This is a genomic window from Acidovorax sp. Root70 (assembly GCF_001428225.1).
GTDB lineage: Bacteria > Pseudomonadota > Gammaproteobacteria > Burkholderiales > Burkholderiaceae_C > Acidovorax.
Genome location: NZ_LMHQ01000027.1, coordinates 119,219 through 233,259 on the forward strand (window position 1 = coordinate 119,219; position 114,041 = coordinate 233,259).

101 protein-coding genes are annotated in these 114,041 nt (G+C 66.0%); 46 read left to right on the plus strand and 55 right to left on the minus strand.

The window, feature by feature from the left end; genetic code table 11:
• Window positions 1-26: 26 nt before the first annotated feature.
• Complete coding sequence (locus ASD94_RS13805) at window positions 27-755, plus strand: NIPSNAP family protein (protein WP_056643856.1); 729 nt, start codon at window positions 27-29, stop codon at window positions 753-755.
• Between the two features lie 50 nt (window positions 756-805).
• The gene (locus ASD94_RS13810) at window positions 806-1,342 is read left to right on the plus strand and encodes a hypothetical protein (protein ID WP_056643858.1); all 537 of its coding nucleotides are present in this window, start codon (window positions 806-808) and stop codon (window positions 1,340-1,342) included.
• A 102-nt stretch (window positions 1,343-1,444) separates the two neighbouring features.
• Here the strand turns inward: ASD94_RS13810 and ASD94_RS13815 are convergent, their stop codons facing one another.
• Window positions 1,445-2,338, minus strand: coding sequence for an oxidoreductase (locus tag ASD94_RS13815; protein WP_056643860.1), 894 nt, complete (start codon window positions 2,336-2,338; stop codon window positions 1,445-1,447).
• A gap of 157 nt (window positions 2,339-2,495) precedes the next feature.
• On the opposite strand from ASD94_RS13815, the gene ASD94_RS13820 reads away from it, so the two are divergent.
• The gene (locus ASD94_RS13820) at window positions 2,496-3,479 is read left to right on the plus strand and encodes a LysR family transcriptional regulator (protein ID WP_056643862.1); all 984 of its coding nucleotides are present in this window, start codon (window positions 2,496-2,498) and stop codon (window positions 3,477-3,479) included.
• Window positions 3,480-3,495: 16 nt separating this feature from the next.
• Here the strand turns inward: ASD94_RS13820 and ASD94_RS13825 are convergent, their stop codons facing one another.
• Window positions 3,496-4,293: an SDR family oxidoreductase gene (locus ASD94_RS13825; protein WP_056643864.1), complete on the minus strand. Its 798-nt coding sequence runs from the start codon at window positions 4,291-4,293 to the stop codon at window positions 3,496-3,498.
• 141 nt (window positions 4,294-4,434) lie between these two features.
• Here ASD94_RS13825 and ASD94_RS13830 point away from each other — a divergent pair, with 141 nt between their 5' ends.
• Window positions 4,435-5,361 carry a LysR family transcriptional regulator gene (locus tag ASD94_RS13830; RefSeq protein WP_056643865.1) on the plus strand — a complete coding sequence of 309 codons (927 nt, stop codon included), beginning with the start codon at window positions 4,435-4,437 and terminating at the stop codon, window positions 5,359-5,361.
• Between the two features lie 76 nt (window positions 5,362-5,437).
• Window positions 5,438-6,139 carry an aspartate/glutamate racemase family protein gene (locus tag ASD94_RS13835; RefSeq protein WP_056643867.1) on the plus strand — a complete coding sequence of 234 codons (702 nt, stop codon included), beginning with the start codon at window positions 5,438-5,440 and terminating at the stop codon, window positions 6,137-6,139.
• A 5-nt stretch (window positions 6,140-6,144) separates the two neighbouring features.
• Here the strand turns inward: ASD94_RS13835 and ASD94_RS13840 are convergent, their stop codons facing one another.
• On the minus strand, window positions 6,145-7,125 hold the full coding sequence (locus ASD94_RS13840; protein WP_056643869.1) for an alpha/beta hydrolase: 981 nt from the start codon (window positions 7,123-7,125) through the stop codon (window positions 6,145-6,147).
• A 37-nt stretch (window positions 7,126-7,162) separates the two neighbouring features.
• Complete coding sequence (locus ASD94_RS13845) at window positions 7,163-7,735, minus strand: hypothetical protein (RefSeq protein ID WP_056643871.1); 573 nt, start codon at window positions 7,733-7,735, stop codon at window positions 7,163-7,165.
• 260 nt (window positions 7,736-7,995) lie between these two features.
• Between ASD94_RS13845 and ompR the strand changes: the two genes are divergently transcribed.
• Together ompR and ASD94_RS13855 are read left to right on the plus strand one after the other, a co-directional pair.
• Complete coding sequence (gene ompR, locus ASD94_RS13850; RefSeq protein WP_056644138.1) at window positions 7,996-8,760, plus strand: two-component system response regulator OmpR; 765 nt, start codon at window positions 7,996-7,998, stop codon at window positions 8,758-8,760.
• Window positions 8,757-10,145, plus strand: coding sequence for an ATP-binding protein (locus ASD94_RS13855; protein ID WP_056643872.1), 1,389 nt, complete (start codon window positions 8,757-8,759; stop codon window positions 10,143-10,145). Before ompR ends, ASD94_RS13855 begins: the two co-directional genes overlap by 4 nt.
• Window positions 10,146-10,279: 134 nt before the next feature.
• Here the strand turns inward: ASD94_RS13855 and ASD94_RS13860 are convergent, their stop codons facing one another.
• Window positions 10,280-12,235: a sigma-54-dependent Fis family transcriptional regulator gene (locus ASD94_RS13860; RefSeq protein WP_056643874.1), complete on the minus strand. Its 1,956-nt coding sequence runs from the start codon at window positions 12,233-12,235 to the stop codon at window positions 10,280-10,282.
• Window positions 12,236-12,548: 313 nt separating this feature from the next.
• Between ASD94_RS13860 and ASD94_RS13865 the strand changes: the two genes are divergently transcribed.
• Together ASD94_RS13865 and ASD94_RS13870 are read left to right on the plus strand one after the other, a co-directional pair.
• Window positions 12,549-14,072, plus strand: a complete 1,524-nt coding sequence (locus tag ASD94_RS13865; protein ID WP_056643876.1) for an aldehyde dehydrogenase family protein — start codon at window positions 12,549-12,551, stop codon at window positions 14,070-14,072.
• 91 nt (window positions 14,073-14,163) lie between these two features.
• Complete coding sequence (locus ASD94_RS13870) at window positions 14,164-14,538, plus strand: DUF779 domain-containing protein (protein ID WP_056643878.1); 375 nt, start codon at window positions 14,164-14,166, stop codon at window positions 14,536-14,538.
• Window positions 14,539-14,659: 121 nt separating this feature from the next.
• On the opposite strand, the gene ASD94_RS13875 is transcribed toward ASD94_RS13870, so the two are convergent.
• Window positions 14,660-16,621 carry a methyl-accepting chemotaxis protein gene (locus ASD94_RS13875; protein ID WP_056643879.1) on the minus strand — a complete coding sequence of 654 codons (1,962 nt, stop codon included), beginning with the start codon at window positions 16,619-16,621 and terminating at the stop codon, window positions 14,660-14,662.
• 247 nt (window positions 16,622-16,868) lie between these two features.
• On the opposite strand from ASD94_RS13875, the gene ASD94_RS13880 reads away from it, so the two are divergent.
• Window positions 16,869-17,309, plus strand: a complete 441-nt coding sequence (locus tag ASD94_RS13880; protein ID WP_056643881.1) for an acyl-CoA thioesterase — start codon at window positions 16,869-16,871, stop codon at window positions 17,307-17,309.
• Window positions 17,306-18,277 carry an EamA family transporter gene (locus tag ASD94_RS13885; RefSeq protein ID WP_056643882.1) on the plus strand — a complete coding sequence of 324 codons (972 nt, stop codon included), beginning with the start codon at window positions 17,306-17,308 and terminating at the stop codon, window positions 18,275-18,277. Before ASD94_RS13880 ends, ASD94_RS13885 begins: the two co-directional genes overlap by 4 nt.
• Window positions 18,278-18,325: 48 nt before the next feature.
• On the opposite strand, the gene ASD94_RS13890 is transcribed toward ASD94_RS13885, so the two are convergent.
• The 12 genes from ASD94_RS13890 to def form a co-directional block, all read right to left on the minus strand.
• Complete coding sequence (locus ASD94_RS13890) at window positions 18,326-19,318, minus strand: succinylglutamate desuccinylase/aspartoacylase family protein (protein WP_056643884.1); 993 nt, start codon at window positions 19,316-19,318, stop codon at window positions 18,326-18,328.
• The gene (locus ASD94_RS13895; protein ID WP_056643886.1) at window positions 19,315-20,289 is read right to left on the minus strand and encodes a tripartite tricarboxylate transporter substrate binding protein; all 975 of its coding nucleotides are present in this window, start codon (window positions 20,287-20,289) and stop codon (window positions 19,315-19,317) included. Before ASD94_RS13895 ends, ASD94_RS13890 begins: the two co-directional genes overlap by 4 nt.
• 166 nt (window positions 20,290-20,455) lie before the next feature.
• Window positions 20,456-21,355 carry a LysR family transcriptional regulator gene (locus tag ASD94_RS13900; protein WP_056643889.1) on the minus strand — a complete coding sequence of 300 codons (900 nt, stop codon included), beginning with the start codon at window positions 21,353-21,355 and terminating at the stop codon, window positions 20,456-20,458.
• A 106-nt stretch (window positions 21,356-21,461) separates the two neighbouring features.
• Window positions 21,462-22,286, minus strand: a complete 825-nt coding sequence (gene pyrF, locus ASD94_RS13905) for an orotidine-5'-phosphate decarboxylase (RefSeq protein ID WP_056643891.1) — start codon at window positions 22,284-22,286, stop codon at window positions 21,462-21,464.
• Window positions 22,287-22,470: 184 nt separating this feature from the next.
• Window positions 22,471-23,028 carry a FlgO family outer membrane protein gene (locus ASD94_RS13910; RefSeq protein ID WP_056643892.1) on the minus strand — a complete coding sequence of 186 codons (558 nt, stop codon included), beginning with the start codon at window positions 23,026-23,028 and terminating at the stop codon, window positions 22,471-22,473.
• Window positions 23,025-23,711 (minus strand): hypothetical protein, encoded by a 687-nt coding sequence (locus tag ASD94_RS13915; RefSeq protein WP_056067885.1) that lies wholly within the window; start codon window positions 23,709-23,711, stop codon window positions 23,025-23,027. Before ASD94_RS13915 ends, ASD94_RS13910 begins: the two co-directional genes overlap by 4 nt.
• 216 nt (window positions 23,712-23,927) lie before the next feature.
• Window positions 23,928-25,127, minus strand: coding sequence for a phosphoglycerate kinase (locus tag ASD94_RS13920; protein WP_056643894.1), 1,200 nt, complete (start codon window positions 25,125-25,127; stop codon window positions 23,928-23,930).
• An 84-nt stretch (window positions 25,128-25,211) separates the two neighbouring features.
• Window positions 25,212-25,547 (minus strand): AzlD domain-containing protein, encoded by a 336-nt coding sequence (locus tag ASD94_RS13925; protein WP_056643895.1) that lies wholly within the window; start codon window positions 25,545-25,547, stop codon window positions 25,212-25,214.
• Window positions 25,544-26,317: an AzlC family ABC transporter permease gene (locus tag ASD94_RS13930; protein ID WP_235510668.1), complete on the minus strand. Its 774-nt coding sequence runs from the start codon at window positions 26,315-26,317 to the stop codon at window positions 25,544-25,546. Before ASD94_RS13930 ends, ASD94_RS13925 begins: the two co-directional genes overlap by 4 nt.
• A gap of 47 nt (window positions 26,318-26,364) precedes the next feature.
• Complete coding sequence (gene fmt / locus ASD94_RS13935) at window positions 26,365-27,339, minus strand: methionyl-tRNA formyltransferase (RefSeq protein WP_056643899.1); 975 nt, start codon at window positions 27,337-27,339, stop codon at window positions 26,365-26,367.
• Between the two features lie 63 nt (window positions 27,340-27,402).
• Window positions 27,403-27,909, minus strand: a complete 507-nt coding sequence (locus ASD94_RS13940; RefSeq protein WP_056643901.1) for a hypothetical protein — start codon at window positions 27,907-27,909, stop codon at window positions 27,403-27,405.
• Window positions 27,909-28,418: a peptide deformylase gene (gene def / locus ASD94_RS13945; RefSeq protein WP_056643903.1), complete on the minus strand. Its 510-nt coding sequence runs from the start codon at window positions 28,416-28,418 to the stop codon at window positions 27,909-27,911. The genes ASD94_RS13940 and def overlap by 1 nt, the downstream gene beginning before the upstream one ends.
• Before the next feature lie 199 nt (window positions 28,419-28,617).
• Between def and ASD94_RS13950 the strand changes: the two genes are divergently transcribed.
• Both ASD94_RS13950 and dprA read left to right on the plus strand, forming a co-directional pair.
• Window positions 28,618-29,820, plus strand: coding sequence for a LysM peptidoglycan-binding domain-containing protein (locus tag ASD94_RS13950; RefSeq protein WP_082576878.1), 1,203 nt, complete (start codon window positions 28,618-28,620; stop codon window positions 29,818-29,820).
• A 71-nt stretch (window positions 29,821-29,891) separates the two neighbouring features.
• A complete protein-coding gene (gene dprA, locus ASD94_RS13955; RefSeq protein ID WP_056644140.1) occupies window positions 29,892-31,058 on the plus strand; it encodes a DNA-processing protein DprA in 1,167 nt (388 codons plus the stop codon).
• A 95-nt stretch (window positions 31,059-31,153) separates the two neighbouring features.
• On the opposite strand, the gene ASD94_RS13960 is transcribed toward dprA, so the two are convergent.
• The 5 genes from ASD94_RS13960 to ASD94_RS13980 all read right to left on the minus strand — a co-directional run bounded on the left by ASD94_RS13960 (window position 31,154) and on the right by ASD94_RS13980 (window position 40,720).
• On the minus strand, window positions 31,154-33,532 hold the full coding sequence (locus ASD94_RS13960; RefSeq protein WP_056643906.1) for a DUF1631 domain-containing protein: 2,379 nt from the start codon (window positions 33,530-33,532) through the stop codon (window positions 31,154-31,156).
• A gap of 17 nt (window positions 33,533-33,549) precedes the next feature.
• Window positions 33,550-34,500, minus strand: a complete 951-nt coding sequence (secF, locus tag ASD94_RS13965) for a protein translocase subunit SecF (RefSeq protein ID WP_056643908.1) — start codon at window positions 34,498-34,500, stop codon at window positions 33,550-33,552.
• A gap of 12 nt (window positions 34,501-34,512) precedes the next feature.
• Entirely contained in the window at window positions 34,513-36,396 is a 1,884-nt protein-coding gene (gene secD / locus ASD94_RS13970) for a protein translocase subunit SecD (RefSeq protein WP_056643910.1), read from the minus strand.
• 106 nt (window positions 36,397-36,502) lie between these two features.
• Complete coding sequence (yajC, locus tag ASD94_RS13975) at window positions 36,503-36,838, minus strand: preprotein translocase subunit YajC (RefSeq protein WP_056643912.1); 336 nt, start codon at window positions 36,836-36,838, stop codon at window positions 36,503-36,505.
• A gap of 300 nt (window positions 36,839-37,138) precedes the next feature.
• The gene (locus tag ASD94_RS13980) at window positions 37,139-40,720 is read right to left on the minus strand and encodes an indolepyruvate ferredoxin oxidoreductase family protein (RefSeq protein ID WP_056643915.1); all 3,582 of its coding nucleotides are present in this window, start codon (window positions 40,718-40,720) and stop codon (window positions 37,139-37,141) included.
• 188 nt (window positions 40,721-40,908) lie between these two features.
• Between ASD94_RS13980 and ASD94_RS13985 the strand changes: the two genes are divergently transcribed.
• Window positions 40,909-41,394 (plus strand): Lrp/AsnC family transcriptional regulator, encoded by a 486-nt coding sequence (locus ASD94_RS13985; protein WP_056643917.1) that lies wholly within the window; start codon window positions 40,909-40,911, stop codon window positions 41,392-41,394.
• Between the two features lie 72 nt (window positions 41,395-41,466).
• Here the strand turns inward: ASD94_RS13985 and ASD94_RS13990 are convergent, their stop codons facing one another.
• A complete protein-coding gene (locus tag ASD94_RS13990) occupies window positions 41,467-42,690 on the minus strand; it encodes a murein transglycosylase A (RefSeq protein ID WP_199226397.1) in 1,224 nt (407 codons plus the stop codon).
• On the opposite strand from ASD94_RS13990, the gene ASD94_RS23880 reads away from it, so the two are divergent.
• Together ASD94_RS23880 and ASD94_RS13995 are read left to right on the plus strand one after the other, a co-directional pair.
• Window positions 42,623-42,769 carry a hypothetical protein gene (locus ASD94_RS23880; protein WP_199226399.1) on the plus strand — a complete coding sequence of 49 codons (147 nt, stop codon included), beginning with the start codon at window positions 42,623-42,625 and terminating at the stop codon, window positions 42,767-42,769. The two genes, ASD94_RS13990 and ASD94_RS23880, sit on opposite strands and share 68 nt — an antisense overlap.
• Window positions 42,770-42,961: 192 nt before the next feature.
• Window positions 42,962-43,612, plus strand: a complete 651-nt coding sequence (locus tag ASD94_RS13995) for an OmpA family protein (protein WP_056643919.1) — start codon at window positions 42,962-42,964, stop codon at window positions 43,610-43,612.
• Window positions 43,613-43,649: 37 nt separating this feature from the next.
• On the opposite strand, the gene ASD94_RS14000 is transcribed toward ASD94_RS13995, so the two are convergent.
• From ASD94_RS14000 to ASD94_RS14015, 4 genes are all read right to left on the minus strand, one after another.
• The gene (locus ASD94_RS14000; protein WP_056643921.1) at window positions 43,650-44,279 is read right to left on the minus strand and encodes a response regulator transcription factor; all 630 of its coding nucleotides are present in this window, start codon (window positions 44,277-44,279) and stop codon (window positions 43,650-43,652) included.
• Between the two features lie 85 nt (window positions 44,280-44,364).
• Window positions 44,365-46,434: a nitrogen regulation protein NR(II) gene (locus ASD94_RS14005; RefSeq protein ID WP_233247225.1), complete on the minus strand. Its 2,070-nt coding sequence runs from the start codon at window positions 46,432-46,434 to the stop codon at window positions 44,365-44,367.
• Window positions 46,431-47,246 carry a carbon-nitrogen hydrolase family protein gene (locus tag ASD94_RS24065; protein ID WP_056643923.1) on the minus strand — a complete coding sequence of 272 codons (816 nt, stop codon included), beginning with the start codon at window positions 47,244-47,246 and terminating at the stop codon, window positions 46,431-46,433. Before ASD94_RS24065 ends, ASD94_RS14005 begins: the two co-directional genes overlap by 4 nt.
• Complete coding sequence (locus ASD94_RS14015) at window positions 47,243-51,400, minus strand: YhdP family protein (RefSeq protein WP_056643925.1); 4,158 nt, start codon at window positions 51,398-51,400, stop codon at window positions 47,243-47,245. The genes ASD94_RS24065 and ASD94_RS14015 overlap by 4 nt, the downstream gene beginning before the upstream one ends.
• Window positions 51,401-51,543: 143 nt before the next feature.
• Between ASD94_RS14015 and glnE the strand changes: the two genes are divergently transcribed.
• The 15 genes from glnE (at window position 51,544) to ASD94_RS14090 (ending at window position 70,529) form a co-directional block, all read left to right on the plus strand.
• Window positions 51,544-54,300 carry a bifunctional [glutamate--ammonia ligase]-adenylyl-L-tyrosine phosphorylase/[glutamate--ammonia-ligase] adenylyltransferase gene (gene glnE / locus ASD94_RS14020; RefSeq protein ID WP_056644147.1) on the plus strand — a complete coding sequence of 919 codons (2,757 nt, stop codon included), beginning with the start codon at window positions 51,544-51,546 and terminating at the stop codon, window positions 54,298-54,300.
• Between the two features lie 114 nt (window positions 54,301-54,414).
• Entirely contained in the window at window positions 54,415-55,146 is a 732-nt protein-coding gene (locus tag ASD94_RS14025) for a TetR/AcrR family transcriptional regulator (RefSeq protein ID WP_056643927.1), read from the plus strand.
• Window positions 55,143-56,528, plus strand: a complete 1,386-nt coding sequence (locus tag ASD94_RS14030) for an efflux transporter outer membrane subunit (RefSeq protein ID WP_056643929.1) — start codon at window positions 55,143-55,145, stop codon at window positions 56,526-56,528. The genes ASD94_RS14025 and ASD94_RS14030 overlap by 4 nt, the downstream gene beginning before the upstream one ends.
• 100 nt (window positions 56,529-56,628) lie before the next feature.
• The gene (locus ASD94_RS14035; RefSeq protein ID WP_056644149.1) at window positions 56,629-57,843 is read left to right on the plus strand and encodes an efflux RND transporter periplasmic adaptor subunit; all 1,215 of its coding nucleotides are present in this window, start codon (window positions 56,629-56,631) and stop codon (window positions 57,841-57,843) included.
• Window positions 57,844-57,855: 12 nt separating this feature from the next.
• A complete protein-coding gene (locus ASD94_RS14040; protein WP_056643932.1) occupies window positions 57,856-60,990 on the plus strand; it encodes an efflux RND transporter permease subunit in 3,135 nt (1,044 codons plus the stop codon).
• Window positions 60,991-61,096: 106 nt separating this feature from the next.
• Entirely contained in the window at window positions 61,097-62,299 is a 1,203-nt protein-coding gene (locus ASD94_RS14045; protein ID WP_056643934.1) for an HD-GYP domain-containing protein, read from the plus strand.
• Window positions 62,300-62,634: 335 nt separating this feature from the next.
• Window positions 62,635-63,219: a glutathione peroxidase gene (locus ASD94_RS14050; protein ID WP_056643936.1), complete on the plus strand. Its 585-nt coding sequence runs from the start codon at window positions 62,635-62,637 to the stop codon at window positions 63,217-63,219.
• A gap of 244 nt (window positions 63,220-63,463) precedes the next feature.
• Window positions 63,464-64,774: an NAD(P)/FAD-dependent oxidoreductase gene (locus ASD94_RS14055; protein ID WP_056643938.1), complete on the plus strand. Its 1,311-nt coding sequence runs from the start codon at window positions 63,464-63,466 to the stop codon at window positions 64,772-64,774.
• Entirely contained in the window at window positions 64,771-65,586 is an 816-nt protein-coding gene (locus ASD94_RS14060) for a DUF1365 domain-containing protein (protein ID WP_056643940.1), read from the plus strand. Before ASD94_RS14055 ends, ASD94_RS14060 begins: the two co-directional genes overlap by 4 nt.
• 23 nt (window positions 65,587-65,609) lie before the next feature.
• Window positions 65,610-66,833, plus strand: coding sequence for a cyclopropane-fatty-acyl-phospholipid synthase family protein (locus ASD94_RS14065; protein ID WP_056644151.1), 1,224 nt, complete (start codon window positions 65,610-65,612; stop codon window positions 66,831-66,833).
• A 5-nt stretch (window positions 66,834-66,838) separates the two neighbouring features.
• Window positions 66,839-67,426 carry a chalcone isomerase family protein gene (locus ASD94_RS14070; RefSeq protein WP_369818063.1) on the plus strand — a complete coding sequence of 196 codons (588 nt, stop codon included), beginning with the start codon at window positions 66,839-66,841 and terminating at the stop codon, window positions 67,424-67,426.
• Window positions 67,423-68,721 carry an MFS transporter gene (locus ASD94_RS14075; RefSeq protein WP_056643942.1) on the plus strand — a complete coding sequence of 433 codons (1,299 nt, stop codon included), beginning with the start codon at window positions 67,423-67,425 and terminating at the stop codon, window positions 68,719-68,721. The genes ASD94_RS14070 and ASD94_RS14075 overlap by 4 nt, the downstream gene beginning before the upstream one ends.
• A 24-nt stretch (window positions 68,722-68,745) precedes the next feature.
• Window positions 68,746-69,288, plus strand: a complete 543-nt coding sequence (locus tag ASD94_RS14080; protein WP_056643944.1) for a DUF3833 domain-containing protein — start codon at window positions 68,746-68,748, stop codon at window positions 69,286-69,288.
• Window positions 69,285-70,067: an SDR family oxidoreductase gene (locus tag ASD94_RS14085; protein ID WP_056643946.1), complete on the plus strand. Its 783-nt coding sequence runs from the start codon at window positions 69,285-69,287 to the stop codon at window positions 70,065-70,067. Before ASD94_RS14080 ends, ASD94_RS14085 begins: the two co-directional genes overlap by 4 nt.
• Before the next feature lie 6 nt (window positions 70,068-70,073).
• On the plus strand, window positions 70,074-70,529 hold the full coding sequence (locus tag ASD94_RS14090; protein ID WP_056643948.1) for a nuclear transport factor 2 family protein: 456 nt from the start codon (window positions 70,074-70,076) through the stop codon (window positions 70,527-70,529).
• Window positions 70,530-70,541: 12 nt separating this feature from the next.
• Here the strand turns inward: ASD94_RS14090 and ASD94_RS14095 are convergent, their stop codons facing one another.
• The 8 genes from ASD94_RS14095 to ASD94_RS14130 all read right to left on the minus strand — a co-directional run bounded on the left by ASD94_RS14095 (window position 70,542) and on the right by ASD94_RS14130 (window position 77,985).
• Window positions 70,542-71,447 (minus strand): sugar phosphate isomerase/epimerase, encoded by a 906-nt coding sequence (locus ASD94_RS14095; protein WP_056643949.1) that lies wholly within the window; start codon window positions 71,445-71,447, stop codon window positions 70,542-70,544.
• A 15-nt stretch (window positions 71,448-71,462) separates the two neighbouring features.
• Complete coding sequence (locus ASD94_RS14100; RefSeq protein ID WP_056643951.1) at window positions 71,463-72,362, minus strand: VOC family protein; 900 nt, start codon at window positions 72,360-72,362, stop codon at window positions 71,463-71,465.
• Between the two features lie 37 nt (window positions 72,363-72,399).
• Entirely contained in the window at window positions 72,400-73,308 is a 909-nt protein-coding gene (locus ASD94_RS14105; RefSeq protein WP_082576881.1) for a shikimate dehydrogenase, read from the minus strand.
• A gap of 81 nt (window positions 73,309-73,389) precedes the next feature.
• Window positions 73,390-74,394, minus strand: a complete 1,005-nt coding sequence (locus ASD94_RS14110) for a TRAP transporter substrate-binding protein (RefSeq protein ID WP_056643953.1) — start codon at window positions 74,392-74,394, stop codon at window positions 73,390-73,392.
• 55 nt (window positions 74,395-74,449) lie between these two features.
• Window positions 74,450-75,730: a TRAP transporter large permease gene (locus ASD94_RS14115; RefSeq protein ID WP_056643955.1), complete on the minus strand. Its 1,281-nt coding sequence runs from the start codon at window positions 75,728-75,730 to the stop codon at window positions 74,450-74,452.
• A gap of 27 nt (window positions 75,731-75,757) precedes the next feature.
• Complete coding sequence (locus tag ASD94_RS14120; RefSeq protein ID WP_108626072.1) at window positions 75,758-76,342, minus strand: TRAP transporter small permease; 585 nt, start codon at window positions 76,340-76,342, stop codon at window positions 75,758-75,760.
• 207 nt (window positions 76,343-76,549) lie between these two features.
• Window positions 76,550-77,266, minus strand: coding sequence for a TetR/AcrR family transcriptional regulator (locus ASD94_RS14125; protein ID WP_056643957.1), 717 nt, complete (start codon window positions 77,264-77,266; stop codon window positions 76,550-76,552).
• A gap of 104 nt (window positions 77,267-77,370) precedes the next feature.
• Window positions 77,371-77,985 carry a glutathione S-transferase N-terminal domain-containing protein gene (locus ASD94_RS14130; RefSeq protein WP_056643959.1) on the minus strand — a complete coding sequence of 205 codons (615 nt, stop codon included), beginning with the start codon at window positions 77,983-77,985 and terminating at the stop codon, window positions 77,371-77,373.
• Between the two features lie 131 nt (window positions 77,986-78,116).
• On the opposite strand from ASD94_RS14130, the gene purB reads away from it, so the two are divergent.
• From purB to ASD94_RS14145, 3 genes are all read left to right on the plus strand, one after another.
• Window positions 78,117-79,496, plus strand: a complete 1,380-nt coding sequence (gene purB, locus ASD94_RS14135; RefSeq protein ID WP_056643961.1) for an adenylosuccinate lyase — start codon at window positions 78,117-78,119, stop codon at window positions 79,494-79,496.
• A gap of 49 nt (window positions 79,497-79,545) precedes the next feature.
• Window positions 79,546-80,574 (plus strand): acyltransferase, encoded by a 1,029-nt coding sequence (locus tag ASD94_RS14140; protein ID WP_056644157.1) that lies wholly within the window; start codon window positions 79,546-79,548, stop codon window positions 80,572-80,574.
• 74 nt (window positions 80,575-80,648) lie between these two features.
• Window positions 80,649-81,209 (plus strand): YaeQ family protein, encoded by a 561-nt coding sequence (locus tag ASD94_RS14145; protein WP_056643963.1) that lies wholly within the window; start codon window positions 80,649-80,651, stop codon window positions 81,207-81,209.
• An 83-nt stretch (window positions 81,210-81,292) separates the two neighbouring features.
• On the opposite strand, the gene ASD94_RS14150 is transcribed toward ASD94_RS14145, so the two are convergent.
• On the minus strand, window positions 81,293-81,598 hold the full coding sequence (locus ASD94_RS14150) for a hypothetical protein (protein ID WP_056644159.1): 306 nt from the start codon (window positions 81,596-81,598) through the stop codon (window positions 81,293-81,295).
• A gap of 47 nt (window positions 81,599-81,645) precedes the next feature.
• Window positions 81,646-82,092, minus strand: a complete 447-nt coding sequence (locus tag ASD94_RS14155; RefSeq protein ID WP_056644161.1) for a DUF3717 domain-containing protein — start codon at window positions 82,090-82,092, stop codon at window positions 81,646-81,648.
• Window positions 82,093-82,617: 525 nt separating this feature from the next.
• On the opposite strand from ASD94_RS14155, the gene ASD94_RS14160 reads away from it, so the two are divergent.
• The 3 genes from ASD94_RS14160 (at window position 82,618) to ASD94_RS14170 (ending at window position 84,346) form a co-directional block, all read left to right on the plus strand.
• Window positions 82,618-83,373: a TerC family protein gene (locus ASD94_RS14160; RefSeq protein WP_056643965.1), complete on the plus strand. Its 756-nt coding sequence runs from the start codon at window positions 82,618-82,620 to the stop codon at window positions 83,371-83,373.
• Between the two features lie 87 nt (window positions 83,374-83,460).
• Entirely contained in the window at window positions 83,461-83,919 is a 459-nt protein-coding gene (locus tag ASD94_RS14165; protein ID WP_056643966.1) for a hypothetical protein, read from the plus strand.
• Window positions 83,920-83,992: 73 nt separating this feature from the next.
• Window positions 83,993-84,346 (plus strand): phage holin family protein, encoded by a 354-nt coding sequence (locus ASD94_RS14170; protein WP_056643968.1) that lies wholly within the window; start codon window positions 83,993-83,995, stop codon window positions 84,344-84,346.
• On the opposite strand, the gene ASD94_RS14175 is transcribed toward ASD94_RS14170, so the two are convergent.
• Window positions 84,314-85,774 (minus strand): M48 family metalloprotease, encoded by a 1,461-nt coding sequence (locus ASD94_RS14175; protein WP_235510672.1) that lies wholly within the window; start codon window positions 85,772-85,774, stop codon window positions 84,314-84,316. The two genes, ASD94_RS14170 and ASD94_RS14175, sit on opposite strands and share 33 nt — an antisense overlap.
• Window positions 85,775-85,970: 196 nt before the next feature.
• Here ASD94_RS14175 and moaC point away from each other — a divergent pair, with 196 nt between their 5' ends.
• Window positions 85,971-86,459 (plus strand): cyclic pyranopterin monophosphate synthase MoaC, encoded by a 489-nt coding sequence (gene moaC, locus ASD94_RS14180; RefSeq protein ID WP_056644165.1) that lies wholly within the window; start codon window positions 85,971-85,973, stop codon window positions 86,457-86,459.
• A 98-nt stretch (window positions 86,460-86,557) separates the two neighbouring features.
• Here the strand turns inward: moaC and ASD94_RS14185 are convergent, their stop codons facing one another.
• From ASD94_RS14185 to sucC, 10 genes are all read right to left on the minus strand, one after another.
• Entirely contained in the window at window positions 86,558-88,267 is a 1,710-nt protein-coding gene (locus ASD94_RS14185) for a PglL family O-oligosaccharyltransferase (protein WP_082576882.1), read from the minus strand.
• 82 nt (window positions 88,268-88,349) lie between these two features.
• On the minus strand, window positions 88,350-88,844 hold the full coding sequence (locus tag ASD94_RS14190; protein ID WP_056643972.1) for a pilin: 495 nt from the start codon (window positions 88,842-88,844) through the stop codon (window positions 88,350-88,352).
• 323 nt (window positions 88,845-89,167) lie between these two features.
• Window positions 89,168-89,956, minus strand: a complete 789-nt coding sequence (locus ASD94_RS14195; protein WP_056643974.1) for an MBL fold metallo-hydrolase — start codon at window positions 89,954-89,956, stop codon at window positions 89,168-89,170.
• A gap of 10 nt (window positions 89,957-89,966) precedes the next feature.
• On the minus strand, window positions 89,967-92,231 hold the full coding sequence (locus tag ASD94_RS14200) for a CHASE2 domain-containing protein (RefSeq protein WP_056643976.1): 2,265 nt from the start codon (window positions 92,229-92,231) through the stop codon (window positions 89,967-89,969).
• Window positions 92,232-92,308: 77 nt separating this feature from the next.
• Complete coding sequence (locus tag ASD94_RS14205) at window positions 92,309-92,959, minus strand: FHA domain-containing protein (RefSeq protein ID WP_056643978.1); 651 nt, start codon at window positions 92,957-92,959, stop codon at window positions 92,309-92,311.
• A gap of 41 nt (window positions 92,960-93,000) precedes the next feature.
• A complete protein-coding gene (locus ASD94_RS14210) occupies window positions 93,001-93,789 on the minus strand; it encodes a Stp1/IreP family PP2C-type Ser/Thr phosphatase (protein WP_056643980.1) in 789 nt (262 codons plus the stop codon).
• A gap of 17 nt (window positions 93,790-93,806) precedes the next feature.
• On the minus strand, window positions 93,807-96,440 hold the full coding sequence (locus tag ASD94_RS14215; protein ID WP_235510670.1) for a CHASE2 domain-containing serine/threonine-protein kinase: 2,634 nt from the start codon (window positions 96,438-96,440) through the stop codon (window positions 93,807-93,809).
• A gap of 260 nt (window positions 96,441-96,700) precedes the next feature.
• Window positions 96,701-97,387, minus strand: coding sequence for a TerC family protein (locus ASD94_RS14220; RefSeq protein ID WP_056643982.1), 687 nt, complete (start codon window positions 97,385-97,387; stop codon window positions 96,701-96,703).
• A 143-nt stretch (window positions 97,388-97,530) separates the two neighbouring features.
• Window positions 97,531-98,427 carry a succinate--CoA ligase subunit alpha gene (sucD, locus tag ASD94_RS14225; RefSeq protein ID WP_056643983.1) on the minus strand — a complete coding sequence of 299 codons (897 nt, stop codon included), beginning with the start codon at window positions 98,425-98,427 and terminating at the stop codon, window positions 97,531-97,533.
• A 15-nt stretch (window positions 98,428-98,442) separates the two neighbouring features.
• On the minus strand, window positions 98,443-99,603 hold the full coding sequence (gene sucC / locus ASD94_RS14230; protein WP_056643985.1) for an ADP-forming succinate--CoA ligase subunit beta: 1,161 nt from the start codon (window positions 99,601-99,603) through the stop codon (window positions 98,443-98,445).
• A gap of 204 nt (window positions 99,604-99,807) precedes the next feature.
• On the opposite strand from sucC, the gene argC reads away from it, so the two are divergent.
• Entirely contained in the window at window positions 99,808-100,740 is a 933-nt protein-coding gene (gene argC, locus ASD94_RS14235; RefSeq protein ID WP_056643987.1) for an N-acetyl-gamma-glutamyl-phosphate reductase, read from the plus strand.
• Window positions 100,741-100,795: 55 nt separating this feature from the next.
• Here argC and recX read toward each other — a convergent pair whose 3' ends face one another.
• Window positions 100,796-101,254, minus strand: a complete 459-nt coding sequence (gene recX / locus ASD94_RS14240; protein ID WP_056643989.1) for a recombination regulator RecX — start codon at window positions 101,252-101,254, stop codon at window positions 100,796-100,798.
• A gap of 84 nt (window positions 101,255-101,338) precedes the next feature.
• Window positions 101,339-102,415, minus strand: coding sequence for a recombinase RecA (recA, locus tag ASD94_RS14245; protein WP_056644169.1), 1,077 nt, complete (start codon window positions 102,413-102,415; stop codon window positions 101,339-101,341).
• Between the two features lie 140 nt (window positions 102,416-102,555).
• Here recA and ASD94_RS14250 point away from each other — a divergent pair, with 140 nt between their 5' ends.
• Window positions 102,556-103,068 carry a MarR family winged helix-turn-helix transcriptional regulator gene (locus ASD94_RS14250; protein ID WP_056643991.1) on the plus strand — a complete coding sequence of 171 codons (513 nt, stop codon included), beginning with the start codon at window positions 102,556-102,558 and terminating at the stop codon, window positions 103,066-103,068.
• On the opposite strand, the gene ASD94_RS14255 is transcribed toward ASD94_RS14250, so the two are convergent.
• On the minus strand, window positions 103,041-103,988 hold the full coding sequence (locus ASD94_RS14255) for a LysR substrate-binding domain-containing protein (RefSeq protein ID WP_056643993.1): 948 nt from the start codon (window positions 103,986-103,988) through the stop codon (window positions 103,041-103,043). The genes ASD94_RS14250 and ASD94_RS14255 overlap by 28 nt on opposite strands.
• 107 nt (window positions 103,989-104,095) lie before the next feature.
• Here ASD94_RS14255 and ASD94_RS14260 point away from each other — a divergent pair, with 107 nt between their 5' ends.
• The 4 genes from ASD94_RS14260 to ASD94_RS14275 all read left to right on the plus strand — a co-directional run bounded on the left by ASD94_RS14260 (window position 104,096) and on the right by ASD94_RS14275 (window position 108,493).
• The gene (locus ASD94_RS14260; RefSeq protein ID WP_056644171.1) at window positions 104,096-105,061 is read left to right on the plus strand and encodes a tripartite tricarboxylate transporter substrate binding protein BugE; all 966 of its coding nucleotides are present in this window, start codon (window positions 104,096-104,098) and stop codon (window positions 105,059-105,061) included.
• Window positions 105,062-105,226: 165 nt separating this feature from the next.
• Complete coding sequence (locus tag ASD94_RS14265) at window positions 105,227-106,159, plus strand: N-formylglutamate amidohydrolase (RefSeq protein ID WP_056643995.1); 933 nt, start codon at window positions 105,227-105,229, stop codon at window positions 106,157-106,159.
• A 127-nt stretch (window positions 106,160-106,286) separates the two neighbouring features.
• Window positions 106,287-106,961, plus strand: a complete 675-nt coding sequence (locus tag ASD94_RS14270) for a response regulator transcription factor (RefSeq protein WP_015016303.1) — start codon at window positions 106,287-106,289, stop codon at window positions 106,959-106,961.
• An 80-nt stretch (window positions 106,962-107,041) separates the two neighbouring features.
• Window positions 107,042-108,493: a sensor histidine kinase gene (locus ASD94_RS14275; RefSeq protein ID WP_056643997.1), complete on the plus strand. Its 1,452-nt coding sequence runs from the start codon at window positions 107,042-107,044 to the stop codon at window positions 108,491-108,493.
• Window positions 108,494-108,549: 56 nt separating this feature from the next.
• On the opposite strand, the gene ASD94_RS14280 is transcribed toward ASD94_RS14275, so the two are convergent.
• Genes ASD94_RS14280 through ASD94_RS14290 form a run of 3 tightly spaced genes read right to left on the minus strand, consistent with a single transcriptional unit; the run spans window position 108,550 to window position 110,769 of the window.
• A complete protein-coding gene (locus ASD94_RS14280) occupies window positions 108,550-109,272 on the minus strand; it encodes an SPOR domain-containing protein (RefSeq protein ID WP_056643999.1) in 723 nt (240 codons plus the stop codon).
• Window positions 109,273-109,321: 49 nt separating this feature from the next.
• Window positions 109,322-110,182: a biotin--[acetyl-CoA-carboxylase] ligase gene (locus ASD94_RS14285; protein ID WP_056644001.1), complete on the minus strand. Its 861-nt coding sequence runs from the start codon at window positions 110,180-110,182 to the stop codon at window positions 109,322-109,324.
• The gene (locus ASD94_RS14290) at window positions 110,179-110,769 is read right to left on the minus strand and encodes an SET domain-containing protein (RefSeq protein ID WP_056644003.1); all 591 of its coding nucleotides are present in this window, start codon (window positions 110,767-110,769) and stop codon (window positions 110,179-110,181) included. Before ASD94_RS14290 ends, ASD94_RS14285 begins: the two co-directional genes overlap by 4 nt.
• A gap of 119 nt (window positions 110,770-110,888) precedes the next feature.
• On the opposite strand from ASD94_RS14290, the gene ASD94_RS14295 reads away from it, so the two are divergent.
• Together ASD94_RS14295 and ASD94_RS14300 are read left to right on the plus strand one after the other, a co-directional pair.
• Complete coding sequence (locus ASD94_RS14295) at window positions 110,889-113,798, plus strand: DNA topoisomerase III (RefSeq protein ID WP_056644004.1); 2,910 nt, start codon at window positions 110,889-110,891, stop codon at window positions 113,796-113,798.
• A complete protein-coding gene (locus tag ASD94_RS14300) occupies window positions 113,795-114,025 on the plus strand; it encodes a hypothetical protein (RefSeq protein ID WP_056644006.1) in 231 nt (76 codons plus the stop codon). Before ASD94_RS14295 ends, ASD94_RS14300 begins: the two co-directional genes overlap by 4 nt.
• The last annotated feature ends 16 nt before the right edge of the window (window positions 114,026-114,041 follow it).

The window sequence follows — 114,041 nt, forward strand, 5'->3', positions numbered from 1 at the left end:
GCCCCCATACCCTCTCAGGAGCCCCCATGCCCACCACCGATCCCCACGCCATCGTCGAACTGCGCCAATACACCTTGCACCCCCAGCAGCGCGAAGTGCTCATCGACCTGTTCGACCGGGAGTTTGTGGAAACCCAGGAGGCGCTCGGCATGCGCGTCCTGGGCCAGTTTCGCGACCTGGACCGGCCCGACCAGTTCGTCTGGCTGCGTGGCTTTGCCGACATGCCGGCGCGCCACCGCGCGCTGGAGGGCTTTTATGGCGGCCCCGTGTGGGCAGCGCACCGCAATGCCGCCAATGCAACCATGATCGATTCGGACAACGTGCACCTGCTCTGCCCGGCCTGGCCCGGTGCCACGGCCGCCCTGCCGCAGCATGCTCGGCCGCAGCCCGGCGCGCAAGGCGCCGCCGCCGGCATCCTGCAGGTCACCGTGTTCCCGTTGCGGGAGCCCGCCACACCACCGCTGCTGGACTTCTGCCGCCACCGCATGGCGCCCACCCTGCTGCGTGGCGGCGCGCGCCAGCTCGCTTGGTATTGCACCGAGCACAGTCCCAACACCTTTGCCCGCCTGCCGGTGCGCGAAGGCGAGCCCGTGCTGGTGGGCCTGGCCCTGTTTGGCGACGAGGCTGCGTTGCAGTCGTTTGCCGACAGCGGGGCCTGGGCACGCGACGTGGCGCCCGGTCTTGCCTCCTGGCTGGCGGCAGCGCCCGAGGTGCTGCGCCTGCAGCCCACCGCGCGCTCAGCTCTGCACGCCTGATGCACCTGCAAACATCCTCCCCCATTCACGCACCCACCCCGGAGCCCCCCATGTCCACCCCAGCCCACCTCATTCCCATCCCGTCGCCCACCGTGGCGCCCAGCGCCGCGCGCGACTTCGACTTCCTCATGGGCCCCTGGCGCATTCGCAACACGCGGCTGGTGCGCAGGCTCGCGGGCTGCAACGACTGGGAGGTGTTCGACGCCACAGGCACCGCGCATCCCTTGCCCGGCGGCATCGGCAACTTCGACACCTTCACACCGCTGGCCTGGAAGCCCGGTTACGTGGGCATGGCACTGCGGGTGTTCAACCCCGTCACGCAGCGCTGGAGCATCTACTGGCTGGACAACCTCACGGGCGGCCTGGACCCGGCCACGGGCCTGCTGCTACCGCCCGTGGTGGGGGGCTTCCACGACGGAGTGGGCCTGTTTGAAGGCGAGGACCTGTTCGAGGGCCGCCCGGTGCGCGTGCGCTTCGAGTGGTCGCAGATGCACACCGGCGCACCGCGCTGGCAGCAGGCGTTTTCGGACGACGGCGGCGCGACCTGGGAGGTGAACTGGGTGATGGAGTTTGCGTGGCCGGTGTGAGCGTAGGTAGCACCTCAGCACCCAGGCTAAACAATTGGAGCCAAAATAGCCCCTGGCGCTTGATGGCTGAGCGCTGTCAGCTACCAAAACAGGAGCATTTACTCACGCCATCTGGGGCGCTTTTTCCTGCACCGGGAAGTCCGTGGACGCCGCCACCGCACGCCACTGGGCCGTCTCTTTCGCCACGAAGGCATGTTTGTCGGCAATGGTTTGCAGCGTGTCCGTGCCCAGCGGCAGGCGCAGCGGGGGCGTGGGGCTGGCCACCAGCTGCATCACGGCCTGGGCCAGGCGCACGGGGTCGCCGGGCTGGTTCAGGTTGATGCGGCGCGCGGCTTCGCGCACGGCCCCAGCGCTCTCGGCGTAGTCCTCCAGCACCCGGGGTGATACGGCCAATGAGGCGCTGTCCAGAAACTCGGTGCGGAAGTACCCCGGCTCCACCACCGTGGCGTGGATGCCCAGCGGCGCCAGCTCGGCATGCAGCGCTTCGGTGATGCCCTCGACCGCGAACTTGGTGGAGCAGTACAGGCCAAACCCGGCGGCCGACTGCACGCCGCCCAGCGACGAAATGTTGATCACATGCCCGGCGCGGCGCGCGCGCATGGCGGGCAGCACGGCGCGGGTCACATGCAGCAGGCCGAACACATTGGTGTCGTACAGGCGCAGCACCTCGTCGGCGGTGGCTTCTTCGACCGCGCCCAGCAGGCCATAGCCCGCGTTGTTGACCAGCACGTCGATGCGGCCGAAGCGGTCGAGCGCCGCGCCCACGGCATGGCGGGCCTGTGCCTCGTCGGTCACGTCCAACGCCAGGGGCAGCAGGGCATCATGTACGCCCAAGCGCTTTTCGACCGAGGCGGCATCGCGCGACGTGGCGACCACGGCATCGCCCTGGGCCAGCGCGGCCTCGGCAATGCGCGCGCCGATGCCGCGCGAGGCGCCGGTGATCATCCAGACGCGGGAATACGAGGAATGGGTGGTGGTGGCTGTGGTGGGAGTCATGACAGGTCCTTGAGGTGGTGTGGAGCAATGGGCAGTGCCCATGGCGGTGGACTTTAGGCAAGCCATTGCCATGCAACTAGCCCATAATCTCTGGATTCATTCGCAAGCAACGCTTGCCAATCCACCACACAGCCGCCCGGCACAATGCCTGCTCACCATGGCCATCAATGAACTGCGCGCCATCGCCAACTTTGCCAAGGCCGCCGAGCTGGGCAGCCTGCGCCAAGCGGCGGCCGCGCAGGGCATCACGCCACAGGCGTCCAGCCAGTTGCTGGTGCAGCTCGAATCGCACCTGGGCGTGCGGCTGTTCCACCGCACCACGCGCAGCCTGAGCCTCACCGAAGAAGGGCGGCAGTTCCTGGCCTCCGCACAGCCGGGCCTGGCCACACTGCAGCACGCGGTGCAAGGCGCGCGGCGCGGGCGTGAGGCCATGGCGGGGCCACTGCGCATCGTGGCGCCGCGCTCCATCCTGCTGGAGGTGATCTGGCCGGTGCTGCACGAGTTCTGCCGCCGCCACCCCCTGGTGGAACCCGATGTGCAGCTGGACGACCGCATCGGCAACTGGGTGGAAGACCGCGTGGATGTGGGCTTCCGCTCGGGCTACCCGCCCGAGGGCGGCGTGGTGGCGCGGCGGCTGCTCACGCTGCAGCTCATCGTGTGCGCAGCGCCTGCGTACATCGCGCGCCACGGGGCGCCGGCCAGCATCGACGACCTGGCGCAGCACCGCTGCAGCGGCTTTCGCCATGCGTCCACCGGCAAGCCCATGCCCTGGGAGTTCCAGGTGGGCGACGACATCGTGGCGCGCACCATCCACCCCACGTTCTGCACCAACGACATCGAGGTGGAGGCCCGTGCGGTGCTGGGAGGCCACGCGGTGGGCCAGCTGGTGGGCCCCACGACCGCGCCGCTGGTGCGCAGCGGCCAGCTGGTGCCGCTGCTGCCCCAGCATGTGGCGCAGCACCTGGCGCTCTACGTGTACTACGGCAGCCGCACGGCGCTGCCTGCGCGCGTGCGGGCCTTCATCGACCTGGCAGTGGAGATGGTGGCCAACAACCCCGCTTACCTGCTCACGCCCAAAGAGCTGGCGACCCACAGCCCTGCGGTGCAGAAAAAGCCCCGCGCGCGAAAGCCCACACAGTAAGCGCCGAGCAGACCGTTCAGGCGGCAAAGCCGCCGTCGATCAGCAAGCTTGCGCCCGTCACCATGCCCGACTCCGGCCCCGCCAGATAAGCCACCATGCCCGCGATCTCATCGGGGTGGGCATGGCGGTTCAGGGCCATCAGGCTGTGCATGTCGCCCGCCATGGGGCCATCAGCCGGGTTCATGTCGGTGTTGACCGGGCCGGGCTGCACGTTGTTCACCGTGATGCCACGCGGACCCAGGTCGCGCGCCAGGCCCTTGGTCAGGCCCACGATGGCGGCCTTGCTCATGCCGTACACGCTGAATCCGGCCCATGGCACGCGGTCGGAGTTGGTGCTGCCGATGGTGATGACCCGGCCATAGGCGCCGCCCTGGCCCATGTGGCGCACAGCGGCCTGGGTGGCCACGAACACAGCGCGCACGTTGACGTTGAGCGTGTGGTCAAAGTCGGCCAGCGCAAAGCCGCTGAGCTCACCCGCGACGGCGACGCCCGCGTTGTTGACGAGGATGTCCAGGCGGCCCAGCTCGCGCGCAGCGCGGTCCACCGCCTGTGTGAGGGCGACGGCATCGGCGCTGTCGGCCTGCAGGGCCAGGGCCTTGCCGCCGCTCGCCGCAATATCCGCCACCAGCGCCTCGGCAGGTGCTGCGGAGCTGCTGTAGGTGAAGGCCACGGCCGCACCGTCGCGCGCCAGGCGCCACACGATCGCCGCGCCAATGCCGCGCGCGCCGCCGGTGACGAACGCGACCTTGCCCGCCAGCGGGCGGCCCGGTGATGAAGGAGCAGAGACCGGGAATATTTCAGACACAGAAGACATGGTGTTGTTTCTCCAACGAGGTGCATGCAAAAAATGGTTCGCCACCGAACCGGGAAGACCTGCAGTTTCAGAAAAACACTCATGCTCCGGTAGCCATGAATGGGCTGTATATCTTTCAACCCTTGGTTGAAAATACCGTCCATGCAACCCCTCAGCCACCTCGAATCGTTTGTGCAGTCCGCCCAGTCGGGCAGCTTTTCGGCCGCCGCGCGGCTCATGGGCCTGACGCCCGCCGCCGTGAGCAAGAACGTGGCGCGGCTGGAGGCCAGCCTGGGCGTGCGGCTGTTCCAGCGCAGCACGCGCAGCCTCACGCTCACCGAGGGCGGGCAGCGCCTGCTGGCACAAGTGGGCCCGCCTCTCACCGCCCTGGCCGATGCGGTGGACCATGCGGCCGAGGCCGAGCAACAACCGGCGGGCACGCTCAAGGTCAGCATGGGCCAGGCCTTTGGGCGTGCTTATCTGGTGCCGCTGCTCACCGAGTTCTTGCAACGCTACCCGGCCATCCAGCCCGACTGGCGCTTTGAGAACCGGCAGGTGGATTTGATCGGCGAGGGCTTTGACGCCGGCATTGGCGGCGGCCTGAACCTGAACCCCGACATGGTGGCGCGCACGCTGGGCCCCATCCACCTGGTGGTCGTGGCCGCGCCTGCGCTGCTGCAGGGCCGCAAGCGGGCGCCGCGCCACCCGGCGGACCTGGCGCAGTGGGATGGCATTGCACGGCGCAACATCCGCACCGGGCGCATCAACGTCACCACGCTGCGCAACAAGGCCGGCGATGCGGCTCCCGTGGAGCTGCGCCCGCGCGTGGTGTTCGACGACCCCGAGGCCATGTGCCAGGCCGCGCTGATGGGCCTGGGCCTGGCCGTGCTGCCCATGCCGTTTGCGCAGCCCTGGTTGGCGCGGGGCGACCTGGTGCGGGTGCTGCCCGGCTGGTGGGCCGATGCAGGGCCGACCTCGCTGTACTACCCCAGCAAGAAGCTGCTGCCCGCACGCACCCGGGTGTTTGTGGACTTTGTGGTGGAGCAGTTCAGCACGCGCGGCTTTGCGCAAAGGGTGCGCGGGGACTGACTGGCACAGCGGTGGGGCTAGGCCACGGCAGCGCGGTGGCAATAATGGGCCTTTGCAACCGCTCTGGACCACATCCATGCCCCAACACATCGGCATCGTGGGCTGCTCCGCCGAAGGGGCTGCTTTGTGTTACCGCACCCTGTGCGCCGAAGGCGCTGCGCTGCTGGGCCGCCCGCATGCGCACCCCGAGGTGACGCTGCACACACCGTCGCTGGCCGACTATGTGGACTGCCTGGACCGGAATGACCTGCAAGGCGTGGCCGACCTGATGCTGGCCTCCGCCCACAAGCTGGCCCGTGCAGGCGCCGATTTTCTGATCTGCCCCGACAACACCATCCACCAGGCGATGGACCGCGTGCTGCCCCACTCGCCGCTGCCCTGGCTGCACATTGCCGAGGTGGTGGCGGCCGAGGCGGCAGCGCGCGGCCACCGGCGTCTGGCCCTGACCGGCACGCGCTGGCTGGTGGACAGCAGCGTGTACCCCGATGCGCTGCAGGCCCAGGGCCTGCAATGGGTGCGCCCCACCGAAGCTGAACGCAGCGAGATCAACCGCACCATCATGGACGAGCTGGTGCCCGGCCTCATTCGCCCTGAGGGCGTGGCCCTGTTCCAGCAGATCATCGCCCGCATGCAGCGCGAGGAAGGCTGTGATGCCGTGGTGCTGGGCTGCACCGAGATCCCGCTGATCCTGAGCGATGCCAACTCCCCGCTGCCCACGCTGGACTCCACCCGCCTGCTGGCCCGTGCTGCGCTGCGGCGGGCCGTGCAGGCTGACTGAACGAACTACTTGAGCCGCTGCGCCACCACGGCGTCCAGCGAGGCCATGAAGGTCTCCACGGCCCGCGTGTAGGCGCTCTCCAGGCCCAGCTGCGCGTTGATCTCGCCATGGGTCAGCTCTTGCGGCAGCACCTCGGCACGGCCGCCCAGGTCGCGCACGCGGCGGGCCATGCCCTGCGCCTGCAGGCAGGGGTGGTCGGGGCGCTCGGTGGAGCAGACAAACTGGAACGGCGGCACCGGCCCTGACAGCGCGTGGTAAGGCGACACCGCCGCCCAGAACAACGGGTTGGCACCCATCACCTCGTCATAGAACGGGTAGTGCGGCGCGGTCATCACCACCGGCACATTGAGCGCCGCGCTGTCCAGCGACACGGTGCCCAGCCAGGGCCAGGCCCCCTCACGCTGGGCCAGGGTGGGCGATGCATTGATGAGCGACACCAGGTGCGCGCCCGCTGAGTGCCCCATCAGGATGAACCGCGATGCGTCGGCGCCCCAGCTGGCAGCACGGCTTTGCGCGGCGGCCAGCGCCATGGCCACGTCCTGCGCCTCCTGCAGCACGTTCACGGTGGGGTACAGGCGGTAGTTCACCGAGATGAACACAAAGCCCTTGGGCACCCAGCGCGCCACCTTCTCCTGCACCACGCGGGACATGGCCTTGTCGCCCGTGCGCCAGGCGCCGCCATGCACCATGAAGATCACCGGCGCGCGCGTACCGCTGGCCACCGCAGCGCTGCTGACGGCACTGCCAGCAGCGGGCAGGTAGACATCCATGCGCTGCAGCGGGTCCGCACCATAGGGCACATCGGCCAGGCGCTGCACACCGGCGGGCAAGGCCGCGGCGGTGTCGCGCAACTGGGCAAAGGGCCCCAGCCCGCGCAGCTGGGCGTGGGCGGGCGGGGTCAGCACAGCGGCCAGCGCACACAGCGCTGCGCCCAGGCCTGTGCGCAGGGAGGCGAACGCGGAGAGTGGGGTGGAAGGACGGGACATGCGGGATCTCCTGGCTCAATGAATGGACGGTGATGGATCAGGGCCGCGCGGGGCAGGCCATGGGGGCGCCGCTGGCGTCAAAGCAGCTGGCGCTGCGGGAACGGCCGGTGTCCGCGTTGTACGAGCTGCTGGTCTGCACGCTGTTGCCGGTGGTGGCGCTGGTGGCCGTGGTGGTGCGGCCCTGCGTCACGCTGCCGTCAGCGCTGCGCGTGGCGGCGCCCGTGCTCTGCAGCGTGCCCCGGTCGCCCTGGGCGGTAATGGCGCTGCTGTGGCTGGCCGTGCCATCGGCATTCCTTGCGCTCTGGCCCTGGCGCACCGCCGTGGCGCCGTTGGGGCCCACCGCGGCGGCGCCGCTGCGCACGCTGCCGTGGCCCTGGCCGTCGGTGGTCACGCTGCGGCCGCGCAGCACGCCCCCACCGCCCGGCGCTGCGCGGACCACGCCGGTGCGTGCGGTGGTGCTGCCATCGGCGTTGTGCTCCACCGTGTGGCGGCTGCGTGCGCTGGCATCGCTGGCCGCCAGGAGCAGCAGTGCGCCCACGGCGAGGGCGGCCAGCAGCATGGCGCGGTAGGTGGCAACGGGGGCGGTTGGTGTTGGGGCGAAAGAGAACATGGCGGTGGGCTCCTTGCAACAGATCAAAGGGTGCGAAGCAGCAGGGTGCTGCGATGGGCTGAACTATGGCCGCGAGGTATGAGCCAGTTGTGGCGCCCGCTGCACGATGTATGACAAAGCATGACAAACCACCGGCACGCGTCATGCGTTGTCATGCACCGGATCACATGCCCGCGCTGGCGCCCGGTGTTTTCGGCCCTACCATTGGCACGCAGCCTTGGCTGCACTCACCCGACGCTGCCACACCCACACACCGCCCCATGACGGAAGCCCTGGCCAAGATCCTGGTCGCCGATGACGAACCCGACCTGCGTGCGCTGCTGCAGCGCTACCTGAGCGACCAGGGCTACAGCGTGCGCACGGTCGATGGCGCGGGCCCGCTCGATGTGCTGCTACAGCGCGAGCGCTTTGACGTGCTGGTGCTCGACGTGATGATGCCGGGCGAGGATGGCCTGTCGATCTGCCGCCGCTTGCGCGCGCAGGGCGAGACCATTCCCATCCTGATGCTCACCGCGCGCGGAGACCCGGTGGACCGTATCGTGGGCTTGGAGATGGGCGCCGACGACTACCTGCCCAAGCCCTTCAACCCGCGCGAGCTGCTGGCCCGCATCCAGGCCATGGTGCGCCGCCAGCGCCTGCTGGGTGCGCACACCGGGCCGCGCCAGACGGGCGGACGCATCGATTTTGGCGCGTTCACGCTGTGGCTGGATGAGCGCCGGCTGGAACGCCACGGGGGCGCCGACGGCGACGGCGCCCAGGACGTGCCCCTGACCACCGGCGAATTCGCGCTGCTGCAAGCGCTGGCACAGCAACCGCACCGGCCCCTGGGCCGTGACCGGCTCATCGCGCTGGCCCATGGCCCCGACCACACCGCCACCGACCGCAGCATCGATGTGCAGGTGATGCGCCTGCGCAAGCTCATCGAGGCCGACCCTGCCCAGCCGCGCCACATCCGCACCGTGTGGGGCGTGGGCTATGTGTTCGTGCCCGATGGCGCAGCGCCGGGCGGCGGAGGCAAGCCATGACGCCCTCCACCACACCCCAGCCCACCCGGGGCTGGTGGCCGCGCAGCCTGCTGGGCCGCAACCTGCTGCTGATGGCGGTGCTGATCGTGCTGGGTCAGCTGGTGGCGGCTGTGCTGGTGCGGCAGATGATCTTTCAGCCCCGCGTGGCGCAGGTGGCTGATGGCGTGGCACGCAACGTGGGGGCGCTGCGCGCGGGGCTGCAGGCGCTGCCCCCGGCAGAGCGCGCCGCATTTGTCGAGGCGTTCAACCAGCAGGCCGTGCGGTCGGCCCCACCGGTGGCAGCGGAGAACGCTGCGCGGCGTGCGCTGCTGTCGCCCATGGAGCGGCAGTTTGTGCAGGCGGTGTCGCGCCGCCTGGGGGCGGACGATACGCCAACAAATACTTCGCAACCCGTATGGCGCCGCGACAGCACGGGCGTGCTGGCCCTGCGTGTGGTGCACCAGGGGCCGGAGGGGGCGGAGACCTATTGGCTGAACCTGCCCAGCGTGTTCCCCACGCGCGAGTTCACCGGCGCCTGGCTGGCCGCGACGCTGGCCAGCATGCTGCTGGCGCTGCTGGGGGCCTGGTGGCTGCAGCGGCACATCAACCGCCCGCTGGCGCAGGTGGTGGCAGCGGCCCGGCAGCTGGCGCAAGGCCAACCGCCCGCGCCGCTGCCCGAGGACGGCCCCGAAGAAATCGCCACCGTGGGCCGCAGCTTCAACCACATGGCGCACAGCCTGGCCGCGGCCGAGCAGGAGCGTGCGCTGATGCTGGCCGGGGTGTCGCACGACCTGCGCACCCCGCTGACCAAGCTGCGCCTGGGCGTGGAGATTGCCGGTGCACAGGTGGATGCACCCCTGGCCGCGAGCATGGCCCGCAGCATCGACGAGATGGACGGCATCGTGGGCCAGTTTCTGCAGTTTGCGCGGGTGGGTTCCAACGCAGGCGAGACCGAGGCGCCCACCCCGGCGTCGCTCAACGACCTGGCCCAGGCCGTGGCCGAGGCGCAGGCCGACCATGGGCGCACCGTGCGGCTCGCGCTGGGCACGCTGCCCAATGTGCCGGTGCGCCCCCAGCCCCTGCGCCGCGCGCTGGACAACCTGGTGGAAAACGCCTGGCGCCATGGCACGCCACCGGTGCTGCTGCGCACGGGGGTCGATGCCGACGGCGTGTGGCTGGAAGTGCAGGACCAGGGCCCGGGCATCGCCCCGGCAGAGCTGGACCGCATTCGCCAGCCCTTTGCGCGCGGCGATGGCGCGGCACGTTCGGGCGCATCGGGCGCGGGGCTGGGCCTGGCCATTGTGGAGCGCGTGGCGCGCAGCCACGGCGGGCGGCTGGAGCTGCACAGCGCGCCGGGCGCGGGGCTGCGCGCGCGGCTGGTATTGCCACGGAGCGAGCGGGGCTGATGCCGCCGGGCGCGCCCTGCGAACGCCCAGGACATGCCGCACCCTGAAAATTCAGCCAAAAGTGCCGCAAGCGCTAGTGCAATATACGACAACAGCTCTCAAATCAATAGCAAATCAATGAACCTGACAGGCCCTCAGGCCACCGGCATCTTCAGCTTGCGGTACAGCGTCTGGCGGCTGATGCCCAGCTGGCGCGCGGCCTGCGACATGTTGCCGCGCGCAGCCTGCAGCGCCTGATCGATGGCGGCTTGGGACAGCTGCTGCAGGCTCAGGCTGGCTGGCAGGCCGTCCACACCAGCGCCCACTGCGGCATCGCTGCGCGGGCTGGCGGGCACCGCCGTCAGCGCCTGCACCAAGTCGTCCGGCATGTGCTCCCAGCCCAGGGTGTCTTCGCCCTCGGCCAGCATGGCGCAGGCGGTGCGCAGCACATTGGCCAGCTGGCGCAGGTTGCCGGGCCAGGGGTAGGCGGCCAGGCGGGCCAGCAGGTCGGGCGCCACCTGCACTTCAAAACCCAGACCCTGTTCGGTGGCCAGGTCGGCCAGCAGACGCTGCAGCAGCGCCACAAAGTCGCTGCGCTCGCGCAGTGCGGGCAGCTGCACCGTGAGGCCGTTGATGCGGTAGTACAGGTCTTGCCGAAAGCGCCCTTGCTCCGCCGCCTGCATGAGCTGGTTGTGCGTGGCGCAGACCAGTGCAAAGTCCACCGGTACGGCCTTGCTGGCGCCCACGGGCGTCACGCTGCGCTCCTGCAGCACGCGCAGCAGGCGGGTCTGCAGGGCCAGTGGCATGTCGCCGATTTCGTCAAGGAACAGCGTGCCGCCATGGGCCTCACGCAGGCGGCCCAGGTGGCCCTCCTTGCGCGCACCGGTGAAGGCACCGGCCACATGGCCGAAGAGTTCGGATTCGATCAGGTGCTCAGGGATGGCTGCGCAGTTGATGGCCACAAACGGCGCATCGCGGCGCGGGCCGCTGCCGTGCAGCGCACGCGCAAACACCTCCTTGCCCACGCCCGACTCGCCCTGCACCAGCACCGCAATCGGCTTGCCCACCACGCGGCGGGCCTTGTCGGCGGCGGCGCGCCAGCGGGCGTCGCCGGTGTCCAGCTGGGCCAGTGCATCTTGCGTGGGCGCGCTGGCCGCAGCGGCGGGCCGTGTAGGGGTGGCGACCCAGGCGGCGTCCATCTGCACCTGGGCAAACAGCAAGGCACCTTGCAGCGTGCGCAAGGCCTGCGGTTGCTGGGGGCGGCGCTTGTGGTGCGAGAGCAGGTCATCCGTCCGCACGTCCAGCACCCGCTCCAGCAAGGTGGCGCCCACATCGCCCGCGTGCAGGCCCAGTTGGGCCAGGGCCACGCGGTTGGCGCCCACGATCCAGCCGTCCGCCGACACGGCCACGATGCCCTCGGCCACGCTGCCAATGCCCTCGGGCGCGCTGTGCAGGTGCAGGCGGATGTTGCGTTTGCAGGTGGCGGCCAGCAGGCGGTTTTCGATCATGCGGGCGGCCGTGCTGACCAGGCCCAGCGTGTGGGCGTGGCCGTGGCGGTAGTCGCCCGAGATGTCGAGGATGCCCAGCAGCTCGCCGGTGGCCGACAAGATGGGCGAGGCCGCGCAGGTGAGAAAGTTGTTGCGCTCCAGAAAATGCTCGCCGCCGTGCACCTCCACCGCGCAGGCCTCGGCCAGGGCGGTGCCGATGGCGTTGGTGCCCCGGTGCGCCTCGTGCCAGGAGGCGCCGCTGGTCAGCGCCACGCGCTCGGCCTTGTCCACAAAGTGCGGGTCGCCCAGCGTGTGCATCAGCATGCCGCGCCGGTCGGCCAGCACCACCACGCTCTGGCTGTGGCGCACTTGCTCGAACAGGTATTCCATCACCGGCCGCGAATGCGCCAGCAGCTCGGGGTTGCTGGCCAGCACCTGGCGCAGCGTGCCGCTGCTGGGATGGTCGATGGCCTGCGGCCGCCCGGTGGGCAGCAGGCCGGCCGCCATGCTGCGCGACCAGGATCGCGCCAGGCGCTCGTCCACCAGGCCGCTGGGGCACTGGCCAGAGTCCAGCAGATGCTGGCGGGCCTGTCGCAGGGCGACGGGGGAGGTGTTGGGGCGCACGCTTTGTCTCCGTGCGGGCTCAGGGCGGCCCGCTTTTGGTGTGTGGGCCAGTATGGCGGGCTCGACGGCGCGGGGCAAGGGTGTGGGCGCAAGCGGGGCGCCAACTGTTCCATTTCGTGACAGGTGTCGCGGCCCGGGACACCCGGGCGCGGGCGACTGCAACAGGTATCCGCACTGGGCGGCCCAAAAAAACCAATGAAATCAACATTTCGCGCGCCCTGGCGTGCTGGCATGTGTTTTGAGTAAGGGGTTGGCATCGGACAGGCGCTACAGAGCCCACCCGATACACACAACCATCGCAGGAGACAACACCATGACCGTTTACGCAGCCCCCGGCGCCGCTGGCGCCAAGATCACCTACAAGCCCCGCTACGACAACTTCATCGGCGGCAAATTCGTACCGCCCGTCAAGGGCCAGTACTTTGACGTCATCACGCCCGTGAGCGGCAAGGTCTACACCCAGGCCGCGCGCTCCACCGCCGAAGACATCGAACTGGCGCTGGACGCCGCGCATGCCGCCGCCGACAGCTGGGGCAAGACCGATGCCGCCACGCGCGCCAACATCCTGCTCAAGATCGCCAACCGCATCGAAGAGAACCTGGAGCGCCTGGCCTATGCCGAAACCGTGGACAACGGCAAGGCCATCCGCGAGACGCTGAACGCCGACATCCCGCTCACCGTGGACCACTTCCGCTACTTTGCGGGCTGCGTGCGGGCGCAAGAAGGCGCATTGAGCAACATCGACGAGAACACCGTGGCGTATCACATCCAGGAGCCGCTGGGCGTGGTGGGCCAGATCATTCCGTGGAACTTCCCCATCCTGATGGCCGCGTGGAAGCTGGCCCCGGCGCTGGGCGCAGGCAACTGCGTGGTGCTCAAGCCCGCAGAGTCCACGCCGATTTCCCTCCTCATCCTGGTGGAGCTGATTGCCGACCTGCTGCCGCCTGGCGTGCTGAACATCGTCAACGGCTTTGGCCGCGAGGCCGGCATGCCGCTGGCGCAGAGCAAGCGCATCGCCAAGATCGCGTTCACCGGCTCCACCAGCACCGGCCGCGTGATTGCGCAGGCCGCCGCCAACAACCTCATCCCCGCCACGCTGGAGCTGGGCGGCAAGAGCCCCAACATCTTCTTTGCCGATGTGATGGACAAGGACGACGCCTTCCTGGACAAGGCCGTGGAAGGCCTGGTGCTGTTCGCGTTCAACCAGGGCGAGGTGTGCACCTGCCCATCGCGCGCACTCATTCAGGAATCGATCTACGACAAGTTCATGGAACGTGTCTTGAAGCGCGTGGCCGCCATCAAGCACCAGAACCCGCTGGACACCGACAGCATGATGGGCGCGCAGGCCTCCAAAGAGCAGCTGACCAAGATCCTGAGCTACCTGGACCTGGGCAAGCAGGAAGGCGCGGAAGTGCTGGCTGGCGGCGGTCAGGCCCACCTGGGCGGCGACCTGGAAGGCGGCTACTACGTGCAGCCCACGCTGTTCAAAGGCCACAACAAGATGCGCATCTTCCAGGAAGAAATCTTCGGCCCCGTGCTGGCCGTGACCACCTTCAAGGACGAAGCCGAAGCGTTGGCCATTGCCAACGACACGCTGTACGGCCTGGGCGCCGGCGTGTGGAGCCGCAACGGCAACGTGGCCTACCGCATGGGCCGCGCGATCAAGGCAGGCCGTGTGTGGACCAATTGCTACCACGCGTACCCCGCGCACGCAGCGTTTGGTGGCTACAAGGAGTCGGGCATTGGGCGTGAGACGCACAAGATGATGTTGGACCACTATCAACAGACCAAGAACCTGCTGGTGTCGTACTCGGAAAACAAGCTGGGCTTCTTCTGATCTCTGGGAACAGACACGAGATCAAGACAAAGCAAGGGGAGCTGGCAACAGCTCCCCTTTTTGCCTTTGCACAACCACAAGGAGACACCCCATGGTCGACAAAGTCATCGCCACCCCTGCCGCGCTGGAGCTGGTGGCCTTTCTACAAGCCAAGCACGGCCCCGACTTGATGTTCCACCAGTCGGGCGGCTGCTGCGACAACAGCGCAGCCAACTGCTATCTGCCCGGCGAGATCACGATGGGTGCGGGCGACGTGTACCTGGGCGACATCGGCGGCTGTCCGTTCTACATCGGACGCGCGCAGTACGAGACCTGGAAACACACGCAGCTCATCATCGATGTGATCGAGGGCACAGGTGGCACCTTCTCGCTGGAGGGGCCGGAGGGCAAGGCCTTTCACACGCGCTCGCGGGTGTTCACCGACGCCGAGCTGGCCGCGCTGGGCATGGAGCGCCCTCAGGGCTAAAAGCCTGCTGACGATCTCGCGGGGGATCGTCAGCAGGCTCCAGTAGCAAGGTCCATTCAGGAACGGTGGGGTCCTTTCAAGCCAAAACGGCCTATAGCGCCTTGGGCATATGCGCCAGGCGCTATTGAAGTCGTAGCGCTCCGCTGTGGCTGCGCTCATCGCCCAGGCGGAACACTGACACCACGTGCACCAGGTCTTCGGCCTGGTTCTTGAGGCTGCTGGCGGCAGCGGCCATCTCTTCGACCAAGGCGGCATTCTGCTGGGTGACCTGGTCCATCTGCGTGACGGCCTCGCCCACCTGGGCCACGCCCAGGGACTGTTCGTGGCTGGCGGCGCTGATCTCACCCACGATGTCGGTCACGCGGCGGATGGCACCCACCACCTCGTTCATGGTGGCACCCGCGCGGTCCACCAGGGCGCTGCCCTGGGCCACGCGCTCCACGCTGGCGCTGATGAGGGACTTGATCTCGCGCGCAGCTTCGGCACTGCGCCCGGCCAGGCTGCGCACCTCGCTGGCTACCACGGCAAAGCCCCGACCCTGCTCGCCCGCACGGGCGGCTTCCACCGCAGCGTTCAGCGCGAGGATGTTGGTCTGAAACGCGATGGAGTCGATCACACCGATGATGTCGGAGATCTTCTGCGACGAGGCGTTGATGCCATGCATGGTGTCCACCACCTGGGCCACCACCTCGCCCCCCTGGATGGCCACCGTGCTGGCGCTGGCGGCCAGCTGGCTGGCCTGCTGGGCGCTGTCGGCGTTCTGGCGCACGGTGGCGTTGAGCTGCTCCATCGACGCGGCGGTTTCCTCCAGCGCGCTGGCCTGGCTCTCGGTGCGGGCCGACAGGTCGGTGTTGCCCTGGGCGATCTGCACGCTGGCGGTGGCCACGCTCTCCGAGCCGCTGCGCACGTTGCGCACCACGTCCGTGAGTTGTGTGCGCATCTGCTGCAGCGCCTGCAGCAACTGGCCTACTTCGTTGGTGCCGTGGGCCAGGGGCGCGCCCGCCAGATCACCCTGCGCCACCGCACGCGACAGCGCCACGGCCTGCGACAGCGGTCCGGTCATGGAGCGCACGAACACCAGCGCCATCGCACTGGTGGCCGACAGCGTGAGCACCAAGGCCAACGCCACCCACAGCAGACTCCGCTGCAATGCAGCCACACGAGCCTGCAGGGCTTGGTCCAGATTGGTCATGGACAGGTTGTTGAGCGCGTTCAGCGCCTCGATGGTGCGGGTGAAGGCGTCGAAATAGTCCTTGGAGGGCAGTTGCAGCTCGGTGGCGTTGATCACGTCGCGCTCCACCATCTGGAGCGACTGCTGGATCTGCCCCTGCACAGCCTGCGCGCTGCTGCCCAGCGCGCGTTGCAGTTCGGCATTGCCTTGCAAGGCACGGTCCAGCCCCCGGAACGTATCGGCCTGCAGCTCAGCCACGCGCTGCTGCAGCACCAGCAGCTGGCCCTTGCCTTGGGGCGTGAGCTCGTGCTTGCCCAGTGCACTGGCGCCCTGGGCGCGCAGCATGCCCAGTTTTTCTCCCAGCATGGGGGCCTGAGCGAGCGATGCCTGGATCAGCGCATGGGTCTCGGCTTCAGGATCGATCTGCAGGCCATAGGCATGCACCAGGGCCTCGTTGAGCTGCAGCAGCGCCGCGATGAGCTGGGTGTGCTGCGCGGTGCTCTGCGCCGGTTCGATGCTGCGCGCGGCCACGGCCTGCTCCAGCGAGCGCCAGGTCTGCTGGGCCTGGGCCCAGGCCGCCATCTGCGAATCGGGCACCTTGGCTGCGGCAAAGCGGGCGCTCACGTCGTCCAGCGCCGTGTTGACCGCATCGCGTGCAGCGGGGCGACGCGCAGCCAGCGACTCGTCGCCGCCGAGCATGCCCACCGACAGGCCCCGGTGCACCTGCATGCGCTGCACCAGCAGCGTGAGTGCCTGCGCGGGGGCCACGCCCTGCGCCTCCCGGCGCGCGTGGTCGATGGAGTGCAGCGAGTCGCGCACCACCAGGTAGGTGGGCAAGGCGCTCATCAAGAGCCCGATGGTCCCCAGGATGAGGAATTTTTCGAGCAGGTTCAACCGGTGAAGCAGTGACATGGCAGCGTGCGCAGTGGAATAGGCCCCAGGGGCGGGTGTCGGCACCGCCGACTGGGTGGTGGCCCTCTAGGGCCGAACGGAATGCTTCTCAATGTAGGGATGTGTCTGCAGTAAGGTTTTGACTCAGGTCAAGTCACGCAGAGCTTCGCCCGGTGGCGGGTGCTGGCGCGCGCACCGCTGCGGGGAGACGGCGGCGGCCGGGCGCTGGAGAATAATGACCGCTTCCCCATCCTTCGGAGCCTCCGGCATGCACTCGACCACCCTGCGCTTCCTGGCGTCTCAGACCACCCTGCCCCAGGCGGGCCGAGTGCCCGGCGGCACGGTGCTGCGCTGGGTGGATGAGGCAGGTTTTGCCTGCGCTAGCGCCTGGGCCCGGGGAGACTGCGTGACCGAGTTTGTGGGCGGCGCCCACTTCGTGCGCCCCATCCGACCGGGCCACCTGGTCGAGGTGCATGCGCGCCTGGCCTACACCACCGACACCAGCATGTGCCTGGCGGTGGAGGTGCGCAGCGGCACAGTGCACGGCGCATCACGGGAGGACGTGGTGCACTGCGTGGCGGTGTACACCGCGGTGGATGCCAGCGACCAGCCGCGCACCGTGGACAAATGGAGCCCCGAGACGCCCGGCGACATTGCGCTGGCCCAGCGCGTGAAGGCGCACATCGACGCAGCGCGCGCGGCGCAATGAGCGGCGCTGCACAGACCGCAGCCGCCACCAGCCCGCTGCGCGCGCGCGACCTGCTCGCAGCGCTGGTGGTGGTGATCCTCTGGGGCGTGAACTTTGTGGCGATGAAGTGGGGGCTGCGCAGCTTCAGCCCGTTCCAGCTGGGCGCCGCGCGCTACCTGTGCGCTGCCCTGCCGCTGGTGCTGCTGGTGCGCCCGCCGCGCATGCACTGGCGCTGGGTGCTGCTGTTCGGGCTGTTCCAGGGCGTGGGGCAGTTCGGCTTTTTGTTCATGGGGCTCCAGGTGGGCATGACAGCCGGGCTGGCCAGCGTGCTGCTGCAAACCCAGGTCTTCTTCACGGCGCTGTTCGGTTTTGCGCTGCTGCACGAGCGGCCAGGTCTGCCGCTGCGCGTGGGCATGGGGCTGGCCGCATTGGGCTTGGTGTGTTTTGCTATGAACTATGTGGGCCCGGGCTCGGGCGTGGGGGTGGCGGCGGCCACCACGCTGGCGGGCCTGCTGCTCACGCTGTGCGGCGCGGCCATGTGGGCGTCGTCCAACATCGTGGCGCGGCTGGCACAGCAGCACAGCCCGGGGTTTGACCCGTTGGCGTTTGTGATCTGGAGCAGCCTGGTGCCGGTGCTGCCGTTCATGGCGCTGTCCGCCCTGTTCGACCCCGACGCCGCGCGCTGGCTGCAGTGGCAGACGCTGGCGAGCGTGCCGCTGCTGTCGTGGGCGGCGGTGGCCTACCTGGGCTGGGCCGCCACCATCGTGGGCTATGCGCTATGGACCAACCTGCTGCAGCGCTACCCCGCCAACCGCGTGGCGCCCTTCAGCCTGGCGGTGCCGGTGGTGGGCCTCACCGCTGGCTGGCTGCTGCTGGACGAGGGCGTGGCGCCCTGGCAGTGGGCGGGCATTGCGCTGGTGGTAGCCGCGCTGGCCTGCGTGGTGCTGGGGCCCCGACTACAAGCCAAAATGGCCGGTAGCGCCGGTTGAATATACCCTAGCAGCTATCAACTAGATAGCAAACAACGACAGCACTGGCTACAGCAACCGGCGCCGCGCAAAGCGCACCACGGTCACCCCGGCACGCGCCTGGCGCACCGAGGGCATGACCAGCACGCAGTCGTCGTACGGAGTGACCACCGGCACGCCGTCGTTGTCGCCAATCACCGTGCCCGCCTTCTCGAACACTTCGAGGCCCGTGTACGGCGCCACAAACCGGAAGGCGCTGCTGGTGGCGACCACGGGGCCGGTCACCTCCAGCGCCCACTGGCGCGGTGCATCGGGCTGGCGCCAGCCGGGCAGCTGCTGTGCCAGAGCGTCGGCGCTCAGCGCACCGGACTGTTCGATAAAGCGCACGCACTGGTCCTGCGCCACGGCGCGGCTGGCCGGGTCGCCATGGAAGCCACATTCGATGAGCAGCGAGCGGGTGCCGTTGTCGTCCAGGTCGCCAAACCGGCCGTAGTCGCGCATGCGCACGCCGTCCTTGTGGCCGGCGTCCACCACGATGTGCTCGGGCGAGCGCATGGCACGCGCCAGCGCCAGGTTGCGCGGCTGGATGCCAGTGAGCAGCAGCGGCGCCGAGGGCTCGTGCATGGAGTGGATGTCAAGCAGCCAGTCGGCCTGCGCCACCCACGGGCGCAGCGCGGCGGCACGGCGGCGCTCGTTGGTGTCGGCCGCATCGATGCGCTCGTCCAGCCACTGGCGATTGAGGTCTTCGTCGGTGAAGCGCGAAGCGTCATGGTTGCCGGGGTCAAACCTGTCGAAGGCGTCGAGGTTGCAGAACGCGAGCGTGAGCGTGCCCTGCTGCGGGCGCACACCGGCGTCGAGCAGGCCTTTGAGCGCCCAGGCGCCGCACAGCTCGTTGCCATGCACCAGCGCGCTGACCATCACGTGGCGGCCGGGCTGGCCCGAGTCGAAATGCCACACGCCTTCGGTGCCGGTGTTGCCTGCGCGCCAAGCGCTGATGTCGGGGGCGGGCAGCGCAAACACCAGGGGTTGCACGGACGCGGGGGAGAGGGTGCTGCTGCTCATTCTTCGATCTTGGCGAATTCAACAATCTTCTTGTACTTGGCCACTTCCGTGACCAGGAACTGGTCGATGTTCACGCTGGGCGAGGCCACGGTGGACCCGCTGGCTTCCATCTTCTTGCGGAAGTCCGGCGATTGCAGGCTGTCGGCCAGCGCCTTCTTGAGCTTGTCGGTCACGGGCTTGGGCAAATTGGCAGGCCCCATGAGCGCAAACCACACGCTGATGTCCACGTTCTTGTACTGCGGCGACTCGGCCAGCGCGGGGATGTCGGGTGTGGTGGCGGAGCGCTTGGCCTCGGTGGTTCCGAGCGCAATCACCTTGCCGCTCTTGATGTGCGGCAGGCCGCTGGAGAGCACGAACACGCCGTACTCCAGGTTGTTGCCCATGAGGTCGCTGGTGAGCGGCGCTACGCCCCGGTAGGGGATGTGCGTCATGAACAGCTTGCCCTGCTCCTTGACGGCCTCGCCCGCCAGGTGCAGCGCCGTGCCCACGCCCGAGCTGCCGTAGCTGAACTTGCCGGGGTTCTTGGACACCTTCTGCGTGAACTCCGCCAAGTTCTTGACGCCCGCCCCGGTGGAGGCCACCAGCACCAGCGGCTGCGAGGCAATGAGGCCGATGGCGGTGAAGTCCTTGATGTCGTACTTGACCTTCTTGGTCACGAGCTTGTTGATGGCGATCTCGTTGTTGGCGCCCACCAGCAGGGTGTAGCCGTCAGGCGCCGCGTTGGCGACCTTCTGTGCACCGATCGCGCCACCGGCACCGCCCAGGTTCTCGATCACGACTGGCACGCCAAGCTTGTTGCCCAGCTCGGTGGCCACCGTGCGTGCGGTCAGGTCGGTGCTGCCGCCAGGTGGGTAGCCGACCACGATGGTGATGGGCTTGCTGGGATAGGCGTCTTGCGCGATGGCAGGGGCAGCAAGAACGGCCAGGCCGCACAGCAGTGCAACACGGCGCAGGGGATGGACGGTGGTCATGGCGGAACTCCTTGGCAAAGGCGGGGGTGGTTGGAGGCGATTGGTATGAACTGGATTGTGAAAAGCCAGCCCCAGGCTGTTGGTGCCAAAACGGCACTACGTCGTGCCGATTCATGAGGCTCGCCACGGGGAAACCCGCAGGTCAGCCCCGGCAGGTGCAGGCATATCAGCGCTGCGCCAGGGCCTTCCACAGCGCCTCGGCCAGCGGCCCCAGGCGGCGCTTGGGGCGGTACAGGCGTACGTCAAAACGCACCTCCATGCGGGCGTCTCCCGCGAGCGCCAGGCGCTGGGCCTTGCAGTCGGCAAACACCATGGACCAGGGTAGCCAGGCAACGCCCAGGCCTTTTTGCACGTATTCGTAGTGGGCGTCGGCCGAGTCGCACTCCACCACGCGCTGCAGCCGGGGCGCATGGGGGTTGTGCGCCAGGTGGTCTTCCACCAGCCGCCCCAGGGCCAGCTGGGGCGCGTAGGCCAGATAGGGCACCCGCGTGGCATCCGGCCCAAACCGGTGCAGCGCCTGCCCCTGCGCCGTGGCGCGTGACACAGGCACCAGACGGTCGGAGGCCACCGTGAGGTGCGTGAACTGCCGCGCATCGAGCCGGATGGCCAGGGCCGGGTGGTGGTACACGAGCGAGAAGTCGGCCTCGTTGCGCTCCAGCATGCCCACGGTGTCGGCCAGCGCCCGCGTGCGAATGCACAGCTCGCCGCCCTGCAGGATGGGCTGCAGGCGCACCAGCCAGTCGGCCACCACAGTGCGCGCCAAGGTGCGGCCCGTGGCCAGGGTCACGGTGCGGGCCTGCCGCCCGGCCAGGCTTTGCAGCTCTTCGTGCGACTGCGTGAGGCTGCGGGCCAGGTGGCCTGCGGTCTCCAGAAAACTCTGCCCGGCGGGGGTCAGGGTGACCGGGCCACCGTTGCCGCGCTCCACCAGCGGCGTGCCTGCCCAGGCCTCCAGCGCACGGATGCGGCGGCCAAACGCAGGGTGCGTGACATGCCGCAGCTCGGCGGCACGGGTGAAGCTGCGCTCCTGCGCCAGCACGATGAAGTCTTCCAGCCATTTCAACTGCATCGTCGGCTCCTGGAGGGGCGGCTGTCAGGCGGGTGGCAATTTATAGCGCGAGGGTCGCGCCAACACCGTCAGGGGGCTGTGCACGACCGTCGGGGTGATGGGGAACTCAGCCCCGGGCAGCTTCCAGAACGCCCCGGGTGCGTGTGGCTTCTGCACGCGCAGCCGCAGCAAAGTCCTCGCCTTTGGACGCGTAGAGAATGGCCCGCGACGAGTTCACAATGATCGGCCCGTCACTGCGCAGCCCGGCGCGCACGGTGGCGGCGGCGTCACCGCCCTGGGCGCCCACACCGGGGATCAGCAGTGGCAGCGTGGGCGCGATGGCGCGCACGCGCTCGATCTCTTGCGGGTAGGTGGCGCCCACCACCAGACCGAGCTGGCCATTCTTGTTCCAGGGGCCTTGCGCCAGGCGCGCCACATGCTCGTACATGAGCGGTTGGCCCTCGACGCTGGCCAGGCGCTGGGTCTGCAGATCGTCGCCGCCAGGGTTGGACGTGCGGCAGAGCAAAAACGCGCCCTTGCCGTGGTACGCCAGATAGGGCTCGATGGAGTCGAAGCCCATGAAGGGCGACAGCGTGACGGCATCGGCGCCGTAGCGCTCGAAGGCTTCCTTGGCGTACTGCTCGGCGGTGGAGCCGATGTCGCCGCGCTTGGCGTCCAGGATCACCGGCACCTGCGGTGCGTTGGCACGCATATGCTGCATCAGGCGTTCGAGCTGGTCCTCGGCACCATGCGCAGCAAAGTAGGCGATCTGCGGCTTGAAGGCACACACCAGGTCGGCGGTGGCGTCCACGATGGCGGCGCAAAAGTCATAGATCTTGCGCGGGTCGCCCTGCATGCCCGCAGGGAACCGCGTGGGTTCAGGGTCCAGGCCCACGCACAGCAGGGAGTTGTTCTGCGTCGTGGCGTCGCGCAGCATGTCGGTGAAGTTCATGGGGCGTGATTTTATGTGGGTGGGCGCGGGAAGCCCTACCGGTGGCCGCGATCATCTGGCAGAGGCGGCATGAGGCGCAGGCTGCGGGCGACCTGACCGGTGCAGCGGGCAATAAAAAAGGCCGTCGAGACGGCCTTTTTTATTGGCTTGGAGACTTCTTCAAGCCTCTTGGGACAACGGGAGATCAGCGAGGGACAGCCAGCAGGCGTTGCACGTCGCGGTCGTTGGGCAGCGCGTAGTCGTGGCCACGCACGATGCGGCTGTCTTCCGTGCGCACCAGCTTCAGGCTCACGTAGGTGTAGTTGGCAGCCGCCGAGTAAGTCCCCACCAGCACCAGCGAGGCGTTGTGGTTGCGGGCAATGTCCTTGATCTCGCGCGACAGCAGCAGCTCGCCTTGGCCTTCGCGCACGAACACGTCACCGCGCAGCTTGATTTCCTTCACGTTGAAACCGCTGGCCGCCATGCTGGTGGCGTACTGCTCGGACAACGTGCGGCCCAGAGGGGCAGCGCGGCTCAGGTCGTTGACGTTGACCACGGTGGCCACCAGCACAGGGCCTGCACCCAGAGCGTTCATGTCAAAGCCGGTGGTCAGCTTGGCCACCGCATCGCGGCTGGTCTGGATGAACTGGCTGCTGGCGGCTTCCTGGTAGGTGGGCTCGACGCGCACCGGCGCGGAGTTGTTGGCGCAACCGGCCAGCACGGCACCGGCCAGCACCGTCAGAAGAAGTGCGGGGGTTTTCATTGCGAGACAACCTTCATGTTGACGTTCTTGTACGAGGGGCGCGTAAACAGTGGGGTGTCAGCGTTTTCCAGGTAGTACACGTCTGTCTTGCGGGCCAGGTACTGGCCGCCGCGCGTGACGGTGGTGGTCAGGATCAGCTCGGTATTGGTCGGGCCACCGGAATTGATGCTGTTGGCGTAGTCGGCGGCAATCGACAGACCCAAGCCAGCGGCCAGTTGGGCGTCGATGTGCTCATGGCGCAGGCCGTAGGCCGCAAACAGGCCCGCAGCCAGCATGGTGAACTGACCAGGAATGAAGTGCGGGCGGTCGCTGTTGTGGCGCACGACCTGGATACCGTAGGAGACTTCCAGAGCCTGGCCCAGGTTCTGCTGCACCACGGCGCCGTTCTGGACCAGCTTGGTGATCAGGAACTCGCGGAAGGCGGTTTCAAACTGCGTGGCATTGGCGGGCAGGGAAACATGCAGAGGGGTGTTGGGGGCCACGCCGGCTTTGTCCAGGGTGCTCAGCGTCTGGTTGACCACATCGCGCGACACCAGATCCCAGTGGCCAGCGGAGCGGACTTTGGGCTGCGAGGTGTACTCGAAATTTTCCGCGACGGGAATAGGCGCCCTCTGTGCGCACCCCACCAAAGTTGCCACAGCGCCAGCCAGCACGGCCAAGCTGATTGCCTTTGAAAACGACATGATTCCCTCCTACGGACTGAATTTGCGAGGGTCCGAACAGATGCGACCCGCACGATTGAAAAATAATTCTGGGCGGTATCCTCAACAAAAACAAGAAAAAATTACGCTAACTACGCTCCGGCGTACACAGTTCGTTGTTTTTGGTCACAGTTGTGTGTCGATGCAAGGCGTGTAAGCAGGCAGAGCCACCTTCGCAGCGGCCCGCCTTGCATTTGCTTACACGGAAGCGGCTGCGCGCTGCTCCAGGATGTCGAAAGCGGGCAGCTTTTTGCCTTCCAGCACTTCAAGGAAAGCGCCGCCACCGGTGGAGATGTAACCCACCTGTTTGTCGATGCCGTACTTGGCAATGGCGGCCAGCGTGTCGCCGCCACCCGCGATGCTGAAGGCCGAGGATTCAGCAATCGCCTTGGCCAGTTGCTTGGTGCCGTTCTCAAAGGCGGCAAACTCAAACACGCCCACGGGGCCATTCCAGACGATGGTGCCTGCGGACTTGAGCTGCGCGGCCAGCCGGGCGGCGGTCTCGGGGCCAATGTCCAAAATCATGTCGTCGGGGGCCACATCGGTGGCGGCCTTCACGGTGGCGGGCGCATCGGCCGCAAAGGTCTTGGCTACGACCACGTCGGTAGGGATTGGCACTTCAGCGCCACGGGCCTTCATCGCGGCCATCACGGACTTGGCGGCGTCCAGCAGGTCGGGCTCGGCCAGGCTCTTGCCGATGGGCAGGCCCGCTGCCAGCATGAAGGTGTTGGCAATGCCGCCACCCACGATGAGCTGGTCTACCTTGTCGGCCAGGCTTTGCAGGATGGTGAGCTTGGTGGACACCTTGGAGCCCGCCACGATCGCGGCCAGCGGGCGCTGGGGCCGGGCCAAGGCCTTGGTCAGGGCATCGATCTCGGCCGACAGCAGCGGGCCAGCGCAGGCCACGGGAGCGAACTGGGCGATGCCGTAGGTCGTGCCTTCGGCGCGGTGGGCGGTGCCGAAGGCATCGTTCACAAAGATGTCGCACAGTGCGGCCAGCTTGCGGGCCAGCTCTTCCTTGTTCTTCTTCTCGCCGACGTTCAGGCGGCAGTTTTCGAGCAGCACGACCTGACCGGGCGCGACGGTGACGCCGTCCACCCAGTTGGCCACCAGGGGAACGTCGCGGCCCAGCAGTTCCGACAGGCGCGCGGCCACGGGAGCCAAAGAATCCTCGGGCTTGAATTCACCTTCGGTCGGGCGACCCAGATGGCTGGTCACCATGACGGCGGCACCGGCGTCCAGCGCCATGCGGATGCAGGGAATCGAGGCGCGGATGCGGGTGTCTTCGGTGATGCGGCCGGTGTCGTCCTGCGGAACGTTCATGTCCGCGCGGATGAAGACGCGCTGGCCCTGGGCCTTGCCCTGGGCACACAGATCGGAAAAGCGGAGGATGTTCATGGGGTGGAAGTTTCCTGGAGGGGCCGGTGGATCAGGGGCGCCATTTTAGGCGGCCATGCTGACGCGGCCGGGCACCGCCAGGCCTCACCACCCCCAGCCGATGTGCAGCGGCAGGTACACCGCCATGCCCACGAGGATGGTGCCCAGAATGCCCCGGCGCCAGAAGTAGTACGCGCTCGCGAACAGCACGGCGGGCAGGCGTGCATCCATGAAGGTGTCGATCAGCTCGCCCTGCGCCATGAGGATCTCGGGCGCAATGACCGCGGTGAGCGCGGCCAGCGGGGCGTACTTGAGGCCGCGTTTGAGCCAGTCCGGCAGCGGCAGCTCACGCTCGGGAATCATGAAGAACGAGCGCGACACCACCGTGATGATCGCGAGGCCTACGGTGGCCAGAAAAGGGTAGATCCAGGACCAGCTCATGGATGGCGCTCCTCGCGCAGCGGCACCACATCGCCGGCCTCGACATGCTCGCGCTCTTCAGGGGGCATGACGCTGTCGGCGGGCACCAGCAGCAGCTCGGGTTGGCGGCGGCTGCGGTCCACGGCTTCCATCATCAACCCTGCGGCCACGGCAGCGGCCAGGGCCACCAGGATGTTGAGCTTGAGGGGCAGTGCAAAGGCCGCAATCGCAGCCGCGGCCGCAACGCCTGTCGCCAGCCAGGTGGCGCGGTCAAACAGCAAGGACAGCAGCACGCCCAGCAAAGCCAGCACCCCCGCAAATCCCAGCCCCCAGGACAGGGGCACCGCATTGGCCAGAAAGATGCCCGCGATCGACGGCACCTGCCACGCCAGCCAGTTGGTGGTGGCGGCGCCCCAGAAATACGGCACCTGCTCGGGAGCAGGCCGGGGCTCGGGGAAGCGCTTCATGAACGCCACGTAGATCACGTCCCCGCTGAAATAACCGATGGCCATGCGCGTGCGCAGCGGCAAGTGCGCAAAGTAGCTGCGCCACATGCTGCTGAAGATCACAAAGCGCAGGTTCACGCAGGCGGCCGTCAGCCAGACGACCCACAGCGGCGCGCCCACGGACAGCAGCGGAATGACGGCGAGCTGGGCGCTGCCGGCGTAGACCAGCAGTGACATGAACACCGCCATGCCGACTGGCATGCCACTCTTGACCATCGCCACTCCGGTGACCAGCCCCCAGGCCGCAATGCCCAGGGAGGTACCCGCCATGTCGATGGCGGCCATGCGGGACGATGGGTGACGCAGCGTCCGGCCCAGCGCAGCCGCCACGCTCATGCAGGGCGCGCACCCAGCACCATGCCGGGTTGCAGGTCAAAACCGCGCAAAAAATCCGCCGCAGCCAGCCGCTTGCCACCGGCGCGCTGCAAGGTGGTCAGACGCAGGGCCGTGCCTTCACCACACGCAACGCCAACGCCCGAGCCATCTACGCACAAAATCTGCCCGGGGTGCTGGTCCGACATGCCCAGATTGCTATCAATAACATAGCTCCAGACTTTGACCGTTTCGCCGTTGCACTCGGTGCTGGCGCCCGGGAAAGGATCGAACGCACGAATGCGCTGGCCAATGACCGGGGCGGGCAGCGTCCAGTCGATCGTGCTCTCGGCCTTTTCGATCTTGTGGGCGTAGGTGACGCCTTCAGCCGGTTGCGGCACCGCGCTGAGGCCACCGCAGGCGGCCAGCTCCAGGGCCTCGACGATCATGCGCCCGCCGAGCGCGGCTAGGCGGTCGTGCAGGGTGGCCGTGGTGTCGCTGGGAGCGATGGGGAGGCGCTCGGTGAGCAGCATGTCGCCCGTGTCCAGCCCTGCATCCATCTGCATGATGGTGACGCCGGTTTCCGCGTCGCCCGCCTCGATGGCGCGGTGAATGGGGGCGGCCCCGCGCCAGCGCGGCAGGAGGCTGGCGTGGATGTTCAGGCAGCCCAGGCGCGGCAGCTCCAGGGTCCACTGCGGCAGGATCAGCCCGTAGGCGGCCACGACCATCACATCGGCCTGCGCGGCCAGCAGGGCCTCGCGTGCTGCGGCTGCATCGTCGGGGTATTTACCGTCCAGGCGCAGGCTGCGTGGCTGTGCGACAGCGATGCCATGCTCGAGCGCACATTGCTTGACGGGTGACGCCTGCAGCTTCATGCCACGGCCTGCAGGGCGGTCAGGTTGCGTCAGCACCAGCGGGACGGTGAAGCCTGCGGACAACAGCCGCTCCAGGGCCACACGGGCGAATTCGGGCGTACCGGCAAAAATGACTCTCATGAAAACGGGTATCGGCTCAGGTGGGGGCGCAGGATTCAGTCAGTGACTCAGCCGGTCAATCTGTCAGTCGCGCGCGTTGTCAAAATTCGGCAGTTCGTCAGTGAACAGCACTTGCCGCACCACACCTTGGCGGTCCAGGTGCACATGGGCCTGGCGCAGGTCCGAGTTCTGCCGGAAGCGGTAGGTCCAGATATCGCCATCGAAGCGGGCCACCTGTTCGACACGCAAGGGCATCCCGAAGGTGTTTTGCAGGTCGGTACGGGTCCAGCTACCGACGGGCAGGCTCTCGAAACGTTGCTGCGTGAGCACCTGCTCGTTGCGCACCAGCCGGCCGCTGGCATCAAAGTCGAGGTTGTAGGCGGCAAACCCGGCGGGCAGTTCGGAATAGAGCAGACGCTCTCCGGACGGCAAGGCGATCGTGGCCGTGGGCGGTCCCAGGCGGGCAATCACCTCGGCCCGCACCGCACCGGGCTGCTCACGGGCCGGTAGTACGCAGCCTGTCAGCAGGCACACCAGCGCCCAAAGCGCCAGCACTCTGACACCACGACGGGCGCAGAGCGCTGCGCGCATCACTCGCGCGCCTCCCGCTGCTGCTTGACCATCTTGGTCTTGATGCGGTTGCGCTTGAGCGGCGATAGGTATTCGACAAACACCTTGCCCATGAGGTGGTCCATCTCGTGCTGGACACAGACCGCGAGCAGGCCATCCGCCTCGATCACGCGGGATTGGCCCTGGGCATCCAGCGCCCGCACATGCACCGCATCAAACCGCTCCACACCGTCATAGATGCCGGGCACCGACAGGCAGCCTTCCTCGTTGAGGTGCTTTTCGGCGCTGGTCCAGACCAGCTCAGGATTGATCAGCACCAAAGGCTGATCGCGCTCCTCCGACACGTCGATGACCACCAGCCGCTCATGCACATCCACCTGGGTGGCCGCCAGGCCAATGCCGTGGGCGTCATACATGGTGGCCAGCATGTCGGCGACCAGCGTGCGAATGCGGTCGTCCACCGCCTGGACGGGGCGGGCGACCTTGTGAAGCCGGGGGTCCGGGTAACAGAGAATGGGAAGGATTGCCATGGCTGCAGGTAAGAGATGTCGCTATTTTCGCCACTTTTGCGGCCTACTGCCGCCTTGCGAGCCAATAATCGTTGCCGAATCAAGGGCTTGAGCAGAGAATCTAAGAAGCTTTGTAACGTATTTGCCCGGCTGCACGCCTGCTTTGTGCGCCGAGGTGCCAGCGAGGGGGCGTTTCCCAATGCATGAGAAAAGGAACAACATGACGGCATTCACCAGCGTGCAGCGGACCGCCCTGGGCGCGCTCACCATCATTGCTGGCGCATTGCTGGTCATGCCGGCCCAGGCGCAGAACTACCCCATCTCCAGCAGCCAGCGCGCCACGGCGCAGCAGGTGTCCGAGCGTGGCGTACCCTTGGAAGAGTTGGCTCCCAACGCCCCCGACACCTACACCGTCAAGCGCGGTGACACGCTCTGGGGCATTTCGGGCATGTACCTCAAGCGCCCCTGGCGCTGGCCCGAACTCTGGGGCATGAACCTCAAGGCCATCCCCAACCCGCACCTGATCTTCCCCGGCCAGACGCTGTACCTCATAAAGGAAGGCGGCTACGCCCGCCTGAGCACCAGCCGCTCAAACGAGCCCGAAACCGTGCGAATCTCGCCCCGTACGCGCAGCGATAGCCTGGCCGACAACGCGCTGCCCACGCTCAAGCAGCACCTGATCGAGCCCTTCCTGGTAGAGCCTTTGGTGGTAGACGAGCAAGTGCTTTTGAGCGCCCCGCGCGTTATCGCGACCACGGAAGAGCGCGTGCTGATGGCGGCGGGTGACCGTGTTTATGTGCGCGGAGACGCCGCGTCGCCCATGCTGGCAGAGGCGGGTGAACCCCGGTATTACCGTGTGTTCCGCAATGCCGTGGCACTCAAGGACCCGGTGACGGCTGAAGTGCTGGGATACGAAGCCCAGTACCTGGGCAAGGCAGAGCTGGTGCGTGGCGAGTCCTTCGAAGAAATTCCGAACGGCAAGGGTGGATACACGGCGGAGTACATCCCCGCCACTGTTGATCTGTCGGCCACCAAGGAGGAAGTCCGCGCGGGTGACCGCCTGCTGCCCGCACCCGCTCGTCCGTTCCTGAGCTACACCCCCCGCGCCCCCGAGATGGAAGTGGATGCCAGAGTGGTGTCCATCTATGGGAGCTCGGCGGTGGCCTACGCGGCCCAGAATCAGGTGGTGGCCATCAACATGGGTTCGCAGGACGGACTGGAGCCCGGCCATGTGCTCAGCTTGCTCACCAAGGGCGACCGCATCAAGGACATGACCGACAGCAACAAGGCGATGGTCAAGCTGCCCAGTGAAGTCAACGGCACCGCCATGGTGTTCCGCACCTTCGAGCGCGTGTCCTATGTGCTGCTGCTGGAAATCCGCAACGGCGTTCGCGTCGGCGACCGCTTGGTCAACCCCAAGTAACGCACCATTGGCCGGCGACACACGTGGTGGTGCGGTGACTCCGCGCTGCGGCGGCAGTACCGGTGAGCTTCATGGACCACGAAGAGCTGGGCGCTTGGCTGCGACTGACCTTGACGCCTGGCGTGGGCAACGGTGCCGCGCGACGCCTGTTGGCGCGCTTCGGCCTCCCGCAATCCATCTTCCAGCAGACCGAGGCGGCGCTGCAGCACTGTGTGCCGCCTGCCCATGCGCGGGCCTTGTGCGAGATTCCGAAAGAGTGGGAAGCCCTGTGGCAAACCACTGCCCGATGGCTTGCCAACGCCGCGCCAGAAGGCCCCGCACGCGCCATTGTGAGCCTGGGTGACCTGCGTTATCCGCAGGCCCTGCTGGACACGGAAGACCCGCCGCTGCTGCTCTATCTCATGGGCCCGGCATCTCTGCTGGAGCACCAGCCCTTCCCCATTGACCGCTGCCTCGCAGTGGTCGGCAGCCGCAACCCCACGGCCCAAGGTGCAGAGAACGCGCGCCTGTTTGCCCGGGCACTGCACAGTGCAGGCTTGACCATCGTGTCGGGGCTTGCGCTAGGGGTGGACGCCGCCGCCCATGAAGGCGCGCTGGACGCGGCGACAGCCCCTTGCGCGGTGGCCGCCACCATCGCTGTGGTGGGAACGGGGCTGGACCGTGTCTATCCCCGCAAAAACCTCGACCTAGCCCACCGCATTGCCGCACACGGGCTGATCGTCAGCGAATACCCGCTGGGCACGCCGCCACTGCCCGCCAATTTCCCCAAACGCAACCGCATCATTTCGGGACTCTCACAAGGCACTCTGGTGGTGGAAGCCGCGCTGGCTTCCGGGTCATTGATCACCGCCCGCATGGCGGCCGAGCAAGGCCGCGAAGTGTTTGCCATCCCAGGTTCCATCCATGCGCCGCAGTCACGTGGCTGCCATGCACTGATCCGCCAGGGGGCCAAGCTCGTCGAGTCGGCCCGGGACGTGCTGGAAGAACTCAAAATCCCCGCCACCACTGTTCCGGGCCTGCCCCTGGAAGGCGCGGACGATGCGGGAGCAGCGGTATCGGGCAAGGCCGAAGGCCCGGTGTTGTCGGCGTTGGGCTATGACCCCATGGGCCTGGACGCTCTGGTCGCACGCACGGGCATGGACGCATCAGCCTTGCAGGTGGCCTTGCTGGAACTGGAACTTGACGGCAGCGTTGCGCGGCTGCCGGGGGGCTTGTTTCAGCGGATCGGCAGAGGCTAGCCGGTCGCCAGGGCGATCCCCCGCTCCACGACAGGACGGGCTTTGTGCATGCGACTCATCGCCTCATCCTGGGCGGCGCATGGCACTCCCCGTGCTCAATCCAACAACCGCTCAGGGTTGGCGTCGAGCTTGGCCAAGGCATCGCGGGTGGCACGCAGCGTGATGCCCTCTTCGTCCTGGGCCACCAGCAAACCGGCCTGCAGGTACGCGGCCAGACGGCGCACCTGGATCAGATAGCTGCTGCCATCCACGGCCGCAAAAAGGTGCAACTGCTTGCGCTGGCTTTGCCACGCGTACTGCACCTGGGCCGACGCACCGTTGTGGTCCAGGGTGTACCAGGTGCCCGGCTGCAGGTCCTGCGCCCAGGCCACCATCGCATCGTCCACCGGTGCGCCATTGTCGGCAATCACGTGGATGGACGAGGCGTCGATGCCCAGCATCATCTCGATGTTGTCCGCATTGAGTGGCATGTCGCCGAGCGTGGCATCGCTGATGAAGTCTTCCAGATTGGCCAGGCGCTTGGCCATGGCGTCGATGTGCGCCTGCGGGATGGACGCAGTCTTGGACAAGAACGCATCGGCCAGGGTGTCCGTCAACACCTTGACCTGTGCATCCTGCGCCGCGCCATTCACGCCCAGCAGGGTCAGCCCCTGGCGCAGGCGCTGCAGCAGCGCCGGCAGGTTCTGGATGACCTGTGCTCGGTCGCTGCGGTTGGGCTTGGCACTGGCCGCCCAGACGAGGTCTGCCGCCGTGCGCTTGAAGGCTACCGTGTCGGCATGCTGCGGGCCATCGCGCACGGCCGATAGCGCCAGCACCTCGGCCCAGGTCTTGAACAGGAACTCCCGGATTTCGTCGCGCACCGGCATGTCGCGCAGCATGGTGCGCAGCTCGATGGTGTACTGGATGGCCAAGGTTTCCCGTTGCTCGACCTGCTGGGCGACACTGACCAGGCGCGAGGTGACCTGTTTTTCGGTGAGGAACTTGGCCAGGAATTTCTCGAACTCGTCATAGACCAGCTGGAAGACGCGGCGTCCGGTCTCGGGGTACTGCTCAATCACCTGCACCACACGGCGGATTTCAGCTTCCAGCGCGCTGCCATTGATGCTGGTCGCATCAAAACCCAGTACGCAAGCGCCCATGCGGTCGATCAGCTTGCGGGCGGGGTGGTCCAGGTTGCTGAAGAATTCAGGCTCGGCCAGGGCCACGCGCAGCACCGGCACCTGCAGCCGCGCAAACCACACCCGCACGGCAGGCGGGATGCGGTCTTCAGCGAGGATGCTCTGGAACATCAGCGCCACCACCTCGATGATCGCCTTTTCGCCCGTGGTGGTCGCCTTTTTCTTGAGTTCGGTGGAGCGTTCACGCACCGCACCCACCAACTGCACCACCGCCGCCGGACTGTAGTCCTCCATCAACGTGGCCACGCCGCTGTAGTAGGTGTCGGCATGCACCCGGTGCGCCGTCAACGCATGGGCCAGGGCGGCCGACGCTGGCGGCGCATTGACCATGTCGAAACCGGTGGCGGGCTGTGTGAGCAGGCGCCGCAATTGCCCCATCACGCCTTGGGCACGCTGGCGTGCCCGGGTCAGGGGCGTCATGCCATTGGCAAAGGCAGTGGGCATACCCTGCGGACGAGGGTGGCCACCATGCGCAGGCGGCCGCATCTGCATGCCCGGCGGCCCCATGGGACGTCCCTCGCCAGGCTGTGTACCCCCGCGGGCCGCAGCCATGGCCTGGCGGGTTTGCGCCAGGGCCTGCGAAGCCAGGCCCCCCGCACCCGAGTCCCCGCCGCCCGTTGCTGCACCACCTTGGGTGCGACGTACTTTGGACTTGAGATCGACCTGCGGCGTGATGCCCTGCTCCACATAGAACACGTTGACCGCCTGGTAGTGCTTTTGCAGGAGGTTGGCCAGCTCGCGTTGCAAGGGATCCACCACCGTTTGGAGGTCCGTACGGGGCAGACCGGCGTCCACCCATTGTTCCACCAGCAGCAGGCACACCGTGTCGGGCCGCAGGATGTCGCTGTTGTCCAGCTCCTGGCCTTCCAGGGACTGGGTGCGCTGGCGCAAGGTGTCGAACTGGTGGTTGACCTGCTCAGTCACCGTCAACGCCATGCGTGAGGCGAGGATTTTGTTTTCCACCACATCGTCGCTGAGCAGCTCGAACTGGCTGAGTCCACCGCCACCACCCGCCGCCAGCTGACCGCGCGTGGAACTGACATGGGGGGCCAGCGCCTCTTGCCACGCCTTGCCGGTGCGTTCCGTCCATGCGGAATGCTTTTGCTGGTACTGCATCCACGCATCCCGGCGCGACTGCATTTCACGGGCAGTACCCGTCTGGTTCATCAGCGCGGTAAGAAAGTCCTGAACGGTTTTGTCCAGGTCTGCCAACCCACCACAGATCCCCTCTACGAACCGCTGGCGCGCCTGGCGGGCCAGGCGGCGTTGCGGAACTGAGGGGGGCGTGGTGTGCATGAACAGATATTAGCGGGTCAGACGGCAGCTCCGGCATGGGGATCGTTGGGATCCCCTTCCTTTTTGGCGGGCTTGACAAGGTCCTCGCGCTTCACTCCCAGCCACATCGCGATGGCTGCCGCCACGAACACCGAGGAATAGATACCGAACAGAATACCGATGGTCAGCGCCAATGCAAAGTAGTGCAGGCTGGGGCCACCAAAAAAGAACATCGACAGCACCATGGCCTCGGTGGAGGCGTGGGTGATGATGGTACGGCTCATCGTGCTGGTGATGGCGTGGTCGATGACCTCGTGCGTGGTCATCTTGCGGTACTTGCGGAAGGCCTCACGGATCCGGTCGAAGATCACCACCGACTCATTGACCGAGTAACCCAGCACCGCGAGCACCCCCGCCAGCACCGACAGCGAGAACTCCCACTGGAAGAACGCGAAGAAGCCCAGGATGATCACGACGTCGTGCAAGTTGGCAATGATCGCCGCGACACCGAACTTCCATTCGAATCGGAAGGCCAGGTAAATCACGATGCCCACCACCACCATGGCCAGCGCCATCAGGCCGCCATGCACCAGCTCCTCGCCCACCTGCGGGCCTACAAACTCGGTGCGGCGCAGGGTCACAGCAGCGTCTGCAGCCTTGAGGGCGCCCAGCACCTGCTCGCTCTGCTGCGCGGACGTCACGCCCTTTTGCACCGGCAGGCGAATCATCACGTCGCGCGAGGTGCCGAAGTTCTGCACCTGAACATCGGGGTAGCCCAGCGCCGCCACGGTGTCGCGGACCTTGGCCAACTCGGCGGGCTGACTGTAGGCCACCTCCATCACGGTGCCCCCCGTGAACTCCACCGACAGGTGCAAGCCACGTGTGAGCAGGAAGAACACCGCCAGGGCGAAGGTGATGAAGGAGATCGCGTTGAAGACCAACGCGTGCTTCATGAAAGGGATGTCTTTGCGGATACGGAAGAATTCCATGGTCTTCCTCCTTTAGTTCGTCTTGGCCACAGCGCTGTCGGACTCAGGCTTCCACACCTGACCGATGGCCACACTCTTGAGCTTCTTCTTGCGGCCGTACCACAGGTTCACGAGGCCACGCGAGAAGAACACCGCCGAGAACATGCTGGTCAGAATGCCGATGCAGTGGACCACCGCAAAGCCACGCACCGGGCCGGAGCCAAATGCCAGCAGCGCCAGGCCTGCGATCAATGTGGTCACGTTCGAATCCAGGATGGTGGCCCAGGCACGCTCATAACCCGCGTGGATGGCCGCCTGGGGCGACACACCCTCACGCAGCTCCTCGCGGATGCGTTCGTTGATCAGCACGTTGGAGTCAATCGCCACCCCCAGCGCGAGCGCCATGGCGGCGATGCCTGGCAAGGTGAGCGTGGCCTGCAGCATGGACAGGATCGCCAGCAGCAGCAACACGTTCACCGCCAGCGAGACGGTGGAGAAAATGCCGAAAAGTGCGTAGTAGATGCACATGAACACCGCAATCGCCACCATGCCCCACACCACGCTGTGGATGCCGCGCTCGATGTTGTCAGCGCCCAGGCTCGGGCCGATGGTGTATTCCTCGATGATTTCCATGGGCGCTGCCAGCGAGCCCGCGCGCAGCAGCAGCGCGGTGTCGTTGGCCTCGGCCGTAGTCATGCGGCCCGAGATCTGCACGCGGCCGCCACCGATTTCGGAGCGGATCACAGGGGCCGTAACCACCTCGCCCTTGCCCTTTTCGAACAGCACGATGGCCATGCGCTTGCCCACGTTCTCGCGCGTGATGTCCTTGAAGATGCGCGAGCCCTTCGCGTCCAGCGTGAGGTTGACCGTGGGTTCCTGCGTCTGGCCGTCAAAGCCTGGCTGCGCATCGGTCAGGTTTTCGCCGGTCAGAATGACCTGCTTCTTGACGATGACGGGCTGGCCGTTGCGTTCCAGATAGCGCTCGGAGCCGAAGGGTACGGGACCGCGGCCTGTCTCTGCCGAACGGGCTTCGGTGCCCTCGTCCACCATGCGCACTTCCAGCGTGGCGGTGCGGCCCAGGATGTCCTTCGCCTTGGCGGTGTCCTGCACGCCGGGCAGCTGCACCACGATGCGGTCCAGGCCCTGCTGCTGGATCACGGGCTCGGCCACGCCCAGCTCGTTGATCCGGTTGTGCAGCGTGACCATGTTCTGCTTGAGCGCCTGCTCCTGCACGCGGCGCGTGGCTTCGGGCTTGATGGAGGCGCGCAGCTTGAACTCGGTGCCTTCCGGCGTGGTGGTGACCAGCAGATCGGCGAACTGATCAGCGATCAGGTTGCGCGCGGCCGTGGCCGTAGCTTCGTCACGCACCTTGATGTCGATGGACTGGCCGTCACGGCTGATGCCGCCGTGGCGGATGTTCTTGTCGCGCAGTGCGGTGCGGATGTCGCCTGCATAGGACTCGGCCTTCTTGGTCAGTGCCGCCTGCATGTCCACCTGCAGCATGAAGTGCACGCCGCCGCGCAGGTCCAGCCCCAGATACATGGGGTTCGCGTGCAGGGCCTTGAGCCACAGCGGCGAGCGCGACACCAGGTTGAGGGCCACGATGTAGGAAGGGTCGTTGGCATCAGGCACCAGCGCCTTCTGGATGGCGTCCTTGGCCTTGAGCTGGGTGTCGGGCGTGTCAAAACGCGCGCGCACCGAATTGCCCTCCAGCGCCACAAAGTCGGGCGTCACGCCCGCAGCCTTGAGCGCCTCTTCCACCCGCTGCTGCACAGCGGTGTCCACCTTGATGGTGGCCTTGGCCGACGACACCTGCACGGCAGGCGCCTCGCCAAAGAAATTGGGCAGGGTGTACAAGGCCCCCACCAGCAGCACGATCACCAGGATCGCGTACTTCCAGACCGGATAACGGTTCATGATCGCGCTCTCACCTCAGTTGTGCAGGCGCCCGAAGCGCCGGCGCCCCCTGACCCCGCGCCCGGCGGTGCCGGGGCGCGCAGCGCCTCAGGGGGATGTTCATGGATTACTTGACGGAGCCCTTGGGCAGCACCTGCACCACGGCGCTGCGCTGCATTTGCACTTCCACGCCGCTGGCGATCTCGATGTGCAGGAAACCTTCGGACAGGCGCGTGACCTTGCCGACGATGCCGCCGGAGGTGGCTACTTCATCGCCCTTGGCGATGGCGTCGATCATGGCGCGGTGTTCTTTCTGGCGCTTCATCTGGGGGCGGATCATGACGAAGTACAGCACCACAAACATGAGCACCAGAGGCAGCATGCCGGTCAGCGAGGACATGATGTCACCGCCGCCAGCGGCTGCGGCAGGTGCGGTTTGGGCGAAAGCGGAAGAAATAAACACGGACTGGACTCCACAACGGATGGTCAAAATTCACACAACCCGCCCACACCAAGCGCCATAGCGCCCGCTGGGGCAGAACAGGGCATTGTATGCGGCGCCCTGCGCACCGCCCAAGGGGTAAGACCCAAGCTGGCACCGGGGGTTTGCCCCCACCGCGCAAGGCTCAAGCCCTCCACAAGGGAATATGGGTAAAAATGGGCCTATGCGCTAGCGAAATATGCCTAGACAGCTATTTTATTAATAGCAAAAGCCCGCGCGAACGCGGGCTTTTGCATGCGGGCTTTAATGCCCCGGGGCCACTCAGGCCACCTGACGCTGGACGGGCGTGCCCGTGCGCCACTGTGTCATCAGGCCGTCCCACTTGGGGCGCGCAGCCTTCAGGTGCCGCTCCTTCACGTGGCCGTAACCGCGAATTTCTTCGGGAATGCGCGCAATCTCCACGGCCAGCGCCAGGTTGTCGGCGTTCAGGCGGGCCAGCAGCTCATCAATGCAGGCGCGGTATTCGACGATCAGCGCACGCTCCATGCGGCGCTCCTCGGTCTTGCCGAAGATGTCCAGGGCCGTGCCACGCAGGCCCTTCATCTTGGCCAGCACGCCAAACGCGCTGCGCATCCACGGGCCGAACGGCTGCTTGACCAGCTCGCCCTTGTCGTTCTTCTTGGCGGTCAGGGGCGGCGCCAGGTGGTGCACCAGCTTGTAGTCGCCTTCGAACATGTTCGCGATCTTGTCCGTGAAGGCCTTGTCGGTGTGCAGGCGCGCCACCTCGTACTCGTCCTTGTAGGCCATGAGCTTGAACAGGTAGCGGGCCACGGCCTCGGACAACTTCGTGCCGGTGCCCAGCTTCGCTTCCGCTGCCTTCACCTTCTCGACGAAGGCTTGGTAGTCGGCTGCGTAAGCCGCGTTCTGGTAGCCGGTGAGGAACTCCACGCGCTTGGTCACCATTTCGGCCAGCGAAGGCTTCTTGACGAACTGGATCACCTGCGCGGCCTGGAACAGCGCCTGAACGGCGGCGAGGTCGTGCGCGCAACGGCGGCCCCATTCGAAGGCCGCCTTGTTGTTCTCGACCTGCACGCCGTTCAATTCCATGGCGCGCATCAGCGATGCGTAGGTGAGCGGCACGCGGCCCTTTTGCCAGGCGTAGCCCAGCATCAGCGGGTTGGTGTAGATGCTGTCGCCCAGCAGTTGGGTGGCCACCTGCTCGGCGTCAAAGCTACCCACACCGCCCGCGCCCACGGCGGCACTGATGGCTGCATCGCAGTTGCCACCGGGGAACTGCCAGTCGGGGTTGTTCACAAACGCAGCCGTGGGCGTGCCATGCGTGTTGAGTGCCACGAAGGTACGACCGGGCTGCATGACGGCCAAGGTGTACTTGTGCGCGGCCACGATGGAATCACAGCCGATCACCAGGTCAGCCTTGGCGGTATCGACCTTGGTGGTGTAGATGGCGTCCGGCCGGTTGGCGATCTGGATATGGCTCCAGGTGGCGCCGCCCTTTTGGGCCAGGCCACCGGCGTCCTGAGTGATGACGCCCTTGCCGTCCAGGTGCGCAGCCATGCCCAGCAACGAGCCGATGGTGATCACGCCCGTACCGCCCACACCGCCCACCACAATGCCCCATGCGCTTTCGGCCACGGGTAGCACAGGCTCAGGAATGGAGGGCAGCGCCGACAGGTCGCCCTTCTTCTCTTTCTTGGGCTTCTTGAGCTGGCCGCCTTCCACCGTCACAAAGCTCGGACAGAAGCCGTTGACGCACGAGTAGTCCTTGTTGCAGGTGCTCTGGTTGATGCGGCGCTTGCGACCGAGTTCGGTCTCCACCGGCTCCACGGACAGACAGTTGGACTTGGTCGAGCAGTCGCCGCAGCCCTCGCACACCAACTCGTTGATGACCACAGTCTTATCGGGCGTGGCCAGCTTGCCGCGCTTGCGGCGGCGGCGCTTTTCCGTCGCGCAGGTCTGGTCGTAAATGATGGCCGTGCAGCCCTTGATCTCGCGGAACTGGCGCTGGATGGTGTCCAGCTCGTCACGGTGGTGCACCGTCACGCCTTCGGCCAGGGCCGCGCCGTCGTACTTGTGCGGCTCGTCGGTCACGATCACAAGCTTGGCCACGCCTTCAGCCTTCAGGCTGTTCATGATCTGCAGCACGCTGTGGCCCTCGGGCCGCTCGCCCACCTGCTGACCACCAGTCATGGCCACGGCGTCGTTGTAAAGCACCTTGTAGGTGATGTTCACACCCGCTGCGATGCTCTGGCGGATGGCCAGCAGGCCGCTGTGGAAGTAGGTGCCGTCGCCCAGGTTGGCAAAGATGTGCGCGTCGGTGGTGAAGGGCTGCTGACCGACCCAGGTCACGCCCTCGCCACCCATCTGCGTGAAGGTGCTGGTACGGCGGTCGGGCATCCAGTTGACCATGTAGTGACAGCCAATGCCCGCCACAGCGCGGGAGCCTTCGGGCACGCGGGTGCTGGTGTTGTGGGGGCAGCCGCTGCAAAACCACGGGGCGCGTTCGCCCGTGTCCACCTTCAGCTCCGTCATTGCGCGCTCGCTGGCCTCGATGATGGCCAGGCGCGCTTCCATGCGGGCCACGATGTCGCTCGATACGCCCAGCTTCTTGAGGCGCTTCGCAATGGCCTTGGCGATGATGGCCGGCGTGAGGTCGGCCTTGGCGCGCAGCAGCCAGTTCTGGCTGGGGTTGGGCATGCTCCATTCGCCGCCGGTGAGGTCTTCACCGTTGGGGCCCTCGGGCTCGTCAAACTTGCCCAGCACATTGGGGCGCACGTCGGGGCGCCAGTTGTACAGCTCTTCCTTGAGCTGGTACTCGATGACCTGGCGTTTTTCTTCCACCACCAGAATCTCCTGCAGGCCCTGCGCGAAGTCGCGGGTGATGGTGGCTTCCAGCGGCCACACCACATTGACCTTGTGCACGCGGATGCCCAGCTGGCGGCAGGTGTCGTCATCCAGGCCCAGGTCCACCAGCGCCTGGCGGGTGTCGTTGTAGGCCTTACCGCTGGCGATGATGCCAAAGCGGTCTTGTTTGCCTTCGATGACGTTGTAGTTGAGCTTGTTGGCGCGGATGTACGCCAGGGCCGCGTACCACTTGTAGTCCATCAGGCGCGCTTCCTGCTCCAGCGGCGCGTCGGGCCAGCGGATGTGCAGGCCGCCGGGCGGCATCACAAAGTCCTCGGGCAGGATGATCTTGACCCGGTCGGGGTCGATGTTGATGCTGCTGGACGACTCCACCACCTCCTGGATGGTCTTCATGCCCGACCACACGCCCGAAAAACGGCTCATGGCAAAAGCGTGCAAGCCCATGTCCAAAATTTCCTGCACGCTGCTCGGGAAGAACACCGGAGTACCGCAGGCCTTGAAGATGTGATCGCTCTGGTGCGCGGCCGTGCTGCTCTTGCTGATGTGGTCGTCGCCCGCAATCGCGATCACGCCGCCGTGCTTGGCAGTGCCCGCCATGTTGGCATGCTTGAACACGTCGGAGCAGCGGTCCACGCCGGGACCCTTGCCGTACCAGATGCCGAACACGCCATCGAACTTCTTGCTTTGCGGGTACAGATCGAGCTGCTGCGTGCCCCACACCGCGGTGGCGCCCAGCTCTTCGTTCACACCGGGCTGGAAGACGACGTTGTTGGCCGCCAGGTGCTTCTTGGCAGCCCAGAGCGCCTGGTCGTACGTGCCCAGAGGCGAGCCCCGGTAGCCGCTGATGAAACCTGCCGTATTCAGTCCCGCCGCCGCATCGCGCTGGCGCTGCAGCATGGGCAGGCGCACGAGGGCCTGCACACCGCTCATGAAGGCTCGGCCCTCACCCAAGGTGTATTTGTCATCCAGGGTGACGGTCTCTAGCGCTTTGCGGACGGATTCTGGCAGCGGGGCATTCATGGCTATGTCTCCAATGGCTTCTTTGTGGGGCCTGGCCTTGTGGGCCGGTGGGGCAGGATCCGTCCGCCCGTTTAGGGCAGCCGCTCCAATGTGGAGGTAAGTGTATGTCTGCGTCGCTGATATGTCTTTGCGTTCTGTGCCGTGTTTAGGCTATTCTGAGAAAGGATCTTTCTCTTTTCAACCGCTTTGTGAACACTCTCGACAAATTCGATATCGCCATCCTCAACGAGCTGCAGGCTGACGCCCGACTGACGAACGCCGAGTTGGCCCAGCGAGTGGGACTGTCGGCCGCCCCCTGCTGGCGCCGCGTGCGGGCGCTGGAGGAGCAGGGCTTCATCAAGGGATACCGCGCGGAGATCGACCGGCACAAGATCGGCCTCGGGGTGCTGGCCTTTGTGCGGCTGGATGCCGACCGCAGCACGGGCAACCTCACGCGCAAGATGGAGGAAGCCATCCGCCAGATCCCCGAGGTCGTGTCCTGCCACTATATCAGCGGCACTGGCACGTTCGAGCTGCAGGTGGTGGCGCGGGACCTGGACAGCTTCTCGCAATTTGCGCGCGATGTGCTGCTGAACCTGCCCAACGTGAAGGACATGCACACCAGCTTCTCGCTGGGCGAGGTGAAGGCCAGCGGGGCGCTGCCGCTGACGCACCTGAGCCGTCCGCGTGCTTGAAAGCCTACTAGCGCCCTCAGCACACGCCCATGAGCACGGCGGCGCGATGCCAGGCCCGCAGCCCCGCCCGCCTCAGCGTGGCCACAGCGCCCACAGGCGCAGGTTCTGCTTGAGCCGGCCTGCGATGTCGCCCGCCTCCGGTCCCCAACCCGTGAAATAGTCCGCGCGCACCGCCCCGAGGATGGCACTGCCCGTATCCTGCGCCAGCACCAAGCGGTTGAGCTGTACCTGCGGGCCGGTGGACGCAAGCCACACGGGAGTGCCATAGGGAATGCTCTGCCGGTCCACCGCGATGGATCGCCCCGGCGTCAAGGGCACGCCCTGTGCGCCGCGCGGGCCGAAACCGGCGTCCAGCGGGCTCAAGGGCTCTTCACGAAAGAACACATAGCGCGGGTTGCTCCACAGCAGCTCGTTGGTGCGCTGGGGGTTGATGGCCACCCAGGCGCGGATGCCAGGCCAGGTCGCATCGCGCGTGAGGCCCTGGTCGAGCAACCAGCGGCCCACGCTCTGGTAGGGCTGGTCATTGGTGCCCGCGTAGGCTACCCGCACCAGCGAGACGGAGCCATCGGACTCGGTGATGCGCAAGCGGCCCGAGCCCTGGATGTGCAGCACCATGGACTCGATGGGGTCACGCAGCCACGCAATGGCCCGGCCCGCCAGTGCGGCCTGGGCCTCCGGCAGCGTGTCGATCTGCTGGCGCGTGTACCAGGGCTTGCGCGCACCCAGACTGGCGGGCACACGGTAAATGGGCACGGTGAAGCCATTGCCGGGCTGGCGTACAGCATCCATCATGGGTTCGTAGTACGCCGTGAGCAGACCGTCGGGGTTGCCGTCGGTGGACTCGACGCGATAGGGCTGCAGGCGTGCAATGAGCCAGGCGCGCTGTTCATCGGCCGTGGCAATGCTCAGTTGCCGCACCTCGCTGCACAGCGCTGTGAAGGGCGGCTGGGGCCGTTCGCAACTCTTGATCCAGGCATTCCAGGCTTCGTGCAGTGCGTCTTCGGTAAAGCCCGGCAGCTCGGACCAGCGCACCGGCGTCCAGCGGCTTTTGGGTTGCGCCAGGGGCGGTGGCAAAGGACCGGTGTCGCCAGGCAGCACCACGCTACTGGGTGGCAGCGGTGCCGGGGTACCCCCAGGGCGCGCAGGGACAGGGGCAGGGGGCGTGGAGCAGGCGGCCAGCGTTCCTACAATCAGCGCCGTCAACGCAACGCGCAGGAGTGTCAATTTCATGGGGCTGATTTTGCTTGAAGCGCTGCTGGCGCTGGTGGTGCTGGTGGCCATCGTGTGGTGGACCATGTTCTCGGGACGCAAGGGGGGCGAGCTCAAGTCCCCGCAGCCCACCGACCAGGACAGCCCCCCGCCTCCCGCCCCCTGACAGGTGGCGCGCCCGGCGCAGGGGCTGCGGCCATGTCCTACAGCCACGGTGCCGATGTGCTGATGGCGCCGGCCCGGCTGCAGGGCCACGATGGCACGAGCCGGGTGAAGCCGCTGTGCGGGAATGCGACGACGCTCCCGACGCAGGGGTGCAAAGCCCACCCAGCGCCATCGACTTTCAAGGAGCACGCACATGCGCACACACATTCAACTTCTCGGCGCTGCCGCCGCCATCGTTCTGGTCACCGGTTGCGCGAACATGGACGACACCCAGCGCCGCACGGCCACGGGCGCCGGCATCGGGGCGCTGGCGGGCGCGGTCATCGGCTCTGCCACCGGCGGCAGTGCAGGGACTGGAGCGGTGGTAGGCGCGGGCGTGGGGGCACTGGGCACCTACATCTGGTCGCAAAACATGGAGCGCCAGAAGCGCGAGATGGAACAAGCCACACAGGGCACCGGCATCGCCGTGACGCAGACGGCCGACAACCAGCTCAAGCTGAACATTCCCAGTGACATCTCTTTTGCGGTGGGTCGCTCGGACATCCAGCCCAACTTCGCCCCGGTGCTGGACCAGTTTGCCGCCGGCCTGCGCAGCAACCCGAACACCGACGTACGCATCGTGGGCCACACCGACAGCACGGGCGCCGACGCTGTCAACAACCCCTTGTCCATGGACCGCGCCGCCAGCACCCGCAGCTACCTCACGGCGCGCGGTGTGGATGGCCGCCGGATCGTGATCGAAGGCCTCGGCGAGCGCTACCCCATTGCCACCAACGACACCGCCGAAGGCCGTGCACGCAACCGGCGGGTCGAGATTTTTGTGGGTGAGCGACCCCGGGGCTGAGCGCGCGGGCGTCGAAATCCAGGCCTCGCAGCCAGGCTCAGTGCCCGGTGCGCAGCAGGTTGGCCAACTCCACGGCCGACTTGACCTGCATCTTGTCAAACACGCGTGAGCGGTGGACCTCCACCGTGCGCACGCTGATATCGAGCTGGTCAGCGATCAGCTTGTTGGGCAGCCCCGCCACCACCAGATCCATCACATCGCGCTCGCGCTCGGTCAACTCGGTCAGGCGCACCTGCAGGTCGCTGCGCTCGCGCACCTGCGCCAGGTGCTCTGCAGATCGGGCCAGCGCCTGCTCGATGCGGTCCACCAGCGCGTTGTCGGAAAAAGGCTTCTCGCAAAAATCAAACGCACCGCGCTTGACCGTGTCCACGGCAGTGGGCACATCGGCGTGTCCAGTGAGAAAAATCACCGGCATGGTGGCCAGGTCTCCCCGCGCGGCCAGCACGTCAAACAGTGCCAGACCGCTCATGCCAGGCATGCGCACATCCAGCAACAGGCAACAAGGCTGGCGCTGGGGCGGCCGCTTTTGCAGCATGGCATCGAAGGCCTCGGCCGAATCAAAGGACTCGCTGGGCAGTCGGCGCGAGCGCAGCAGCCAGGCCAGCGCCTCGCGCACGCTGGCGTCATCGTCCACGATGTACACGGTGGCGTTGGTGATGGGCTCCATAAATCAGTTCAGTGGTCCATTGCAATATCTGTCACGCGCACACGCTGAAGCCGCCAGGGCCTGGCACAGGCCCATGCCATAAGCCTCAGGATGTGGCGCCATTGTTCACGGGTAGCGTGAAGGTAAACACCGTACCACGGGGTTCATTCGGCGCAAATCCGAGGAAACCGCCGTGTTGTTCGATGACGGTGCGGCACATGCTCAGTCCCAGGCCCATGCCCTCGGGGCGGGTGGTGAAGAACGGGGTGAACAGCTTTTCTGCGACCTCGGGGGGAATCCCCGTCCCCACATCGGTCACGGCAAATTCAATCCAGCCGTTGTGCGGGTTGGAGGCTGCACGCCGCACCCGGATATCCAGCACACGATTGCGCACGCCGGGGTCGTCCATGGCTTGCATGGCGTTGCGTGCCAGGTTCAGCAGCACCTGCTCCACCATGGTGCGATCGCACAACGCGGGCGCCAGGCCCGGCTCGATGGATGTGTTGACGCGCACACCCAGCTTGCGGGCCTGCAGGCTCACCAGCGGCAGGATGGCATCGAGCAATTGCTGCGCATGCACGGCCTCGCGGGCCTGGTCACGGCGTCGCACAAAGTCGTGGACGCTCTTGATCACGCGGCCCGCGCGCTCGGCCTGGCGGGCAATCTGGCGCATCGCCATGCGCACATCGTCCAGGGCATCGTGCTCGGGGGTGGACGCACCGGCGCCGACACTGGCGGGCGTGGCATGTTCCAGCAGGTTGATGGAGCCATTGGCGTAGCTGGAGATGGCGGCCAGCGGCTGGTTGAGTTCGTGGCTGAGCAACGAGGCCATCTCGCCGACCGTGGCCAACCGCGCAGTGGCCTGCAGACGTTCCTGCGAGGCGCGGGACAGCTCCTCGACCCGGCGCTGCTCGCTGATGTCCAGGAACGCGCTCATCCAGCCCGTGTGCTGGCCTTGGGCGTTGATGAGCGGGGCCTCGATGATCAGCACAGGAAACCGGGTGCCATCCTTGCGCATGAACTCGGACTCAAACCCCTCGCGCGGTGGCATGGTGCCTGCAAAACGGATGGCTTGGCGCTGGCGGTATTCCTCGACACGCTCGGGCGGCCAATAGGGTGCTGACATGCTCAGGCCCAGCAGCTCCTGCGGGCTGAAGCCCACCATCTCGCAAAAGGCCGGGTTGACGTAGGTGATGCGCCCCTCCAGGTCGCGCGCGCGCAGCCCGGTCACCAGCGAGTCCTCCATCGCCTTGCGAAAGGCCAGCGCGTCGGCCAGGTCGCGCTCGGCGCGCAGGCGGCGACGGTTGTCGCGCACCAGCACCACCATCACCGTCACCAGCGCAATCGACATGGCCGTCACCAGGGCTGTGAGCACATTGGGAAACAGGCTGGGCGCGCTGTGCCAGCTGTCCATGCGCAGTACCAGCGTGCTGCCTGGCAGGTCCATCAGGTGCTGTGCCGAGAACATGCGCGAACCCCGGCGTGCCGCACCCAGCACGGCCAGTCGGGTGCCGTCGGCCTCGGTGAAGGAGGCTTCCTGGCTGCGGGTGAGGTTGTGACCCACCAGATTGGCCAGGATGTCCTGCAGCGCATAGGTCGCTACCAGGTACCCGTTGGTGCGCCCGCTGGCAGACAGCGGCACACACAGCTCCATCATCTCCGAGCCCAGACCGTCCCCATGGGGCTGAAAGTAGCTACTGGAATACGCAGGCCCCCCCAGGCGACGCGCGTTGGCGCAGGCGATGGTGAGGTCCGACTGGCCACTGTCGCGCAGTCGCATGTCCCACGCCACCGGTCGGTAGGGCGACTGCACATGGGTGCGCATGTGCAGGCTGGCGTCACGCAGCTCGATGCGCACCAGTTCGCGCCGATTGCGCAGCAGGTCAGACGCCTCGACCTCCCAGGCCAGATGGCTCGGGTTGTCGCTGGGCAGGGCCTGCAGGCTCTGCAGGTTGTGCGTCAGCGCGGTGCGGATGTCAGACACCGCATCGGCCGTGTCGCGCTCCAGGCGGGTCTGCACCTGGCTGGCTTCGTAGCGCCCGGCCAGCCACACCATCGTGGCCAGCATGGACACCACGAGCAGCACCAGCGCAGTCCACAACGACCAGCGTCGCCAGGCGCCGCGCCAGCGCTGCAGCAGCGTGCGTTTGGCGGGGAAGGCAGGGGTGGCAGTCACAGCACGCGGTGGGTCAATGCGGGCAGCTGGGCACGCACGGCGCCCAGGCGTTGCGCGTCCAGCTCTCCGGCGACCACGCCAGCGCCCTGATCCCGCTGCGCGACGATGCTGCCCCAGGGGTCCACCAGCATGCTGTGGCCCCAGGTGTGGCGGCCATTGGCGTGCACACCGCCTTGGGCAGGGGCCAGCACATAGGCCAGGTTTTCCACCGCGCGGGCGCGCAGCAGGACCTCCCAGTGCGCTTGGCCCGTGGTGTGGGTGAAGGCGCTGGGCACCAGCAGCAGGTCGGCACCGGCGCGGGCATGGGCGCGATAAAGCTCCGGAAAGCGCAGGTCGTAGCACACGGACAGCCCCACGCGCCAGCGCCGCCCGTCCCGGGCCTGCAGATCAAAATGCACCGGAGTGTCCCCAGCGTCGATGACCCGGCCTTCGTCGTACTGTTCCGCGCCGTTGCTGAAGCGAAAGAGGTGGATCTTGTCGTAGCGCGCAACGCAGGTGCCCGTCGGGTCGAAGACCAGCGTGGTGTTGCGCACCCGGTCCGGCGCGTCTGTGGCCATCGGCAGCGTGCCGCCCACAATCCACATCTGCAGCGCGCGTGCGGTATCGGCCAGAAACTGCTGGATCACCCCGGCGCCGGCGGTCTCACGGAACGCCAGCTTGTCGGTGTCCTTGTGCCCCATCAGGCAAAAATACTCAGGCAGCACGGCGAGTTCGGCGCCGCCCTGCGCAGCCTGTTCCAGCAGCTCGCGCGCAACACGCAGGTTGTCGTCCAGCGCGGTGCCGGACACCATCTGGATGGCAGCAACTTTCATGAAGGTTCTCCGGTCTTGGGGGGCGGGTTGACGCGGGGCGCCGCCTCGGTGGCAGGGCTCGCTTCGCGCCCGCGGCGGGCCACGCGCACCACGCGCGGGTCGGCCCAGGTGCCATCGACGCGGAACTCCTGCGTGGCCGCCTCGATCAGCGGGCCCCGCAAAAACACCTGGGCCAAAAAGCTGCCCAGGCCAATCACCGGGTTGATGGCCGTGGCCACGAGCGAGGCGGTCATGGCATTGATCTCGGGCACCACCACCACACGCAGGTCCTGCGTTTCCTGGTCGATATTGGCGCTGCCCTCCATCAGCACGGCCGCATTGACGCCCTTCATCTGCAGGTTGTTGGTGGTGGCCACGCCCCGCTCGATGCGCACATCGCCCCGCACAAAATCGAACGCAAAGCCTTCGCTGAACACATCACGAAAATCCAGTGTCAGCCGGCGTGGCAGCGATTGCAGACTGAGCACGCCCAGCAGCTTGGCCAACCCAGGGTCGGCCTTCAGAAACTGGCCGGACTCGACATTCAGGTTGATCTGCCCGGTCATGCTGCGGTAGTCGGGGCTGAACGGCGCGCCAATCCAGCCCACCTGCCCCTCCATGCGGCCCTTGCCACGCCGAACCACGTTGGCCATGCCCAGGCGGGCCAGCAGGTCGCCCGAATCGCGGATATCGAGCTTGAAGCTCAGCACGGTGCGCCGCTCCGCAGAACGGGGGCCCGCCGCAGCGGCATTGAGCACCGCCCAGTTGCCGCTGGCGGTGAACGCTGCCTCAGGCGCGGTGATGTTGAACTTGGACAGACGCCATTCGCGCTGCACGCCCTCGCCGCCCCGGTTCTGGGCCTCCATCTCCACCCGACCCAGCCGCTTGCCCCGCAGCTCAAAGTCGTCCACCACGATGTCCAGCGCGGGCAGATTGCCCGGTTGCTCGTTGAGCAGCTCTTCGACCTGCGTCACATCGCTTTGCGGCATGTTCACCCGCGACAGGCGCGCAAACAAGCGGCCATTGCTGAACTCGGGCGTGCCTGGCTGGCGGTATTCCAGGTAACCGTTGAGTTCGGTGGCATCGAGGTTGGCTCGCCAGGTGGTGCCGTCGCGCAGCGCACCCGCCACCACGTTGTGCAGTGTGCGGCCCTGCAAAGTGAGTTCACGCGCGCGCAGTGCCAGCGTGGTGGGCAGATAGTCCTGCGCCACCGCCGGCCCGGCGGGCGTCGTCGTCGTTGCTGGGCTGCGGGTAGCTGGCTCGGCCGCAGTCACCCGTGTGAGCACCTCGTCCCAGGCGTCCACATCCAGCTTGCCTTGGTTGATGTTGGCAGCCACGCCCTGGGTGGGCATCGGGGCCGACTCACCGTTGCTCAGGCCCACACCGATCGCGCCCCGCAACACGCGCGGCAGGGGGCCGCTCAGGTCGCGCACATAGGTCGCCGATCCGAGGGAACCCAGGTCCAGCGTGATCTGGTCCCGCAGCGGGGGGGCATTGCTCCCGTTGCCGTTGTTGTTCGCCAAGCCCACCAGCGATTCGCGCGCCACTTGGTTGTCGAAACGCAGGGGCAGGCTGCTGTCCGCCGTTTTACCCAGCGGGGGAGGCAAGGCCAGGGCCAGGCCCTGCAGGCTGGTGTTCACCTGCAGTTCAGGCACCCCGCGGCGAAACGACAGGGCCAGTGTGTACGGGGCGCTACCAGTGGCCCGCCGCGCCAGTTGCGACAACATGCCCAGCTGCGGGGTTTGCTGCAGCCCCTCGGCCGTGGCGGTGCCCTGGGCACGGATCTGCACTGCAGACTCGGTGGCCGGGGCATTGGCCGCCAGAGCGCGCATGCCACCTTCCAGCCGCACCGGGCCGCCCAGCGCCTGGGCCTGCACGTTGGACAGCGAAAACCCCGTCTCGCTGAACTGCACGGCGCCCCGCACGCGGGTGAGCGCAGGGGTGTCGGGGGTGATGCGCAGCTCGTTGCCCGCCAGCGTGACGCTGCCCTGCACCTTGGATTTGTTGATGTCGCTGATGGGCAGGCTCAACCGCAGCTGGAAGTCGGCGTTGCCCGTACCGCTGGCCTGCTCCAGCGCATTGCCCGTCATGCGGCCCAGCGGCGAGGTGGCCATGAGCGTGAGCAGCTCGGCCAGCGGGCCGCGTGCATCGGCACTCACGCCCACCACGGTGTGCGCCAGGTCTGGAATCCGCGCCTCGACCTTGGACAGACGCAGGCCCTTGCTGCCTGCAAAGCCGCCGCTCGCGCCGCGCACCTGCATGGACGAGCGTTCAAAGATCAGCTCGCCGCCCAGATCGATCAGCGCGGGCCAGGGCAGGGTGCCCGCGGGCTGCAGTGCGGTGGGCACGTAGGCGTAGGTGACGTCCTTGACCCGCGCCGCAATGCGGAATTCACCTTGCTTGGGGTCGTTGAAGGGCAGATCGTGCAGATCGCCCTTGACGCGGAACTGCACATTGCTGGCGCTGCCAGCCACCACCGCATCGCGCACATAGTGGCGCGAATCAGCGGGGATGGACAGGGGCAGGTAGCGGTGCACCCGGGTGCCGTCAGCGCGGTGCAACGTGCCCGTGAGGTCCAGCACCCCCGGAAAGCGCGACCGGTGGGGCGCCTTGGATGGGTCGCTGGTGTGCCAGGTGGCGCGGGCATCGCCCTGGGCATCGGCATTGGCGAACTGCACATCGTTAGCCTGCACAGCAATGCGGTCGCCGTCCAGTTGCCAGCGCACATCGGCGCTGAGCCGGTCGAGCGGCAGGACGGGCTCCTCAAAAACCCCCGGCAGCACCAGCGCCCCCGACGCCATGGTCAGCGCCGCCTTGCCCCCTGCCTGGGTCATATCGATGTCCACGTTGGCGCCGCGCAAGCCCAAGTGGGCGGGTGCCGCGACATCGGTAGCACCGGCCAGCGCCAGCCCCTGGATGCGCCCCTTGACCTGGTACTGCTGCAGCGCATCCAGCGGCCCCTTCCAGGTGGCCTGGATCTCGTCCACCAGCCCTTGGGGCGTGTAGGTGCGCAAGGCGTCGTGGGCGGCCGTTCCCAGCGGCAGACGGCTGGCCACCTGCGCCAACGCCGCCAGGTCCAGCCGGTCGGCCCGCAACTCGCCTTGCGCCGGGGCCTTGCCATTGGCATCGGTGTGCACCAGTCGCAAGTTGCCGCCGGGCCAAGTCAGGCCATCGTCGGTCTGGAACTGCAGCGCCTGCGTCGAGAATTCAAAGCCGCCAACCAAGCGGCGACCTCCCAGGCGCCCCTGGATGGAGGGCAGCACCAGCGGTCGCAAGTCAGGGGCCAGGGTGGTGTTCACGTCGGCGAGCGCCAGGTCGGCCGTGCCACCCACGACCTGCCCGCTGCGCACGTCGGCCCAGGCCCGCAGCGCGCCCCGGCCCTGGGCCACCTCGATGCCCACATCGGCGTGGTGACGCAGGCGAGATACGTCCACCCGCGCGAAATGGGCAAACACCTGGCCGCTCCAGTGCTTCCAGTTGCCATCGCGGGCGCGCAGCAGCGGCGCGCGAAACAGGCCCACCAGGGTAAAGCGGTCACCCCATTCCGGCGGTGGCGTGGCATCTACCCGAAGGTTGTGGCGCCAGTTGCCGTTGCGCAAAACCACGTCCACCTTTTCCAGCGCCAACTCCGGGGCGCCGCGCTGCTCATCGGTCCAGCGCACGGTTCCGTCCTTGATGTACACCTCGCCCTGCGAGAACAACCAGTCGGCCGCCGCGCTGCTGTCGCCCTGGTTCTGGGCAAATTCAAGCCCCGCCACATAGATGCGCCCGTCGCTCGCGCGGCGCACGTCCAGGTCAGGGCCTTCGATGTAAAGCTGCTCAAACCCCCACTGCAGCAGCGAACGGGGCGACAGCGCCACCACCACCCGGGGCAGGTGCAACGCCGTGCGGCCCGAGGCATCCAGCAGCGCCACGTCGGAAAGTTCGATGGAGGGGATCAACCCCTCGGTGCGGGCCACGATGGCACCGATCTGCACGGGAACCCCCAATACCCGTGCGGCCTGCGCCTGCAACTGTGGGCGGAAATCACCGATTCGCGGCACAATCCAGCCATGAAGAGCCCCCCATGCGATGGTCAGCAGCAGCCAGAAGGCGAGCAACAATCCCAGAGACCACCGCGCAAAACCTGCAACTATTTTCAGCAGGCGTGAGGGGTGCGAGGTGGGATCGATCATGGTGAGATGGAAAGTGGCAGGAATTATGACCCGCAGCCCTGGCATGGGTTCACTCGTGACCCGAGTGCCCAGTGAGCTTTTGTATGCCGTCGGGCCCGCAGACCAGCACCTCGCTCCCCGTCCAACATCCGGCTGTGGCTGCCATGCATCCTTCTCTGTCTGACCCCCGCTGCCACCAGCCCCTGCCCGAGGGTCCCCTGGCCGAGCATTCCCGCTTCTATCAGCGCCTGCACCGCCGCTACGCCCATGACCTGCCCCTGCTGCCCCCGGGCGTCCCGGTGCTGGCGACCATGGAGCAGGCCTACGACGCCCTGTGCGCACGCGGCTGCGACACGGGCACCGCGCTGCGCGTGCTGCGCCAACTGGTCATGGAACGGCTGATCCAGCTGGATTGCGAGGCGCAGACACCCCTGGCCGACATCACCCGCGCCGTGACCGAACTGGCCGAGCTGGCCCTGGACCGCGCCTGCCAGCAGGCACGTCGCGAACTGGACGAACGCCATGGCGCACCGCGCGGCCCGCAGGGCCAGCCCGTGCAGCTGTGGATCATCGGCATGGGCAAACTGGGCGCCCGCGAGCTCAATGTCTCCAGCGACATCGACCTCATCTATGTGTATGAGCACGATGGCGAAACCGCTGGCATGCCCGATGGCCGGGGCCGCATCTCCAACCACGAATATTTCGCACGCGCCGTCAAGGCCATCTACAGCCTGGTGGGCGACACCACCGAGCACGGCTTTGTCTTCCGGGTAGACCTTGCCCTGCGGCCCAATGGCAACTCGGGCCCCGCATCGGTGTCCCTGGCCGCGCTGGAGGAATACCTGCAGGTGCAGGGCCGCGAATGGGAGCGGTTTGCCTGGCTCAAGAGCCGCGTGGTGGCCCCGCGCGACTGCATTGGCAGCCCCGAGGTGCAGGCCCTGCGCGGCGTGGTGCTGCCGTTTGTGTTCCGCCGCTACCTGGACTACAGCGTGTTCGACGCGCTGCGCTCGTTGCACAGCCAGATCCGGGACCATGCGTCCAAACGCAGCGCTGGGCACCCCGAGCGCGCCAACGACGTCAAGCTCTCCCGCGGCGGCATCCGCGAGATCGAATTCACCGTGCAGCTGCTGCAGGTGGTGCGCGGCGGGCAGTTCCCCGAGCTGCGCCGCCGCCCCACGCTCGATGCGCTGCAGCGCCTGGCCCATGCGGGCCTGATGCCCCAGGAAACCGCCGACGCGCTGGCCCGAGCCTACGTGTTTTTGCGCCGGGTGGAGCACCGCATCCAGTACCTGGACGACCAGCAGACCCACGTACTGCCCACGCGCGACGACGACCTGGCCTGGATCGCCAGCACCCTGGGCTACAAGGACTGCTGCGCCTTCCTGCACGAGCTGGACGCACACCGCGAGCTGGTGGCCCAGGAGTTCGACACCCTGCTGGGTGGCAACGGCAAAAAACAATGCAGTGGTGGCGGCTGTGGCGGCCCCCGGGCAGCGGCACCGCCCCCCCCTGAACTGGAAGGCCTGCTGGAGCAGCTGCCGCCGGGCTTTCGCGAGCGTGTGGCCGAATGGCGCAACTACCCGCGCGTCGCCGGGCTGCGTGACGAGGCGCGCGCGCGCCTGTTCCGCCTGGTGCAGCGCACGGCCCAGTGGCTCAAGGAGGGACGCGTCACTGAAGAGGCGACCATACGCCTGGCAAACTGGCTGGAGCCGCTGCTGCGGCGCGAAAGCTATCTGGCGCTGCTGCTGGAGCGGCCTTCGGTGCACGAACAGCTGCTGCACCTGCTGGGCGCAGCCAAGTGGCCCGCGCGGTACCTGCTGCAGCACCCCGGCGTGATCGACGAGCTGGTGGGCGACGCGCTGCTGTCCGAGCGTTTTGTGGTGGCCGACTTTGAACGCGAGCTGGGCATGCGCCTGGCGTCGCTGCGCTCCACCGGCGAGGACGACGACGAAACCCTGCTCAACCTGCTGCGCCGTGCCCAGCATGCCGAGACCTTCCGCACCCTGGCCCGCGACGTGGAGCGCCGCATCACCGTCGAGCAGGTGGCCGACGACCTCAGCGCGCTGGCCGACAGCGTGCTGCGCATCACCAGCCAGTGGTGCTGGAGCCGCCTCAAGAACCGCCACCGCGACGAACCCCAGTTCGCCATCATTGGTTACGGCAAGCTGGGCGGCAAGGAGCTGGGCTACGGCAGCGACCTCGACATCGTCTTTGTGTTCGACGACGACGATGAGCGCGCCCCCGAGGTGTACGCGGCCTTTGTGCGCAAGCTCATCAACTGGCTCACCGTCAAGACGGGCGAAGGCGACCTCTATGAGATCGACACCGCCCTGCGGCCCAACGGCAACTCCGGCCTGCTGGTCACGAGCTTTGAGGCCTATGCCAACTATCAGCAGCAACGCGGCAGCAACACCGCCTGGACCTGGGAACACCAGGCCATGACACGTGCGCGGTTCGTGATGGGTAGCGAGGCCCTGCGCGAGCGCTTCGACGCCGTGCGCGAGGCGGTCATCACCTCCGCCCGCGACCCGCTGGCGTTAAAGGGCGAGATCGTGACCATGCGCGAGCGAGTGCGCTCGGCCCACCCCACACCCGCCGGACGCTTCGACGTGAAGCACAGTCCGGGCGGCATGGTGGACGCCGAGTTTGCCCTGCAGTACCTGGTGCTGTCGCAGTCTGCCGCCCACCCCGAGTTGCGCGGCAACCTGGGCAACATCGCCCTGCTGCAACGCGCCGAGCAAGTGGGCCTGCTGCCCGCAGGCGTGGGATACGCAGCCGCCGACGCCTACCGCGAGCTGCGCCGGGTGCAGCACGTGGCGCGGCTGGACGAGGCGCCCACCCAGGTCACGCCCCCCGCACTGCAGGCCGAGCGCGATGCCGTGCTCGCGCTGTGGCAGGCCGTGTTTGGTGCTGCCCCGTAGCAAGCGGCCACTTTCGATGCGGTGACAACCCGTTGCACTTTGGTGCAGCAGCAGCTTCTGAAAAATTCATTAATTCAAACAACTGTTTGAATTCTGGTGGTTTAATCCGGGGCCATGAGTTCCGGTGCCCACCCCATTCCCGCTGCAGCCCAGCGCACAGCCCGCAGTGACGGAGAAGACACGCGTGCCCGTCTGCTGCAGGCCGCGCTGCAGTTGTTCTCCGAAAGAGGCTTTGCCCAGACGTCGGTGCGCGCCATCGCCCAGGCGGCGGACACCAATGTGGCCGCTATTGCCTACCACTTTGGCGACAAGGCCCAGCTGTACACCGCCACGTTCTACGAGCCGTTTGGCAGCGGCAGCGATCTGATCCCGGTGTTTGCCGACCAGGCCCTGGACCTGCAGGGCGCGCTGCACCACTATTTCGCAGGGTTTCTGGAACCGCTCAAGCACGACGACCTGGTCACGCAGTCACTGCGCCTGCATGTGCGCGAGCTGCTGGACCCTACCCACGTCTGGCCCGAACTCATCGAACGCGAATGCCGCGCCCCCCACATGGCGCTGGTGCAGGTGCTTTGCCGCCACATGGGCGTTCCGGTGGTGGACGACGACATGCACCGGCTGGCCTTCTCCCTGGCCGGGCTGGTGATGCAGCTGTGGACGCAGCGCGACCCCCTGGTGGCCATTGCCCCCCAGCTGGCCACTGCCGGAGTGGTGGACCAATGGGTGGAACGGCTGACCGGTTACGCACTGAGCATGGTGCAAGGAGAAATCGCCCGACGGCAGGCCACACAACGGCCTGCGCGTCGCAATTTGCGGACTTCACACAAGAAGGAATCCAACGCATGAATCTACGCACAACCCGTTTCGCATGGGCCGCGTTGCTGCCTCTGGCCCTGGGCGCCTGCGCGGTGTCCGCGCCGCCCGCCCAGGTGCCTGCGACTCCGCCCATCGCCTGGCAGGCCCCGCTGCCGCACCAAGGCTCGCTGGGCGACCTGGCCCGCTGGTGGACACAGCTGCAAGACCCGCTGCTGGTCGAGCTGATCGACGCAGCCCAGGCCGTGAGCCCCGGCATCGCACAGGCCCAGTCACGCATTGCGCAGGCCCGCGCCACGCAGGTGGGCAGCCGGGCAGCGTTGCTGCCTTCGCTCGACGCACAGGCCAGCGCCAGCCGGGGCTTCAATGACCAGCTCGCCCGCGTGGCCACCACCTCGCAGGTCGGGCTGCAGGCGAGCTGGGAGGTGGACCTGTTTGGCGCCAACCGCGCGGCCAAAACCGCAGCCGATGAACGGCTGGCGGGCGCACAGGCCCTGTGGCACGAGGCGCGCGTGAGCGTGGCGGCCGAAGTAGCGCAGCAGACTAGCAGCATCCGCACCTGCCTGGCCCAGCAGCAGGTGGCCGAGCGCGACGCACAGTCCCGTGGTGAAACGTCCCGCCTGTCGCAGCTGAGTGAACGTGCGGGCTTCACCGCACCCGCCTCGGCCGCACTGGCCCGCGCCAGCGCCGCCGAGGCCCAGGCCCGCGCCTCGCAGCAGCGCATGCAGTGCGATGTGGAGGTCAAGGCCCTGGTGGCGCTCACCGGCTGGGAAGAACCCACGCTGCGCACCCGGCTGGCACAGCCGGTGGCTGCGGCCCCAGACACGCTGTTTGCCGTGGACGCACTGCCCGCGCAGGTTCTGGCCCAGCGCCCCGACGTGTACAACGCCGAGCGCGAAGTGGCGGCCGCCAGTGCCGACGTCGCCAGCGCCCAGGCCCAGCGCTACCCACGCCTGACCCTCAGTGGCAGCGTGGGTGCAGCCCAGGTGCGCACGGGGGGCGTGACCACCGACCTGAACACCTGGACCATCGGCCCGCTGGCGCTCAGCGTGCCCATCTTTGATGGTGGCCGCCGCGCTGCGCAGACCGATGCTGCGCAGGCCCGCTACGACGAGGCCGCGTCGCAGTACCGGGCCAAGGTGCGCCAGGCCGTGAGCGAGGTCGAGCAAGCCCTGGTGCGCCTGCAAAGCACGGCCGAGCGCAGCGCGAGCGCGCGCACTGCCGCCGACGGCTACCGCGCATCGTTCGACGCGACCGAGGCGCGCTGGCGCGGAGGCCTGGCCAGCCTGGTGGAGCTGGAGGACGCCCGGCGCACGGCGCTGGCCGCCGAAAACGCGCTGATCGCGCTGCAGCACGAGCGCCAGACCGCCTGGATTGCGCTGTACCGCGCCGCCGGTGGTGGATGGAAGCTATGAGACACCCCTCTGAGGCGCTTTGCGCATCGCCGGTTTCAAGCGCAGTGGGCGACGACCAACACCATGCACAGCTGATATGAATTTTTCAGGACAGATGCACATGCAACACTCCTTTTTCTCCTTCAAGTTTTCCCCCACCGCCTTCGCCGTGATCGCCGCCTGCGTGCTGGCCACAGGCGGTGCGCTGGTTTTCTCGGGCGCATCGCGCGCAGCCGATGCACCCAAGGCGGGCCAGCCCCGGCCTGCGCTCACGGTGAGCACAGCCCAGCCGCAGCGCATGCAGGTACCGCTGCGCTTGGCCGCCAACGGCAACATCGCGGCCTGGCAAGAGGCGAGCATTGGCGCCGAGAGCAACGGCCTGCGCCTGACCGAGGTGCGCGTGAACGTGGGCGATGTGGTCAAGGTTGGGCAGGTGCTGGCCACCTTCTCGGCCGACACGGTGCAGGCCGATGTGGCCCAAAGCCGCGCCAGCCTGCTCGAAGCCCAGGCCAATGCGGCCGAGGCCGCCGCCAATGCCGACCGCGCCCGCTCGCTGCAGGCCACGGGCGCGCTCAGCCAGCAGCAGATCCAGCAGTTCACCACCGCCGAGCAAACCGCCCAGGCCCGCGTGGAGGCCGCCAAGGCCGCGCTGAACGCGCAGCAGCTGCGCCTCAAATACACGCAGGTGGTGGCGCCTGACAGTGGCGTGATCTCGGCCCGCACCGCCACCGTGGGCGCGGTGGTGGGGGCCGGCACCGAGCTGTTCCGCATGGTGCGCAAGGGCCGCCTGGAGTGGCGCGCCGAAGTCACGTCCACCGAGCTGCGGCCCATCCAGCCCGGCGCCAAGGTCAGCGTCACCGCCGCCAGCGGCGCTGTGGCCGAGGGCACCGTGCGCATGGTCGCGCCCACGGTGGACCCGCAGACGCGCAATGCGCTGGTCTACGTGGATCTGCCCGCCAACACCGACTTCCGAGCCGGGATGTTTGCGCGGGGCGACTTCGCACTGGGCAGCAGCGATGCGCTCACCGTGCCTCAGGAGGCGCTGGTGGTGCGCGACGGGTTCTCGTACGTGTTTGTGGTGGGCGGCGACCAGCGCGTGCAGATGCGCAAGGTCCAGACCGGCCGCCGCGTGGCTGACCGGGTGGAGGTGCTGTCGGGGCTGGATGCGGGCGCCTCCGTGGCCGTGCGCGGTGCGGGCTTTTTGAACGATGGCGATCTGGTGCGCGTGGCGGCCCCTGCGGCGGTGCCAGCGGCGGGCAAGCAGTCCTCCAGCGAGCATTTCATGCAAAAAGTGCCTGTAGCGCTAGTGGATCATGCGCCAACAGCTATCAATTGAGGAGCATTCCAGATGAATGTATCCACCTGGTCCATCAAGAACCCCATACCGGCGCTGATGCTGTTTGTGCTGCTGACCTTCGGCGGCCTGCTGTCCTTCAACGCCATGAAGGTGCAGAACTTTCCCGACATCGACCTGCCCACGATCTCCGTCACGGCGGCGCTGCCGGGCGCCTCGCCCGCGCAGCTGGAGAACGACGTGGCGCGCAAGATCGAGAACAGCATCGCCACGCTGCAGGGCCTCAAGCACATCTACACCAAGGTGCAGGACGGCGGCGCCACCATCACCGCCGAGTTCCGGCTGGAGAAGCCCACGCAGGAGGCGCTGGACGATGTGCGCTCCGCGGTGGCCCGTGTGCGCGGCGACCTGCCGGGCGACGTGCGCGATCCCATCGTGACCAAGATGGACCTGGCCGCGCAGCCCGTTCTGGCCTTCACCATAGCGTCGGCCCGCATGGACGATGAGGCGCTGTCCTGGTTTGTGGACGACGCCGTGGCCAAGAAGCTGCTCACCGTGCGCGGCGTGGGCGCCGTCAACCGCGTGGGCGGTGTGCAGCGCGAGGTGCATGTGGCGCTCGACCCGGTCAAGCTGCAGTCCCTGGGCGCCACGGCGGCCGATGTGTCGCGCCAGCTGCGGCTGGTGCAGACCGAGAGTGCCGGCGGCCGCACCGACCTGGGCGGCAGCGAGCAGCCGGTGCGCACGCTGGCCACGGTGCAGTCGGCGCAGGAGCTGGCGGGCCTGACGCTGGCACTGTCGGACGGCCGTCATGTGCGGCTGGACCAGGTGGCCACGGTGACGGACACCATCGCCGAGCCCCGCGCGCTGGCACTGCTCAACGGCAAGCCGGTGGTGGGCTTTGAAGTGGCGCGCAGCAAGGGGGCCAGCGAAGTCGAAGTGGGCGCTGCCGTGCAGGCGGCCCTGCAGGAGATGCGAGCGCAGCACCCCGACCTTGAAATCACCGAGGCCTTCAACTTCGTGCAGCCGGTGCAGGAGGAATACGACGGCTCCATGCACCTGCTGTACGAAGGCGCGCTGCTGGCCGTGCTGGTGGTGTGGCTGTTCCTGCGCGACTGGCGCGCGACGTTTGTATCGGCCGTAGCGCTGCCGCTGTCGGTGATCCCGGCGTTCATCGGCATGTACTGGCTGGGCTTCTCGATCAACGTGATCACGCTGCTGGCGCTTTCGCTGGTGGTGGGCATTTTGGTGGACGATGCCATCGTGGAGGTCGAGAACATCGTGCGCCACCTGCGCATGGGCAAAACGCCCTACCAGGCCGCCATGGAGGCGGCCGACGAGATCGGGCTGGCCGTGATCGCCACCACCTTCACGCTGATTGCTGTGTTTTTGCCCACGGCGTTCATGAGCGGCATTGCGGGCAAGTTCTTCAAGCAGTTTGGCTGGACGGCGTCGCTCGCGGTGTTTGCCAGCCTGGTGGTGGCGCGTCTGCTCACGCCCATGATGGCGGCCTACATCCTCAAGCCCATCGTGGGCGGCCACAAGGACCCACGCTGGATGACGGTGTACCTGCGCTGGGCCGCATGGTGCATCAAGCACCGGTGGATGACTTTCATTGCCACGGCGGCGTTTTTCATCGGTTCGCTCGCGCTGATCCCGCTGCTGCCCACGGGCTTCATCCCGCCGGATGACAACTCGCAGACGCAGGTGTACCTGGAGCTGCCGCCCGGCGCCACGCTGGCGCAGACGCGCGCCGTGGCCGAAGACGCGCGCCAGCGCATCGCCCAGGTAGACCACGTGCAAAGCGTTTACACCACCATCGGCGGCGGCTCGGCCGGCACTGACCCCTTCATGGGCGGCGCCAGCACCGAAACGCGCAAGGCCACACTCACCATCCTGCTGTCCCCGCGCGGCGACCGGCCGCGCAAGCAGGGCATCGAGAACAAGATCCGCGCCGCGCTGGAGACACTGCCCGGCGTGCGCAGCAAGGTGGGCCTGGGCGGCTCAGGCGAAAAGTACGTGCTGGTGCTCACCGGCGACGACCCGCAAGCGCTGACCGCCGCCGCATTGGCGGTCGAGAAAGACCTGCGCACCATCCCCGGCCTGGGCAGCATCTCGTCCACCGCCAGCCTGGTGCGGTCCGAGATCGCCGTGCGCCCCGACTTTGCCCGCGCCGCCGACCTGGGCGTGACCAGCAGCGCCATCGCCGAAACCCTGCGCATTGCCACGGTGGGTGACTACGACGTGTCGCTGCCCAAGCTCAACCTGGCTGCGCGCCAGGTGCCCATCGTCGTCAAGCTGCAGGACGACGCGCGCAAGGATCTGTCGCTGCTGGAGCGCCTGCCGGTGCCCGGCGCCAAGGGCCCGGTGATGCTGGGCCAGGTGGCCACGCTGGAGTTCAGCGGTGGCCCGGCCGTGGTGGACCGCTACGACCGCGCGCGCAACGTGAACTTCGAGATCGAACTCTCGGGCCAGCCGCTGGGCGATGTGACCAAGGCGGTGGAGGCGCTGCCCTCCATCCAGAACCTGCCAGCCGGCGTGCGCCAGATCACGATTGGCGACGCTGAAATGATGGGCGAGCTGTTTGCGAGCTTTGGCCTGGCCATGCTCACCGGCGTGTTGTGCATCTACATCGTGCTGGTGCTGCTGTTCAAGGACTTCCTGCACCCGGTGACCATCCTGGCGGCGCTGCCGCTGTCGCTGGGCGGGGCGTTTGTGGGGCTGCTGATCGCGCAGAAGAGCTTCTCGATGCCCTCGCTCATCGGGCTGATCATGCTCATGGGCATTGCCACCAAGAACTCCATCCTGCTGGTGGAATACGCCATCCTGGCGCGGCGCGAGCACGGCATGACGCGCTTTGAAGCGCTGGTCGACGCCTGCCACAAGCGGGCGCGCCCCATCATCATGACCACGCTGGCCATGGGTGCGGGCATGATGCCCATCGCGCTCGGCGTCGGCGCGGCGGACGCGAGCTTCCGCTCGCCCATGGCGGTGGCGGTGATTGGCGGGCTCATTACCTCCACGCTGCTGAGCCTGCTGGTGATTCCGGCGGTGTTCACCGGAGTGGATGACCTGGGACAAGGGTTCGGGCGGCTGGCTCGCCGCCTGCGCTGGGGACGGCACGGGCCCACGCCACCGGCGGCACCTGCGGCACCGGCCCTGGCGCAGTCCACCCCGCAGCCCGCCCCGTGATGCACCCGCGGCCGTGCCCCTCGGCATGGCTGCGAAAAGCAGGGCAATCACGGGGGTTGCCCGGGCTTTGGCGAGGGGGTAGCCGTCGGATAATGCAACGCGCACCATGAACCTCGTCAGCCTCAACATCGAATCCATCCAGCTGGGCCACCCCCTGCCTTTTGTGCTGCGGGGGGCCGACGGCGCGTTGCTGGCGCAAAAGGGCTATGTGATCCGCACCCGCGAGGAGCTGGCCAAGCTGGTGGAACGCGGGCACGAGCTGTGCGTGGACACCGACGAATCCGGCGGCAGCCACCGCGCCTACCTGGCGCAGCTGCAGCGCATGCTGATCGCCGACACCAACCTGGGCGAGATCGCGGCCATGAAGATGACGGCGGGCGAACAGGCCGCCGCCGCGCGTGCCGGCAAAACCCTGCCCGACTGGCCAGAGTTGCAGTTGCGCGCCACGCAGCTGCTGCGCTCCCCGTCGCCCAGCGACTTTGGCGGGCGCTTTCAGGCGCTGCACGATGAGCTCGCGCGCCATTGCGAGCAGACACCCGACGCCACCCTGCTGGCGCTGATCTATCTCTCGGCCCAGGAAACGCGCATGTACAGCGCCACCCATTCCATGCTGGTGAGCTGCGTGTGCATGGTGGTGGCGCGCGAGATGCTGCGCTGGCCCAGCGGCCGGGTGCATCAACTGGGCCATGCGGCGCTGAGCATGAACATCGCCATGACGGAGCTGCAGGACCAACTGGTGTTGCAGACCCAGCCCCTCACCGCCACCCAGATCGCCGCCGTGGAAGACCACGCTGCGCGGTCCGAGGCGCTGCTGCGCCACTTGGGCGTGGCCGACCCGGCATGGCTGGAGGCCGTGCGCTGCCACCACCACCGCACGCCGGGGCCCATGGCAAAAAAGACCGAAGCCCAGCAGATGGCGCGCCTGCTGCAGCGTGCCGACATTTTTGGCGCCCGCCTGGCCCCGCGCGCGGCACGGCTGCCCATGCCCGTCACGGCCGCCATGCAGGCCAGCTACTACGATGAAGAGCACCAGGTGGACGAGGCCGGCGCCGCCCTCGTCAAGACGCTGGGGGTGTACCCCCCGGGTGCCTTTGTGCGCCTGGCCAGCCGTGAAGTGGGCGTCGTCATCCGCCGGGGCACCACCGCCACCACCCCCCGCGTGGCCGTGGTGACCAACCGCGACGGCATGCCCACGGGGGAGCCCATCCCCCGCGACACGGGCATGCCGCCCTGGAAGATCACCGGCGTCGTGGCGTTCAAGGACGTGCGGGTCAAGCTGCCGCTGGACCGCCTGCTGCAATTGGTCTGACACCCCCGGGGCGCCACAGCCCCCCATAGCTTCCGCTGCCGCCTCCCTCGCGCGGCGGGCACTGCGCTGACGTCCCCGCGCTGATTTCCCCTGAACGGCGCCTCGCACAAGGTGCCGGGTTGAGCTGCCCGCACACCCCTTGCCCCGAGAGGGCCAGCGGGGTACCGCGCCATGCGCGCTTTCACAGCGCGCTTTTTCACGCTCCCACGCCCTTCGGTCAGAAATCTGAATCCAACGGCACTCGGGCCACGTATACCGCTCAGTACAAATAAAAACTCATGTGGACAAAAAAAGATGAAATGGTTAAATTGCCTGCACTAACTGCCCAAAGTCCTATGAACCGCCTCACAAGACTCCTCTCTACAGCCGCCGCCCTGGGGGCTTGGCTGTTGCTGGCGCCCGCCGCCCAGGCGGCCGACGCGCCCGCCGGATGCCCGGCCACGCTGCAGCACACCTTCCCGCGCCTGCAGGACGAAAAGCCCCAGTCGCTGTGCCAGTACAGCGGCAAGGTGGTTCTGGTGGTCAACACGGCCAGCTTCTGTGGCTTTACCGGCCAGTACAAGGGCTTGGAGGATCTGTATGCCCGCTACAAGGACAAGGGTCTGGTGGTGCTGGGCTTCCCGTCCAACGACTTTGCCCAGGAAAAAGGCAGCAACAAGGAAATCGCCGACTTCTGCGAAAACACCTTCGGGGTGAAATTTCCGATGTTTGCCAAAAGCAGCGTGAAGGGCCCTGAGGCCTCGCCGCTGTACCAGCAGCTGGCCCAGCTGTCGGGCACGGCGCCCCGCTGGAACTTCCACAAATACCTGCTGGGCCGCGACGGCAAGCTGGTGGACAACTACTCCAGCCTGACCGGGCCGGACAACAAAGGGCTGGTGCGCGCCATCGAGCAGCAGCTGGCCCAACCCACACCCCGGTGAGCGCAATGATTTCTTTACATTTCTTGAAAAAAAATACAGGCGGCCTCTGGAACTTCGCCGGAGCGGCCCCACTCTATCCGTTGCGCAAGACGATTGCGCAGCGTACAGTTTTAGTGTTGCGAAGCCTTTCGGTCCCTCGGGTTCCGACTGACCTCCTGGAGCGCTTCTCCTCCCTCCCTCTCTTATTCGTTTCGGGACGCTTCGCAACCTTTTTATTCCGTGCACCGGCCAGAGGGGGCCGGTCATGAAAATCGCCATCATCGGTTCCGGCATCTCCGGGCTCTCCGTTGCGCACCAGCTGCGTGGCCACGCGGACATCTCCCTGTTTGAAGCGGGCGACTACTTCGGGGGGCACACCCACACCGTCGATGTCACCTTGCCCGATGCGTCGGGCACCCCTGTCACCCACGGTGTGGACACCGGGTTTCTGGTGTTCAACGAGCGCACCTACCCTCATCTCATCCGCCTGCTGGCCGAGCTGGGCGTGGAGACGGCCAAATCCGACATGTCGTTCTCGGTGCAGGTGCCCGCAGCCCTCAGCGGGGGGCGCGCGCTGGAATGGAGCGGCACCAACCTGAGCACCGTGTTTGCCCAGCGCTCCAACCTGGTCAACCCGCGCTTTCTCGGCATGCTGCGCGACCTGCTGCGCTTCAACCAGCTGTGCACGCGCATTGCCGAAAAGCAGGCCGAGGCGGCGCTGATGCAGCCCCTGGGCGACTTCCTGCGAGAGCACCGCTTTGGCGATGCCTTCCGCGACTGGTACTTCTTGCCCATGCTGGGCTGCATCTGGAGCTGCCCCACCGACCAGATGCTGAAGTTCCCCGTGGCCACCATGATCCGGTTCTGCCACAACCACGGCCTGATCCAGGTGAGCAACCGCCCGCAGTGGTGGACGGTGTCCGGCGGCGCGCGCCACTATGTGGACAAGATCGTGGCGGGCATTGCCGACAAGCGCCTGAACACCCCCGTGCGCCGCATCGAGCGCGATGCCGCCGGTGTGCGCGTGGTGACCGCAGACCGTACCGAACACTTTGACAAGGTGGTGCTGGCCACGCACTCCGACCAGTCGCTCGCGCTGCTGGCCCAGCCCACGACGCAGGAGCGCACCGTGCTCGGCGCCATCCGCTACCAGGCCAACCGCGCCGTGCTGCACACCGATACGTCTGTGTTGCCCCAGCGCCGCGCCGCCTGGGCCGCGTGGAACTACGAGCGCGCCCAGCAGAAGAGCCGCGAGTCGGCCCGCGTGTGCCTGCACTACCTCATCAACCAGTTGCAGCCCGTGCCTTTTGCACAGCCCGTGGTGGTGTCGCTGAACCCGGTACGCGACATTGCGCCCGAGCACGTGATCGGCAGTTACGAATACGCCCACCCGGTATTCGACATGGCCGCCATCCGCGCGCAGCAGCAGGTGGGCAAGCTGCAAGGGCAGCAGCACACCTGGTTCTGCGGCGCCTGGACGGGCTACGGCTTCCACGAGGACGGCCTCAAATCCGGCCTGGCCGTGGCTGAGCAATTGCGGGCAGCCCTGCCAGCCCCTTTGGCGGAGGCCGCGTGAGCCACGCCCCGGCCCCACCCGCAGCGCCCCTCATCGGCTTCGGCCAGGTGCGCCACACGCGGCTGCGGCCCCGGCGGCATGCATTTGCCTACCCCACGTTTTTCCTCATGCTGCCGATGCGCAGCCTGAGCGGCACACACACCAGCACACGCACTGGCACACACACGCCGCTGGCGGTGAACCGCAGCGGCGCCATCAGCTTCCATGACGTGGACCACGGCGACGGCCGCAGCGCCGCGCAGGGCGGTGCGCTGGCCTGGCTGGACGAGCTGCTGCGCACCGAAGGCATCACCGACGCCACGGGCGAAGCCTGGCTGCACTGCTACCCGCGCGTGCTGGGCTACACCTTCAAGCCCGTGAGCTTCTGGTACTGCCACCGGGCCGACGGCCCCCTGCGCGCCATCGTGGTGGAGGTGAACAACACCTTCGGCGAGCGTCATTGCTACCTGCTGGATGCGCCGCACTACGGCGTGGAGCAGCAGGCGCGCAAGGTGTTCCATGTGTCGCCCTTTTGCGAGGTGAGCGGCGGCTACCGCTTTCGCTTCATGCGCACCCAGGCCGGTGCACAGGATGCAGGCCGCACGGTGGTGCGCATCGACCACGACGACGACACCGGCCCCCTCATCCAGACCAGCGTGAGCGGCACCCTGCAGGCCATCACCCCCCAGACGCTGCGGCAGGCGCTGTGGGGTTACCCCGCCATGACGCTGGCCATCATCGCCCGCATTCACTGGCACGCGCTGCAGCTGTGGCTCAAGCGTGTTCGTTTCCACCGCAAGCCCGAGGCGCCCGCCGCCGCCGTGACCCGTTGATTTCCATGACGAACGAGACCGCCATGAACTCCACCACCGCCCCCCGCTCTGCCCAAGCCCTGCCCGCGGGCACCCCTGCTGCTGCCCGCACGGCGCTCAAGCTGCTGCACAAGCTGCAGCACGGTCACCTTACGGTGCAGCTGCCCGACGGCACCCTGCAGCACTTCGGCCACGGCAACGGCCCCTCGGCCGCGATCACGCTCAAGAACTGGAACGTGTGCAGCGCCGCACTCAAGTCGGGCGACATCGGCTTTGCCGAGAGCTACATCGCGGGCGACTGGACCACACCGCACCTGACCGACCTGCTCAAGCTCTTCATCGCCAACCGCCAGCAGGTCGAAGGCGTGATCTACGGCACCTGGGCAGGCCGGCTGCTGTACCGCATCAAGCATTTGCTCAACCGCAATACCCGCGCCAATAGCCAGAAGAACATCCACGCCCACTACGACCTGGGCAATGCGTTCTACGAACTCTGGCTGGACGACACGATGAACTATTCGTCCGCCTGGTTCGAGGGCGATGCGGGCGGCGACATGCGCACCGCGCAGCACGCCAAGGTGCGCCGCGCTTTGCGCATGGCTGGCGTGCAAGCTGGGGACCGGGTGCTGGAAATCGGCTGCGGCTGGGGGGCGCTGGCCGAGATGGCCACCACCGAATTTGGCGCCCGCCTGACGGGGGTGACGCTCTCCACCGAGCAGCTCGCATTTGCGCAAAAGCGCATGGCGCAGCAGGGGGTGGCCGCGCATGCCGACCTGCGCCTGCAGGACTACCGCGACATCCAGGACGGCCCGTACGACGCCATCTGCTCCATCGAGATGGTCGAGGCCGTGGGCCGCGAATACTGGCCCACGTACTTCCAGTCGGTGAACCGCCTGCTCAAGCCCGGCGGCAAGGCCTGCATCCAAAGCATCGTCATCGACGACAGCCTGTTCGACCGCTACATCAGCTCCACCGACTTCATCCAGCAATACATCTTTCCGGGCGGCTGCCTGCCCTGCCCGCGCGAGTTCCGCCGCGAAGCCGAGGCGGCGGGCCTGCGCGTGGTGGACGAGTTCGCGTTTGGCCAGGATTACGCCGAAACCCTCAAGCGCTGGCGCGAGCGTTTTCTGGCGCAGCGCACCCAGATCCTGCAGCTGGGCTTTGACCAGCGCTTCATGCACATCTGGGAGTTCTACCTCGCCTACTGCGAAGCAGCGTTCGCCATGCGCAACATCGACCTGGTGCAGTACACCCTGGTGAAAGCATGATTGCTATAAAAAACATAGCTATCAGCGCTTTGCTAGTAGGCGCAGAGGCCGTTTTTTTCTCAAATTTTGCAATCGCGCAGGGGGCAGAAGGGGCGGCGAGCGCGTCGCCCGGCGCCAGCGCGCCGCTGGCGGGTGCGCGGCTGGTGGGGCAAGGCACGATGCGCTTCCTGGGTTTTGAGGTGTACCGCGCGCGCCTGTGGGCCCAGCCCGGTTTTGACGCCGACCTGTACAGCGCCCACCCGCTGGCGCTGGAGCTGACCTACCAGCGCAACTTCACGGCCGAGGCGATTGCCAAACGCTCCATCGAGGAGATGCGCCGCGTGGGCAGCTTCACGCCGCAGCAGGCCACCCGCTGGCAGCAGGCGCTGCAGGCGGCCTTGCCGGATGTGAAGCCCGGCGACCGCCTGCTGGGCCTGTACCAGCCCGGCGCAGGCGCCGTCTTCAAGATGGGCGGCCGCGTGGTGGGCGAGGTGGCCGATGCCGAGTTCTCGCGCCTGTTCTTCGGCATCTGGCTGTCGCCCCAGACCTCCGAGCCCGGGCTGCGGCAGCAGCTGATCGCGGCCACCCGCACCGCAGGCCAGGGCCCGCAATGACCACCACCACGCCCATGCGCGCCGGCCACGGCCTGGCCTATGGGCTGCTGGGCCTGCCGCTGGCGTTTGTGGCGCTGCCGCTGTATGTGCTGCTGCCCAACCACTACGCCCGCGAATTTGGCATGCCGCTGGCCATGCTGGGCGCCGTGCTGCTGGCAGCGCGGCTGTTCGATGCCTTCATCGACCCGCTGCTGGGTCGCCTTGCCGACTACCTGTTTGGCCGCTCGGTGCGTTCGGTGCTGGCGGTGGGCGCGGTGTCTGCGGCGGTGCTGGCACTGGGGCTGACCAGCCTGTTCTTCCCCCTGGTGCGCGGGGCCGATGCGCTCGTCGCCTGGGCGCTGGTGGCGCTGCTCGTCACCTACACCGCCTACAGCCAGCTGGGCATTGCGCACCAGTCCTGGGGCGCGCGCCTGGGCGGTGACGAACTGCAGCGCAGCCGCATCGTGGCCTGGCGCGAAGGGGCTGCGCTGATGGGTGTGGTGCTGGCCTCGGTGTTGCCTGCGCTGCTGGGCCTGCCGGTGATGCTCAGCGTGTTTGCCATCGCCATGCTGCTGGGCTGGTGGTGCTGGGCACACGCGCCGCGCCCCACAGGCCACGCGGGTGCCGTGGCGGGTGTGTACCGCCCTCCCCACCGTGCCAGCCTGTGGCGTCCCTGGGGACGGCCTGCCTTCCGCCGCCTGCTGGTGGTGTTCATGCTCAACGGCATTGCCAGTGCCATCCCGGCCACGCTGGTGCTGTTCTTCATCCAGGACCGCCTGCAGGCACCGCCCGCGCAGGAGCCGATGTTCCTTGCCGCTTATTTCGTCTGCGCGGCGCTGTCCATCCCGCTGTGGCTGCGTGCCGTGGCGCGCTGGGGCCTCGCACGCACCTGGCTGGCGGGCATGCTGCTGGCGATTGCCGTGTTTGTGTGGACTGCATTCCTCGGGCGCGGCGACATGCTGCCCTTCCTGGTGGTCTGTGCGCTGTCGGGCGTGGCACTGGGCACGGACCTGGCCCTGCCCAGCGCCCTGCTGGCGGGCGTGATTGCCGCGGAGGGCGACAGCGGCCAGCACGAGGGGGCGTATTTTGGCTGGTGGAACTTTGCCACCAAGCTCAACCTGGCGCTGGCCGCAGGCCTGGCGCTGCCGCTGCTGGGCTGGTGGGGCTACACGCCAGGCACACGCAGCGACGACGGCCTGCACACCCTGGGGCTGGCCTACGCCGTGCTGCCCTGCGCGCTCAAGCTGGCGGCGGCTGCAGCGCTGTACGCACTTTTATTGCGGCACCCACGCGGTGCAGCGCTGGCCGGAACCTGACTCCCCATACACAAGGCACACCCCATGATGCAACGACGCCTTCTCCTCTCCGCCGCAGTGGCTGCACCCGTGGTGCTGTCCGGCTGCGCCAGCCAGAACCTCGATGGCTACGCCAGCGAAAAACCGGCGCTGGACCTGGCCCAGTATTTCAACGGCAAGATCGACGCCTACGGCATCTTCCAGGACCGTAGCGGCCAGATCGTCAAACGCTTCACCGTGGTGATGGACTGCAGCTGGAAGGGCAACGAGGGTGTGCTGGACGAAGCCTTCACCCATTCCGACGGCACCACGCAGCGCCGCATCTGGCGTCTGACGAAGCATGCTGACGGCCGCTACACCGGCACGGCCGACGATGTGGTGGGCACGGCCAACGGCCAGACGCGCGGCAACGCCTTCCGCTGGAACTACACGCTGGCCCTGCCCGTGGACGGCAAGGTCTACAACGTGGACCTGGACGACTGGATGTACCTCATCGATGACCGCGTGATGCTCAACCGCGCCACCATGAGCAAGTTCGGCGTGCGGCTCGGAGAGATCACCCTGTCCTTCACCAAGCGCGCACCATGAAACTCAACCCTCCCTTGCGCGACTGGAAGGGCCGCCGGGCCTGGCTCATCGGGGCCAGCAGCGGCATTGGTCGGGCCACGGCGGCAGCACTGCATGCGCGCGGCGCGCATGTCATTGTCTCGGCCCGGAGCAGCGATGCGCTGAACGCCTTTGTGGTGCAGCACCCTGGCAGCACGGCGCTGGCCTTTGACACGGCCGAACCGGCGCAGGTACAAGCCGCCGCCGCGCAGGTGCTGGCGGACGGTGCGCCCGACCTGGTGTGCTACTGCGCGGGCTACTACCGCGACATGCGCGCGACCGACTTCGACCTGACCGTGATGCTGCGCCACGAGCAGATCAACTACAACGGCGCACTGCATGTGCTGGCCGCTGTGCTGCCCGCCATGCTCACTGCGGCCCAGACGGGGCACCCTGGGCATGTGAGCCTGATCAGCAGCGTGGCGGGGTTCCGGGGCCTGCCCAAGAGCCTGGCCTACGGGCCCACCAAGGCCGCGCTCATCAACCTGGCCGAGGCGCTGTACCTGGACCTGCACGACCTGGGCCTCGGTGTGAGCGTGATCAACCCCGGCTTTGTGGCCACGCCGCTCACGGCGGGCAACGACTTCACCATGCCTGCGCTCATCTCGCCCGAAGCGGCAGCCGACGCCATCCTGCAGGGCTGGGCGCAGGGGCAGTTCGACATCCACTTCCCCAAGCGCTTTACGCGCGTGATGAAGCTGCTGCGGCTGCTGCCCTACCGGTGGTACTTTCCAGCCGTCCGCAAGTTCACGGGACTCTGAGTTTCCATGCAGCCCCCTTACACCGCACCCGCCACCGAAGAAGCCGTCACGCGCGTCATTGCGTTTTTTGAAAACCTATCGCCCGCCGATGTGGCGAGCATCGGCCAGTTCTACGCGCCCCAGGCGCGCTTCAAGGACCCGTTCAACGAGGTGGTGGGCGTGCCCGCCATCCAGGGCATCTTTGCCCACATGTTCGAGGCACTGGAGCAGCCGCGTTTTGTGGTCACGGGCCGCGTGGTGCAGGGGCAGCAGTGCTTTTTGACCTGGGACTTTTTATTCGCGTTCAAAGACTTCCACAAGGGCGTGACGCAGACGGTGCGTGGCGCCTCACACCTGGTGCTGGACGCCCAGGGCCAGGTGACCTTGCACCGCGACTACTGGGACGCAGCCGAGGAGCTGTACGAAAAGCTGCCCGTGGTCGGTGCATTGATGCGCTGGCTCAAAAAGCGCGCCAATAGCTGACGGTTCGGGCCTTCAACCCACGGCGCGGATGCGCGGGTGCCCCGGCAGCGGCACGGCGCGCTGCAGCACGCCTTCGGCCAGCCACAGCGCGCTGTTCCATGCGCGCTGCGCCACATAGGGCAGCGGCAGCTGCTGGTAGTCGTCGTTGAAGACTTCAAAGCTGTAGTCGCCCTGGTAGCCCATGCCGTCCAACGTGCGCACCAGCTCGGCCAGCGCCTGGCTGTGTACGCCCTCGCCGGGAAACACGCGAAAGTGCCGCGCAGTCTCGATGCGCTCCTGCACCGTGCGCGTCTCCTGCCACATGAAGTCCGACAGCTGCACGAGGTAGATCTTGGCCGGGTCCACATCCTCCAGGGCCGAGAGTGGCGTACTGGTGGCGAACTGGTGGTACGAGTCGATGGCGAGGCCCAGGTTGGGGCAATCGGCCTGCTCCACAGCGGCCCAGGCCTGGTGCACCTCGTTGATGTGGCGGCCCCACGAGAGGCCTTCAAACGCCACGCGAATGCCGTGGGGCAGCGCCAGCAGGGCCAGCTTGCGCAGGTCCCGCGCAATGGCGTCGGCATCGGCCGTGGCGTGCGATGACGTGGAGCTGCAGGCCAGCAGCACCGGGGCGCCCAGGTCGCGCGCCATCAGGATCATCTGCTTGGCAATGTCCACCTTGTAGCTGTGCAGGTGACCTGAGAGGCCTTCAAAATCGCGCAGCACCTGAAAGCCCGTCACGCGCAGGCCACTGCTGCGCACCGCGTGCACGGCGGCCTCGATGCCCGCAGGGTGGCCCACGATGTCGCGCGCGGCCAGCATGATCTGGCCAAAGCCTGCGGCCTTGACGGCGGCGAGCTTGGCCTCCAGCGGGCCGGCCAGGCTGATGGTGTCCATGCCGAAATCGGCGACGTTGCGTTGCATGGTGGATCGGCGCATGGGCAGTCTCCAGGCTCAGCGCACGTCGAGCACCAGCTCGAAGCTGGGCGATGCGGCATCGGCGCGCGTGAGGGCGCCGCGCGTGCCGGTGTGCACGCCCGTGGGCGACTCCACAAATTCCACGCCGCGCGCACGCAGTGCATTCACAGTGGCCAGCACGTCGGGCGTGCCAAAGGCCACGCGCTGCAGCAGCTCCTCGGGGTCGGCATCCAGTGCATCGACCTGCGGCTCAATCAGTTGCCAGTGCAATGTGCCGCACGGGCTGGACAGGATGCGGCCGTGGGTGAGCACGCCAAACGACTGGTTGGGCGCCAGCTCGGCAAAGCCGAACAGCTCGCTGTAGAAGTGGATCCAGTCCGCCGCGCGCCCCAGGCCGATGTACTGCACCACGCCAAACAGGTGCAGGCCTTGCAGCGCGGGCGGGCGCGGGTGGACGGTGGGGATGGGCACAAAGTCCACGTCGTAGATGGAGAACTCTTTCCAGCGGTCCACGAAGTAGATGCGACTCGCGCCCACACCGTGGATGGCGGGGATGTTCAGCTCCATCACTTCGACCTCGGTGTGCACGGCCCAGGCGCCCAGCTCCAGCACGCGGCGAAACGCTGCGGCGGCATTGCCGACACGGAATGCGACGGCGGCCAGCACGGGGGCTTCGGTGAGCGCGGGCGGCGCATGCAGGCCCGTGCGCTCGGCATCCTGGTGCGCGTTGACGATGATGTTCATGTCGCCCTGGCGGTACAGCAGCACCTCGCGCGAGCGGTGGCGCGCCACGGGCTGAAAACCCATGCGCTCCAGCGCCTGGCCCAGCGCTTGCGGGCGGCTGGTGGCGTATTCGATGAACTCCACGCCCTGCAGACCCAGGGGGTTGGGCAGTTCGCCCAGCGCTTCGCGGGCGGCCATCATCGGGGTGCTCATGGGGTTGGCTCCTTGTGGTTTGCTGCGGGCGTTGGCATCAGCGGGTGCTGACCAGGCGGCGGAAATGCGCGTCCATGCGTGCGGCGTCGGGCGCCTCGCCGGTGAACAACTCGAACGCGCCCACGGCCTGGCCCACGGCCATGCCGCCGCCGTCCGACACCCGGCAGCCCAGCGTGCGCGCGGCCTGCACCAGCGCGGTGTCGAGCGGGAAATACACCACTTCAGACACCCACATCGCGGGCCGCAACAGCGCCGCATCCAGCGGCAGGCCGGGCAGTTTGTCCATGCCCGTAGGCGTAGCGTGGATCAGGCCCGTGGCTTGTGCCATGGCCGTTTGAATGTCAGAGGCTTCGGCCCGGGCGCCATAGAGCGCATTCACGTCGGCCGCCAGTTGTGCCGCACGCTCGGGCTGCGCATCGACGATGCTCAGGTGCTCGGCGCCCAGGCGCAGCACGGCGTGTGCAATGGCGGCGCCCGCACCACCTGCGCCCAGCAGCACCACGCGGCGCAGGTCGGCGCCGGGCAGCGCGCGGGTAAAGCCCCAGGCCCAGCCGGATCCATCGGTGTTGTGCCCCACCAGTTGTCCGTCACGGATGACCACCGTGTTCACGGCGCCCATGGCGCGCGCTTCTTCGGACAGGCTGTCGAGGTGCGGGATCACCGCCTGCTTGCAGGGGTAGGTCACGTTGCAGCCGGCGTAGCCCATGATGCGCGCCGCCGACAACAGCGTGGGCAGATGCTCCACCGAGGAGGCCGAGCGGTCCAGGTCAATGAGCTGGTAGTGCAGGCGCATGCCGTGGTGGCGCGCTTCTTCTTCGTGCAGCGCGGGCGACAGCGATTTCTGGATGCCGGCACCGATCAGTCCGATCAGCACCTTGCGGGGGCTTGTGGATGGCATGGCGGACGTGGGTGTGGTGACCGGGGGATCAAGCAGCTGGGTGCTCATGGGGCAGGCGGGATACGGGGTGAATGCACGGCCGGGCGTGGCGGGGCCACTGGCGGCCGTGCGGGGTGGTCAGCGTGGGGCTTACTTGCCGCCGCGCAGCTTGGCCAGCGTGGCGTAAACCTCTTTCACCGTCTCGGCACCCACTTTTTCGCTGTGCTTTTCGACCACGGGCTTAACCTTGGCGCGCAGCTTGTCCAGCTCGGCGGGCGAGAACTCGGACACCTGCATGCCGGCCTTCTTGAGGTCTTCCAGCGCCACGTTGGCCTGCACGCGCGACACACCGCGCTGGAAGGTGGTGGCCTCAGCCATGGCGTCGGTCACTGCCTTCTGGTCGGCTGGGTTCAGGCTGTCCCAGAACTTCTTGCTCACGAGCACTGCCTGGGGGTTGTACATGTGGCGCGTGACGGTGAGGTACTTTTGCACCTCGGAGAACTTGGACGACAGGATGGTGGAAAACGGGTTCTCCTGGCCGTCCACGGCCTTTTGCTCCATGGCGGTGTACAGCTCGGGGAACGGCATGGGCACGGCGTTGGCACCCAGCGCGTTGAACATGTCGATGTAGATGGGCGACTGGATCACGCGGATCTTGAGGCCCGCAATGTCCTCGGCCTTGGTGATGGGACGCTTGCTGTTGGTGAGGTTGCGAAAGCCCAGCTCCCAGTAGCCCAGGCCGACCAGGTTCTTGGCCTGCAGCTTGTCGAGCAGTTTCTTGCCGAAGGGGCCGTCGGTCACGGCATCAGCCTCTTGGGGCGTAGCGAACAAGAACGGGAAGTCGTAGATGCCGAATTCCTTGGCCTGGGCGGACAGGATGCCGGCATTGAGCACCGTCATCTCCACCGTGCCACCTTGCAGTGCCGACACGGTCTGCAGGTCGCCGCCCAGGGTGCCACCAGGGAAGAGCTTCACGGCAATGCGGCCGTTGGTCTTGGCCGCCACCAGGTCGGCAAACTTTTGCGCGCCCTGGGCCTGGGGGTGGTCCTTCTGGTTCTGGAAGGCGAACTTGATGGTGCGTTCCTGCGCCTGCGCGGCGGGCAGCAGCGATGCGGCGATAAGGGCCGTGGCGAGCAGGGTTTTGAGCAGCTTCATGGGATGGTCTCCTTGGGTTTTGGGCAGGCAAAAACGGTAGGTGCAGGAGGGCGTGTCAGCCCCCCAGCAGGCGCAAGGGCACGGTCACGATGGACGGGAACAGCACCAGCAGGAACATGACGATGAACTGCGCCACCATGAACGGCATGACGCCCCGGGTGACCTGCGACATGGAAATGCGGCCTACCCCGGCTACCACGTTGAGCACGGTGCCCACGGGCGGCGTGATGAGGCCAATGGCGTTGTTGATGATGAACAGCACGCCGAAGTACACCGGGTCGATGCCCGCCGCCTTGACCACCGGCATCAGCACGGGCGTGAGGATGAGGATGGTGGGCGTCATGTCCATGGCGGTGCCCACCACCATGACCAGCACCATGATCGCAATCAGCAAGAGCGTCTGGTTGCCCATGAAGGGCTCCAGCATGCCGATGACAGCGGACGGAAGATCGGCCACGGTGATGAGCCAGGCCGACACCATGGCCGCAGCGACCAGGAACATGACCACGGCACTGGTGCGTGCGGAGGTCTGGAAGATATCCACCAGCTGGCGCAGGGTCAGCTCGCGGTACACGACCATCGCGACAAACAACGAGTAGACGGCAGCCACCACAGCGGCCTCGGTGGGGGTAAACACCCCCATGCGCAGCCCCACCAGGATGATGATGGGCAGACCCAGGGCCCACACGGCCTCGCGCAGCGCCAGCAGCAGCTCGGCGCGTGTTGCGCGCTTGGGCGGCGCCACGTTCTCGCGCCGCACCAGCCACCACCACGTCACGGCCAGCGAGAGCCCCAGCAGCACGCCCGGAACAATGCCCGCCAGGAACAGCTTGCTGATGGACACGTTGGCGGCCACGCCGAAGATTACAAAACCGATGGACGGCGGGATGACTGGCGCGATGATCCCGGCAGAGGCAATCAGGCCTGCCGAACGCTCCTTGTTGTGCCCAGCCGCCACCATCATCGGAAGCAGCAGCGACGCCAAGGCCGCCGCATCCGCCACGGCCGAGCCGGACACAGCCGCCAAGATCACGGCCGCCATGATGGCCACATAGCCCAGGCCACCGGGAACATGGCCCACCACGGTGAGCGCCAGCTTCACGATGCGCTTGGACAACCCCCCCACATTCATGATCTCGCCCGCCAACATGAAGAAGGGCACGGCCAGCAGCGGGAAGCTGTCCGCGCCGTTGATGACGTTCTGCGCCAGGATCTGCGCGTCGAACAGGTCCAGATGCCACATCAGCGCCACGCCGCAGATCAGCAGCGCGTAAGCGATGGGGACGCCGATCGCCATGGCAAGCAGCAGGGAGCCCAGGAAGATGGTGACGGTCATGGTGCGCGTTCCAGTGCAAAAGGGGGATCAGCGGCGCGGGCCTGCGGACGGAGGGGGGGCACTGGCGTCTTCCGTGCGGTGTTGCAGGGCTGCGAGTTCCTCGCTTTCCTGCACCATGACCAGTTCGTTGTCGCTCAGCGGCACAAAGAGCGTGCGCAGCAGGTCACGCAGCAAGATGGCAATGGCGGACCCACCCATGAGCACACCGCTGGCGTAGAAGATGCCCACCGATGCCCCGGTGACCGGGGCCTCAGTGTCGGCATTGATCACCATCTGCGCCCAGCTGCCCTTGAGCAGCAGCCAGGAGACATACAGCATGGCGACCTGTGCGAGCACCAGGCAGACTTTTTTGCCCGGCGCAGGCAGGCGGGACACCAGCACGTCGGTGCCCAGGTGTCCGTGCTCCCGCAAGGCCACCACGGCCCCCATGAAGGTCAGCCACACAAACAGCCATCGCGACAGCTCTTCGGACACCGTGATGCCCGAGTTCACGGTGTAGCGCAACACCACGTTGCCAAACACCAGCACCACCATGATGGCCAGACACAGGCCGGAAAGCATGTCGAGTGCGCGGGTGTATCGCCCGAGCCAGCGGTCGGCCAGTGCAAGCATGGTGTCTCCAGTCGTTATCGGTTGCTGTTTTTAAATTTTGTACGAACTGGTTAGTATTTGATCTAGGTGCAAACCCTGCTCGTGGGCGGCGGTCGGGCCGTGCGGGAATGGCCGCAATGCGGGGACGCACGGCGCCAGACGCAGAGCGTCCTCCGCGCCCGGGAGCACCGCACGGTCGAGGCGCGCAATGCGCCGCAGGGATTCGAGTCAGGGCCGCAGAAAGCGCACGATCATTTCAATGATCGATTCACGGCGTTGCGCCGTGGCGGCAGGCGTGTCCAGCGAGCGCTTGAAGATCGCGCCAAAGGTGTGGCGGTTGGCCACGTTGAAAAAGCACAGCGCCGAGATCGACATGTGCAGATCGACCGGGTCCACATCCGGGCGAAAAACCCCCGCCGCCACGCCGCGCTGGTACACATCGCGCACGGCGTGGATGACCGGGATGTTCAGTTCCTGGATCGTGGCGGATTGGGTGATGTACTCGCCCCGGTGCATGTTCTCGTTCATCACTAGGCGGATGAAGTCGGGGTTGGCGAGCTGGTAGTCCACCGTGAAACCGACCAGGGTACGCAGGGCCTGCTCGGGAGCGAGGTCTTCGAGGTGCAGCTCGGACTCGATGCGCCGGATGCGCCGGTAGGCATCCTCCAGCACCGCCACGTACAGACCTTCCTTGCTACCGAAGTAGTAGTAGATCATGCGCTTGCTGGTGCTGGTCAGCGCCGCGATCTCGTCGATGCGGGCCCCGGCCAGGCCCTTGTCGGCAAACTCCGCCGTGGCCACCTGCAGGATGTTGGCCATGGTGCGGTCTGGGTCGTTCACGCGCACCCGGTCGGCGCCCGGCGTGGCAGCGGCCTCGCGCGCAGCGCGCTGGCGGGTCGCCCTCGCACCAGAGACTGGGGGTGGGTTTTGAACCATTTCGTTCATACGTCCGGGAGCATACGGCAAGCGGAGGGTCGAACGGCACAAAGACCTACCGCACTCTGCGGCAGGACGGGCTGGCCGGAGCCTTTCAGCGGCCGCAGGACAGGTCAGGCAGGCTTGGTGTCCGCGAAGCTGGGGCGCTGCATCAGCTTGTCGAGCAGCTTGCCCAGGTTGGGGTATTCGTTGCGCCAGGCGATCTCGGGAAAGCGGAACTCCAGCCAGCCCAACGCACAGCCCACCGCAATGTCGGACAGGCTCAGGTGGATACCGCTGCAATAGGGCTTGTCGCCCAGGCCCTGGCTCATGGACTTGAGGCCATCGTTCACCTTGAGCAACTGGCGGTCGATCCAGGCCTGGCTGCGTTCGCTGTCCTTGCGGTGAACCCAGGTGGCTTCCAGGCGGGCCAGGATGCCGGCGTCCATCACGCCGTCGGCCAAGGCCTCCCAAGTCTTGACTTCCGCGCGCTCGCGGCCCTGGGTGGGGATGAGCTTGCCCACGGGCGACAGGGTGTCGAGGTATTCCACGATGACGCGCGAATCAAACACGGCCTCGCCGCCTTCCATCACCAGGCAGGGCACCTTGCCCAAGGGGTTGGATGCGGAGATGTGGGTGTCGTCTGCCCAGACGTTTTCTTGCACGAACTGGTAGTCGAGCTTTTTCTCAGCCATCACGATACGTACCTTGCGCACGTAGGGGCTGGTGGTGGCTCCGATCAATTTCATGGTGTGTCTTCCAGTGCGCGGGGATGCTGAACAATTCGGGTTTGATTCTATCGACAGCGACCCGGCGTGAGGCTGACTGATGCGCCGCCCCCACAAACCCCGCCAACCCACCCCGCCTACAATGGCGCGCCATGAGCCTGTCCACCATCACCGCCCTGTCGCCGCTTGACGGCCGTTACGCCCCCAAACTTGCCGCCCTGCGCCCGATCATGAGCGAGCATGGCTACATGCACCGCCGCGTGCAGGTGGAAGTGGCCTGGTTCATTGCGCTGTCGGATGCGGGTTTTGTCGAATTCAAGCCCCTTACCACCGGAGCGCGCGCTTACTTGCTGGGCCTGGTCAAGAACTTCTCCGAAGCCGACGCTGCCGCCATCAAGGAGATCGAGAAGACCACCAACCACGACGTGAAGGCGGTCGAATACTGGATCAAGAGCAAGTTCGAAGCCCGCCCGGAGCTGGAAAAGGCCTCCGAGTTCGTGCACTTTGCCTGCACCAGCGAAGACATCAACAACACCAGCCACGCCCTTCAGCTGCGCTCCGGCCGCGACCAGGTCATCCTGCCGGGCCTGGACCGCATCATGCTCAAGCTGCGCGAAATGGCCCACGCGTTTGCCGACGTGCCCATGCTCAGCCGCACGCACGGCCAGACGGCCAGCCCCACCACCGTGGGCAAGGAAATGGCCAACGTCCTGATGCGCCTGCAAACGGCCTGCGAGAAGATCGCCGCCGTCAAGATCATGGGCAAGATGAACGGCGCCGTGGGCAACTACAACGCCCACTTGTCCGCTTGGCCCGACTTTGACTGGGAAGCCTTCAGCAAGAAGGTCATCGAAACACCCGAGCCGCTGGGCCTGGGCCTGACCTTCCAGCCCTACTCGATCCAGATTGAGCCGCACGACTACATGGCCGAGCTGTTCGACGCCGTGGCCCGTGCCAACACCATCCTGATCGACCTCTCGCGCGACATCTGGGGTTATGTGAGCCTGGGCTACTTCAAGCAACGCCTCAAGGCGGGCGAAATTGGCTCGTCCACCATGCCGCACAAGGTCAACCCCATCGACTTCGAGAACGCCGAAGGCAACTTGGGACTGGCCAACGCACTGCTCAAACACCTGTCCGAAAAGCTACCCATCAGCCGCTGGCAGCGCGACCTGACCGACAGCACAGTGCTGCGCAACATGGGCGTGGCCCTGGGCTACGCCACACTGGCCTACGCATCGCTGCTGACTGGTTTGAACAAACTCGAAATCAACGAAGAAGCCCTGGCCGAAGACCTGGACGCCTCGTGGGAAGTGCTGGCCGAGCCCATCCAGACCGTGATGCGCCGTTTTGGCGTTCAGGGCGCTTACGAAAAGCTCAAGGAAGTGACCCGCGGCAAGACCGTGACGGCAGAAGCGCTGCACGGCCTGATCCAGTCGCTGGAGATTCCCCAGGCTGAAAAGGATCGCTTGCTGGCCATGACGCCCGGCAGCTATGTGGGCAAGGCGGCCGAGCTGGCACGCCGGGTTTGACCGCGTTGTGCAGCCCGTAGGCTCGAACGCTTCGCAGTCCCTGGAGCAAATGCGGTCCTATCGGGCGCAGCATCGCATCAACAACTTCGACGCTCTGCGAATGATGGCTGCGCTGCTGGTCATTTGGAGCCACCAGTTTGCGCTCATGGGACTAACCACTCCACTATTTTTCGGCAACGAGCCTGGCGCCGTGGGCGTGGTGATGTTCTTCGCGATCAGCGGATATTTGGTCAGCCAGTCGTGGATGAGTGATCCCGATGTACGGCGCTTCGCACTGCGCCGTGCTCTGCGAATCTGGCCTGGCCTGGCGGTGGCAGTACTCCTCGCAGTGCTAGTGCTAGGCCCATTGCTCACAGAGTTGCCGCTGGCCGCCTATTTCCGCCACCCGGAAACACGCCAGCACCTGGGTAATCTAGTTCTCAACACCTACACCAGCTTACCGGGTGTTTTTACAAGCAATCCTCATCCCTCCTCTGTCAACGGGCCGCTGTGGACCATTCCTCTGGAGGTGGGCTGCTATGTGGGACTCGCCGTTCTGGGAGCCGTGGGCGTGCTGCGCTGGCGGTGGGCATCTGTGGGCGGTTTCTTGTTGCTTACAACCTGGCTGCAGTGGCGTTACCGTGGGCCAGAGTTTCCCCAGTGGTCATTTGCGCTGCAATACGCCATCATTTTTTCACTGGGCGCGACGTTTGCGCAATGGCAACGCTTTTGGAGACCCAGCCCCTGGGCCACGGCTTTGATTTTCCTAGCGGCTTGCGGCATGCTGCTGCAGTGGGGGCCGCCGATTCTGAGCGGACAGGCGCCGTTGTGGGCGTTGGGCGGGCTCGCTGTCATCTGGGGCAGCTGCCGTACGCCCGGCTTCGCGAGCGCTGGGCGCTTTGGCGATTTTTCCTACGGGCTCTATATTTACGGTTTCCCCGTGCAACAGCTAGTTATCTGGAGCTTCGCCAATCAGCTCAGCTTCCCTGCCGCTTTCGCGCTGAGTGTTCTAGGGGCGCTCGCACTGGCCGTTGTATCGTGGCACTGGGTCGAAAAACCGGCCCTCCGGTGGAAGCCACGCATGCCCACTGTGTCCTAGCCCCTTCGCGGAACAGCTGCGAACCGAGACCCGTGATGCGGGCTTATTGCTTTGCGCAAACATATCCCCCTCTTATGGCCATCAAATCCACCATCTTCAAAGCGAACCTTCAGATCGCAGACATCGACCACGGCTACTACGCCGACCACTCCCTTACCCTGGCCCGTCACCCCAGCGAGACGGACGAGCGGATGATGGTGCGGCTGGCGGCGCTGGCCATTCAGGCGCACCAGCTCAACGACCTGTGCAATGGCGACGCCACGCTGGCGTTCGGCGCTGGCCTGTCTGACCCCGATGACCCGGACGCGTCGCTGACCGACTTCACCGGGCGCAAACGGGTGTGGATCGAAGTAGGACAGCCGGAAGATAAGCCGCTGACCAAGGCCTGCAGCAAGGCTGATTCGGTGATCGTGTACTGCTTCAACCACGCGGCCGAGATCTGGTGGAAGGGCATAGAAACCAAGCTCTCGCGGCTGGACAAGCTGCAGGTCTGGCGCATCCCGACAGAAGCCTCGCAGGCGCTGGCGCAACTGGCCGAGCGCAGCATGCAGCTACAGGCAACTGTGCAGGAAGGGGCCATCACCCTGAGCAGCACGCAGGGCAGCGTGCATGTGGAGCCTGTGCGCTGGAAGTGACGCATTTCTCGGCAAAATGCTTGGTAGCGCTAGTGCAATATGCCTCATTAGCTATTAAATAGATAGCAAACAATCGAGTCCCGTCAGTCGCGCGGCATGAGGGCTCCGCAGTGCCAGCACTGCTCGAAACCACCTTCCACCAATTCACCGCAGCGGCAGGCCCAGCGACGCTGGGGCAAGTCCTGCAACGCCTGCAGCAGGGTCTGCGCGCGCGTGGCATGTTCATCGTGGTCCAGCCAGATTTCAGGCAGGCACTGGTCGGGCGGCAAGTGCCCGGCGGCAGCGCCCAGGTACTGGCGCTGCACGGAAGCCGTCATGCCTGCCTCGCACAGGAGGTCCACCCATAGGGTGGCAATCGCGATGTTCGGGGCTTGGGTCAGGCGCAGCATGGCAGCACCATAGCGGTTTGCCGCGCCTGCGTACATCCCACCGCTGCTTAACCCAGCGTACCGTTGGCCACCCCCGGTATCGTCACACCTTCTGCCGCTCGCTCGGCGTACCGGTTGAAACGCCAGGCCGAATGCTCCAGCGTGATGCGGCGCCACACCATCCGCTTTTCTGCAGGGGTAAACGAAGGCCAGAACTGCACCTCATCGAACGTGCGACCACAGCCCTTGCACAGGTCGTCGCCCTGGCTGGTGGAGCAAATTGCGATGCAAGGGGTGTCGGGCGTCGTGTCGTACCAGGCCTGCCACGCGGCCATCGCGGCCGGGGTCAGGCTGCTATCGTCGATCTCGGTCGCACGCCCATAGACCATCAGCGCATAGACCTCACCCAGGGCCTGGACCTCGGGCGCGAGGCTTAGCCCATCGGGCGATGCGGGCGCACGGTGGCGCCAGTGGTTGATGGCGGCTTCGATGTCGGTAATGTGGATGGCAGCCATGAAAACGAGCGAGGGACGCGAAAGCGCGATGGCACTGGAAGGGGGCTGGATCATAGCGGCCCGCCGCGATGGATGCTGGCCGTGGTGTTATCCGATGCGCTCCCCAGGCTGAATCTCCTGCTCAGCGCACGCACTTTTGGATGTACGCAGTAACCACAACGCCCCGGCCCTTGCGCTGCCTCGCCAGGAATGTTCCAATCGCTATCTCGAAGGGGAGTAGCTCCCGCCTTGCCAGCCGGCCCGCCATCGCTCGGGCTGGACCAGCGCAAGGCATCGGATTTGTCGTCAATACGAAGCCTTGCTTCCGGCAATCCGGGTTCACACACAAGCAGCCTGTGTGGAACTGAGCAAGACCTTTGATGGGCCCACCGTGGGCTGATCAAGGACATCCCTTCGCTTGTCATTCCTCCCCGCTCAGGGGCAAGCCTTCCTTGACCAGGTCACCGTGAACCCCCTATCCCTGCGAGGGGCTCGGCGCTACAGTGGCGCCAGGATCCTCGTTTCGCCACTGACATTGAGGAATTTATGGACTTTCTGGCTTCGCCCGAATTCTGGCTCGCACTAGGCCAGATCATCATCATCGACATCTTGCTGGGTGGCGACAACGCGGTGGTCATTGCGCTGGCCTGCCGCAAACTGCCTCCGGCGCAGCGCACCAAAGGGATCATCTGGGGCACTGCAGGTGCCATCGTGCTGCGCGTGGTCCTGATCGCCTTTGCGATGACCTTGCTGGCGCTGCCTTTCCTCAAGTTCGTGGGCGCACTGCTGCTGGTATGGATCGGCGTGAAGCTGCTGGCACCCGATGAAGAGGGCCATGGCGACGTGCAAGGCAGTGACAAACTGCTGGCCGCCATCAAGACCATCATCGTGGCCGATCTGGTCATGAGCGTGGACAACGTGATCGCCATCGCAGGCGCTGCGCAAAACGCGGGCGACCACTCTTTCCTGCTGGTCGTGCTGGGCCTGCTGATTTCTATCCCGATCATCGTCTGGGGCAGTCAGCTGGTCATCAAGCTCATGGAACGCTTTCCCTTCATCATCACGCTCGGTGGCATGCTGCTGGGCTGGATCGCTGGCGGCATGCTGGTCACCGATCCCGCCCTGGCCAACCCGGACAAGTGGCAATGGATGCTCAAGATGCCCCTGGACGGCGCGAGTGGTGAGGTGACCGATGTGGTCAAGTACGGGGCCAGCGTGGCGGGCGCACTGCTCGTCCTGTTGGCGGGCAAAATCATTCTGGCCCGGCGTGCCAGTGCTGGCTCGGCACCGGCCGGACACTGACCGATTCACACGAATTGCATTGCATCTGAGGCAGCGCAGGGAGGCCATACCGCTCCCCTGTGGCGTGCCACACACCTGGAGGTGGGTATGGACAGAGTCATCGTGTATGTGGACGACGCGGCGTACGCGCAGCAGGTGTTGGAGCCCCTCTGCGGACGACCGGCCAGCGCAGACACCCATTGGGTACTGGTTGCCTGCGCGCCGCGCATGACGCACCGCGTCAGCAAGTGGGTGAGCCACAGCACACGCGAGAACTGGCGCACCAAGTGGGCGGACAAGCTGTTCGCCCAGATTGTGCCCACCTTGCATGCGCCCTCGGGCGCGGTGACCACCGTGATCGCGAAGGGTCCGTTGGCCGAGCTGACTGCGCAGATTCAGGCCGATGGGGGCGGCATGGTGGCCGCGCCCGTACTGGATGCCCGTCGGCCCAAGTCTGAGCCCGTGCAGCCTGCTGGCCGCGCCGACGGACGCTGGTCGTCGCTTTCGGGCACGCTGGGCAGCGTGCTCACCGGCTTTGGCATGCTGTGGGTGCTTGCGCTCGAATGAGTGCAGGAGCGGCCTGGTCACGCTAGCCGCATTCACTGACCGCCCACCCGCGGGCCAGTGCTATTCTCCGGCCATGCGACTCCTTCTGAAATGGCTGCTCAGCGCTGCATCGCTGCTGTTCGTGGCTTATATCTACAGCGGTGTGGAGGTGAAGAGCTTCACCTCGGCGCTGATCGCGGCCTTCGTGATCGGCCTGTTCAATGTGGTGCTGCGGCCCGTGCTGGTCGTGCTCACCCTGCCCGTCACCATCGTCACGATGGGGCTGTTTCTCTTCGTCATCAACGCGCTCATGTTCTGGGCGGCGGCCAGCGTGCTGGACGGCTTCCATGTCGCAGGCTTCGGGGCCGCGCTGCTGGGCTCGCTGATCTACTCGGTATTGGGGCTCGTGATCGAATCAGCGCTCGGCGGCCTGTTCACGAAGAAGTGATTCCATCGCGCGCAAGCGCGTGTCGATGATCGACGCCTCAATGTGGTCCACGGTTGCTCCGCCGCGCCGGGCCATGTCCTGGCCCGCCTTGAACCGGTCCACGGCAGCAGCATAGTCATAACGTGCTGCATGCGCCTCCGCCTCCGCGCGGACTGCCCTTAAGGCCTGCCCCTGCGCCTGCCAGGTGGACGCCAGCAGTTGCCATACGGTGGCATCCTTGGGGTGGGTAGCCACCCAGGTCTGCAATGCCTGCGTGGCCTCACCCGGCCGATTGGCTCGCAAAAGCGCCTGCGTGCGCAACACCAGTTCGGGCCGGCGAGTGCTGCTGTCATCCGCAACGGATGCCAAAGCCGTAGCGGCATCACCCGCCGACAGTTCAATCTCCGCCATCAACAAGCGCGCCAGCCGGTGGGCAGCAGGGTCTGGCCGCACCAGATCATCCAGTTGGCGGGCCACCGTGCGCGCACCCACCGTGTCACGCAGCTGGCTGCTGGCCAGCGCCGCTGCATACAGCGCCGCGGCACGGCGTGGCAAGGTCAGTGCCTGAAAACCCGAGCCACGCGGTTCGGCGATCCATTGGCGCAAGGTATCCACCCCCGGGTTGGACAATACGCGCGCCCGTGCTGCCACCATGGCATGTTCGCTGGAAGGCTGCGGAGCGGGCCCAGGTGCAGTCGCCGTGCCTGGAGGGATGCGCGACTGCATGTCTGCCATGCGCTCCGTGGTCAATGGGTGGCTGCGCAAGTAGGGCCACGACCCGTTGTCGTTCAACCGGTTGGCCTGCTGCAGCTTTTCAAACATGCTCACAAAGCCTTGGGGCGCAAAGCCCGCAGGGGCCATGAGCCCATAGCCTATGCGGTCCGCTTCGCGCTCCATATCCCGGGAGAAATTGAGCTGGTTCTGCATGGCCAGCGCCTGCCCCCCCACCACCAATGCCTGCGTGGCACCCGGGTTCTTGCTGGCGGCGAGGGCGCCGAGCACCATCGCCCCCAACAGCAAAGGCGTCTGCTTGCTCTGCTGCGTGATCAGGCGCGAGATGTGGCGCTGGGTCACATGGCTCAACTCATGGGCCAGCACGGAGGCCAGCTCGTCGCGTGTGGCCACCACACCAATCAGCCCCAGATGCACACCCAGATACCCTCCAGGCAAGGCAAAAGCGTTCACCGTGCGGTCGCGGCCCAGCAGAATCTCCCACGCAAAGCGCTCATCCAACTCGGCACTCAGCTCCCCCCGAGCTTTGGCGGCTGCCAGAAGCGGCTGCCAGATCCCCTGCACATAGTCAGCCACGACCGGGTCATCCACATAGTCCGGGTCGCGGTACAGCTCGCGGATGATGCGATCGCCCAGGCGGCGCTCGGCGCTGGTAGTGAGGTCGCTGGTGTCGCCGAGGGTGGGGAGGGTGGGCTGGGCAGCAGCCGGCAACGCAATAGCAATGCCAGTCGCTATCAATAGCGCAGCTATGCAAGCAATTCTGCTATGCGTTTGGAAAGTATTCTGCTCGACATGCTGATGCAGAACGGCATCATTGGTCGAAGGCTTTGCGGGGGGGCATTTGCGGATCCACATGCACGTATGATGCCCTGCCACCCAAATGTTTCCCACCTATTCACCTGGTTACGACCCCATGTCCGCACTCACCCATTTTGATGCCCAGGGCCAAGCCCACATGGTTGACGTGGCCGCCAAAGCGGCTACACATCGCATCGCAATCGCCAGCGGCCGCATCGAAATGTTGCCCGCCACACTGGCACTCATCGAAGCTGGCAACGCCAAAAAGGGTGACGTGCTCGGCATTGCCCGGATCGCCGGCATCATGGCCGCCAAGAAAACCAGCGACCTGATCCCGCTGTGCCACCCACTGGCATTGACCCGAGTTGCTATTGAATTCGAAGCATCCAGTGTTCAAAAATTAGGCACTACAGGCATATTTTGTACCGCAACTGTGGAAACCGTCGGTCCCACTGGTGTGGAGATGGAAGCGCTTACCGCCGTGCAGGTCGCGCTGCTTACCATTTACGACATGTGCAAAGCTGTGGATCGGGGCATGTCCATCCATGATGTGCACGTTGTGGAAAAACAGGGCGGAAAGTCGGGGCGCTACCGGGCAAGGTAGCTTTGTGAGCCTTTTTTTAGAGTCGAGCGAAACGGCCAGAAAATTTGCGCTTTCCGCTTTGAAGGCAGATCGTTTGATCCGCTCCCAGACATAACGGATCACTCAGGCCAGGCCACTTCCGCCATGGGGGGGAAAACAGCTGACTGTTCGTCCCACTGTCTGCGGATGTCTCGCACCTCCCGTTCTCCCAAGCGGTTCATTCGCGTCAGCACAACAATCCAATACTCAGCTTGTCGGGGCTGTCCTGCAAATGCATACATAGCCGCCAGCTTGTAGTTGGCCATTATGCTGGGCAGTAACTTCATGGTCTTGAGGGCTCGCTCCAGATCCTTTTCCGCGTATGTTTTTGAAGGATCAATTCTCGCCAGCCAAATCATGTCCTGCAATTGGGTCAGTGCCACCACGTCAGGGGCAACCCGTTCCCCCGCTTTGTCGAGCTTCTGATGCTCAAAGCGCAGCGTGAAAAAGTCGCGTTCGATACGGGCATAGTCGTATACAGTGATCGACAGTCCAACACCCCCCAGTACCAACGCGACAACAGTCGGCCAGAGGCGGGTACTCAACACGGGCTTGAATTTCAACGCTACGTTCAACGCTCCCAGCATGAGGCCGAACGGCAGCAGGAAGTACGCGTAGTGCAGCGGAAATTCAAGCATGGCATGCACGCCCAAAGCCACCACAAATAACAACATCCACAGCTGCTCCACCTTGGCAACACGCCTCAGCGCACTGACCATCCACACACCCAGCAACAAACACACCGCCAGACCTAAGGGAAGGCCGAGCTCGACCACTAGGTCCATGAACAGGTTATGAGCATGCCGGAGCGTTCCACCGGTCACCATGGCGTACGGATCAGAGGGGAACTGAGCGAAACTCGTTTGCATCCATCCGTATCCAGACCAGGGGTGCTGCAACAATGCATCCGACAATTTGGCCCAGAACTCAAGGCGCAGCTTGAAAGATGAAGTCCCTCGCAACGGCTGTAGCTCTGTGGCTCGCCCCAGCCACACATTGACGAAAGGGAGGGCCACCACAAAAAGGGCAAACACTACCGTCCAGCCAAGTGCGCCCGCCATCAACCGGCGTGATATCGCCAAGCGTTTTCGCAACATGATCAGCGCGGCTAGCGAAAAAATCACAACCGCCCAGCTCGTGCGTGACTCGGTCAGCGCGAGGCCAATGGCTAACAGTACCGCCCAGCCCCATGCAGCCAAACCTGGCAGACGCCGTTGCTCGTGCAGCCAAGCGCAGGCCAGAACACCCAGGCACAAAAGGCTTGCCAGTTGATTCGGTTGGCCAAGATTGCCATGGAAGCGCGCCGGGGGCGCGGGGATGAAAAGCCAGAATGCTGATCCCGGATCGATGCTCCACCATTGCTGGAACTGGATCAACAATGATCCGGACGCGCCGATCAGTACCGCTATGAACAAAAAGTCCGCGCATTGACCGGGCTTCCAACGTTCCCAGGCAGCCCCCACCAACAGTACCAACATGAGCCCAGCCAAGAACAAGCTGCTGATAAACGCGACGCCCAACGTCTCGATAAGGCCTGATGCATATTGCAGCCAAACGACCCCAACACAAGCTAGACCCAGCAAGGGCAGCACGTGCCACTCCTGCAACGCCATTTTTCGGCTGCGCCAGAACACCACAACGGCCAGCACCCACAACACACAGGCTGCCCACGCATCGGAATAAAAATCAACCCAAGGCACGTGGTGATTAGGTAACAGCCAGCACAGCGCATAGGCCAAACTGGCAAGAACGGCCCAGCCTGTTGCTTTGGATGTTGAGTCAGTGGTCATGCGAAGTGACGGCAGTCTAGAAAAGCAAAAAAGGGAGCCAAAGCCCCCTTCCTATAAATCGCGAACACAGTTCGCGACAAAATTAGCGGCAAGAGCCTGGTGCGTACTTGGTGGTGTTGCCGGTTGCTTTGCACACCCATTCGTACACTTGGGTACCCTGGCCACCAGTAGTAGCCGTGCCCAACGCGTAAGCGCCGAGGGCGCTGTCTTTGTAGGGCGTCAGGGTGATGGAGCCCGGAGTAGCGGTAAGGTCAACGCCCAGATTGGTCTGGTGTGGCACCACTACGATAGTGCCGGTGTTTTCGTTGGCCGTGATGGAAGCCACCATCTTGGTGGGGTTGGTCGCGTCGCAGCCAAAGGCATTGGTGCCCGACAAAGTAGCGGTCGGATTCATGCTCTGGATGGTTTCGCTGATGGTGGTGCGGCACTGCGAAGCGGCCAGCACCACTTCAGACATACGCGCCTTGATGGTGTAGTCCTTGTACGCAGGCAGAGCCACGGCAGCCAAGATACCGATGATCGCGACCACGATCATCAATTCGATCAGGGTGAAACCCTTTTGGATAGAACGCTTCATGAAGAACTCCTAGAAAAAGTTGCAAATGCGCTGTGGTTATGCAATTGCTGTGCCCGCCTGTTGAAACAGACGACGATTGCATCAAGCCCACAAGAAGCCCTGCAGGTAGTAAAGACAAAACCGCCTGCCAGCACACTGCAAGCTTTCAGAAGTTCGGCGTTTTTTAGCAAAGCTCTCAAAGAGGCGCCGCATCCAGCATGAGCCGACGAATCCACCCGACACGGCCCCCGATCTACATTCACGTTTGCTCGGCAACCGACCTCAATTCATTCTCGAAATTACATTTTTGTCGCCCAGTATTGTCACGCCCATGGGCACTTTCGCTAGACCTCCATCGTCTGCCCGGCACTCAGCCACCGAATGTCATGCGGACTGTGGTGGGTACGGGCCGTGCTGTCGAACTGTCGAATCTCATCCATGATGAGCGAAGTCTCCGATGGCTTGGTGTGCGTGATGTAGATGGGATAGCGATCTGCGGCGGGGATATGCGCCAATTCCTGCGCAAGGGTCTCGGGCGAGAGGTGCAGGCTGCGGCGAGCGAGGTCGCGCTCGCGGTTGCTGAAGGCTGTTTCGATCACCAGGCAAGCCACCGGCATTGCGTTGACACGGTTCCAGAATGAAGGGTTGCGCTCGGTATCGCCGCTGAACACCCACCAACCAGTGTCGCCTTGGACCGCAAACCCTACGGCGGCGACAGTGTGGTGAGCGGGTAGCACTTCAATCTGCGTGCCTGCGATGCTCAACACCTCGCCGGGCACAAAGGTCCGGTATTGCAGGAAGGGGGATGCCGCAGAAGGTATGGTGCTGAAATCTGGCCAGATGACGTTGTTGAAGACATGGTCCTGAAGCGCCCCGATGGTGTCGGCAAGGGCATGCACTTGTACGGGACGACGGCGCTGGGACGACACCGCGTCCAGCATCAGGGGCAAAGCGGCGATATGGTCCAGGTGGGAATGGGTCAGCAGTACATGGTCGATCTTGCCCATTTCATCCAGCGTGAGGTCACCTACCCCGGTGCCAGCATCGAGCAAGATGCTGTCGCCGATCAAGAACGATGTCGTGCGACAGTCTTTGGCGATGGCGCCGGAGCATCCCAGCACGCGAACCTTCATGTGAAGCCTTCTACTTGGTGTCGAAATTGGTGGCACTGTCCCAGTTGGGGTCAAAAGCCTGCCCACGCAGCGACTCAACCCGGGCGGCATACAACCCGTACAGCATGCATTGAGGCTTGCGCTCTTGCAATTGCACCATCAGTCTGTCGCATTGTGCCCATTCCTGCGCTGCATAGGCACGCAGAAAACCCTCCCACACCGCCAATTCTTCGGCAAGGTCGCTCGACAGCTCTCCCTGGAGTGCAAGCGGCTGGTAAATCGGTACGGCCTGCGCCTTGCCCTTGACGCGCACGCGGTCCATAGCCTGCCATACGAACTGAGGAGCGAGCTGCATGGCAGACTCGCTCACCACGATCGAGGTACCGTAGTGCTTGGAAAGCCCTTCCAGGCGGGAGCCGAGGTTGACCGCATCGCCAATGACCGTGTAGCTACGCCGAATGTCCGAGCCCATGTCGCCCACGCACATGACGCCAGTATTGAGTCCAATGCCTACGCCAATCTCAGGCAGCCCGCGCTGGCGGTGGTCGGCATTGATTTGCCCAATCGCCTGCGACATTTCCAGGGCCGCAGTTACCGCCAGTTGCGCGTGGTCAGGGGTGGCCACGGGCGCACCCCAAAAGGCCATGACGCAGTCGCCCATGTATTTGTCAATCGTGCCTCGGTGGCTACGGATGATGTGGGTGAGTTTGCTGAATACCTCATTCAACAACCCCTGCAACTGCAAGGGCTCCATGCGTTCAGACATGGCGGTGAAGCCCCGCATGTCGCAGAACATCACCGTCAGCTCCCGGTTGGTGGCCTGCATGCTGTAGTGCTCGGGCTGCTTGACCATCTCCGCCACCAGCTCAGGGGGCACGTAGGCACTGAACAGTGCGGCCAACTCACGCTTGGAGCGGCTCTCCACAAAATAGCCGTATGCCATGTTGAGTGCAAAGGCCAGCATCGACATCACCACCGCTGTCGCCAACGGTAGTGCCAGCCCCTGAGCGATGTACATCCACAGATTAAGCCCCACCAGCGCGCACACCACCCCCCCACTGAGCAAGACCGCAGACGATGCGGACAAGAGGGGTAATGCCACAGCCAGCAGCACACCCGCGCACAACAGCTGCAGCACATCAAACCCTGCGGCGTAGTCGGGGCGGACAATGCTCTTTCCATCCAAGAATGCCGATAGCACGTTGGCGTGGGTTTCCACTCCGGGGTACGTTCTGCCAACAGGGGTCACGCGCAAATCCAGCAAGCCAGGGGCCGTAGAGCCGACCAGCACCAATTGGTCCTTGAGCTGGCCAGACGGCAGCAGGCCATCCAGAACGTCAGACGCCGAGATGTACCGGAAGGAACCCCCTTTGGCGTCGCCCGGGCCCCGGTAGGGGATGAGTGTGGCCAGCTGCTGGTCTACGGGCAGCACCAGCGTACGTCCGTCCTGCCGTAGCACGATGCTCTGGAGCAGGTCGTGCGTTCCAGAGGGCGTGAGGCTGACAAAGCCTGGATGGATCTCCGGCAGGCCAATGGCGGTACGGAACATGGCCAGCGCCAGCGATTCGTAATACTGCCCCTGGTACTCGCCCAACAAAGGCAAGGATCGAACGACCCCATCTTCGTCCGTGATCGAATTGAAGAACCCCGCCGCGGGGGCCGCGCGGGTAAGTGCCTCGATGTTGCTGCTATACCCACGCCAGGTGGTAGCCCCCAGAGGCAAGCCCCGCAAGCGCTCCAGCGGAAGCGCGGGGTCTGGCAACATGCCCTTGGTAATGCCGTCGCGGTCTTCGCCAGACAGGTAGTAACCCAACACCACCGGCTGCCCTTGCAGAGCCTGCGCAAAAAGCGCGTCATAGTCCAGCGATGGTGCCAGGCGCTCCAGTTGCTCCTTGAAGGCTGGCTGGCTGCGCAAAGGGCCCCGCGCCAGTTGCTGAAGCGTAGAAAGCCCCGAGCTTTCATCGGCCTCGGCAAACAGCACGTCAAACCCCACCACCGACACCTGCTGGCGCTCAAACAGTTCGCGCACCAGCGTGGCCATCTTGTCCCTGCGCCAGGGCCATTGGCCCACACGCCCCAGGCTCTTTTCATCGATATCGACAATGACAATCCGCTCGTCCAGCGTGCGCGGCATGGTCACCCGCAAGCGGGTGTCGTAGATGATGTGGTCCAGCCGCTCCAACACCTGCAGGTGGAGTAAGTCTGCCACGTGCAGCAGCGCAAACACCAGCGGTATCAGCGTGACCGCAATGCGCCGCCAGCGCCGGCGAAACAGATGCAACAGGGACTGCAGCATGTGTCCGCGCGCGAGAAAATGGGTTCCGGTCAGGCCAACAATGGCTCGCAGCGACGGCGTAGGCCCTTTGCCAGATGTCAGCTTTGCTCGAACTGCATCTCGGTGCCCGCCAGCTCCAGGCGATCACCGTGCTTGAGGGGAACCGGCGACGCACCAATGGCTGCGCCATTCAGCAAAGGCATGTCAGGCCCCTCGACATGGGCCAACACAAAACCCTGATGCCGCTTGGTGATGGAGGCCACCGCCACACCGGGCTTGCCGATGGTGGTCACTACCTTCTGGAGCGATACCTCGCGACCTGCAGCAGCGCCGGACATGACCCGGATCACCGCTGAAACCGGGGCCGGCGCAGGCGCCGCCTGGGCGGGCCTGGCAGCTGCCACGGCAGGCGGCACCATGCCAGGCTTGAAGATCATGGTCTTCTCGAAGTTCTGGCCTTCGGCATCTTGCAGGAAGCGGATCTTGTACTTGCCCACCTCCACCGTATCGCCATTTCGCAGCTCCTGGCGCTTGACTGCCTTGGCATTCACATAGGTGCCGTTGGTGCTGCCAAGGTCCTCAATCTCCACATCCTGACCGTCCATATGGAGCACGGCATGCTCTCCGCTCACCGCAAGGTTGTCGATCACGATGTCGTTGTAAGGACGCCGACCCAGCGTGGTCCGCTCCTTGGTCAGCTGCACTTCCTTGATGACGACGCCGTCGATTGAAACGATCATTCTCGGCATGATCTACTCCTGATGTGATGAATTGTTGTGTTTCGGGCCGTTCAAGAGGCCCCTAGCAATCGAGACATGAGGCCGCGTTTTTTGCTTCCTGCGGCAGCCTGCACCAGCAGCACGCTCACGTTATCACGCCCCCCGTTGGCGTTGGCTGTGTCAACGAGCAATGTCGCTTTTTCCTCCAATGGCAGGGGCGCACGCACCAGCTCTGCCAGGTCCGAATCGGACACCATGTCGGTGAGCCCATCGGAACACAGAAGAAACAGATCATGGGGCGCCACCTGGAACTCGTTGACTTCCATCAACACATTGGGCTCCACGCCCAAAGCCCGGGTGACCAGGTTCCGGTTGGAGGACAACGCCGCCTGCTGCGCTGTCAGCAGCCCCGCATCCACCTGCTCTTGCAGCCAGGAATGGTCGCGCGTGATTTGCTGCAGAGCTCCACCACGCAGCCGATAGCAGCGCGAATCGCCGATGTGACCCAAGATCAGGCGGCTGCCGTGGAACACCGCGACCACCAGCGTGGTGCCCATGCCCGCGTACTGCGGATTGGAGAGGGACGCACCCAGGATAGCGTGATTCGCGTTCTCCACGCAAATCTCCAGCGCTCGGCGCACATCGGTGGACTGGGGACTCGTGCCCGCCTGGGCCAGCCAGCGCGCCATTTCAGTACGGATGAAGGTGGTGGCCATGCCGCTGGCCACCTCACCCGCGTTGTAGCCGCCCATGCCATCGGCCAATATCGCGACCTGCGCATCGCGGTCAACAGCTACCGCGTCTTCATTGTTGGAACGCACGCGGCCCTTGTCGGTCCGCGCAGTGAATTCATAGGTCATGGATCTGGAGGTGTGCGTCATGGGGCGCCCGAAATCGGCGAGGCTGCCGCACCCCGCACGGCGGGGGGCTCCATCACGGTTTCCTGAAAATCCGCCATTTCTTGCCCTGATGCATCGCGGTCCGCATCATAGACGACTGGTTCAGGGGTAAAACTGGCATCGCCCGCCATTGCCTGCCGTAGATCCATCGCGAACTGCCGCCCAGTCTGATAGCGGGCCTCCGGGCGCTTCTGCAACGCCATCGCCACGACCTTGGCCGCAGCGGGTGGGAGTTCAGGGCGTAGCTGGCGCACATCGGGCGCCTCCACGTTGGCAATCTTGTGCATCAGCTCGGTCATGGACGCGCCACGGAGCGGCAGCGACCCCGTGAGTAACTGGAACAGGGTGATGCCCAACGAATAGAGGTCCGAGCGCCCATCGACCTTCTTCCCCGCCAGCTGCTCTGGCGACATGAAGCTGGGTGTACCCAGAACCAGCCCCGTGCGGGTCTTGCTCGAATCCGTGATGCGCGCGATGCCAAAGTCGGTCACCTTGACTGCGTCCGTCGCGCTGTCAAACATGATGTTGGCAGGCTTGATGTCGCGGTGCACCACATTGTGAGCATGGGCGTAGTCCAGCGCATCCGCGACCCGGGCCGCAATGGACAGCACTGTGGGCACAGGCAGCAACCGGTCTTGGCCGCAGGCATGGGTCAGGTCTTCGCCCTTGAGGAACTCCATGGCGATGTAGGCGAGGTCGTGCTCCTCGCCGGCATCAAAAATGGTAACGATATTCGGATGCTGCAATCGACCCGCGGTCTCGGCTTCGCGGAAGAAACGGGCGCGCGCATCAATCAAGGCATCGCCTTCAAACTCCTGCCCCAGGGCCAGCGTCTTGATCGCCACGACGCGGCCGATCTTGGGATCCCGCCCCAAATAGACAACCCCCATGGCACCTTTGCCAATCTCGCGGTCGATCTGGTAGCGGCCCAACATTGGCCCCCCCCCCGTGGCGTCGCCTGACAGCCGGGGTAAAGCAGGGTCTGCCTGCGGCACGGAATCCTTCACGCCCAGCGGGGCTTGCGCACCGGTCTGTGCCTGAGCGCGCGCACGCTTGTAGCGGCTGCGCACGTCCTTGTACTGGCGGTCATGGCGAAGGATGTGTTCGTACACCGCCTGGGCCTTGGCGAAGTGGCGCTTGCGCTCGAAATCCTCTGCCAGGTGGTACAGGTTGTCCAGAAGCGCGTTGCTGGGGGGCACCTTGCGCAGGCGCTCAAAGGCCATGTCCAGCTGACCCTGGCCCTGCAGCGCCAGGCCCATCATGCGGTCGGCCTCAGCGGCTTCGGCAGAACGCCCAGAGACTTCGCCCTGCCGTCCGCGGTACAGAATCGCCGCCATGGCCGCTCCTGCCAGCAGCGCCAGCACCGGAAGCAACAACGGGACCCACAGGCCTCCATACCGCAGCAGGGTCCATTCAGAGATGACCAGGGTGAGCGCGAGCGCAGCGCCCGCACCTACCCCCACTGGACGCGCGATGCGCGGCGCCATCGCCCCCACATACAAAACCACCAGCGCCAACACCAGCCAACCCACGGGGGCGGCCCAACCTGGCTCCAACACACCCAACCCGAGGCGGATCGACGACAGGGTTTGTGCCAACACTTCCACCGGATAGACGGCCGGCTCCCCCGATTGCGCTGCCGGACCAGGCAGCGTATCCGCCATTTCACCCACCAGCACGATCTTGCCCCGAAGGCCGCTGGCCGGGGTGGCTCCGCCAAGCACACTGGAGGCAGACCACACAGGGAAAGAGCCCGCACCGTCGGCGGCCATCTGCCAGCGGGGGCGCATTACGGTAGCTGCATTCGTGGGAATGTTCAGCGCCCCCAACCGCAGCCCGCCAGGCGCGTCGGTCACGCGGAGATCACCCAAACCCAGATGCAGGCTGTGTTGCGCCGCCAGCAACGCCAGGGACGGCACCCCGACACTGTCGTAGCGAAGAAGCAGTGGAACCTGGCGCACGCGGCCATCCTGGTCGGGCTCTGCATAAACGTGCCCCACCCCCGCAGCCACAGCGCCCAGCGACGCGATAGGGTGCCGAGCCAATTGCACGGGGGTCGCGGCAACACCTGGATCAGGCACCGTGCTGCGGCGCACGTAAGAGGGCAACGGCGCCGAAGCCCCGGTGCTTTCATAGCGCGAAGCAAGGAACACATTGCCCGCCCGCTGGATGGCTGCAGCCAGGCGCGCATCGCCGTCGAGTGCAGCTTCTGCCTCTCCCACCACACGGCCCAGCTCGGCCGTCAATGCGGTTCCCTCGCCCGCCGCAACGAGGGTTTCGCGGATTTTTCGCAGGTAGCCCAACCCTCTGTCGCTCTGGGGTTGCGCGAATGCGGGAGTATAGATGATGGCCTGGGCGCCAGCCGCTGACAGTCGATCAATGAGCTGCGCGTGAACGTCACGCGGCCAGGGCCAAGGACCGACCGTGGCAAGGCTGGCGTCGTCGATGCCCACAATCACCACGTCGGCCAGCGGGGCGGGGGAGGAAATGCGGACAGCCGCGTCGTAAAGCTTGTGCTCGAGCGTCAGCGATGCGCCCGTGACCGTACACAGGCCCGCGACGACCAGTGCCACCAATCCGCCCCAAAAGCCGTCGGTACGCCATCCATCCATCCGCCGCGCCGAGGTTTTTCGTCCCACTTGCTGTTGTTCCACTCAGTATTGAATGGTTCAAAGCAATATCTGCGCCCATGCTGGCCAAGCACTTCGAGGCCGCAGAATGGCGGTGATTGGCAGCGAATGGGCGATTGCGGTGGAGTGGCGTGTCGTTCTTGTCATGCGATGCGAGACAGGGCGCCACCGCAATGTCATTTTTGTCACCCATGGACCCGCAAGAAGGACCGGACCTTCGTACGAGCCTCCCGCCGCGACCATCAATTGGTCGACGCGCTGCGCGATCCCTTGCGCCAGAACTTGCCCACACCCACCACCAGCGCAGCGCCGAGCGCAGCAGCCACATAGTGCAGCGCGGGATGCGCCACGGCATAGTCGTGCAAGATGGCATCGCTGGCGATGGTTTCGCCACCCACCCAGCCAATCAGTGCGGCACCCAACACCACGATGACAGGGAATCGCTCCATGAGCTTGATCATGAGCGTGCTGCCAAAGATCACCAAGGGAATACTGATGGCCAGGCCCAGCACCAACAGGATCACATTGCCTTGCGCAGCAGCGGCCACCGCGATCACGTTGTCCAGGCTCATCACCAGATCGGCAATCAGGATGGTGCGCACGGCGGCCATCAGGCTGCCATAGGTCTTGGATTCGCCCTCATCTTCCTCGTCGTCGCTGAGCAGCTGAAAGCCGATCCACAGGAGCAGGCACCCCCCCACGATCTGCAGGAACGACAGTTCCAGCAGCTTGGCCGCCACAACGGTCAGCAAGATCCGCAAGACCACGGCAGCGCCCGAGCCCCAGAAGACGGCTTTCTTTTGCTGATGGGGAGGAAGGGACCGGGCGGCCAGCGCGATCACCACCGCGTTGTCACCCGACAGGATGATGTTGATCCAGACGATCTTCACCAGGCCGATCCAAAAATCGGCGCTTTGCAGAAACTCCATGACTGACTCCACTGTTATGAATGCAAGAAGCGCCCGGAACCGGGGTTCCGAGCGCTTCTCTTTTGTAGGAGCCGCCAGTCTAGCGGTCTGCGCCGTGCGCCGCGTCCGTAATTGTGCTTACGAACGGGACGGCGCCAGCCCACTTACTTCAGCTGGGCCTTGAGCAGCTTGCCCAGTTCCGAAGGGTTGCGGGTGATGATGAAGCCCGACTCTTCCATGATGGCCAACTTGGCATCGGCCGTATCGGCGCCGCCAGAGATCAGCGCGCCAGCATGGCCCATGCGCTTGCCGGGAGGGGCCGTCACGCCAGCGATGAAGCCCACGATAGGCTTCTTCATGTTGGCCTTGCACCATTGGGCTGCTTCGGCTTCGTCAGGACCACCGATTTCACCGATCATGATCACGGCGTCGGTATCTGGATCGTCGTTGAAAGCCTTCATCACGTCGATGTGCTTCAAGCCATTGATGGGGTCGCCACCAATGCCCACGGCGCTCGACTGGCCCAGACCCACTTCGGTCAGCATGGCCACAGCTTCGTACGTCAGCGTGCCCGAGCGGGACACCACGCCGATGCGGCCCTTGCGGTGGATGTGACCGGGCATGATGCCGATCTTGATTTCGTCAGGCGTGATCAGGCCGGGGCAGTTGGGGCCCAGCAGCAGGGTCTTCTTGCCGCCAGCCGCTTCCTTGGCCTTCATCTTGTTGCGCACCATCAGCATGTCCTTGACGGGAATGCCTTCGGTAATGCAGATCGCCAAGTCCAGGTCGGCTTCGACAGCTTCCCAGATCGCATCCGCAGCGCCTGCGGGCGGCACGTAGATCACCGACACGGTGGCGCCGGTCTGCTGTGCTGCTTCCTTGACGGAGGCGTAAATCGGGATGTTGAAGATCGACTCGCCAGCCTTCTTGGGGTTCACGCCTGCGACAAAGCAGTTCTTGCCGTTCGCGTATTCCTGGCACTTTTCAGTGTGGAACTGGCCCGTCTTGCCCGTGATGCCCTGGGTGATGACCTTGGTGTCTTTGTTGATGTAGATCGACATGTGTGTTCTCCGGGCTTACTTGACGGCAGCAACGATCTTGGTCGCAGCTTCGGCCATGGTGTCTGCAGCGATGATGGGCAGGCCGGACTCGGCCAGCATCTTCTTGCCCAGCTCTTCGTTCGTGCCCTTCATGCGCACGACCAGCGGCACGTTCAGGTTCACAGCCTTGCAAGCGGTGATCACGCCGGTGGCGATGGTGTCGCACTTCATGATGCCGCCGAAGATGTTGACCAGAATGCCTTCGACCTTGGGGTTCTTCAGCATGATCTTGAAGGCTTCGGTGACCTTCTCGGGGGTGGCACCGCCGCCCACGTCCAGGAAGTTGGCTGGCTCGCCGCCGAACAGCTTGATCGTGTCCATGGTGGCCATGGCCAGGCCAGCGCCGTTCACCAGGCAGCCGATGTTGCCATCGAGGCTAATGTAGGCCAGGTCGAACTTGGAGGCTTCGACTTCGGCAGGGTCTTCTTCGTCCAGATCGCGGAAGGCCACGATTTCGGGGTGGCGGAACAGCGCGTTGGCGTCAAAGTTGAACTTCGCGTCCAGAGCCATCAGGTTGCCCTTGGAGTCGCAGTTCAGCGGGTTGATTTCCACCAGCGACGCGTCGGTTTCCATGTAGCACTTGTAGATCTTGGCGAAGATGTCTACGGCTTGGTCGATGGACGCGCCAGTCAGGCCGATGGCAGCGGCCACCTTGCGGGACTGTGCTTCGGTGATGCCAGCGATGGGGTCGATCATCTCGGTGATGATCTTCTCGGGCGTGGAGTGGGCCACTTCCTCGATGTCCATGCCGCCTTCGCTCGAAGCGATCAGGGCTACCTTCTGGGTAGCGCGGTCGGTCACCAGCGACACATACAGTTCGTTCTTGATGTCGGCGCCGTCTTCAATGTACAGGCGGCGGACCTTCTGGCCTTCTGGGCCGGTCTGGTGCGTAACCAGCTGCATGCCCAGGATGTCGCTGGCGCGTGCCTTCACGTCGTCAATGGTCTTGGCAACCTTCACGCCGCCACCCTTGCCACGGCCACCGGCGTGGATTTGGGCCTTGACCACCCACACGGGGCCGCCGAGTTTTTGAGCAGCTTCCACGGCTTCTTGCACCGTGAATGCAGGGATGCCGCGCGGAACGGGCACACCAAAATTGCGCAAGATTTCCTTGCCTTGGTATTCGTGAATCTTCATGAGGTCTCTCTCAGGGAAGGGTGGTAGTTACCCGTTTACCATGAACAGATGTCTGGCCGCGGGCTTGGGACATGGCAACCCGCGACTGTATCATGCTGCAACGCACCATCCTTGTGCCTGACTGACACCCCGGGCTGGCCTCACGGCCTTCCCACTCCCATTTCCACCCGGCAGACGCTGCCGCCTTTTTGCAGGAGCACCTCCATGTCCAAAGTCTTTATTGATGGCGAAGCCGGTACCACGGGCCTGCAGATCCGCGAGCGCCTGCAGGCCATGCCGCAGATCGAGCTGGTCAGCATTGCGCCCGGGTTGCGCAAAGACCCAGCCGCCAAGCGCGACCTGATCGCAGGCGTGGACCTTGTCATCCTCTGCCTGCACGACGATGCCGCACGCGACACCGTGGCGATGGTGGACGAGATCGAGCGCACCTCGGGCCGCAAGGTCAAGGTAATCGATGCCAGCACCGCCCACCGCACGACCGATGGCTGGGTGTACGGGTTTCCAGAACTCGCAGCATCGCAGGCACAGGCAGTGCGCGAAGCCAGCCGCGTGTCCAACCCCGGCTGCTATGCCACCGGGGCCATTGCCATACTGCGCCCGCTGGTCGATGCGGGCCTGATACCTGCGGACTACCCCTTGAGCCTGCCCTCGGTGTCGGGCTACTCCGGCGGCGGACGCACCATGATCGAAGCCTACGAGGCAGGCACCGCCGCGCCGTATGAGGCCTATGCACTGGGCCTGTCGCACAAGCACATCCCTGAGATCCTGCGCTACACCGGGCTCACACGCCGCCCGGTGTTCATCCCTGCCGTGGGCAACTTCCGCCAGGGCATGCTGGTGCAATTGCCGCTGCACCTGGACCTGCTGCCCGGCGCCCCCAAGGCCAGCGACCTGCACGACGTGCTGGCCAGCCACTACAGCCGCACCAACACGCCCGAGCAGTGGGTGAGTGTGCTGCCGCCCACCGATGATTTGAAGCTGGCGGCCGACACGCTGACCGACACCAACAAGCTGGAGCTGCGCGTGTTTGCCAACGAGCAGTACCGGCAAGCCGTGGTCATTGCGCGCCTGGACAACCTGGGCAAAGGCGCCAGCGGCGCCGCCGTGCAGAACCTGCAATTGATGCTGGGTGTGTAAGCACACCCGAGCCCTTGAGAAGATGAGGAAAAGGCCCCGCAGGTCAGCAGTGCGCTCACCCCTCGTCGGAATCACCGGCGCCCTGTACGGCGCGCCGCGCCACGTCGCCTGAGAACCCCCGCACCAGCAGAAACCGCATCTGCTTGGCGCGGGTTTGGGGGTCGCTTGCGGGCTCGCCAAACTTGCGGCGCCACACCTCGCGGGCACGCTCCAGTTCGCTGCCCTGCAGTTGGGCCACGGCCTGCTGCACGGCCTCGGCGCCCAACCCCTTGGATTGCAACTCCTGCCGGATGCGCGATGCACCCAGGCGGCCGGCGCGCCGGTTCAGCACCGACTCCACGACCCGCGCCTCGCTGATGAAGTCCCGGGCCTGCAGGTCGTCCAGCACGGCGTCCAGGTCTTCGCCCTCTTGCACATGGGGGCTGAGCTTGCGCCGCAGCTCAGCCCGCGAATGTTCGCGCTGGCTCAGCAGCCGCAGTGCACGGCCTTTGAGCGAGAGCGCAGTGAATCCCATGGCTGACCAAACGCTATATTTTCAATAGCTACAGGCGCATATGGAATGTGCGCCTGCAGGCTATTTGGCTTCAAAAACCGGAAATCACTCGTCGGTAGCCGCTGCTGGAGCCTGCAGTGCGCCAGGCAACAGCGCAATGCCCAGCCCTTCGCGCACCTTGTTCTCGATCTCGCGGGCCAGGTCGGGGTTTTCACGCAAAAACTCGCGGGCGTTGTCACGGCCCTGGCCAATCTTCTCGCCGTTGTAGGCGTACCAGGCACCGCTCTTTTCCACGATCTTGGCCGTCACGCCCATGTCGATGATCTCGCCTTCGCGGCTGATGCCTTCGCCGAACAGGATGTCGAACTCGGCCGTCTTGAAAGGCGGGCTCACCTTGTTTTTGACCACCTTGACCTTGGTTTCGTTGCCGATGGCTTCGTCGCCCTTCTTGATGGTGCCGGTGCGGCGGATATCCAGGCGCACGGAAGCGTAGAACTTCAGCGCATTACCGCCGGTGGTCGTTTCGGGCGAGCCGAACATCACGCCGATCTTCATGCGGATCTGGTTGATGAAGATGACCATGCAGTTGGTCTTCTTGATCGTGGCGGTCAGCTTGCGCAGCGCCTGGCTCATCAGGCGGGCCTGCAGGCCGGGCAGGGCATCGCCCATCTCGCCTTCGATTTCGGCCTTGGGTGTGAGGGCTGCCACCGAGTCCACGATGATCAGGTCCACGGCGCCCGAGCGCACCAGGCTGTCCACGATTTCCAGGGCTTGTTCACCCGTGTCGGGCTGGCTGATCAGCAGGTCGGACAGCTGCACGCCCAGCTTCTGGGCGTATTGCACGTCGAGGGCGTGCTCGGCATCGACAAACGCGCAGGTGCCGCCCTGCTTTTGCATCTCGGCCACCACCTGCAGCGTGAGCGTGGTCTTGCCCGACGACTCCGGTCCGTAGATCTCGACCACGCGGCCGCGCGGCAGGCCGCCCACGCCCAGGGCAATGTCCAGGCCCAGGGAGCCAGTGGAGACCACCTGGATGTCCTCGATCACCTCGCCTTCACCCAGGCGCATGATCGTGCCCTTGCCAAACTGCTTCTCGATCTGGGCGAGCGCAGCGGCCAGGGCCTTGGCCTTTTCGGTGTTCACGGGCAATGCGGGGTTGGTGCCTTTGACTGCGACGTCCATGAGAAACTCCTTGAAAAACAACAGGTTGGATGCTTGCATCGCTCTGCGGTTAATCACAGTCTGGATGCTTGAACAGTAGTTTATGCGAGCAATGAAATGCAGATAAAGCGATTTTTAGTCAGTTTGCCTGACAATATCGCATGGCCGATTTTTCTCCTGCCGCCACATCCGTCCCGGGAGCGGATGACCGCTGGCGCCAAACCCACCTGGGCCGCCTGATGGGCAGTGCATTGCGCCGCTTCGACGCGCGGGTGCTGCAGCTCATGGCGCGCAACGTGGAGGTGCCGCTGGCCCTGTCCAACCTGGCGGCGCGCGACCAGGTGACGGCCGCCCATGTGCACATCACGCGCCACCTGGCCTTGCAGGGCGACCGGCTGACCGACCTGGCCCAGCGCGCGGGCATGACCAAGCAGGCCATGGCCAACCTGGTGGACCAGTGCGAGGCCTGGGGGCTGGTCACACGGCAGGCAGACCTGTTGGACGCGCGGGCGCGCCGCGTGTGCTTCACGCCCACCGGCTTGGCGTGGCTGCAAGCGTTCCGCGATGCGGTGGCGCAGGCCGAGGCGGAGTTCCGCGCCGAGGTGGGCCATGACGTAGCCACCGTGGTGGCGATCGGGCTGGAAGCCTACGCGGGTGGCGACACGGGTGCCTGAGCCCCCACCGGCTCGGCGCACGCCAGCAACCATTCCTTGAAGCACTGCAGCGCGTGCAGCTGCGTGCGGCCTTCGGGGTAACAGAACCAGTAGCCCACATCGCTCCGGTAGCCGCCGCGCAGGTCGGCATCGGGCAGGGGCTCGCGCACCAGGCCCGCCGTGATTTCGTCCTGCACCAAGCAGCGCGGCACCAGCGCCAGGCCCATGCCCGCCATCACGGCACGGATCATGGTCTGGAACTGGTCGAACTGCGGCCCTGCCAGCGGGTCGATGAGGCCCTCCACCCCGTGCGTCTCGCTCCAGCGCAGCCAGCCTTCCGGCACGGTCACATGGCGCAGCAGGGTGTAGCGGGCCACATCGCGCGGAGTATGGATGGGCCAGTCGGCCACCTTGGCGCGGGGGGCGATCAGCGCCACCTCGTTGCCCGTGATGTGGTGGGCGTGCGCGCCGGGCCAGTGGCCGTCGCCGAACAGGATGGCGCAGTCCAGCTCGGGCCGGGTGAAGTCGTAGCTGTGCACATAGGGCACAAAGTGCAGCGTGATTTGCGGGTGCTGCTGCTGGAACTGCGGCAGGCGCGGGATGAGCCACTTGGCCGCAAACGTGGGCAGGCTGGACAGGTGCAGCGCACCGCCGCCGTCGTCGCTGGTGATCAGCTCCAGCGTGGCCGCCTCCAGCTGCGCCAGCACGCCACGCACCGCCTTTTCGTAGCGCTCGCCGGCTGGGGTCAGCGCCAGGCGCTTGCGGCTGCGCTCGAACAGCGGCACGCCCACCCAGGTCTCCAGTTCCTTGATCTGCTTGCTGACCGCACTTTGGGTGAGGTGCAAGGCCTCGGCCGCGCGGGACACCCCGCCGAACCGCGTCACCGTGGAAAACGCCCGCAGCAGGTGAAGGGGTGGAGAAAGGCGGCGAAGGGATGACATAGTAAGTAATCAAATCATTCCAAACAGGAATGTTATCAGGCATATCCATTGCTTGGTGGAGCGCATTGAATCCTTTAACCTCAATGCAACTCACAGGAGAAATGCCCATGCAACGCCGTCATCTGCTCTCAGCGCTGGCCGCCGTATCTTTCGCTCCCGGAATGTCTTTGGCGCAAGAGGGCAAGCCCCTGCGCATCATCGTGCCGTTCCCGCCCGGGGGCGCCACGGACATCACGGCCCGTAGCCTGCAAGAGTCGCTGGCGCGCATCCTCAAGCAGCCCGTGGTGCTGGAAAACCGGGGCGGCGCAGGCGGCTCCATCGGCATGGCCGAAGTCGCCCGCGCGCCGGCAGACGGCCTCACCCTGGGCGTGGCCACGCTGTCCACCCATGGCGTGAACCCCGCCGTGTACACCAAGCTGCCCTACCACCCGACCAAGGACTTCATCGGCGTGACCGAGATCGTCAAGGCCCCGGGCGTCATCGTGATCAACCCGGCCGTGGTGCCCGTCAAGGACTTTGCGGAGCTGGTGAAATACCTCAAGGCCAACCCCGGCAAGGTGTCCTACGCCACCCCCGGCAACGGCACCATCGGCCACATGTGGGGCGAGCTGTTCAAGAGCAGCACGGGCACCTCCATGGTGCACATCCCCTACCGTGGTGCAGGCCCGGCCATCAACGACGTGCTCGCGGGCCAGGTGGCGGTGTACTTCGACCAGGTGGCTTCGTCGCTCCCGCACGTCAAATCGGGCAAGCTCAAGGCGCTGGCGGTGTCGTGGCCCGAACGCCTGGACGTGCTGCCCGATGTGCCCACCTACGCCGAGCTGGGCTACAAGCAGGCCAACGAGCCTTCATGGTTTGGCCTGGTGGCCCCTGCGGGCACGCCCCCGGCGGCGGCAGACCGCATCCAGCAAGCCGTCGCCCAGGCCCTGAAGGAGCCCGCTGTGCGCGAGCGACTGGCAGGCCAGGGCCTCTACCCCTCGGGCACCATATCCAAGGAGTTCACGGCCCAGATCGCCAGCGAGATCGACAAGATGAAACGCGTGGCGGCCTACGCCAAGGTGGTGCTCGACTGACCTGATTCCCCCCGGGCCCTGGGCCCGGGGACGGCCACAGCTGGGATGGTGAGACGACGCAGGCCAGCCTGCTTCCCGGGCCTGCTCAAGGTCTCAGGGATAACCATAGTCACATCCCGGTCTGGGCGGCTAGGCCAGCCGCCCTCCTTTGCGCACACTCTGCCTATGCATGCAGCTTTGAAACTGATCCACCACCGCTTCCAGCAAGCCCAACCCGGCGTCACCGGCTCCCCGGGGCTTGCCACTCAACCCGCCACCGCCACTGTCACTGCGGTGCCCGGCAGCACCCCGCTGGTGCTCGACTCTCCCCACAGCGGCACCCGGTACCCCGACGACTTTGGCTCCGCCCTCGACCTGGCTACGCTGCGCCGGGCCGAAGACACGCACGTCGAGAAGATCTACGCCTTTGCCCCCGCGCTCGGCGTGGCCTGGGTCGAGGCCCATTTCCCCCGCATCTACCTGGACGCCAACCGCGACACCACCGAGCTGGACACCAGCCTGCTCGACGGGGACTGGCCCGACCCCATCTCCACCGACCCCAAGGTGCTCAGCAAGGTGCGCCTGGGCAAGGGGCTGATCTGGAAGTTCACCGACCAGGGCGAGCCCATCTACCAGCGCCCGCTCACGGTGGCCGAGGTGCGCGCGCGCATCGACCGCTGCTGGCGCCCGTACCACGCCGCCGTGGCCCAGGCCATTGACGCCGCCCATGCGCGCCATGGCTACAGCATCCACCTCAACTGCCACTCCATGCCCGCCGTGGCCGGGCGCTTTGCCACCGAGTTTCCGGGGCTGGAGCATGCCGACTTTGTGGTGGGCGACCGGGACGGCACCACGGCCAGCCCGCCGCTGTCGGCGCTGATCTGCGAGCACCTGCGCGCGTGCGGCTACAGCGTGGAATACAACCACCCCTACAAGGGCGTGGAGCTGGTGCGCCGCTACGGCAACCCCGCACAACACCGCCACAGCATCCAGGTCGAGATCAACCGCAAGCTGTACATGGACGAGACCACGCTCGCCCAGCACCCCGAGGGCATGGCCCGCCTGCAGGCCGACCTGCAAGCCTTGGTGCACAAGCTGCTGGCACACGACCCGCGCTGACAGCCCCGGGCCTGGGCGCTGCGCGCGCAACGGGCGTCGTTTTCTCGGCGCAGCGACGCGCGGCGCCGCCTAAAATCGGCGCACAGGCGCGGCGCCAGACCGCTGCCACCCACCAGGAGACACCCGCATGCGCATCCTCATTGCCGAAGACGACCAGGTGCTGGCCGATGGCCTGCTGCGCACGCTGCGTGCCTCGGGCGCCGTGGTGGACCATGTCGCCAGCGGCAGCGAGGCCGACGCGGCGCTCATGACCAACAACGAGTTCGACCTGCTCATCCTGGACCTGGGCCTGCCCAAGATGCATGGGCTGGAGGTGCTGAAAAAGCTGCGCGGCCGGGGCTCGGCCCTGCCAGTGCTCATCCTCACCGCCGCCGACAGCGTGGAAGAGCGCGTGAAGGGCCTGGACTTTGGTGCCGACGACTACATGGCCAAACCCTTCAGCCTGCAGGAGCTGGAAGCCCGCGTGCGCGCCCTCACGCGCCGGGGCATGGGCGGCACCAGCAGCGCCATCAAGCACGGCCCGCTGGTGTACGACCAGGCCGGCCGCGTGGCCACCATCGACGGCAAGATGATCGAACTGTCCGCCCGCGAGCTGGGCCTGCTGGAGGTGCTGCTGCAGCGCGCCGGCCGACTGGTGAGCAAGGAGCAGCTGGTGGAGCGTCTGTGCGAGTGGGGCGAAGAGGTGAGCAACAACGCCATCGAGGTCTACATCCACCGCCTGCGCAAGAAGATCGAGGGCGGGCCCATCCGCATCGCCACCGTGCGCGGCCTGGGCTACTGCCTTGAGAAGATCCCCAGTTAACTATCAAAACGATAGCTGCTCGTGCATATGAATCTAGCGCTATCTGGTGTTTTGGCTTCTAAACTGCCACGGCGGGCGCTGTGAAGATCTTCCAGCGCGAGCAGCGCTCCCTGTTCGGCGAAATCCTCGACTGGATGCTCACGCCACTGCTGCTGCTGTGGCCCGTGAGCCTGGCGCTGACCTGGCTGGTGGCGCAAGGCCTGGCCAACAAGCCGTTTGACCGCGCGCTGGAATACAACGCCCACGCGCTCGCGCAGCTCGTGAGCGTGGTGGGCGACAAGGCCCAGTTCAACCTGCCCCAGCCCGCCAGCGAGATCCTGCGCGCCGACGACTCCGACATCGTGTACTACCAGGTCATCGGCCCGGGCGGCGAGTTCCTCTCGGGCGAGCGCGAACTGCCCGAGCCCCCCAGCGACGAGGTGCCCATGTCCGGCGAGGTGCGGCTGCGCGATGCGGAGATGCGCGGTATCGACATCCGCGTGGCCTACATCTGGGTGCGCCTGCCGCTCAAGGACACGCCAGTGGCGCTGGTCCAGGTGGCCGAGACGCGCGAAAAGCGCAGCGTGCTGGCCACCGAAATCATCAAGGGCGTGATGCTGCCGCAGTTCGTCATCCTGCCGCTGGCCGTGCTGCTGGTGTGGCTGGCGCTCGCGCGGGGCATCCAGCCACTCAACCAGCTGGAGCAGCGCATCCGCGCGCGCAACCCCGACGACCTCTCGCCGCTGGACGACCGCACTGTGCCACTCGAAGTCGCGCCGCTGGTGTCGTCCGTGAACGACTTGCTCACGCGCCTGAACGATTCGCTGGCCACCCAAAAACGCTTTCTGGCCGATGCCGCCCACCAGCTCAAGACCCCACTGGCGGGCCTGCGCATGCAGGCCGACCTGGCCCAGCGCGAAGGCACCAGCACCGAGGAACTCAAGCGCTCGCTGCAGCAGATCGGCCGCTCCAGCATCCGCGCCACGCACACCGTCAACCAGCTGCTGGCACTGGCGCGGGCCGAAGGCAGCGGCGTGGGCATTGCCCGCCAGCCCTGCGACCTGGCGCGCTTGGTGATCGAGGTGGTGCGCGACTCGGTGCCCCGCGCGCTCGACAAGCACATCGACCTGGGCTACGACGGCGCCGAGCCGGGATCTCCGGGCGTGCTGATCGACGGCAACCCCACGCTGCTCAAGGAGCTGGTGCGCAACCTGGTGGACAACGCCATCAACTACACCCCCTCCACGCCCGACAAGCCCGGCGTGGTCACCGCCCGCGTGCTGGCCGACACCTTCGGCCATGTGCTGCTGCTGCAGGTCGAAGACTCGGGCCCTGGCGTGCCCGAGGCCGAGCGCGAGCTGGTGTTCCAGCCGTTCTACCGCGCCCTGGGCAGCGAGGCCGATGGCTCCGGCCTGGGCCTGCCCATCGTGCTGGAGATTGCCAGCAAGCACGATGCCGAAGTCATGCTCGAGGACGCGCGCCCCGGCCAGAACCCGCCGGGCGCGCGCTTCAGCGTGCGTTTTGCAGCGCGGGACGTGGTGGCTGGCAGCTGACAGGGCAGACCGCAAGGCCGGCGCGCCACAGAACCTGCATACCCACCCCAGGCGCTTCAGGCGCAGGTACGCAGCGTCTTGCCCGCCATGGCCGTGCGCAGCACATCCAGTTGCGCGCGCAGCGCGTCGTTCACGGCGGGCAGGCGCAGCGTAAAGCCGGAGGATTCGGCGCGCTCCTGGATCACGCGGGCCGTGCGCACGCCCTTGTTGCCCAGGTTGGTCAGCTCGCGCTCGGCCGCCTCCTTCGAGGCAAAGCGGCCGAGCGACAGGCCCAGCTCCAGCGTGCCGCCGGCGCGGTCGTGGTCCACCTTGCGGGCGCGCAGCTCGGCGCGCTTGCGGTCCAGCGTTTCGGCATCGTCAAACCGCCCCATGTAGACCATCCAGCGGCCCGGCACGGGGGTGGGCTCCAGCACCCAGCTGCCCTGGGGCAAGCCAGCGGCGGCCGTACGCAGCGCCTCAGCCTGGCGGTCGTCAAACACCCCGGCCTGCAGACACTCGGCAGTGTCTGCGGGGGCAGAGGGGGAGGGAGAAGAGGGGGGGGAGTCGTTGGCGGCGGTGGCCAGGGATGGGGGGGTGGGGGTCGTGGAGGGCGCCGCGGAGGAGGTCTTGCTGGGGTTGACCTTCAGGATCTGCAGCGTCTCGGGCCTGATCTGCTGGTTCATGCGCTGGGGCTCGGACTGCTCTTGCGGCGCGTAGCCCAACGGCCTCAACAGCCCTTGCGACCACGCGTAGTACCCCGCGTTGGCCAGCAGCAGCGCGATCACGGCAAGACGAAGCATGGGGTGCAGCCTTTCAAGGACACTTGTCGCATCGGGAAGGGAAGCTGTCTCACACCGGTGGCACTGCCGCCGGCCGGACGCTGATCTCGGAACTGGTGATGGCCTGCATACCGCCCGCCGTGTGCACCAGCAGCGCCCCATCGTCGCCCACGCCATGCGCGGTGCCCGTGTGGCCGTCGCTCAGCGTCACGGCGCGGCCCTGCAGCACGTCGCGGGCTGCAAAGCGGGGCTGCATGGGCGCAAACCCATAGCCCGCAAACGACTGCAGCATGGCCACCAGCGGCGGCACGATGCGCAGCAGCGCGGTGGGCGCGTCCAGGCCCGGCTCCACATCCTGCAGGCTACCGGGCGGCATGCTCATGCCCTCGGGGCTGCGGGGCTGCACGTTGATACCGATGCCCACCACCACATAGCGCGCAGTGCTGGCCTGAGCGTGTGCAGTTGCCGCCTGGGGCGCGACAAAACTGGCGGTCTCCACCAGGATGCCACCCAACTTGCGGTCGCCCGCAGCGCCGCCCAGCCAGAGGTCATTGGGCCACTTGAGCCCCACACGCGCAGGCTGGTTGGCACCCAGCGGCGGCAGCGTGGGCTGCAGGCTTTCGGCCACGCTCACCCCCACCGCCAGCGACAGGCCGGACCAATCCTGGGGCGCCAGCGGCAGACCCAGCGACATCATCAGAGAAGACCCCACATCGCTTTGCCATACCCGCCCCAGCCGCCCGCGTCCGGCGGTCTGCTGCTCGGCCACCAGCAGGGTGGGCTCGCACTGCCCGTTGCGCGCACGGCGCATCAGATCGGTATTGGTGGAGTCGATGGTGGGCAGCACCTCGACGGTGAAGCCCGGCAGCAGCGGTGACACCGCCTCCCAGATGGCCTCGGCGGGCCAGCGGATCGGGGATGTGGCGCTCACTGGCTGCGGCCTCGCGGCTTGGCCTTCTGGGGAGCCTTGGCGGCCTTCTTGGCCTTGGTGGAAGACGGCTTGGACGGGGGCAGCGGCACCGGCGGTGCCCAGCCACGCTTGGGCGCCAGCAGCGTGCCCCGGCAGTTGGGGCTGCCGCACCAGCAGGGGTATTCGGCCTTGAGCTTCGGGGTGTAGCGCTCTTCGATGATCAGGCCGTAGTCGTAGTTCAGCTCTTCGCCGGCCTTGATGTTGCGCAGCGCCGTGATGAAGATGCGCTTGCCTTGCTCGTCGGCGTAGCAGTTGGGGTTGCAACTGTGGTTGATCCAGCGCGAGGAGTTGCCGCCGAACTTTGCGTCGATCACGTGGTCTTCATCCACATGGAAGTAGAACGTGTGGTTGGGCTGCAGGGGGTCGTGCGGGTGTCGGTCCTGCGCCTCCTGCCAGCCGATCACTTCGCCCGTGTATTCGACAAGGACTTCGCCCTCTGCAATATCCTGCACGGCAAAAACGCCCTTGCCGTGCACACCCGAGCGCCGGGTCTGGATGCGGCGGCCCTGGGCGGCGGTCGGGGTTGCAGGCGGTGCTGTGCGGGGCATGGCAAAAACTCTGTTAACTTGAATATGCACACATGCGCGTGCGCGTGTACGCGTGAGGCAACGGATTGTAGAAGCGACCGGCCGGATGCCGGACAGCCAGATTGGCGAGAAACCAAAAAATGACCAAGACCCTGGTAATTGCAGAAAAACCCTCGGTGGCGCAAGACATCGTGCGCGCACTGACGCCCGTAGCGGGCAAGTTCGAGAAGCACGAAGACCACTTCGAGAACGACCGCTATGTAGTCACCAGCGCCGTGGGCCACCTGGTGGAGATCCAGGCGCCCGAGCAGTTCGACGTGAAACGAGGCAAGTGGAGCTTTGCGCACCTGCCCGTGATCCCGCCGTTTTTTGACCTCAAGCCCGTGGACAAGACCAAGAGCCGCCTGAATGCGGTGGTCAAGCAGGCCAAGCGCAAGGACGTGACCGACCTCATCAACGCCTGTGACGCGGGCCGCGAGGGTGAGCTGATCTTCCGCCTCATCGAGCAGTACGCCGGTGGCAGCAAACCGCTGGGAAAACCCGTCAAGCGCCTGTGGCTGCAGTCCATGACACCCCAGGCCATCCGCGATGGCTTTGACGCGCTGCGCAGCGAGCAGCAGATGGCGGGCCTGGCCAGTGCGGCCCGCAGCCGTTCTGAAGCCGACTGGCTGGTGGGCATCAACGGCACGCGTGCCATGACGGCGTTCAACTCGCGCGATGGCGGCTTCTTCTTGACCACCGTGGGCCGGGTGCAGACCCCCACGCTGTCGCTGGTGGTGGAGCGCGAAGAAAAGATCCGCAAGTTCATCAGCCGCGACTACTGGGAAATCCACGCCACCTTTGGCGCCCAGGCCGGTGAATACCCCGCCAAGTGGTTCGACCCCAAGTGGAAAAAAGGCGAGGACGTGGAAGCCCGCGCCGACCGCGTGTGGTCGGCCGCTGAAGCCCAAGCCATTGCCAACGCCGTGCGTGGCAAGCAGGCCACGGTCACCGAAGAGAGCAAGCCCACCACCCAGGCATCGCCCCTGCTGTTCGACCTGACCAGCCTGCAGCGCGAGGCCAACGGCAAGTTCGGCTTCTCTGCCAAGACCACGCTGGCCCTGGCGCAAAGCCTGTACGAACGCCACAAGGCCCTGACCTACCCGCGTACCGACTCGCGCGCGCTGCCCGAAGACTATTTGCCCGTGGCCAAGCAAACGTTTGAAATGCTGGCCGACAGCGGCATGCGCCACCTGGCGCCCCACGCGCTCACCGCGCTGAACAACAACTACGTGCGCCCGTCCAAGCGCATCTTCGATAACAGCAAGGTGAGTGATCACTTTGCCATCATCCCCACGCTGCAGGCGCCGAGCGGCCTGTCTGAAGCCGAACAGAAGCTGTACGACCTGGTAGTGCGCCGCTTCATGGCCGTGTTCTTCCCCAGCGCTGAATACACCGTGACCACCCGCATCAGCACCGTGGCACCCCACAGCTTCAAGACCGAAGGCAAGGTGCTGGTCAAGCCGGGCTGGCTGGCCATCTACGGCAAGGAAGCGGCCGACGAAGTGGAAGGCGGCAAGGACGGCGACAAGGGCCAGAACCTGGTGCCGGTCCAACCCGGCGAAATGGTCAACACCCTCCAGGTAGACCCCAAGGGCCTCAAGACCAAGCCGCCCGCTCGCTACTCCGAAGCCACGCTGCTCGGCGCCATGGAAAGCGCGGGCAAGCAGATCGACGACGAAGAACTGCGCTCTGCCATGCAGGAAAAAGGTCTGGGCACCCCAGCCACGCGCGCGGCCATCATCGAAGGTTTGCTGACCGAAAAGTACATGCTGCGCGAAGGCCGCGAAATCATCCCCACCGCCAAGGCCTTCCAGCTCATGACGCTGCTGCGCGGGCTGGAGGTGGAAGAGCTCTGCCGCGCCGACCTGACCGGCGAGTGGGAGTACAAGCTCTCGCAGATGGAAAAAGGCCAGCTCAGCCGCGAAGCCTTCATGGCCGAGATCGCTGCCATGACCGAGCGCATGGTCAAGAAGGCCAAGGAATACGACCGCGACACCATTCCGGGCGACTACGCCACACTCGAATCGCCCTGCCCCAACTGCGGCGGCGTGGTCAAAGAGAACTACCGCCGCTTTGCCTGCGTGGGCAAACCAGGCGCAGAGCCTTGCGGCTTCAGCTTTGGCAAGTCGCCCGCAGGCCGCACCTTTGAAACCGCCGAGGCCAACGCCCTGCTGCGCGACAAGAAGATCGGCCCTCTGGAGGGTTTCCGCTCCAAAGCGGGCTGGCCCTTCACATCCGAGATCGTCATCAAATACGACGACGAGGCGCATAACTACAAGCTCGAATTCGACTTCGGCGACGACAAGAAGGGCGAAGAGTCCGGCGAGATCGTGGAGTTTGAAGACGCCGCGCTGGGCGCCTGCCCGATCTGCGGATCGGAAGTGCATGAGCACGGCAGCAACTACGTGTGCAGCAAGGCCGTGCCCACTGCCGCGCAGCCCACGCCCAGCTGCACCTTCAAGAGCGGCAAGATCATCCTGCAGCAGCCGGTGGAGCGCGAGCAGATGACCAAGTTGCTGGAGACCGGCAAGACCGACCTGCTCGACAAGTTTGTGAGCATGCGCACGCGCCGCAACTTCAAGGCCCACCTGGCGTGGGACAAGGAGGCGGGCAAGGTCAACTTTGAATTTGCTCCATCCAAGTTCCCGCCACGCCCAGGGGCCGCTGCAAAAACAGTAGCTGCCAAGGTAGGAAAGACGAGCACTACCGCCAAAAAGGCCCCTGCCAAGAAGGCCGCCGCTAAAACCATGGCCGCCAAAGCGCCGCGCAAGGCCGCCGCAGGCAAGGCGCCCAGCGCCGCCCTGGCCGCCGTGATCGGCGCCGAGCCGGTGGCCCGCCCCGAGGCCGTGAAGAAAATGTGGGAATACATCAAGGCCCACAACCTGCAAGACCCCAAGGACAAGCGCACCATCGTCGCCGACGACAAGCTGCGCGCCGTGTTCGGCAAGGACAGCGCAGGCATGTTCGAGCTGGCGGGCATTCTGGGCAACCACCTGGGCGGCGAATGATGCAAACGCCCGGCACGGCATCCACCCCGTCGTCCGCAGCGGTCGCGCAGGGCTTCTGGCGCACCGCACCGGCGGCCCTCGTGGTGGCTGCTGCGCTGGGTGGGTGCACCACCACAGGCTCTGCGCGCTCCAGCGACCCGGCCAGCCAGCAGCAGCCCCAGGGTGCCAGCGGCGTGACCGTGTTTGGCGACATCGACGTGAACGTGACGCGCGAGCGCACACGCTGACGGACCTTAGCAGGCA

Bases quoted from the DNA above. Each gene is read 5' to 3' on its own strand.
- ASD94_RS14290 (WP_056644003.1), bottom strand. From the start codon at position 110,769: ATGCCCCGCACAGCACCGCCTGCAACCCCGACCGCCGCCCAGGGCCGC.
- ASD94_RS14155 (WP_056644161.1), bottom strand. From the start codon at position 82,092: ATGGCTGCCATCCACATTACCGACATCGAAGCCGCCATCAACCACTGG.
- ASD94_RS14190 (WP_056643972.1), bottom strand. From the start codon at position 88,844: ATGAAGCGTTCTATCCAAAAGGGTTTCACCCTGATCGAATTGATGATC.
- ASD94_RS14015 (WP_056643925.1), bottom strand. From the start codon at position 51,400: ATGATCGATCCCACCTCGCACCCCTCACGCCTGCTGAAAATAGTTGCA.
- sucC (WP_056643985.1), bottom strand. From the start codon at position 99,603: ATGAAGATTCACGAATACCAAGGCAAGGAAATCTTGCGCAATTTTGGT.
- ASD94_RS14080 (WP_056643944.1), top strand. From the start codon at position 68,746: ATGATGCAACGACGCCTTCTCCTCTCCGCCGCAGTGGCTGCACCCGTG.
- ASD94_RS24065 (WP_056643923.1), bottom strand. From the start codon at position 47,246: ATGAAAGTTGCTGCCATCCAGATGGTGTCCGGCACCGCGCTGGACGAC.
- ASD94_RS14105 (WP_082576881.1), bottom strand. From the start codon at position 73,308: ATGAGCACCCAGCTGCTTGATCCCCCGGTCACCACACCCACGTCCGCC.
- ASD94_RS14200 (WP_056643976.1), bottom strand. From the start codon at position 92,231: ATGCTGCAGTCCCTGTTGCATCTGTTTCGCCGGCGCTGGCGGCGCATT.
- ASD94_RS14185 (WP_082576882.1), bottom strand. From the start codon at position 88,267: ATGACCACTGACTCAACATCCAAAGCAACAGGCTGGGCCGTTCTTGCC.
- secF (WP_056643908.1), bottom strand. From the start codon at position 34,500: ATGGAATTCTTCCGTATCCGCAAAGACATCCCTTTCATGAAGCACGCG.
- ASD94_RS14000 (WP_056643921.1), bottom strand. From the start codon at position 44,279: ATGGAGCCCATCACCAACGCCACCGTGTACATCGTGGACGATGACGCC.
- ASD94_RS14040 (WP_056643932.1), top strand. From the start codon at position 57,856: ATGAATGTATCCACCTGGTCCATCAAGAACCCCATACCGGCGCTGATG.
- ASD94_RS13835 (WP_056643867.1), top strand. From the start codon at position 5,438: ATGCCCCAACACATCGGCATCGTGGGCTGCTCCGCCGAAGGGGCTGCT.
- ASD94_RS13920 (WP_056643894.1), bottom strand. From the start codon at position 25,127: ATGAACATCCTCCGCTTTTCCGATCTGTGTGCCCAGGGCAAGGCCCAG.
- ASD94_RS13960 (WP_056643906.1), bottom strand. From the start codon at position 33,532: ATGCACACCACGCCCCCCTCAGTTCCGCAACGCCGCCTGGCCCGCCAG.
- secD (WP_056643910.1), bottom strand. From the start codon at position 36,396: ATGAACCGTTATCCGGTCTGGAAGTACGCGATCCTGGTGATCGTGCTG.
- ASD94_RS13950 (WP_082576878.1), top strand. From the start codon at position 28,618: ATGACGGCATTCACCAGCGTGCAGCGGACCGCCCTGGGCGCGCTCACC.
- ASD94_RS14250 (WP_056643991.1), top strand. From the start codon at position 102,556: ATGGCCGATTTTTCTCCTGCCGCCACATCCGTCCCGGGAGCGGATGAC.
- ASD94_RS14295 (WP_056644004.1), top strand. From the start codon at position 110,889: ATGACCAAGACCCTGGTAATTGCAGAAAAACCCTCGGTGGCGCAAGAC.
- ASD94_RS13810 (WP_056643858.1), top strand. From the start codon at position 806: ATGTCCACCCCAGCCCACCTCATTCCCATCCCGTCGCCCACCGTGGCG.
- ASD94_RS14145 (WP_056643963.1), top strand. From the start codon at position 80,649: ATGGCCATCAAATCCACCATCTTCAAAGCGAACCTTCAGATCGCAGAC.
- ASD94_RS14035 (WP_056644149.1), top strand. From the start codon at position 56,629: ATGCAACACTCCTTTTTCTCCTTCAAGTTTTCCCCCACCGCCTTCGCC.
- recX (WP_056643989.1), bottom strand. From the start codon at position 101,254: ATGGGATTCACTGCGCTCTCGCTCAAAGGCCGTGCACTGCGGCTGCTG.
- moaC (WP_056644165.1), top strand. From the start codon at position 85,971: ATGTCCGCACTCACCCATTTTGATGCCCAGGGCCAAGCCCACATGGTT.
- ompR (WP_056644138.1), top strand. From the start codon at position 7,996: ATGACGGAAGCCCTGGCCAAGATCCTGGTCGCCGATGACGAACCCGAC.
- ASD94_RS13885 (WP_056643882.1), top strand. From the start codon at position 17,306: ATGAGCGGCGCTGCACAGACCGCAGCCGCCACCAGCCCGCTGCGCGCG.
- ASD94_RS14120 (WP_108626072.1), bottom strand. From the start codon at position 76,342: ATGCTTGCACTGGCCGACCGCTGGCTCGGGCGATACACCCGCGCACTC.
- ASD94_RS14065 (WP_056644151.1), top strand. From the start codon at position 65,610: ATGAACTCCACCACCGCCCCCCGCTCTGCCCAAGCCCTGCCCGCGGGC.
- fmt (WP_056643899.1), bottom strand. From the start codon at position 27,339: ATGAGAGTCATTTTTGCCGGTACGCCCGAATTCGCCCGTGTGGCCCTG.
- recA (WP_056644169.1), bottom strand. From the start codon at position 102,415: ATGGACGTCGCAGTCAAAGGCACCAACCCCGCATTGCCCGTGAACACC.
- ASD94_RS14150 (WP_056644159.1), bottom strand. From the start codon at position 81,598: ATGCTGCGCCTGACCCAAGCCCCGAACATCGCGATTGCCACCCTATGG.
- ASD94_RS13980 (WP_056643915.1), bottom strand. From the start codon at position 40,720: ATGAATGCCCCGCTGCCAGAATCCGTCCGCAAAGCGCTAGAGACCGTC.
- ASD94_RS13820 (WP_056643862.1), top strand. From the start codon at position 2,496: ATGGCCATCAATGAACTGCGCGCCATCGCCAACTTTGCCAAGGCCGCC.
- ASD94_RS14130 (WP_056643959.1), bottom strand. From the start codon at position 77,985: ATGAAATTGATCGGAGCCACCACCAGCCCCTACGTGCGCAAGGTACGT.
- ASD94_RS23880 (WP_199226399.1), top strand. From the start codon at position 42,623: ATGGGGCTGATTTTGCTTGAAGCGCTGCTGGCGCTGGTGGTGCTGGTG.
- ASD94_RS13825 (WP_056643864.1), bottom strand. From the start codon at position 4,293: ATGTCTTCTGTGTCTGAAATATTCCCGGTCTCTGCTCCTTCATCACCG.
- ASD94_RS14115 (WP_056643955.1), bottom strand. From the start codon at position 75,730: ATGACCGTCACCATCTTCCTGGGCTCCCTGCTGCTTGCCATGGCGATC.
- ASD94_RS14165 (WP_056643966.1), top strand. From the start codon at position 83,461: ATGGACAGAGTCATCGTGTATGTGGACGACGCGGCGTACGCGCAGCAG.
- ASD94_RS13830 (WP_056643865.1), top strand. From the start codon at position 4,435: ATGCAACCCCTCAGCCACCTCGAATCGTTTGTGCAGTCCGCCCAGTCG.
- ASD94_RS14050 (WP_056643936.1), top strand. From the start codon at position 62,635: ATGAACCGCCTCACAAGACTCCTCTCTACAGCCGCCGCCCTGGGGGCT.
- ASD94_RS13880 (WP_056643881.1), top strand. From the start codon at position 16,869: ATGCACTCGACCACCCTGCGCTTCCTGGCGTCTCAGACCACCCTGCCC.
- ASD94_RS13815 (WP_056643860.1), bottom strand. From the start codon at position 2,338: ATGACTCCCACCACAGCCACCACCACCCATTCCTCGTATTCCCGCGTC.
- ASD94_RS14170 (WP_056643968.1), top strand. From the start codon at position 83,993: ATGCGACTCCTTCTGAAATGGCTGCTCAGCGCTGCATCGCTGCTGTTC.
- ASD94_RS14195 (WP_056643974.1), bottom strand. From the start codon at position 89,956: ATGAAGGTTCGCGTGCTGGGATGCTCCGGCGCCATCGCCAAAGACTGT.
- ASD94_RS13990 (WP_199226397.1), bottom strand. From the start codon at position 42,690: ATGGTCCACCACACGATGGCCACCAGCACCACCAGCGCCAGCAGCGCT.
- ASD94_RS14025 (WP_056643927.1), top strand. From the start codon at position 54,415: ATGAGTTCCGGTGCCCACCCCATTCCCGCTGCAGCCCAGCGCACAGCC.
- def (WP_056643903.1), bottom strand. From the start codon at position 28,418: ATGGCAATCCTTCCCATTCTCTGTTACCCGGACCCCCGGCTTCACAAG.
- purB (WP_056643961.1), top strand. From the start codon at position 78,117: ATGAGCCTGTCCACCATCACCGCCCTGTCGCCGCTTGACGGCCGTTAC.
- ASD94_RS14270 (WP_015016303.1), top strand. From the start codon at position 106,287: ATGCGCATCCTCATTGCCGAAGACGACCAGGTGCTGGCCGATGGCCTG.
- ASD94_RS13840 (WP_056643869.1), bottom strand. From the start codon at position 7,125: ATGTCCCGTCCTTCCACCCCACTCTCCGCGTTCGCCTCCCTGCGCACA.
- ASD94_RS14110 (WP_056643953.1), bottom strand. From the start codon at position 74,394: ATGAAGCTGCTCAAAACCCTGCTCGCCACGGCCCTTATCGCCGCATCG.
- ASD94_RS14160 (WP_056643965.1), top strand. From the start codon at position 82,618: ATGGACTTTCTGGCTTCGCCCGAATTCTGGCTCGCACTAGGCCAGATC.
- ASD94_RS13870 (WP_056643878.1), top strand. From the start codon at position 14,164: ATGGTCGACAAAGTCATCGCCACCCCTGCCGCGCTGGAGCTGGTGGCC.
- dprA (WP_056644140.1), top strand. From the start codon at position 29,892: ATGGACCACGAAGAGCTGGGCGCTTGGCTGCGACTGACCTTGACGCCT.
- ASD94_RS14090 (WP_056643948.1), top strand. From the start codon at position 70,074: ATGCAGCCCCCTTACACCGCACCCGCCACCGAAGAAGCCGTCACGCGC.
- ASD94_RS14260 (WP_056644171.1), top strand. From the start codon at position 104,096: ATGCAACGCCGTCATCTGCTCTCAGCGCTGGCCGCCGTATCTTTCGCT.
- glnE (WP_056644147.1), top strand. From the start codon at position 51,544: ATGCATCCTTCTCTGTCTGACCCCCGCTGCCACCAGCCCCTGCCCGAG.
- ASD94_RS14210 (WP_056643980.1), bottom strand. From the start codon at position 93,789: ATGACCTATGAATTCACTGCGCGGACCGACAAGGGCCGCGTGCGTTCC.
- ASD94_RS14045 (WP_056643934.1), top strand. From the start codon at position 61,097: ATGAACCTCGTCAGCCTCAACATCGAATCCATCCAGCTGGGCCACCCC.
- ASD94_RS14205 (WP_056643978.1), bottom strand. From the start codon at position 92,959: ATGCCGAGAATGATCGTTTCAATCGACGGCGTCGTCATCAAGGAAGTG.
- ASD94_RS14255 (WP_056643993.1), bottom strand. From the start codon at position 103,988: ATGTCATCCCTTCGCCGCCTTTCTCCACCCCTTCACCTGCTGCGGGCG.
- ASD94_RS14300 (WP_056644006.1), top strand. From the start codon at position 113,795: ATGATGCAAACGCCCGGCACGGCATCCACCCCGTCGTCCGCAGCGGTC.
- ASD94_RS14265 (WP_056643995.1), top strand. From the start codon at position 105,227: ATGCATGCAGCTTTGAAACTGATCCACCACCGCTTCCAGCAAGCCCAA.
- ASD94_RS13925 (WP_056643895.1), bottom strand. From the start codon at position 25,547: ATGAGCTGGTCCTGGATCTACCCTTTTCTGGCCACCGTAGGCCTCGCG.
- ASD94_RS13915 (WP_056067885.1), bottom strand. From the start codon at position 23,711: ATGTCGTTTTCAAAGGCAATCAGCTTGGCCGTGCTGGCTGGCGCTGTG.
- ASD94_RS13845 (WP_056643871.1), bottom strand. From the start codon at position 7,735: ATGTTCTCTTTCGCCCCAACACCAACCGCCCCCGTTGCCACCTACCGC.
- ASD94_RS13995 (WP_056643919.1), top strand. From the start codon at position 42,962: ATGCGCACACACATTCAACTTCTCGGCGCTGCCGCCGCCATCGTTCTG.
- ASD94_RS14140 (WP_056644157.1), top strand. From the start codon at position 79,546: ATGCGGTCCTATCGGGCGCAGCATCGCATCAACAACTTCGACGCTCTG.
- ASD94_RS14055 (WP_056643938.1), top strand. From the start codon at position 63,464: ATGAAAATCGCCATCATCGGTTCCGGCATCTCCGGGCTCTCCGTTGCG.
- argC (WP_056643987.1), top strand. From the start codon at position 99,808: ATGTCCAAAGTCTTTATTGATGGCGAAGCCGGTACCACGGGCCTGCAG.
- ASD94_RS14125 (WP_056643957.1), bottom strand. From the start codon at position 77,266: ATGAACGAAATGGTTCAAAACCCACCCCCAGTCTCTGGTGCGAGGGCG.
- pyrF (WP_056643891.1), bottom strand. From the start codon at position 22,286: ATGAACTTCACCGACATGCTGCGCGACGCCACGACGCAGAACAACTCC.
- ASD94_RS14075 (WP_056643942.1), top strand. From the start codon at position 67,423: ATGACCACCACCACGCCCATGCGCGCCGGCCACGGCCTGGCCTATGGG.
- ASD94_RS13875 (WP_056643879.1), bottom strand. From the start codon at position 16,621: ATGTCACTGCTTCACCGGTTGAACCTGCTCGAAAAATTCCTCATCCTG.
- ASD94_RS13890 (WP_056643884.1), bottom strand. From the start codon at position 19,318: ATGAGCAGCAGCACCCTCTCCCCCGCGTCCGTGCAACCCCTGGTGTTT.
- ASD94_RS14085 (WP_056643946.1), top strand. From the start codon at position 69,285: ATGAAACTCAACCCTCCCTTGCGCGACTGGAAGGGCCGCCGGGCCTGG.
- ASD94_RS13910 (WP_056643892.1), bottom strand. From the start codon at position 23,028: ATGAAAACCCCCGCACTTCTTCTGACGGTGCTGGCCGGTGCCGTGCTG.
- ASD94_RS14100 (WP_056643951.1), bottom strand. From the start codon at position 72,362: ATGAGCACCCCGATGATGGCCGCCCGCGAAGCGCTGGGCGAACTGCCC.
- ASD94_RS14280 (WP_056643999.1), bottom strand. From the start codon at position 109,272: ATGCTTCGTCTTGCCGTGATCGCGCTGCTGCTGGCCAACGCGGGGTAC.
- ASD94_RS13895 (WP_056643886.1), bottom strand. From the start codon at position 20,289: ATGACCACCGTCCATCCCCTGCGCCGTGTTGCACTGCTGTGCGGCCTG.
- ASD94_RS13930 (WP_235510668.1), bottom strand. From the start codon at position 26,317: ATGGCCGCCATCGACATGGCGGGTACCTCCCTGGGCATTGCGGCCTGG.
- ASD94_RS13865 (WP_056643876.1), top strand. From the start codon at position 12,549: ATGACCGTTTACGCAGCCCCCGGCGCCGCTGGCGCCAAGATCACCTAC.
- ASD94_RS13940 (WP_056643901.1), bottom strand. From the start codon at position 27,909: ATGCGCGCAGCGCTCTGCGCCCGTCGTGGTGTCAGAGTGCTGGCGCTT.
- ASD94_RS14215 (WP_235510670.1), bottom strand. From the start codon at position 96,440: ATGGATGGATGGCGTACCGACGGCTTTTGGGGCGGATTGGTGGCACTG.
- ASD94_RS13855 (WP_056643872.1), top strand. From the start codon at position 8,757: ATGACGCCCTCCACCACACCCCAGCCCACCCGGGGCTGGTGGCCGCGC.
- ASD94_RS13900 (WP_056643889.1), bottom strand. From the start codon at position 21,355: ATGCAGTTGAAATGGCTGGAAGACTTCATCGTGCTGGCGCAGGAGCGC.
- sucD (WP_056643983.1), bottom strand. From the start codon at position 98,427: ATGTCGATCTACATCAACAAAGACACCAAGGTCATCACCCAGGGCATC.
- ASD94_RS14220 (WP_056643982.1), bottom strand. From the start codon at position 97,387: ATGGAGTTTCTGCAAAGCGCCGATTTTTGGATCGGCCTGGTGAAGATC.
- ASD94_RS13805 (WP_056643856.1), top strand. From the start codon at position 27: ATGCCCACCACCGATCCCCACGCCATCGTCGAACTGCGCCAATACACC.
- ASD94_RS14095 (WP_056643949.1), bottom strand. From the start codon at position 71,447: ATGCGCCGATCCACCATGCAACGCAACGTCGCCGATTTCGGCATGGAC.
- ASD94_RS14030 (WP_056643929.1), top strand. From the start codon at position 55,143: ATGAATCTACGCACAACCCGTTTCGCATGGGCCGCGTTGCTGCCTCTG.